Origin of the sequence: Flavobacterium sp. CFBP9031 (genome assembly GCF_034044945.1) — a bacterium.
Classification (GTDB): Bacteria; Bacteroidota; Bacteroidia; order Flavobacteriales; family Flavobacteriaceae; genus Flavobacterium.
Genome location: NZ_JAXCWF010000001.1, coordinates 57,672 through 173,014, shown reverse-complemented (window position 1 = coordinate 173,014; position 115,343 = coordinate 57,672). Strand labels below are relative to the sequence as shown.

Below are 115,343 nucleotides of genomic sequence, written 5' to 3'. Positions count from 1 at the left end.
CACAAAAGATAGCGACGATGCGGCCTATTTTGGAACGGCATTTATAAACGGATCGGCTAGTATAAAGGGTCCCGTTGATGCTCTGTTTATTAAGGTAGACGCAAAATCTGAAAAAGGAACCGAGGTTAAGATTCCGATTAATAATACGCAAAGTGTTGGAGAAAGTAGCTGGATTCATTTTGTAACACCAAAAGAAAAATACAATCTCGCCAACGGAATCATAGAAAAAAACAGAGACTATAACGGACTTGAGCTAGAATTTGATTTTGATATTACGCCAGATGCCGAAGTAGAAGTTATTCTAGATCGAAATTCTGGCCATGGTATGAAAGGAAAAGGATACGGATCGCTTTTATTTAAAATTAATACTTTGGGTAAATTTAATATGTGGGGGGATTTCCAGGCGTACGAAGGAACTTATAACTTTAAATATGGCGGACTTATCGATAAAAAGTTTACGGTTAAAAAAGGAGGTTCTATTATTTGGGAAGGAAACCCGATGCGTGCCCAGCTGAATTTGGAAGCCGTTTATAAAACGCAGGCCAATCCAGCAGTGCTTTTAGATAATACTTCTTCATTCAATAAAAAAGTTCCTGTAGAAGTTGTTATTGGGTTGAGAGGAGATTTGGCTAGTCCAGAACCTAATTTTGATATTCAGTTCCCATCAGTAAGTAATGTTTTAAAATCGGAGATACAGTATAAGTTGGATGATAAGGATATTCGTCAGACACAAGCACTTTATTTATTGTCAACGGGTTCGTTTATGAGTACCGACGGATTCAGCCAAGGAGATTTTTCTGGTACATTAACAGAAACGGCTTCGAGTTTGCTGGGTGGAATTATCAAATCGGATAATGATAAAGTAAACATCGACTTGAATTATATTGCGGCAGATAGAAGAACAGGACAGGAGGTTGATGGTCAGTTTGTAGCCAATATATCGTCTCAGGTAAATGAACGAATTACAATCAATGGTAAATTGGGAGTTCCTGTTGGAGGTGTAAACGAATCCGCTATTGTTGGAGATATTGAGATTTTGTATCGTGTAAATGAAGACGGTACGATGAATCTTCGCTTATTCAACAAAGAAAATGACATTAATTATATAGGACAAGGAATTGGTTATACGCAAGGAGTCGGTATTTCGTACGAAGTAGATTTTGATACCTTTAGCGAGCTTGTCAATAAGCTGTTTAAAAGCCATAAAATAGAAAAAGCGGTAAAAGGTTCTTCTGCCGATCAAATGCAGGATTCTTATCTAAATCCGGATTATATGAATTTTACAAGTAAAAAAGATTCGGAGAAAAATAAAAAGAAAGCAAAAGAAGACGAGGAGAAAAGAAAGAAAGAAGAAGAAAAGAAGAAAAAGGAACAGTCGCAAACACAAACTCCAAATAATAACAATCAGGGGCTGATTCCAGACAACGATTATTAACACTTTGTTAAAAATAGACATTTATAAAACCATTATTCTCGATAATGGTTTTTTTTGTGCTAAATTTAGGCGCTCTAATAGAATTTTCCAAGTGAGCGGGAAATTCTGATTTTTATAACACTTCATCAGGGTATTGTTAATTTTGACGATTTAATTAAAAAAATACTGTTTTATTATTTTTAATGAAATTTTTTCGTAGAAAAAACTTATTAACGAAAACGTTTGAATTTAACAGATTTTATTAATTTATGATAATCGTAACCCGAAAAGTGCTGAATGTTTGCTAATTTTACACTTTAATACTTAAATAATGCCAAAAACAATAAAAAAAGTAGGTGTTCTTACCTCAGGAGGAGATTCACCTGGAATGAATGCTGCAATACGATCAGTTGTTCGAACTTGCGCATACCATAATATAGAATGCATCGGAATTTATAGAGGGTATCAAGGAATGATTGAAGGAGACTTCAAGGAGATGGGACCACGAAGCGTAAATAATATTGTAAACAAAGGTGGAACGATCTTAAAATCGGCTCGTTCAGTTGAGTTTAGAACCCCTGAAGGTAGAAAGAAGGCACACGAAAACCTAGTTAAGGCTGGTGTAGATGCTTTAGTTGTTATTGGCGGTGATGGTAGTTTTACTGGAGGATTAATTTTTAATTCAGAATTCGATTTCCCAATAATGGGAATTCCTGGTACAATTGACAATGATATTTATGGTACAAGTTTTACTTTAGGGTACGACACGGCTTTAAATACTGTTGTAGACTGTATCGATAAAATTAGAGATACTGCGAGTTCTCATAACCGTCTTTTCTTTGTAGAGGTTATGGGTAGAGATGCGGGTCACATTGCTCTTAACGCTGGTATTGGTGCAGGAGCAGAAGAAATTCTTATTCCTGAAGAAGATTTAGGTTTAGATCGTCTTTTAGATTCACTTCAAAAAAGTAAAGCATCAGGAAAATCATCTAGTATTGTTGTAATTGCTGAAGGAGATAAAATTGGTAAAAACGTATTCGAATTAAAAGATTATGTTGAAGCTAATTTACCAGAATACGATGTACGTGTTTCTGTATTAGGACACATGCAGCGTGGTGGTTCTCCATCTTGCTTTGACCGTGTTTTGGCAAGCCGTTTAGGAGTTAAGGCAGTTGAATCTTTAATTGAAGGAAAATCAAACTATATGGTTGGACTTCGTGAAGATAAAGTGATCTTAACGCCGCTTGAGCAAGCTATTAAAGGTAAATCAGAAATTGATAGAGAATTATTAAGAGTGTCTGACATCATGTCGACATAACCAATATAAAGTTTAAAAAGAGAGAGAAGTTTATTGTGAGGAAATTAGACTTTGAATTAGTGTAATAAAAACAAAAGCAAAAAATTTAGTAAAATGTCAAAAGTAAAATTAGGAATAAACGGATTTGGACGTATCGGAAGAATCGTTTTTAGAGAGTCTTTCAATAGAGATAATGTAGAAGTTGTTGCAATCAATGACTTATTAGACGTAGACCACTTAGCTTATTTATTAAAATATGATTCAGTTCACGGTCGTTTCAACGGAACTGTAGAAGTTAAAGAAGGAAAACTATATGTAAACGGAAGAAATATCCGTATCACTGCAGAAAGAAATCCTGCTGACTTAAAATGGAACGAAGTTGATGTAGATGTAGTAGCGGAATGTACTGGTATCTTCACAACTATCGAAACTGCAAGTGAGCACTTAAAAGGTGGAGCTAAGAAAGTTATCATTTCTGCTCCTTCTGCTGATGCTCCAATGTTTGTAATGGGAGTAAACCACGAAACTGCAAAAGCTTCTGATTTAGTTGTTTCTAACGCTTCTTGTACTACAAACTGTTTAGCTCCATTAGCTAAAGTTATCCACGATAATTTCGAAATCGTTGAAGGTTTAATGACTACTGTTCACGCAACTACTTCAACTCAAATGACAGCTGACGGACCTTCTAGAAAAGACTGGAGAGGTGGACGTGCTGCTGCAATTAACATCATTCCTTCTTCAACAGGTGCTGCTAAAGCGGTTGGAAAAGTTATCCCATCTTTGAATGGAAAATTAACTGGAATGTCTTTCCGTGTACCTACTGCTGACGTTTCTGTTGTAGATTTAACTGTAAAAGTGGCTAAAGAAACTACTTACGAAGAAATCTTAGCTGTATTGAAAAAAGCTTCAGAAAACGAAATGAAAGGTATCTTAGGATATACTGAGGATGCAGTTGTTTCTCAAGACTTTATTTCAGATAAAAGAACTTCTATCGTTGATGCTGGTGCAGGAATCGGTTTAAATTCGACTTTCTTCAAATTAGTTTCTTGGTATGACAATGAGTACGGATACTCAAGCAAATTAATCGATTTATCTGTACATATTGCAGGTTTAAAATAATAATATATATTTTTGCAAAATCCCGTTACTTTACAATAACGGGATTTTCTTATTTTGTTACTTCTATAATTAATGTAAAAAGCACACTTTTAAATTAAGAATAGAGAAACCTAATTCCAAAAACTAAACAAATGAAATTAATAGTTGACAGTGGATCTACTAAAGCCGATTGGATTGCGATAGATGATAATGGAAAAGTATTATTCACAACACAAACTTTAGGATTAAATCCTGAAATTCTAGACGAGCCAGAAATTATCGAAAGATTAAATGACCGTTTTGATATCTTACAAAATAAAAAAAATGCTACACATTTATTCTTTTATGGTGCCGGATGTGGTACAGATAGAATGAAAGAGTGGTTAAAAAGAATTTTTCAAGAATATTTTTCTAACGCCATTGTAGACGTTCAAGAAGATACTTATGCAGCTGTTTACGCAACAACTCCAAAAGGAGAAGAGGCAATAGTTTCGATCTTAGGAACAGGTTCTAACTGCAGTTATTTTGATGGAAAAGTATTGCATCAAAAAGTACAATCATTAGGATACATTGTTATGGATGATTGTAGTGGTAATGTTTTTGGAAAAGAATTAATTAGAAAATACTATTTTAATAAAATGCCTAAAGAATTGGCTGTTGAACTTGAAAAAGAGTACGACGTTGATCCAGATTTTATTAAAAACAAATTATATAAAGAACCAAACCCGAATGCTTATTTAGCTACTTACGCTAAATTCTTAATTAAGCATAAAGACACTGAGTTCTGTAGAAAAATCATCTTCAAAGGAATGAAGTCTTTCGTTAAGAATTACATCAAGCAATTTGATAACTGCAAAGAAGTTCCAGTACATTTTGTTGGTTCTATTGCATTTTACTTGAAAGATGAATTGCAAGAGACATTTAACAAATATGAACTTCAATTGGGTAATGTTTTAAGAAGACCTATTGACGGATTAATTGCTTACCATGTCGCTAATCAATAGTTCTGGTTTTATGGAAATTGCCATTATTGCTCATGATGGAAAAAAAGCTGATTTAATTGATTTCCTAATCAAAAATGAAGCTGTTTTGCATAATGAAAAGATAAGGCTTATTGGTACTGGTACTACGGGAGGAAAAGCAGAAGCTGCGGGATTTAAAACTCAAAGAATGCTATCTGGACCTCTTGGAGGCGATGCGCAAATTGCAGGAAGAGTAGCAGAAGGAATTACGCAGATGGTTTTCTTTTTTAAAGATCCTTTATCGAGCCATCCGCATGAAGCAGATATTAATATGCTAATTCGTGTTTGCGATGTGCATAATGTGCCGCTGGCAACCAATGAAGCAACGGCACAATTATTATTAGATGCTATTGCACAGCGATTATAGAAATTTCTACATTAACATTTTTTGGCAAACAAGCCACTTGAACCGTTTCACGAGCTGGAGCGGTTTTTTCGTTAAAATAAGAACCGTAAACCGTGTTTATTGCTCCAAAGTTATTCATGTCCATGATGAAAATAGTTGACTTAACAACATTTTCAAATGTCATACCTGCAGCTTCAAGAATAGCGGCAATGTTTTGCATCACTTGATGGGTTTCATCATTAATATTGTCTGTAATCAATTCTCCTGACTCTGGATTGATTGCAATTTGTCCAGAAGCATAAAGTGTGTTTCCAGATAATACGGCTTGATTATACGGTCCGATTGGAGCCGGAGCTTTCTCGGTGAAAATGATCTTTTTCATAATAAAATTATTTTGATTCGAAAGTATATTATCTATTTGAAACGCTTCGTTTGTTCCATTTGATATCGCTAAGCATACCAGATTTAATTCCGATGAAGAAGTTCCAGTTAGAATTTGTACCCAAAGGTTGCCAGTTAAAGGCCATTCTCCAGCTTAACAAATCTCTTTCAAAACGGAATTGTGTAAAGGTAACTCCTTTTTGAACAAAATCGTATCCTGTAGAAACCCCAGCTTTCCATTTAGGGGTAAGATCAGTATTAATAGAAATCATAAGAGAGTTTCCAGAAATAGTGCTTTCTCGTTTGATGTTTGAATAGGTTAACGAATAGGCAAGTGTCATGTCCCACGGAACTTTCGAATTGAAGAATTCTGTGATTACATCATCTTTTTCGGGTTCATTGGCAAACTGACTGTTACGGCTGTCATTTAAGTCGGTATTGGTACCAAATAAGTCATCGCTTCGACCTCCGTTTCGCTGACTCTGTGTGTTTTGTTCTTTTTCTTTTCCGCTTCCTTTATTCGAGAATGAATAGTTTACAGTTACGTTTGCACTTGTCATTCTGAATAAACTTCCGCCATTGTCAATGTTGAATTTGTCAATTTTGTTACCACCATTATCAATCGCATAAGGATCTAATGTTGCACCAAAGTTCATATTCATTTTATTGTCAAAAAATTGTGTTCCACCACTAACTAATACAGGCTGCCATCCAAATGTTGATTTTCCGTCAGCATTAAAATTATAGCTTGTGCTAAAGTTTAAGTTGTTTAACAGCATTATTTTTTTAGGTTCTGTTTTTGTGCTGTCTCGATCTCTTACTTTAGCTTCAAAAGTATTGCTCAAAGCAAAACCAACAATGTTTGAATTGTCTTTTCCTGGCGATCCATATATTCCGCTTTCAAATCGCGTATACTCAGAAGTAATTCTACCAGAAGCATCCACTGCATATGTATCGTAATATTTTTCAAAACTAGGAGTATAGGCATAAGTTACACTCGGACGCATTACGTGTCGAATAGATTGGATTCTTTTATCGTCTCCAAAATTAAAAGTTCCGTAAATCGTCGTACCTAAATTGGTGCTGAAATTGTATGTTCTAAACGAGTCAAAACCATTTACAGTTTTGTTAACTGTTTGTCCTTCTGTAGGGTCATAAACTTTTTGAATCGTTTTATTTACCCATGTTTCCTGATAAGTTGTAGAAGCTCCAGCACTAAAATATTTGAAGATTTTAAAGTTCGTGCTTAACGGAATAGTCTGTTGCAACCCTAATTGCGCATCATCAAACATTTGTGGCTTGAAAAACAGCGAATCTTTGGTTTTAAAATAGTTTTTACCGCTTACATTATACTGTAAGTTGATATTTTTAATTAATCCCTTTTTAACGCCGTTTTTTCCAACAAAAGGATAGATACGGTCAATACTTCCTTGTAAAGACGGAAGCGTCATAATAATGTCTTCTGTTTGCGTATTTTGGCTATGAGTTGCAGATAACGCAATACGGGAACCTGGGATCGTATTAAATGTTTTATTATACGAAATAGATGAGCTTAATGTGTTATTTAAGTTCGATCCAATATTGGCTTGGTTGATAGACTGTTTGAAGTACTTACTACTACCCATGTTGACAGAAGCAGAGAAAGTAGAATTAGGGTTCGATTTTGTGTCTTTAGAATGCGACCACTGAATATTGTAAATACTTTGTTTTGAATAATCAGGATAACCGCGTTCGCTGCTAATTAAATTTTCAAAACGAATGTTCACATTTCCTCGATACTTATATCTTGTCGCATATGCAGATTCAAATCGCATGGCGTAACTTCCGTTGGTATAATAATCACCAAGTACGGTTAAATCGTAATTATCGCTTAAAGCAAAGTAGTAACCTCCATTTTGTAATGAAAATCCACGTGTATTAGAATCGTTATAACTCGGAATGATAATACCCGATACGCTTTTTTCCTTGCTTAAAGGGAAAAAACCATAAGGTAATGCAAGCGGAGTAGGAACGTCGGCAATTACCATTTGCGTTAAGCCGGCAACAATTTTTTTACCTGGCACAAACTTAATTCTGCTCGTTTGGAAATAGTATTCAGGATGGTCAATATCTTGAGCAGTTGTAATACGCGCACCTTTTAAAAAGTATACAGAGTCGTTTTCTTTTTTAGTAACAGAAGCCTTAATATTTAATTCGCCTTGTTTTGTTCTTGAATTATAAATTAAAGCCTTTTTTGTTTTAAAATTAAAGCGAATAGAATCTGGTTGTACTTCACTTGAACCCTGTTTAAAGTTAGGATATTGAGTTAATACTCCTGCAGAATCTTTAATTCTTCCAGCATAAACTTCGTCTTTTTCATAATTAAGAACAATTATACCCGATTTCAATTCGACATCTTTGTAGTATAATTCTGCTTCATTATATAAGGTGATCAGCTTTTTTTTCTGATCAATTTTAGCATAGTCTTTTGCTTTATATCTTACTTTTCCATCCAAAAAAGTCTTTTTTGGTTTAACTGTATCTAGTTTTATGGTGTCTGTAATGGCAGGATTTTCTTTATCTGTTTGTTTTACAGCAGGTAAAGGCTTTTTTTTGTTTTTTATTTCTTGCGAGTATAAATTACCACAACCTATAGTTAGGAAAAATGATATTAAAACGATATTAAATAAGTTTGTGTGCAAAGGTTTAAATGCTATTTTTGTAAAATTATGGCTTGTTTTTTGACATGTCAAACTTACATATAATTTTTTGGCAAAAATAATCAATTCTAAAAATTATAACAGCTGCATTTTATTAAAATTAACTTTTAGATTTATGAATAGAATTAACAAATTTAAGGTAATATTTACTTTATTTCTAATAATATCGTCCTTTTATGCTCACAGTCAGTCAAATGTGTTTAAGGTAACACTTGACGCGGGGCACGGAGATCATGACTTCGGAGCGGTTTATAGCGGACGAATTGAAAAGAATATTGCTTTAGCTATTGTTTTGAAAGTGGGGAAGATTTTAGAGCTTAATCCTAATGTTAATGTAATTTATACTCGTAAAACAGATGTTTTTATAGATTTAGTTGAAAGAGCTAATATTGCTAACCGTGCAAATTCAAATATTTTTGTTTCTATTCACTGTAATGCAAATAAAAATACGGCTGCCGATGGAACAGAAACTTATGTAATGGGTTTAAGTAAAGTAGCCTCAAACCTTGAAGCGGCGAAAAAAGAGAACTCTGTAATTACATTAGAGAAAGACTACAAGCGTAAATATGAAGGTTTCGATCCTAACTCGCCAGAATCGATGATTGGTATGACTTTGATGCAGGAAGAATATTTAGATAATAGTATTACACTTGCGACTAAAATCGAGGAAAATTTTGAAAAATTAGGAAAAAAACTTCGTCACGGAGGAGTGAAGCAAGCTCCTTTTATGGTACTTCATAAAGCTTATATGCCAAGAGTTTTGGTTGAAACAGGATTTGTGTCGAACCCAACAGAAGGAAATATCCTGAATTCTGAAGAAGGCCAAGATGATATTGCAAGAGCAATTGCAGAAGCTATTTTAAGTTATAAACGTGAATATTTTGGGACAGGAGCGGAAGCTCCTGAGAGTCGGCCCGTAAGAGATACTACGCCTGCAAAACCAAAAACAACTACTCCGGTTGCAGTAGCAAAGAATGCTCCAAAAGGAACATTTTTTAAAGTACAGCTTATTGCAAGTATCAAAAAAACACCTTTAGAACCTAAAAATTTTAAAGGATTGAAAAATGTAACAATGGTGTACGAAAATAATATTTATAAATATTTCTACGAAGAAACTCCAAGTTACGAAACCGCTCAAAAATATCTGCAAGAAGCTAAAGGTAAAGGATATGGCGCTGCATTTTTAGTAGCAACTAAAGATGGGGAAAAAATCAGTATTCAGGACGCGATTAAATAATAAGCGCAAGTTCGAATATTTATATTAATTTTGTACAAACACTTAGAATTTTGAAACTAACAAGAGAAATTAAAACGGCTATTTTAGTCATCGTATCTATTTTATTATTTATCTGGGGATATAGTTTTTTAAAAGGTAGAGATCTTTTTACTAATTATACTGTCTTATATGCTGAATATGATAATGTTGAGGATTTATCACCATCAGCTCCAGTAACACTAAATGGACTTGCAATTGGTAAAGTAAGTAAAATTACAATTGATGAAGTAACGGGTAAATTACTGGTTGAACTTCAGCTTAAAACAGATTTCCCAATTACGAAAAGCAGTACAGCGGCAATTTATTCTCCAAGTTTAATTGCAGGAAAACAAATTAAAATCATTCCGAATTTTGCTGACAAAGAATTGGCTGAAGACGGACAGAAATTAACTTCTACTGTCGAATTAGGTTTGACAGAATCATTAGGAGGAAAAATTGAACCAATTCAGCAAAAGCTTGATAAAATGCTTTTGAATATTGACAATTTGGTTACAGGATTAAACAATACTTTAGATAAGAATACTCAAGAAAATCTAAAGAAAACAATTGCCGAATTAAGTCAGACAATGCAGCAATTTCATAAAGCGTCTGGAAGTCTTAATAATATCTTGGATACTAATAAAGGACAGATTAATGGAATGGTTACAAACTTCAATAAAATGTCTGGCAACTTCAATAAGATTTCAGATTCATTAAATAAAGCAGATTTAGGTAAAACAGTTCGCAATTTGAACCAAACTTTAGCTAAAGTTGATGTTTTAATGAACAACTTGAATTCTGGAAAAGGTACAGCAGGAAAAATACTTAACGATGAGGCTTTGTATAATAACCTGACTAAAACTTCAAAAGAGCTTGAATTGTTATTGCAAGATCTTCGTCTTTATCCAACTCGTTACGTAAACGTTTCTCTTTTTGGAAAGAAAAATAAACCATACGTAGCACCAACAGAAGAAACAAACTCAACTGATAAAAAATAATTATAAATGAGTTATTTAGATAATATTTTATTCGCAGTACTTCTTATAGTAGGTTTCGGTTTTTTTGCAGCGAGCGTAAAAAAAATCATCCGAAATATTAATTTGGGAGTTGATGTAGATCGAAAAGATAATCCTAAAGCTCGTTGGAAAAACATGGCATTGATTGCTCTTGGGCAATCAAAAATGGTGAGACGCCCTGTTGCAGGAATCCTTCATATTTTTGTATATGTAGGTTTCATAATAATTAATATCGAATTATTAGAGATTATTATTGATGGACTTTTTGGAACACATAGAGTTTTTGCGCCTTATTTAGGTGTAGTCTATGATGTTTTAATTGCTTCATTTGAAATATTGGCGATACTTGTAATTATTGCTGTAGTTGCATTTTGGATTAGAAGAAATGTAATTCGTTTGAAGCGTTTTATTAATTCTGATTTGAATGGATTTCCAAAAAGTGATGCCAATTACATTCTGTATTTTGAAACAGTTTTAATGATTCTGTTTTTATTGATGAATGCTTCAGATTTGCATTTGCAGAATGTTCCAGAAGGATATTCTCATTTTCATAAAGCAGGAAGTTATCCAATTAGTCAATTTATAGCGCCAATTTTTAATGGTACGTCTAATGAAGCAGTGGGATTGATGTTTGAAGTTTTCTGGTGGCTACATATTTTTGGTATTTTAGTTTTTATGAACTATTTATACTTTTCAAAACACTTGCATATTCTTTTGGCTTTCCCGAATACATATTTTGCAAACTTAAAACCAGAAGGTCAATTTGATAATTTAGCTTCTGTTACAAAAGAAGTAAAATTAATGATGGATCCAAATGCTGATCCGTTTGCCGCAGCTCCAGTTGATGAGAATGCGCATCCGGCTAAATTTGGTGCGAGCGACGTTCAGGATTTAAACTGGGTTCAGTTGTTAAATGCTTATACATGTACAGAATGCGGACGTTGTACTTCTTCTTGTCCTGCAAACCAAACTGGTAAAAAATTGTCTCCACGTAAAATTATGATGGATACAAGAGATCGTTTAACTGAAGTTGGTAAAAATATTGATGCTAATAAAGGTGTGTTTGTTCCAGATAACAAAACATTATTAAACGATTATATTACTCCAGAAGAATTATGGGCTTGTACTTCTTGTAATGCTTGTGTTGAGGAATGTCCTGTAAATATTAGTCCGTTGTCTATTATTATGGATATGCGTCGTTATTTAGTGATGGAACAAAGTGCTGCTCCAATGTCATTAAACGCAATGATGACTAATATTGAAAATAACGGTGCACCTTGGCAGTACAGCCAGCAAGACCGTTTAAATTGGAAAAACGAGAATTAAGATTTATTGTTTAATCGGTTAGTTGTTTAACCGTTTAATCGATTTTAAAATAATATTTCGGTTTTACAGAATTGTCATTTCGCTTTTAGCGATTAAACAATTTCACGATTAACCGATTAAACAAAAGTGAGAGAAATGTCAGAAAATTTAGTAGTACCAACAATGGCAGAAATGCTTGCCGAAGGAAAACAGCCAGAGGTTTTGTTTTGGGTAGGTTGCGCAGGAAGTTTTGATGATAGAGCAAAAAAAATTACTAAAGCATTTGTGCGAATTTTAAATCGTACCAATGTTTCTTTTGCAGTTTTAGGTACAGAAGAGAGTTGTACTGGCGATCCTGCAAAAAGAGCTGGAAATGAATTTTTGTTTCAAATGCAAGCTATGATGAATATCGAGGTTTTGAATGCTTATGAAGCTAAAAAAATCGTTACAGCTTGTCCGCATTGTTTTAATACATTGAAAAATGAATATCCGGAATTAGGTGGTAATTACGAAGTTATTCATCATACAGAATTCTTGAAATCATTAATTGATGATGGAAGATTAACTGTAGAAGGTGGACAATTTAAAGGTAAAAAAATTACGTTCCACGATCCTTGTTATTTAGGTAGAGCCAATAAAGTTTACGAGGCACCGAGAGATTTAATTCAGAAATTGGACGTTGAATTAGTTGAAATGAAACGTTCTAAAGCAAATGGATTATGCTGTGGTGCAGGTGGAGCACAAATGTTTAAAGATGCTGAACCTGGAAACAAAGAAGTAAATGTTCTTCGTACAGAAGATGCATTAGAAGTAAAACCAGATATTATTGCTGCGGGTTGTCCGTTCTGTAATACAATGTTAACCGATGGTATCAAACATCAGGAAAAAGAAGGACAGGTTAAAGTTCTGGATATTGCTGAGTTAATTGCAAATGCACAGGATTTGTAATCTGAGTTGCTAAGTTACTAAGATGCTAAGATTCTAAGATTGAATCTTAAAAATCTAAAATCAACAATCTAAAATCTAAAATTAAAAATGTATATACCTTTTGAAAATTTACCAGGTGAATCTAGAATTTGGATTTACCAGTCGAACAGAAAATTTTCTGAGGAAGAGTTTTCTGAAATCGAAACGGATTTAAAAGCTTTTGTAGAACAATGGGCTGCACACGGCACAAGTCTAGAAGCTTCGTTTTTATTAAAATACAACCGATTTATAATATTAGCAGTAAATCAAGATGTACAGGCTGCTACAGGTTGTTCTATTGATAGTTCTGTTGAATTTATTCAAAGTTTAGAGAAAAAGTACAACGTTGATTTATTGGATAAAATGAATGTTACTTTTAAACTTGGAGAACATATTGCACATAAACCATTAATTGATTTCAAGAAAATGGTAAAAGATAAATCAGTTTCTGAGAATACAATTGTTTTCAATAATTTGGTAAACAATATCGAAGAATTTAATGAGTCTTGGGAAGTTCCTGCTGCCGATAGCTGGCACAGCAGATTTTTCTAAGAGAAAATATTGATAATAGAAAAGGCGTAAAATTTATATTTTACGCCTTTCTTTTTTATAGGATTATAAATGTTAATTCATTATTATTGTTTGTGTAAATTCTAAAAATATAATTTAAATTTTATGAAGGAAGAAATTAAGGTTGTTGCAGGTATTTCGGCTAAATCAAGTTTGAAATGGTTGGTTATAATGATAATCGGAAATTTGTTTACGTTGATCCTTTTTTTAATCATTCTTTTTCAAAATGCTGATTTTGCTGGCGGCGCACATGGAAATGCTTACGCTTTTTTGTCGGGATTATTTTTAAATAATATTTACGGATTTATTTTACTTGCTGGAGCTCCAGTTTTTGCTATTTTGTATTTTTTGATTGCAAATAAAGCAGCTATTCAGCAGATGATTTATCTGACTTGGAAAAATAAAGTATTTGCCAGTTATATTGATTCTAAAGTCGTCTTTCTGGTTGATAAATTAACAGCTTCAAACAATTGGTCGAGTGCGGTTTCTAATAAAGCGTTGTTGAAAATGCAACTTTTAGAAGCAAACAGAAATGACAAAGAAAGTTCTAAAATCAAAAAGAAAGTGATTAATTATTTATTTCAAAAGATAAATCTGGATGATGTTGATTTTAGCAACAAAGATTTAAAACTATCTGAAGTAGTTTCGGTAAAATTAAATCAATTTATTTCTGAAGCTGTTGAACCTTCATTATTGTTTTTTTGGCTGTTATTATTAATTCAAATCGTTTTGTTTGTTGCTGCGCAGTTTTAAAACGGTGTTTTGAAAACAAAAGGTCTAATCTAGCCCCGATGGGAGTGATATCCTTTTATGCCGGTGTTCGGCATAAAAGATATAACGGACAGCGGGAGTGTGGTTCTTTTAACCAATATTGTGCTGCTCCTAAAAATATTTATCAACCAGAGTTAATCTAATTTTGTCAAAAATCTAACAATTTAAACGGTTAATTAAACGCTATTTTTGAGTATTTTCGTAGAATTAAATTTTATACATGAAAATAGCAATTGTCTGTTATCCTACTTTTGGAGGTAGTGGTGTAGTAGCTACTGAGTTAGGTCTCGAATTGGCCAGAAGAGGACACGAAATACATTTTATTACATATAGCCAGCCAGTGAGATTGGCACTTTTGAATCCGAATGTTCATTATCACGAAGTAAACGTTCCGGAATATCCTTTGTTTCATTATCAGCCATACGAATTAGCGTTGTCTAGTAAATTGGTTGATATGGTGAAATTGTACAAAATTGAGCTTCTGCACGTGCATTATGCCATTCCGCATGCTTATGCAGGTTATATGGCAAAACAAATGCTTAAGAACGAAGGGATTAATCTACCCATGATTACAACACTTCACGGTACCGATATTACGCTTGTTGGAAATCATCCTTTTTATAAGCCTGCGGTGACTTTTAGTATTAATAAATCAGATTATGTGACTTCGGTTTCGCAGAGTTTGAAAGATGATACGTTGAAATTGTTCAAAATCAAAAATAAAATTAAGGTGATTCCAAATTTTATTGAATTGGACAAAGTCAAAAAAGATCCAAATGCGCCTTGTCACCGTTATGTAATGGCGAATGAGAATGAGCGTATTATTACTCACATTAGTAACTTTAGAAAAGTAAAACGTATTCCAGATATTATTAAGATTTTCTATAATGTTCAGAAAGAAATTCCAGCTAAATTGATGATGGTTGGTGATGGACCTGAAAAGGAAAAAGCAGAGATTTTATGTCAGGAATTGGGGATTTTAGACAAAGTGATTTTCTTTGGGAATAGCCATGAAATTGATAAAATCTTATGCATGACGGATTTGTTTTTACTGCCTTCAGAAACTGAAAGTTTTGGTTTGGCGGCTTTGGAAGCAATGGCATGTGGTGTTCCGGTAATTTCAAGTAATTCTGGAGGTTTGCCTGAAGTAAATTTTGATGGTTTTTCTGGATACTTAAGCAATGTCGGAAACGTTGAAGAAATGGCACAAAATGCATTGAAGATTTTAAAAGACGATGCGGTTTTAAGTCAGTTTAAGGCAAATGCTCTAGAAGTGGCAAGAAAATTTGATATTAAAAACATATTGCCTAAATATGAGGCTTTATATCAGAAAGCGGTTGATGATTACAAATTGGAGAAGCACTAATTTAAAAGAATAAGATGAAAAAAGTAATTTCTGTTTTAGCGATTTTTGTTTTGATTTCGTGCGGAGTGAAGAAGGTTGGAAGTTCAAATCCCGCATTGTACGAAGTTTTAACAACGCAATCGGACGGTGGTGGAAATATTAAGTTTTTTGAAATTTTGACTGAGCCAAATGAAATCAAAATGCTTGAAAATGATCCGCTTTTGGCACATAAGATGAAGGATCCCGATATTCAGGATTATAATTATGTGATTCTAAATATGGGCGAAAAAAATACAAGCGGTTATTCTATTGATGTTGAAAAGGTAGAAGAAACAGATAAAAATATCATTATCACTGTAAAAGAAAATAGTCCAGCAAAAGATGCCATGACGATGCAGGTAATTTCATATCCTTATACGGTGGTGAAAATTCATTCTAAGAAAGAAATTATTATTAAGTAAGTGGTTAGTGACTAGTAAATAGTTATTAGTTATTAGTGAAGAGTTAGAGGTTAATGTCTGGCTGAGCGGAGTCTAAGCCATTTTTTAGACTAAAGCCCTTCGATAGAATCTAAAACAAAAAAATAAAAAAAACCTGTCGATTTTAAACGACAGGTTTCTTCTTACAATTATTTTTTAATTTTAATTTAGAATCTAAATTTAACGCCTAAACCAACGTCAAATCCAAAATTGTCATCATCATAGTAACCTGAACCAATTTCTGGTCTTGCGTCCAATGATAAAGTAAGTGGTACTTCTTTAAATCTATATTCTATACCGATATCTCCAGCTGCAAAAACATAAGTTCCGCTATCGCTGTATCTGTAATTATTGTTGTAGTAATCGTGATCCCAAGCAGCTAGTCCTCCACCGACACCAGCGTACCAGTTAAAACCTCCGTCGATGTTCCAAACCCATTGGTAAAGGGCAACTCCTTTTATGGCGTCTACATCACTGCTGTTTCTCCATCCTAAATCAAATTCAAGTCTGTTTTTTTGATTTAATCCTAATTGGTATGATATTTCTCCTCCAAATCCGTTGTTGTCTCCTAGACGTAATCCTAAAGCGTGTTTCGAAATTTCTTGTGATTGAGCCGTAAATGCTAAACCAAGAAGCATAAGGGCAGATAAAAGTATCTTTTTCATAAAAATGGTTAATTAATTTTTTTCAAATGTATTATATCAGTCAAATAGAGAACGTATAATATTTTTGAAAATTGTTATATAATTTTCATTTTTAGGAATTCCGACCGTTAAAATTCTTAAAAAACTGCTTCTGAGGCCTTTATTTTAGGATTATTGAAGAAATGAGCTGAGAAGTGATAAGATCTTCCATTTCTAAAAGATTTTCTTCTTCAGCAAAGTTGCTAGCCTTGTAAGAGAATAGTTTCCAACGTTTTTTATGGTATTCCAGAGCCGTTAAGTTTTCTACCCAATCACCAGAATTGAGGTATAAAGTAGAACCGTGTTTGTTTTCTTTGGTTACGATTTTAGGTTCGTGAATATGTCCGCAGATCACATAATCGTAATTCTTTTCAATGGCTAGATCGGTTGCTGTGGTTTCAAAATCAGAAATAAATTTTACTGCTTTTTTAACGCTCGCTTTTATTTTTTTAGAAAAAGAATAAGGTTCGCGTCCTAATTTAGCCAGACACCAATTGGCAAAACGGTTCATTAAGATTAGATAATCGTAACCTAATCCGCCTAATTTTGCAATCCATTTTGAATGCTGAACCGAGGCGTCAAAAACGTCTCCGTGAAAAATCCAGGCTTTTTTGTCGTCTAATTCTAAAACTAATTTATCCACTAGAGCAAAATTTCCCATGTTCATATCACTGAATTTTCGAAGTATCTCATCGTGATTTCCAGTAATATAGTAAACCTTTGTTCCTTTAGAAGCCATTCCTATAATGCGCTGAATCACTCGTAAATGTGCTTTTGGAAAATACGATTTACGAAACTGCCAAGCATCAATTATATCGCCGTTTAAAACTAAAGTTTTGGGTTTAATGCTTGAAAGATAGTTGTTTAGTTCTTTAGCGTGACTTCCGTAAGTTCCTAAATGGACATCAGAAAGAATGACCAATTCGACATTTCTTTTTTTCAATTTTTCTTGATTTGAAGTTTTACAAATGAAAGAAAATTTGTGAAATTTAATTTTATTAAAAGGTTATCAAAAACAGGGTAATTTTACCAAATTGTGATTTTTATCCCATTTAATGTTTCGTTAATAATACCAGTTTTAAATTTTTTAATTTAATTCATAAAACTTACATTTGCTCAAAACAAAACACAATGGCAGGAAACAGCTTCGGCACACTATATAAAGTAACTACATTTGGAGAATCTCACGGTGAAGCTTTAGGCGGAATTATTGACGGATGTCCTCCGGGAATACAATTAGATTTTGAAGCAATTGAATTAGACATGGCTCGTAGAAAACCAGGTCAGTCGGCAATTGTAACACAAAGAAAAGAACCAGATGCAGTTCAATTTCTATCAGGAATATTTGAAGGAAAAACAACTGGAACTCCAATCGGTTTCATTATTCCAAATACCAATCAAAAATCAGACGATTACTCTCATATAAAAGATAATTACAGACCAAGCCATGCTGATTATGTTTACGATCAGAAATATGGTTTCCGCGATTATCGTGGTGGCGGAAGAAGTTCTGCAAGAGAAACAGCAAGTAGAGTAGTGGCAGGGGCAATTGCAAAGCAAATGTTGCCAGAAATTAAAATCAATGCTTATGTTTCTTCTGTTGGTCCAATTCACTTAGAAACACCATACCAAGAATTAGATTTTTCTAAAATTGAAAGCAATCCAGTGCGTTGTCCAGATGAGAAATCTGCAGCGACTATGGAAGAATATATTCGTGAGATCCGCAAACAGGGAGACACTGTTGGAGGTGTTGTGAGTTGTGTAATTCAAAATGTTCCAGTTGGTTTAGGAGAACCAGTATTTGATAAACTTCATGCAGAATTAGGAAAAGCAATGCTTTCTATTAATGCAGTAAAAGGTTTTGAGTACGGAAGTGGTTTTTCTGGATCTGAAATGAAAGGAAGCGAACATAACGATTTATACAATCCTGACGGAACTACAAAAACAAATTTATCAGGTGGAATTCAAGGAGGTATAAGCAACGGAATGGATATTTATTTCAGAGTTGCCTTTAAGCCAGTTGCAACTATTATGCAGACTCAAGATTCTTTAGATAATAAAGGAAACATTACACCAATGACAGGAAAAGGACGTCATGATCCATGTGTAGTGCCTCGCGCAGTGCCAATCGTAGAAGCGATGGCAGCAATTGTTTTGGCTGATTTTTATTTGATCAACAAAACATATTAATAAAAGGTAAGACAGTGAGGGTCTTATTATTTTAATAATTAAAAAATAAATTAATGCAAGAAGTTACAGAAACTAAAAAACAATCATTTCTTTCGGGATTAACAGGGCAAATTATAATTGCAATGGTTCTTGGAGCCATTTTAGGAATTATATTGCACAATACCATTTCGCCCGAATCAGCACAGGCATTTAGCAGTAAAATTAAAATGCTGGCAACCATCTTTATTCGTTTGGTGCAAATGATTATTTCTCCATTGGTTTTTACGACTTTGGTAGTGGGAATTGCGAAATTGGGTGATATTAAAACCGTTGGAAGAATTGGAGGAAAAGCTATTGGGTGGTTTTTTACAGCTTCATTTATTTCTCTTTTAATTGGATTGTTTTACGTAAATATTTTGCAGCCAGGTGTTGGTCTAAAACTAGATCACGTTGATATGGCAGCGGCTTCTGAGGTTACAGGTAAAACACAAAATCTGTCTTTTGATAATTTTGTTGAGCATATCGTGCCAAAAAGTATTGTTGAAGCGATGGCTACAAATGAAATTCTTCAGATCGTAGTTTTCTCTATTTTCTTCGGATTAGCAGCAGCTTCTTTAGGACCAACAGTAAAACCAATTATTAGTGCTTTTGATAAACTATCGCACATTGTTCTAAAGATGGTAAACTATGTAATGAAGTTTGCTCCAATTGGAGTTTTTGGCGCTATTGCAGGTGTGTTTGCTATTCGAGATGCTGAAGAATTGGTTATTACATACTTCAAATTTTTCGGTTCGTTTTTAATTGGTATCGGTACGCTTTGGGCTATTTTAATTGTAATCGGATATATTTTCCTAAAAGGAAGAATGACAGAATTGCTAAGACGTATTACAGGGCCTCTAGCAATCGCTTTTGGAACTACAAGTAGTGAAGCCGTATTTCCTAAATTAACAGAAGAATTAGAAGGTTTTGGAGTAAAAGATAAAATCGTTTCTTTCATGTTGCCGCTTGGATATTCATTTAACCTTGACGGAAGTATGATGTACATGACTTTTGCGAGCATCTTTATTGCTCAATTCTATAATGTGCATTTAGATTTAGGAACGCAAATGGCAATGCTTTTAGTTTTAATGCTTACCAGTAAAGGTATTGCAGGTGTGCCACGTGCCAGTTTGGTTGTCGTTGCGGCGACGTGTGGCATGTTTGATATTCCGATTGAAGGAATTGCATTAATTCTTCCAATCGACCATTTCTGCGACATGTTTAGAAGTGCAACAAATGTATTAGGAAATGCATTAGCGACTTCTGTTGTTGGACAATGGGAAAACAATAAAGAATAGTAAAAAAGCTGAGATTTTAATTTTTTTATCTTAGTTGTTGAAAATAATTTTTGAAAAGCTGTATTTTTTTATGAAATACAGCTTTTTTTTATTTTAAAGTGTATATTTGATCAAACTAGCCGATTGATGCCCCAAAAACGGATTTTGTTACTTTTACTCTTGATTCTGAATTGCTTTGCCAATTCGGCAATCGCGCAATCTAATTGTAATCTAGATCCTAAAATTGATAAGACTGTTAAGAAAGCACTTTTAAATTTTAGAGAATCTAATTTCGAAAAATCACTTATCTATTCTAGAGTAGCCTTAAATGCGGCAACAGTACTAAAAGATTACTGTCTTACTGCTCGTTCCTATAATATTATCGCGGCCAACTATAATGAATTGGCAGAGTTTGATAAAGCGATTTTCTTCTACAAAAAAGGGCTGTACTATGCCAATAAAACCGATAACGATTCTATAAAATGTCTTCTCTATAATAATTTAGGGAATATGTATTGTTTCGAAAAGAAACAGTTTGATGAAGGAATCCGTAATTATAAAAAAGCAGTTGCTTATGCTTTGAAAATTAATGATTTGAAAGAGGTGTATTTTACCAATGTCAATATTGCTTGGGCGTATTTTGATATTGGAAACTTCAATCAAGGGCATCTTTTTTTGAAATATGTTAATAGCACGAAATTAAAATATAATGACGGATCGACAGAAGTAATAGTTGATATGCTTAACGGTATTTATGCTAGCTATAAAAATGACAACAAGGCTGCAAATGCCTATTTTTTGAGTGCTATTGAATCTGGGAAAAAATGTCAAGAAAAAACAGATTTGGCACATGCTTATTTAGAATATGCTCATTTCCTAAATAAAATAGATAAAAACAAAGAAGCTTACGAAGCACTTGTTAATCATTACAATCTTTCTGATAATTTATATGATGTTAAAAAACTGAAAAAAGCTTCTCAAGCGGGTTTAAGTCTAGAATTGGATGAATATAAAAGGCAGATTGATAAAGTTGAAGGGGAAAAAGTAGAGCAATCTCAAAGTTTAAGAAAATCAAAAATCATTGTTATTCTTTTTATTTTGATTTCGCTGATTCTTTTAATTTTAATCGTCACACTGATAAAGAATATCAGATATAAGAAAAAACATAACTTAGAGCTTCTTAAAGCGAAAGAAATCGCAGAAGAAGCCTCTTTGCTTAAAACGCAATTTATATCGACTATAAGCCACGAATTGCGCACTCCGCTTTATGGAGTTGTTGGAATTACCAATATGCTGCTCGAAGAACATAAAGAAATTTCGAGAAGTCAGCATTTAAGTTCCTTAAAATTTTCTGCTAGATATCTATTGTCTCTCGTAAACGATATTTTGCAGATCAATAAAATTGAAGAGAACAAAATTGTACTGGAGAATCTGACTTTTAATATTTCTGATGAAATTACGGTAATTAAGAATTCGCTTTCTTTTCTTTCACAGAAGAATAATAATAGTATTTCTATTGATATTGATTCTCATATTCCAGAATATTTGATTGGAGATAAATTGCGCTTGGCTCAGATTTTAATGAATTTGGTCAGCAATGCTTTGAAATTTACCAAAGACGGCCAGGTTGAAATTATAGTAAAACTGAATAAAGTAGAAGGAAAGCTCCATTATTTAGATTTCTTGATAAAAGACAACGGAATCGGAATTGCGGCTGTAGATCAGAATAAGATTTTTGAAAAATTTGTTCAAGTTGGCCGTAAAGACGAAGATTATCAAGGTACAGGATTGGGGCTTAGTATTGTAAAAAGGCTTTTAGGGCTTTTTGGAAGCACTATTACTTTAGACAGTGATTTAGGAAAAGGAACTTCATTTTCGTTTACTATTGCTTTTGAGCATGATTTAGCCAAAACGAAAAGTATTATTGATGAGATTGAAGTTGATTTGACTTCGAGCGAAGTTTATAAAATTCTAGTTGTTGAAGACAATTTGATTAATCAGCTTGTTACCAAAAAGATTATCGAAAAAAACAATTATTCCTGCAAAGTAGTCGACGATGGTTTTGCGGCTCTTAAAGCTTTAGAAAATGACACCTTCGATCTAATTTTAATGGATATTAATATGCCTTTAATGAATGGATTTGAAACCACCAAACGAATACGTCTTCAGGGTATAGAAACTCCAATTGTCGCTTTGACGGCTTTTGATAAAGATGAAATTACAGATGAAGCGATTTCGTCTGGAATGAATGATATTATTATTAAACCTTTTGAACCGGTTAAATTATTTAAAATAATCAATTTCCTTATAAAAGAAAAAAACGCTGTTTAGTACCAGCGTTTTTTGTTTTTCTTAGCGTTTGTTGACTTTCTCGATTTGTGAGCTCCGCCACTTCTGTTTGAGCTTTTAGGTTTTTCTCCAGCTTCTGGACTTCCAGAATGCCATTGATACGGATGGTCGGCAATCGTTTTTACATCAACTTTTATTAATTTTTGAATGTCTTTCCAATATGGAAGTTCATCTTTTCCGCAGAAAGAAATTGCGATTCCGCCATTTCCTGCACGACCTGTACGGCCAATTCGGTGAACGTACGTTTCTGGAATATTTGGTAAGTCAAAATTGATTACATAAGGCAATTGCTCGATGTCAATTCCTCGTGCAGCAATATCGGTTGCAACCAAAACTCCAACTTCTTTGTTTTTGAAAGCATCTAGAACTCTTTGTCTTGCGTTTTGCGATTTATCTCCGTGAATGGCTTCTGCAGGAATATCTTTTTTGCGAAGCGCTTTTACCACATTATCTGCGCCATGTTTTGTTCTCGAGAAAACAAGTACGTTCGATAAATTTTCTTCTTTAATTAAATTGTATAACAAGTTTCTTTTTTCTGTTTTATCAACAAAATAAATGCGTTGTTCTACATTTTCTGCTGTAGAAGAAACTGGAGAAACTTCAACTTTTTCTGGATCTTGAAGAAACATTTCTGCCAATTCGCGAATTGCAATTGGCATTGTTGCAGAGAAAAGTAACGTTTGTCTGTTTTTAGGAGTCAGTTTTACGATTTTTTTGACATCGTTTATAAAACCCATATCCAGCATCTGATCGGCTTCATCTAGCACTAAAGTGTGCAAATGATTTAAATCAAGAAAACCTTGTTTATGAAGGTCTAATAAACGTCCTGGAGTGGCAACTAAAACATCAACGCCATTTTTTAAAGCGTCTACTTGCGGATTTTGAGAAACTCCTCCAAAAATAGTCAGCTGCGTTAAGTTGGTATATTTTGCATAAGTGTCAAAACTTTGACCGATCTGCACTGCTAGTTCGCGAGTAGGCGTAACCACAAGCGCACGAATCACTTTTGCTTTTTTTGATGAACCGACAATTCGGTGTAATTGATGTATGATTGGAATAGCAAATGCTGCCGTTTTTCCTGTTCCTGTCTGTGCACAGCCAATTAAATCGCGGCCTTCTAATACAATCGGAATTGATTTTTCCTGAATTGGAGTCGGATTTAAGTAGCCTTCTTCAAATACAGCTTTTTGTATACTTTTTGAAAGTGATAGATCTTCGAATAACATATCTTTGGTATTTAGTATTTCAGTTTTAATAACTAAAATGCTGTGCAAAGATATGTTTATTCGTTCAATCGTTTGTTTGAATTTGCTTTTATTTGGCAAATAGGCCTTATGGCATAACCTAATAGGGTATTTAAAATCAAGCCGGTTCGATGTTTGCTTTGATAAAATCAGTTACCAAATACCCAATCAATTTGCCGATTAAATTATTGTTTGGAGAATTATCTAAATCTGGCGCTCCTTCGCAGATATGCAGATATGCAGCATGTTTATGTTCGCCAAAGAAAGAAACAAATTGTCTTAGTTCTTCAACAGAGAAACCGCTGATAGTCATGGCGCTACTGGCAATGTTTGGAATTGCATCAAGATCAATTTCAATTCCGAAAGCATCACTTTTAATAAAATCCAAAGCGGTAATCATTTCGCGATTAAAATCTTTTTCTTTTCTAATGTTGACACTGTCGTAAGTATTGTATCGAACGCGGTCTTCCAATTTTTTTATAATATCTAAAACACTTTTTGAAGTATAATTTTCGTGAAGGCCAAAAATGAAGTATTTCTTTAAAAAACCTTCTTCGTAAGCATATGAAAATCCATTTCCGCTATGGCGGCCTTCTAAAATTCTAAAATCAGAATGCGCATCAAAATTGATTGCATTTATTGGTTTTCCTTTCGCAAGAGCGGCACCTTTAATATTTCCGTAGGCATTATTGTGGCCTCCGCCAATAATAATTGGCGTTTTTCCAGCCTTGATTATAGTAAAGATGATGTGAGAGACTTCTTTGTCGATTTTTTCAACCAGCTGACTTAATTTTGAACGATCGTCAATGTCGTTAAAATCTAAGTTTTCTACCTGACGCATTTCGTCAGTAACATTAATATGTCCTAAAATAATAATGTTACTTCCTTTGCAAAAACGATTGTGCTGAATATTTGCAATGCTTTTTATAGCAGATTGCCATGCAGAAGCGGCTCCAGGCCTTCCGTAATTGGCGCGAACACCAATATCTTCGGGAATTCCTAGAAGCACATATTTAGCTTCACTTTCTTTAATAAAATTAATCTTATCAATTCCTGGCGGAATGACAATCATTTTTTCTCCGAACTTTATTTCACCACTTCTGTGATTTGTGATTTTAGCTAAATCATTTATAGTGAATGGGATTAATTTTTCCATGAAAAAAATTTATTTTCCAAAAATAATATAATTGTAGAAACTTACGTTATTACCTTATATTAATTCTTAAATTTGTTATTAAAGAAAATTATTTAAATATGGAAAACCCAAAGAACAACAATTCAAGTCTAAAGGCGGTAATCGCAGTTTTAGCAGTCCTACTGATCGGTAGCTTAGTGTATATTTTTAAATTGTCTTCTGATACAGAGGTAGTTAAAACTGAACTTACAACAACCTTGACTGAGAAAGAATCTGTAATGAAAGATTTACAGGAGTTAAAAGCGACTTATGATGCTGCAATTGCTGAAAACACTTCTATGTCTGACGAATTAATCCAAGAAAGAGACAAAGTTGTGGCTTTAATGGATGATTTGAACAAGTCTAAAGGAGATGTTTCTAAATACAGATCTCAAGTTCAAGCAATGCAGAGTAAAATGAAAACTTTAGTTGCTGAAAACGATGAGTTGAAAAAACAAAATGGTGTTTTAACAACTCAAAGAGATAGTACAATTGTAGTTTTAGGAGAGTCTAAAAAGTATAATGAAGTATTAGTTGGTCAAAACGAAGAGTTAGCTAAAACTGTAGAAAAAGGATCTAAATTATCTGTTTTAAATACTAAAACTTCAGCTTACAAATTGAAAAGCTCTGGAAAACAAATCGAAACTGATAAAGCAAGTCGTGCTGATGTTTTGAAAGTTAGTTTTACAATTGCTGAAAATCAAATTGCAAAATCTGGAGACAAAACGTATTATGTTCAAGTTATCGATGCTAAAAACAATGTTTTAGGCGAAAAGAAAACTGAAAGTTTTGGAGAAAACACATTAACTTATAGCTTTAAAACTACAGTGAAATACGAAAATAAAACTGTACAAGTTAGTGAAGATCTTCCAGGAAAAGATTTTGCTAAAGGAACTTATTTTATTAATGTTTTTGATAATGATGAGTTAGTTTCTAAAACTAGTTTTAGTTTAAGATAAGGAGCCTTAGGGATACAATACCACTTAAGATATTAAAGGTCTGTGATTTTTCACAGGCCTTTTTTTATGGGATAATGTGTGGTGATTTTTTCAATTTAATCTGTATATATCTGCCATAATCTTTTTACATCTGCGTGAAACATTTTGCGCATAGATTTTTTTTTACGCAGATGTAAAAAGATTTTGGTTGATCTAAATTAGATTTTGCAGATTAGATCAAATTATTTTAGTAAGTATGCTTCTTTAACTAGAATCTATTCGTTGGTGGTTGCTTGTAAAAATAGCAATTGATTGCGAAATTGCAATAATGCATTATGTTGTATATCAATCTGATTTTGAAAAGTACCAATATTGCTTTTAGTATAATTTTGATTATTTTTTAATTCCTCATAAACTTTATCAGATAAATCTTTTTCAAAACCTTGTTTATACATATCCAATAAACGTTGAAAAGTTATGTCAGGATAAATAAAATGTTCAGCTCCATTATTATCGTCTATGTATTTTTGCAGAAGAGATTGAACTTCTAAATGAAGTTTTTGTGTGGTTAGAAAAATACCTAACAAATTATTTCTTTCTTCATCAGGTTTTGAGTGAAAAGTTTTCTTATATGTTAACCAAGCAATAAGAAGTCCTGCTATACCTATAAAGATTTCCATATTTGTTTTTGTTCAAATATAGTAAATAAAAAAGCCTCTAATTAAAGAGACTTTCATTTCATATTGTTGCATTTTAAGTTTGTCCTTTGTTTGATGTAAAGTGGGTATCTTACCTTATTTTATTCCATTTCACCCACTGAATTATTTTAAAATTTTTCCTTCTGCGAAAACAGATTCGATAAGATTGCTTCCAAAAGCGTAAGGAATTTGGTAATAAGAGGAAATAGGTTTTGTTAGAATCAGATTGGCTTTTTTGCCTCTTGTGATACTTCCGTGTGTTTCTGAAAGTCCCATTGCGTAGGCGCCGTTTATTGTTGCTGCATTAATCGCTTCTTCTGGCGTCATTTTCATTTTGATGCAAGCTGTTGCTACAACAAAATTCATATTTCCTGATGGAGTAGAGCCAGGGTTGAAATCTGTTGCTAAGGCTAGAGGTAAACCAGCTTTTATCATTTCTCGGGCAGGCGTGTACGGAATGCTTAAGAAATAAGAACAAGAAGGTAAAGCAACGGGCATTGTTTCGGTGTCTTTTAAGGCTTCAATATCTTCTGGGTTCATAATTTCAAGATGATCTACAGATAGTGCATTAAATTTAACGCCAGCCTGAATTCCGCCAATAGAATTAAATTGATTGACATGGATTTTCGGTTTCAAGCCAAATGCTAAACCTGCTTCCATTATTTTTTCGGTTTCTTCTACAGAAAAATAACCGCTTTCGCAGAAAACATCTACATAATCAGCAAGCTTATTTTTGGAAATTTCTGGCAGCATTTCGTTAATCATTTCGTCAAGATAGCCAGCTTTATCCTCTTTGTAATGTAAAGGAAAAGCATGTGCGCCTAGAAATGTCGCTTTGATGGCGATAGGATAGTTTTCTGCCAATTTTTTAATTACACGAAGCATCTTTAATTCTCCATCGACCGTCAAACCGTAACCTGATTTAATTTCTACAGCTCCAGTTCCTAAATGCATTACTTCTTCTAAACGAATTTTAGATTGTTCATAAATTTCTTCTTCAGAAGTTTGGTTTAGTTTTTTAGCCGAATTTAAAATTCCGCCACCACGATTGGCTATTTCTTCATAAGAAAGACCATTTATACGATCAACAAATTCCTGCTCGCGATTACCTGCATAAACAATATGCGTGTGGCTGTCGCACCAAGACGGAAGAACAACTTTTCCAGTTGCATCAATAGTTTTATCAGCTTTGATTTCTGGAAGATTCTCCATTGAGCCGAAATCTTCAATTAAATTGTCTTTTAATACCAAAAAAGCATTTTTAATTGTTGGAAGTTTTGCCATTTCCGCACCCGAAACTTTAGTGATAGAAGTTTCGCGAACTTGTAATAACTCTTGTATGTTTATGATTAATGTTGTCATCGTTGATGTTGTTATAAAACACAAAATTCACAAATTTTCACTTATTAATGAATGAAAACTTATGAAATTTGTGTCAGATTGGAATTTGGAATTTTAAAAATTCAATATTATTATCTTTATTCAGAAACGGTAATTTCGAACATTTTGCTCCAGTTTTTACCCGTTACAAAAATAGTTTTAGTTTTAGGATTGTAAGCAATACCGTTTAAAACATCATCTTTTGTAATGTCTGTCATTGTTTTTCTTAAATCAGATAAATTTAAAATGGCTTCAACTGCTCCTGAATTTGGATTTACGACAGCAATAGCATCTTTAAACCATACATTTGCATAGATTTTTCCATTGATCCATTCGATTTCATTAACGGCTTTAATTTTAGATTCTCCCGAATAAACGTTGATATAATCAATCATTTTTTGAGTAGCAGGGTCAACTTTCCAAATTTTTTCAGTTCCATCAGTTTGATAAATGTGTTTTCCGTCATTTGTCATTCCCCAACCTTCAATATCTTTTTCATAATCAAAGGTTTTTTCAATTTTTAAAGTCTTTGCGTCGTAAATGAAACCTTTTTTGTTTTTGTACGTTAGTTGGAACAATTTATCATTTATAAATGTAATTCCCTCTCCAAAATATTGCTGTTCAAGATCAATTTGTTTGTAAACTTTTCCAGTTTTGTAATCGTATTTTTTTACAAAAGAAGCTCCTTCTTGTCCAGTGCTTTCATATAAAGTGTCTTTATAAAACTCTAAACCTTCTGTAAAAGCTTTTTTGTCGTGAGGAAAAGTATTTACGACTTTATATTTTAATAATTTAGGCTCAATGTCTGAAACGACTTCAATTCTAGCAGTTGCGTCAGAAGAATCTCCGCCAAAATAAACTTTAGCTTTTAGGTATTGGTATCCTAATTTTTGATCTATTAATTCAAATCTAAAATTTGCAGCACCTTTTGTACCTCCAACTCTTTGGTCGTTTACGAAGTAGGCAACGCTGTCAATTTCTTTAGATTTTGGGTTTAAAATTCCAATATTAAGCGCTTCTTTTTGCGTAAGATGAGCCGGAAAAGCAGAATCATCGATAGTAAATAAAGAATTTTCACCTTTATTTTTTTCTCCACATCCAACCAATGTGATTCCTAATAAAATGACAGCTAGGAAGTTATATTTTTTCATAGTTTAAAATTTGAATAAGGCAATATACGACGATATTTTTATTGCTGCAAAGGTCTTGCAAAAATATAAAAAGGTTGTATATTTGCACCGGCAAGTCCTACACGACCAGCTCCTGCAGACTCCCCCAGGATGGGAACATAGCAAGGGTACGTGGTTGAGCGGTGCGATGTAGGTCGCTTGCCATTTTTTTTAGAATTTAATAGTTTTGTAATCTTCCTTTTAGGAGGATTTTTTTATTTTTGACCCTATCTGAAGTTAAATGTTATTGGTTAGAAGTTCAAAATTGACTGCTTTATGTGGTTCAAAATAAACCCAATTCCAAAAACTTATAACTCATAAACCCATAATTTATAACTAAAAAATGAGCAAAGTCGTTTTAATTACCGGAGGATCATCAGGAATTGGAAAATCTATTGGTGAATTTTTACATCAAAAAGGTTTTGTTGTATACGGAACAAGCAGAAATCCTGAGAAAGTTTTAAATTCAGTTTTTCCGTTAGTTGCTTTAGATGTTCGAAATTCTGATTCTATTAAAACAGCGGTAAATAAAATTATCGAAACTTCTGGAAGATTGGATATTGTAATTAATAACGCTGGAGTTGGAATTACAGGACCTTTAGAAGAAATTCCGACAGAAGAAATTCGAAATAATTTTGAGACTAACTTTTTTGGTCCAATTGAAGTTATGAAAGCGGCGTTGCCACAAATGCGTAAGCAAAATTCTGGTCTTATTATTAATATTACTTCGATTGCTGGTTATATGGGACTTCCGTATAGAAGTGTTTATTCTGCATCGAAAGGAGCTTTGGAATTGATTACTGAAGCTTTAAGGATGGAAGTAAAAGCTTTTGGTGTCGAAATCACGAATGTTGCGCCTGGAGATTTTGCAACCAATATTGCTGCCGGACGTTATCATGCGCCTGTTATTAAAGATTCTGCTTACGAAAAGGTTTATGGCGATGTTCTAGCCACAATGAATGATCATGTTGATGCAGGAAGTAATCCAAATGAAATGGCAGAAGCAGTTTATAAAATTATTCAAACTAAAAAACCAAACGTACATTATAAAGTGGGCGCTTTTATGCAGAAGTTTTCAATTGTTTTAAAACGTGCGCTTCCAGATAAAATGTATGAGAAAATGCTTATGAATCATTATAAGTTATAGAAAAATGTAAAAAACACACTTATTTTTAACATATAATTTTAAAATGGTTTTAATTTTAAAATCTTTATTGGTATTGATTTTGTAATTTTGCAGCTAGATTTCTTTAAAAGAATTTATTTGAAAAGAAATTTATAAATACAAACAAACCATTTTTAATTAAACAAATTATGAAATTTTTTATAGACACAGCTAATTTAGCTCAAATTAAAGAAGCACAAGCTTTAGGTGTTTTGGATGGTGTAACAACTAATCCGTCATTAATGGCAAAAGAAGGAATCACTGGAAAAAACAATATCCTTAAGCATTATGTTGACATTTGCAATCTTGTTGATGGTGATGTAAGTGCAGAAGTTAACGCTCTTGACTTTGACGGTATGGTTAAAGAAGGTGAGGAGTTAGCTGAATTACATGAGCAGATTGTTGTAAAACTTCCTATGACTAAGGAAGGTGTTATGGCAGCAAAATACTTTTCTGATAAAGGAATTAAAACTAACGTAACTCTTGTTTTCTCTGTAGGACAAGCACTTTTGGCTGCAAAAGCTGGAGCAACTTTTGTTTCTCCTTTCGTTGGGCGTTTAGATGATATTTCTACTGATGGATTGAATTTGATTCAAGAAATTAGAGAGGTTTATGATAACTACGGTTACGAAACTCAAATTTTAGCAGCTTCTGTACGTCACACTATGCATATTGTAAACTGTGCTAAAATTGGTGCAGACGTTATGACTGGACCTCTTTCTGCAATTTACGGTTTATTGAAACACCCATTGACAGATATCGGTTTAGCTCAGTTTGTAGCTGACTTTGAAAAAGGAAATAAATAATCCTTAGATACTTATAAAATTAAAATCGTCTTTTTTCTAACGAGAAGAGACGATTTTTTTTACTTTTATATTGAATCTTAAATAGTTAAATATGAAAGTTATCTTATTTATGTTGTCTTTTTTTGTAGCGAGTTTTTCTATAAACGCTCAAGCTGCTAAAGTTATTACTTCGGTAAATGAAGCGGGTGATGTTGCTACTTATGAGTTAGATTGCTCGGTTAAATTTCAAACTCTTGCCAAAGGTCTTCGATATAATATTACGAGACACGAATTTAAAGGTCCAGAATTAAAAAATTCTTACCGGCTTTTATTGGTAATGGATGGATTTTATTCGAAAACATTAAATAGCGAAATGACGATTTCGGCAATCCTAAGTGATGGAACAAAAATAGAAGCTCGAAAAACTATAGAAGACGACGGCTTTTTTGATGGAGCCTGCACCTTGAAGATAAAAGACCCGCAAGCGCTTTTAAATGCCGATATAGATAAAGTAATTGTTCATGCGGACAAAGATGTGGTTTATCCTTTAACGGTTCAAAATAAGGCTCTTTTTAAGAAGAACTTGAGTAATATTATTAATGCCAAATAAAGTTGCTAAGATTCTGAGATGCTAAGCTTCTAAGTTTTTTTCTTCTTTAAATAAAAAAAATCCAAATTCCAGTTTTAAAATTGGAATTTGGATTTTTATATATTGGAGTTTTTTACTTTTTAGTGTCCTCCACCAGCACTTTCTATGTGGCTAATACCTTGTCTTTTTAAAATTTTAGGACAGTAGAAACCGTAGAATCCTAAATATGCAAAACCAAGTAGCGGTATAATGTAAGAGAAGTGTGTGTATGTGATACCGAAAATTCCGTTTGGATTTGTTGCATCTAAGTCACAGATACTTCCTTGTACCAATGGAATTACTCCACCACCAAGAATCATCATGATTAAGAAAGAAGACGCTTTTCCTGTGTTTTTCCCTAATCCTGCAATCGCTAAATCGAAGATTGAAGGCCACATGATCGATAAGAATAATCCACCAGAGATGAAGAAGAATTTAGCAATTTCTGGATCTGGCCATGCTAATCCTAATGCCATCATAGTTAATCCTGAAATTCCGAAAAGCATTAATGTTTTTCCAGCGTTTTTACCACCAATAAAACTTACTGCAATAAATAGTAAAATCCAGAAAGGGTAGATGTAGAATGAAGAAACATCGTGAGCTGCAAAGATGTTTGCACCAATGATTACTCCAAATGCAGCAGCAGGAACGATAAATTTAAGTGCTGTATTTACTAAGTTTGAAGTATTAAATACGTTTGCTCCACCATTCCAACGACCAATCATTAAACTTCCCCAGTAAAGCGCAATAAATGGTGCTACAGCGTCTTCTAAGATGTTTCCGAATTCGTTAGTGTGTAATAAGGCAGGTAAATTACTAATGATAGTTACCTCAGTTCCTACATAAATAAAAATTCCTAACATACCCAAGTATAATTGTGGATAGTCAAGAATGTTGAATTTACTGTGTTTTTCTTTGATTATTGCTTCTTCCTCTTTTACAGGATCTTCGATTTTTGAGAAATTCATAAATACCGCAACCGCAATAAAAGCAAGACCTAAAATGATGAAAGGCAATTTAATATCTTCTAATGAAAGAGCTGTTTTTTTGTTGTCTCCCATTCCGAATAAAGCGATACCTAATAAAATAGCTCCGATTGTTGTTCCGAAAGAGTTGATTCCTCCCGCAAGAGTTAAACGGTGTGCTCCAGTTTCAGGACTTCCCATTTTAATAGCTAACGGATTTGCAACAATCTGTTGGATAGAGAATCCTAAACCTACTGTGAATAAAGCTGTTAAGAAGAAAGGAAAACTTTGGATTGTAGCTGCTGGAATGAATAGGAATGAACCTACTGCTGATAAAATTAATCCTGCAGATAGTGTTTTTTTGTAGCCGTATTTTTGTAGAACGTCTACTTTTAAAGAAACGATAAAGAATATAATTGATCCAACAAAATATGCAGCGTAGAAAGCCCATGCTACTAATTGAGATTGTACTTGCGATAACGTAAATACTTTTTTGAATACTGGAATCAGGATATCATTGGCTGAACCAACAAAACCCCAAAAGAAGAAGACGATTATCAAAGAGATAAATTGCCCCCATTTGGTTTGCACATTTTCTGAACTCATAATAATAAGGTTAATTTTTTATTTTATTGTTTTTTGAAGACCGTAAATATATTTGTTAGGATTATCAAAAAAAAATAAAAAGGTATAAATAATGTTAAATTTAAACCAACGACTATGTTTTTTCAACAAAGTGTTAATTTTAACCTACTTAGAAAATGTAATTCGTAATTATATTTTATTCCAATATCTTGTTTTTAACTTCTTTACTGTAGTTTCTGCCTATCGGAATGTTGTAAGATTGTATTTGAACGCGGTTTCCTTCTATAGATTTCACTTTATTTAGTGCAATTACATAAGATTTGTGTATTCTTAGGAAGCGATCTGCGGGCAATTCTTCAGATAAGGATGTAAGAGATTTATGTGTAATGTAGGTTTTATCGGGAGTGACCACTTTTATATATTCTTTCATTCCTTCGACAAATAGAATTTCTTCAATATTAATTTTCATCATTTTTTTATCTACTTTGATAAAAATATGAGAATCCCCTTTTGCCGTTTCAATCTTGATATTGTTTTTGAGATTGTATTCGGTAGTGATTTTATTGATGCATTTGATGAACCTTGGCAACGGAATTGGTTTTACCAAATAGTCTAGTACATCCAAATCATAACTTTCGGCAGCAAATTCTCTAAATGCGGTGGTAATGATAACTTTGGTTTTGTTTTCGATAAGACTAATAAGTTCGAAACCCGTCATCATGGGCATGTTAATATCTAAAAAGACGGCATCAACAGGAGTACTGTTTATAAAATCGAGCGCCTCTAGAGAATTATTGAATGTCGCAACAACTTCAAAATCTGTAAAATTGGTAAAATAATTTTGCAAGACTTTGATAGCTAAAGGCTCATCATCAATTAACACGCATTTAATCTTCATTCTGAGTTGGTATTTGCAATCGGATTATATAGAAATTTAGTTTGGTTTGTTGTTTTAGACTAAAATTGTTTCTGTAAATCAGCTTTAGTCTCTTTTTGGTATTAACCAGACCAATTCCTTTTTTTGGATTATGATTTTGTGAAATTACAAAATTATTTAAGATTTCAAAATCGAGTATTTTGTTGTCTATAACTTTGCAATTGATTTTTATTTTTAAATTTCTGTTGTTTAGTCCACCGTGTTTAAAAGCATTTTCGACCAAAGAAATAAAGATTAAAGGCGGTACAACAACATCTTCTATATTAGATTCTAGATTTATGGTCACTTCAACATTTTCAAAACGAAGCTTTTCGATTTCGATATAGTTCTGAATATAATCGATTTCTTTTATAAGCGGAACAAATTTGGTTCCTTTTACATCATACAAAACATATTCCATCAAATTAGAAAGTTTGATGATTACATCTGGAACTTTCTTCGATGATTCTAAAGATAAAGCGTACAGATTATTTAGTGTATTAAAGAAAAAATGAGGCTGAATCTGATTTTCTAGATATTTTAATTTTATTTTAAATTGATTTTCTCTCAACGATCTATTTCTTTCACGCTCTCTTAACCAAGTTAAAGTAAGATACACAGAGGAGGCCATTGCTAGAACATACAATTCTCCTATACAAACAGCAACAATGTGATTGATCTCAAAAGGATGGTATTCGCGATTTGCTTCTGGCCAGATATTTTCTGATATAATATAATATGTCAGGGCCGTTTTGAGCAGATACATTACAAACAAACTTACGAGAAGCAAAAAAGTATACAGGATGTATTTTTGTTTTAGTACATACTTGGGAACTAAAACAAATAAATTTAAATACACTAACGGAATAACTAGTGAGAACTCAATTACATTAGATTTGAATGCATAAGGATAATCATTAAAGTAAGCTCCCCATCTTAAAAAGTTTAAAGTAAAATATACTCCCCAAAACCAGATATGATTTTGCAGTTTAATATCAAATTTAACTTTTCGTATTTCTTTCAACTGGTTTTAAGTTATTTGCGTTTTTTTTGGTTTTTCTTAACAATATTGAAATATTGTGCAACTTTAAACAATTAACTGCAAAGAGCCAATTTTTTTGAATAAAATTTTACAAAAAAAGGATATTTGTGCTTATTTTTTCTATTAGAACGTTTTCGTAAAGCGTATTATTGAATGTTTTATGTCGTTCGTTTAAATTTTATTGCTGTTGGTTTAATTTATTTTTTTTAACAATGCCTTAAGAATAATTTTACATCATAACTAACAAAATAAAATAAACATGAAAAAAATTTTCTTAATCTTTATGATTGTTTTTACGGCGCAAGTTTCGCTTGCACAAGTAAAAAATGTCAAGGGTGTGATTACAGATTCTGATGGTATGCCATTACCTGGAGCTTCTGTTGCTGTACAAGGAGGTCAAAAAGGAACTACTACCGATTTTGACGGATTGTACACTATTGAAGTTCAAAAAGGTCAAAGTTTAGTTTTCACTTATGTAGGACTAGAAACTCAGACTGTTGTTGTAGGAGATGCTTCTACAGTGAATGTGAAGATGGTTCAAGGAGCTTCAAATTCATTAAATGAGGTTGTTGTAACTTCTTTAGGGATAAAGAAAACAAGAAAATCTTTGACTTACGCAGCTCAAGAGCTTAAAGGAGAAGAGTTAACTCGTGTAAAAGATCCAAACCTTATTAATACTGTTGCTGGTAAAATTGCCGGTGTTGCAGTAACAAAAAGTTCATCTGGAGCAGGAGGTTCTACAAAAGTTGTAATTCGTGGTAATTCATCTTTTGTAAACAATCAGCCTTTATATGTAATTGATGGTATTCCTTTGTACAATCAAGGTACAGGACAGCCAAATGGTACTTTTGGAGATTTAGCAGGAGGTAACCGTGATGGTGGTGATATCGTTTCATTGATTAATCCTGATGATTATGAAGGAATGACTGTGCTTAAAGGTGCTGCGGCTTCTGTATTATACGGTAGTCAAGGTGCTAATGGTGTAATCTTACTTAATTCTAAAAAAGGAAAAGCTGGAGTTGAATCATTCAATATCAATTCTGTTACAACATTTGATAGCGCAGCTTATTTACCAGAATTCCAATCAGATTACACATCTGCAGATGGAGATCCAAGATCTTGGGGAGATAAGAAAAAAGTAGAAGGTGATGTTAAAGATTTCTTCGAAACAGGAGTTACACAAATTACTTCTATGTCTTTTTCTAAAGCAACGGAAGGAAATTCTACAAGCTTAACGTATGCTAATACAGATGCTTCTGGGATTATACCTGGAAATCATTTGAAGAAAAATAACTTTGGAATTCGTCAAACAAGCAAATTCTTAAATGATAGATTGAGCGTTGCTGTAACAGGAAATTATGTTGCACAAACAATTAATAATAGACCAACAAATGGTTTATACTTCAATCCAATTAGTGGTGTTTACTCTCATCCAAGAGCTTTTAGCTTAAATGATTTGAAAACATATGAAGTTTTTGATCCTGTTAGAAACATGAATGTTCAAAATTATCCTGGTTTTGCAGCGGTAAACGAAAGTAATGAAAATCCATACTGGCAGATTAACAGACAAAAATCTGTTGATACAAACAATTTCTTTAATGGAGCAATTGCTTTAGATTATAAAGTTGCTGAATGGTTTCATTTAGCTTCAAGATATAGCTATAACAGAAGTGAAAGCAATTTCCAAAAAGAAATGTACGCTAGTTCTGCAACTTCTTTAGTACACGCTACAGGAAGATACATCAATGCAAATACAATCGGTACTCAAAATTATGCTGATTTATTAGGTTTATTTAATACAAAAATGGGTGAAAACTTTTCATTCAATGGTACATTCGGAGCAAGTATCAATAATACCAAAGTTACTGGTTTAACTGTAGATTCAGGAATCGGTGGAGGTTTGAATTATGCTAACATCTTTACTTTAGGAAACTTTGTAAATAATAACGGTAACGTTCAAACAGGAGCAGAAAGAGAAGTTCAGTCTGTATTTGCTGCTACAACTTTTGGATACAAAGATTATTTATTCTTAGATCTTGCAGCTAGAAATGACTGGTCGTCTACTTTAGTAAACACTAACGATTCTAGTTTCTTCTATCCATCTGTGGGGGTTACTGGTATTCTTAGCGATATGTTTACATTACCAGAAGTTTTCAACTTTGGAAAAGTTCGTGCTACTTATGCACAAGTTGGTAATGATATTGCTGGTAGTATTACGAGTCCTACATCTACTATCGTTGCAGGAAGTATTGTAAATCCACCAGTTGGACCAATGCCAGGTCAAACATTAAAACCTGAATTAAAATCTGAGGTTGAATTAGGTACAGAATGGAGAATGTTTGATAACAGATTAGGTTTCGAATTTTCTTTCTATGATTCTAAAACTAAAAACCAATTTATTCAAGTTCCTGCTCCAGCTACAAACCCTTTTGGTTATACTAATTATGCTATCAACGCTGGTAGTATTTCTAACAAAGGTTTCGAGCTTGTACTTTATGCAGATATCGTTAGAGGAGAAAAATTCAACTGGGATACTAGAATTAACTATTCACAAAATAAGAGTAGAGTAAATGATATTCCTGCTGAAGAAGGAACAGGAGGTAGAATCATTCTTACTGATCCAGGATCTAACAGCTACAGATATTCATTAATTGAAGGAAGACCATTTGGTGTAATTGAAGGTAAAAACTTGAAAAGAGATGATCAAGGAAGAATCTTAGTTAATGACGACAATACTATTCAAAGAACAGATTGGGAAGAAGTTGGTAATGCTAATCCTGATTTCATGTTAGGATGGTCTAACACTTTTAAATTCGGATCATTTACTGCAAACATCTTAATTGATGGACGTTTTGGTGGAGAAGTTCTTAGTTTAACTCAAGCAATCAACGATTACAATGGAGTATCTAAAGCTACAGGTGATGCTAGAAATGCTGGAGGTGTTAAAATTAACGGTGTAAGAGCGAGCGACGGAACTCCTGTAACTACAATGGATGCATTTGACTACTACAATGGAACAGCAGGTAGAAACGGTGCTTCTGGAGAATATGTTTACAGCGCAACAAATGTAAATGTTAGAGAGGTATCTATTGGTTATACTTTCAAAAAAGATAAATTACCATATGTTCAATCTGCAACTATCTCTTTGATTGCTAGAAACTTATTCTTTCTTTACAAAGATGCACCATTTGATCCAAATGTAGCTTTAAGTACAGGTGAAGGCTTACAAGGTGTTGATGTGTTTGGTTTACCTTCAACAAGAAATATCGGTCTTAATTTAAACTTAACATTCTAATCTTACAATCATGACATTAAATAAATTCAAAAAAACAGCGATATGCTTCTCATTGCTTGCGGCTTTTGGTTGTACAGACAATTTTGAGGAGATCAATAAAAATCCTGAAGGTGCTACTACAGAGCAATTAGAACAGGATTATAACAATATTAAAAGTTTGTTTAAACCTGCTTTTAGTAGAATATATATATCAGATATTACTTGGCAATATCAAATTCAGCAAAGTTTACAAGCTGATGGATGGTCTGGATATATGATTACACCAGTTCCTTTTGGAGATACTAATAATTACGATTATGCATTAAATCCTGGATGGAATGGTTATGCTTGGGAAAGAGCTTATGTAGATATTATTGCAAATCTTTATAAAGTTGAACAAAGAGCTAAAGGTAAATACGATCAGTTTTATGCTTGGTCGTTGATTGTAAAAGTGGTGCAAATGCAACGTATTACAGATATGTACGGACCTGCTGTATATTCTAAATATGGTGCTGAAGGTTCTGCTCTTTACGATTCTCAAAAGGATATTTATCTTCAAATGTTTAAAGATTTAGATTTTGCAGTTACTGAATTAACTAAAAGAATCGATGCTGGTGAATCTTCTACTTTTAAAGGAACAGATTTATCTTCTTACGACGGAGATTATGCACAATGGGTTAAGTATGCAAACTCACTTCGTTTGAGAATGGCAATGAGAATTGTTAAAGTAGATCCTGCTTTAGCTAAAACTGAAGCTGAAAAAGCAGTTAATAATTCAATTGGTGTTCTTAAAGTTAATGCTGATGTAATGAAAGTTAAATCTCCTGTAGATCTTAACGTAATTGACGTAATGAGCCACTCTTGGGTTGGTTTATTCATGGGAGCTGATATGCAGTCTATCTTAGGAGGTTATCAGGATCCACGTATTTCTAAATATTGGAATACAGCAGAAATTACTCCTGGTCAGTATGCATCTATCAGAAATGGTGTAACGTATCCTTCTGGAACTACATATGCTAAATTCTCGCAAACAGGACCTAGAACAAAAACTGGAGAAGTTACTTGGATGTCTACTGCAGAGGTATATTTCTTAAGATCAGAAGGTGCTTTAAGAGGTTGGAATATGGGCGGAACAGCTCAAGAGTTTTATGAAGCTGGTATTAGAGCATCTTTCGAGCAGAATGGTGCAGAAGGAGCTTCGACTTATGCTTCTGATAATACGAAAAAGCCTCTTGATTATGTAGATCCATTATTCCCAGAAAATAATACTCCAGCAGTTTCTAAAATTACTGTTGCATGGGGAGCTACTAATGAAGAAAATCTGGAGAAAATTATAACTCAAAAATGGATTGCTACATATCCTGATGGACAAGAAGCATGGTCTGAGTTTAGAAGAACAGGTTACCCTAAACTATTCAGAATTAAAAACAATAAAAGTGGTGGTGTAATTAGCACTGAATTAGGAGTTAGAAGACTTCCTTTTGCTCAGTCTGAAGAAGCAAGTAACCCTGCAGGTGTTGCATCTGGAGTAACAGCTCTTGGTGGTCCTGATAACGGAGCTACAAGACTTTGGTGGGATGTTGATGCACCTAACTTCTAAAAAAAAATGGAATATTAAGTTTGGTTAGTAGTATGGTATAGATGGCGAAAGCGATCTATACCATTCTTAAAACCAAAATGGTAATTACTACAAAAAAGAAAAGAAATGAAAAGTGCTTTAGAAATAAAACCTGATATTAGTTACAAAAGCGCGGGAAAATTTGAAGAGACTCGATTTGAGAAAATTCACATTGAAATCTTTAAAGGCTCGATTGATGCTTCTGTAATTGTAGCCCAGGAAATTGCGCAGCTAATTAGGTCTAAGCAGGAGAAAAATAAATCTTGTGTTTTAGGTCTGGCAACAGGTTCTTCTCCTATCAAAGTTTATGAGGAACTAGTGAGAATGCACAGAGAAGAAGGACTTAGTTTTAGCAATGTTATCACCTTTAATTTGGACGAATATTATCCAATGACTAAGGAGAACAATCAGAGCTATCATTATTTCATGCATGAGCATCTTTTTAATCACATTGATATCAAACCTGAAAATATAAATATTCCTGACGGTACAGTAGCTATTGAGGAAATCAATCAATATTGTATCGATTATGAAATGAATATTAAAAATGCAGGTGGACTTGATTTTCAATTGCTTGGAATTGGTAGAACAGGACACGTTGGATTTAACGAGCCAGGTTCGCATATCAATTCAGGAACAAGAATTATTACCTTAGATCACATCACTAGAGTCGATGCTTCATCTGCTTTTAATGGTATCGATAATGTGCCGAAACGTGCCATAACAATGGGGGTTTCAACCATCATGAGGTCAAAACGTATTGTTTTGATGGCTTGGGGGCAAAATAAAGCAGATATTATAAAAAGAACAGTTCAAGGCGATATCAGTTCAGAAATTCCAGCAACATTTTTACAGAATCATCCAAACGCAACTTTTGTTTTAGATCAGTCGGCAGCTTCAGAGTTAACCCGTTTCAAAACGCCTTGGTTAGTTGGAGAATGTCTTTGGACTCCTGAATTAAAAAGTAAAGCGATTGTTTGGTTGTGTCAAAAAACAAAACAATCTATTCTGAAATTGACAGACCGTGATTATAACAATAACGGAATGTCTGATCTTTTGGCTCAAGAAGGTTCTGCTTATGATATGAATATTAATATGTTCAATATTTTGCAGCACACGATTACCGGATGGCCAGGAGGAAAACCAAACACAGATGATTCATTTCGTCCAGAAAGGGCAAATCCGGCAAAAAAGAGAATTATTCTTTTTAGTCCGCACCCAGACGATGATGTAATTTCTATGGGAGGAACATTTTCGAAGTTAATCAAACAAGGACACGATGTTCACGTAGTGTACCAGACCTCTGGAAATATTGCGGTTTCAGATGATGAAGCTTTAAAATTTGCAGAAGTTGCCAGTGATTTTATCGGAAATGAAAAATCAGATATCAATTTCAAATCAGTAATCGAATTTCTAAATAATAAATCTGAAAATCAGATCGATTCTTTAGAAGTAAGAAAATTAAAAGGATTGATTAGAAGAAGAGAATCTTACGGAGCAACAAGATATATTGGACTGAAAGATGAAAATACACACTTTTTAGATCTTCCTTTTTATGAAACGGGGCAAGTTAAAAAGAATCCGTTAGGGCCAGAAGATATTGCTATTGTAAAAAATATTATTTCAAAAATAAAACCACATCAAGTTTTTGCTGCTGGAGATCTTGCCGATCCGCACGGAACACATGAGGTTTGTTTAAATGCCATTTTTGCCGCTTTAAAAGAACTTAAACCAGAACCGTACATGGATGACTGTTGGTTATGGCTGTATAGAGGAGCTTGGCACGAATGGGATATTCACGAAATTGATATGGCAGTTCCATTAAGCCCATCAGAGGTTTTGTTGAAACGCCATGCTATTTTACACCATCAGTCTCAAAAAGACAGGGTGATGTTTCAAGGTAATGACTCTCGTGAATTTTGGGTTAGGGCAGAAGATCGAAATAAAAACACAGCCATCTTATATGATGAATTAGGTTTGGCTGAATATGAAGCGATCGAAGCTTTTAAACGTTTTGATTACTAAAAATTTTTTCCGATTCATTTTAGAATGAATCAAATAGCAAAATTCAGATTGATCTCATAGCAAAGTGAGGTAAAAGCTGAAATCATTCTGAATTTTGTTTTTTTAATAAATTTAGGATACTTATAAAAAGCTATCCAACCAAAAAAAAGAAAAATGAAATATCTATTTGTACTATTATTTGCAGGTTTAACAGCAGGTGCTCAAGTCCAGAAGGAGCAGCTAAATCTTATGCCTTGGCCTCAGAATGTTGTTATTAATGAAGGTAATTTTAATTTAACTAAAAATTTTAAAGTAAACATTACAGGAAATCCAAACGCTAGAATATTTGGAGGAGTAACTCGTTTTTTGCGCCGCTTAGATGGTAGAACAGGTATATTTTTCGAACAAGGTTTTATTGAAAAACTAAATGAAGTTCCAAATGCAGAATTGCAGATCAATTGCACTAAAAGCGGTAAAATTGGTTTGTACGAAGATGAAAGTTATCATTTAGATATTACTTCTAATAAAATAACAATAAACGCTTCAAGCGATTTAGGAGCTTTACATGGTTTGGAGACATTGTTGCAGATGCTTCAAAACAATTCAAAATCTTTTTATTTTCCAGTTTCCAAAATTTCAGATTTCCCAAGATTTACTTGGAGAGGTTTAATGATAGATGTTTCAAGACATTTTCAGCCAATTGACGTAATTAAAAGAAATATTGATGCATTGGCAGCGATGAAAATGAATGTTTTTCACTGGCATTTGGTTGATGATCAAGGTTGGAGAATTGAAATGAAAAAACATCCAAAGTTTACTCAATTAGCTTCGGATGGAATGTATTATACACAAGAGGAAATTAAAAATATCGTAAAATATGCCGATGAGCGCGGTATTTTAATTGTTCCAGAAATAGATGTTCCAGGTCACGGATCTGCAATTTTAACGGCTTATCCAGAAATTGGCAGTAAAGTAATCACGCTGACAGGAGGAACATCCGAAAAAAATATTCAAGGTACAGCAATTGCTACCTATGGAATTGAAAGAAATGCGGGTATTTTTTCGCCAACATTAGATCCTTCAAATCCTAAAACATATCAATTATTAAGTGAAGTTTTTGATGAGGTTTGTCCATTATTTCCAGGCGCTTATTTCCATATTGGAGGAGATGAAAACGAAGGAAAAGATTGGGATGCAAATCCGAAGATTCAAGAATTCAAAAAGAAACATAACTTAAAAACCAACCACGAATTACAAACTTATTTTACCATGCAATTGGCACCGATGTTAAAAAAGCACGGAAAACAATTGATGGGTTGGGAAGAAATCTTGACAAAAGATTTATCTAAAGAAGCTATTGTACATTCTTGGAGAGGTCCAAATGAAGGAATGCCAGCAGGACAATCTTTAGTAGATGCTGTTAAAAAAGGATACAAAACCGTTCTTTCAAATGGCTATTATATCGATCTAATGTACCCAATAGCAAGTCATTATTTAAATGATCCGATGCCAAAAGGAGCTAATTTAACTAGCGATGAAAAAGCAAGAATCTTGGGTGGAGAAGCTACAATGTGGACAGAATTGGCTACACCAACCACGATAGATTCTAGAGTTTGGCCAAGAACAGCTGCTATTGCTGAAAGATTGTGGTCTGCAGAAGATGTAGTGGATGTAGAAAATATGCGCAAACGTTTAGAACAGATCTCTTTCAGATTAGAAGAGTTAGGCATTACGCACATTCGCAACAAAGATGTTATTTTAAGAAATATTGCCAACAATCAAAACATTCAGTCGCTTGAAGAATTTTCTAAAGTTAGCGAGCCTTTAAAAGGATATACTCGTAACAAAGGAGGAACAGAGTACCAGATGTATTCTCCGTTTACCTTGTTTGCAGATGCATGCGGACCAGATGCAAAAGATGCACTTGCGTTTGATGCTGCAGTAAATCAATATTTAGCAAATAAATCGGCTGATAATAAAGCAAAAGTAACAGCATTTTTTAATAAATGGATTACTGTAAATAAAGACTTAACAGCGCTAAGTGCCAATGCGCCATTAGTGCAGCCAATTTTGCCTTTGTCAAAAAAATTAAGTGATGCATCACAAGAATTATTGCTTGTATTAGATAATAAATCGACTTTAAAACCAGCAGATTTAAAAAGTCTAATAGAGCAATGCAATACAAAAGATCATGCTGACGTAGAATTGTCAGTTTATGAGAGTTTAAAGAAACTAATATAAATTTTGGTTGAGTTAGTGTTTTAGAGTTACATTAATCAGGCTTTTAATTATCTCTGCCGGAGTTCCACGGTAGAGATAGTTATAGCCAAAATTTCAGAAGTAAGCAGCACTTAACTTAATTCAATAATAAAAATATAAGCCATGAGACTAGTATTAACCTTTAAAACCAAATAGAAGAATAAGAATACCACAAAACATGACAAAAAACGAGAGTATAGATTGATGATTAGTCCCAAATTTATCATTTGTATTTAAGATTAATTTTTAGAATTATAAATAAATATCAATCACTGCTATTTACTAATGATTATGAATGAATCAGTAATAGTAATATTTATCTATAGAATGTAATTTGAGTTTATTTCCAATCGACCGCGGGGTTCCAATCTGCAGTTGAGCGAAACCCAGAAGATTTTAAAAGCTTCTGTGGCCCAATTATTTATTTTCTATTAACTAATATTTATTAACTATGAAACATTATTACAGATTGCTCTTTTTGTTATTGTTTCCCTTACTAGCGTTGGCTCAACCAGCTCACGGAAAAAAAGTAGTGGGGTATTATGCGCAATGGTCTATCTATGCTAGGGATTTTAATGTTCCTAAAATTGATGGAAGTAAAATAACGCATTTAAATTATTCTTTTTATGGCACAACTTATGATCCTGCCCATCCAGAGAATACCAAATTAAAATGTTTAGATACTTATGCTGATTATGAGCATATGGAAGGTGGCATTCCGTGGGATGCTCCAGTAAAAGGAAACTTTTATGATTTAATGAAATTAAAAGAAAAGTATCCGCATTTAAAAATTTTAATTTCTGTTGGAGGCTGGACAAAAGGACAAGATCTTTCTCCAATTGCTGCAAGTCCTGTAGCAAGGGCAGCTTTAGCAGCAGATATGGCAAACTTTATTACTACATATCCGTTTATTGACGGTTTTGATATCGATTGGGAATATCCTCTTTCGGGTGGAACTGACGGTACAGAAATAGTAAATGGTGCGCCTGTTCCTCCGCAAAAATACAGTCCAGACGATAATAAAAATTTAGTGCTTTTATTGAAAGCAATGCGTCAGGCAATGCCAAATAAATTGGTTACCATTGCTGCTGGAAACAATGTTAGAAACGTTGCTAAACAGTATTTAGGGCCAAACAACAGAGCGCAGTATGGCATGAGCGAAGATATTTCGACTTACTGTGATTATATTACCTATTTCGGATATGATTTTGGAGGAAATTGGTATGATAAAACCTGCTATAATGCTCCTTTATATGCAAGCGGGAACACTAATGATCCGTTGTATGGCGCAACGCAATCAGAATCATTAGACGAATTAACCAATCAATATTTAAACGTAATTGGTTTCCCTGCGAATAAATTAATTATGGGATTGCCTTTCTACGGAAAAAAATTCGATAACGTTGCTGTAAATTCAACAAACGGATTGTTTGTTTCAGCACCAAGATATATCGTTCCTGGATGTACAAATCCACAAAATCCAACCGGAACATGGGATGGTTCAGGAGCTTGTGAAAAATCTGGAAGTATCGAAATCTGTGATTTAGTTGGAAACCCAGTTACCAATTCGCATGCTTATTTAGATCCAAACACGATGATGGTAACGCCATCTGCAGCTTCGGCAGGATGGGTTCGTTATTTTGATAATACTACAAAAGTTCCTTATTTATATAATGCTACTAGAAAAGAGTTTATTTCTTATGAAGATAAACAGTCAATGGACTTAAAAGTGCAGTATATAAAATCGAAAAACTTAGCAGGAGGTATGATTTGGGAATTATCTCAAGATACCAGAGGTGCAATTCCGAATTCATTATTAAACCAAGTGGATGCTTCTTTCGGCAGTGTTGTTCCAGGAACAGTAAGTATTTCTGGTTCTGTAAAAAACGGATCGACTTTGGTTACCAATGTTACTGTTGAATTGCGTAATGCGTCTAATGCCGTTATCCAGACACTAGTTTCTCAAACAGGAAATTTTGCTTTCAATAATTTAACTTCGGGACAAAACTATACACTTACAGCTTTAAAAGCGAGTTATACCTTTGTTCCAGTATCGTTAAACAATGTAACGGTAAATCAAACGGCAGTTGTGATTAACGGAACTCAGCCAACTTATACCGTAAGCGGAACAATTGTAGACGGAAGTGGTCCCGTTTCTGGTGTAACCGTTTCAGCAGTTTCAGGAAGCACAACTTTAACAGCAGTTTCAAATGCAAGTGGGGCTTACAGCGTGGCAGGTTTAACAGCAGGTTTAAACTTCACAGTTACAGCTTCAAAATCTGGATTTTCTTATACTCCAGCTTCAACAGTTTACAATGCAATTGATGCCAACAAGACGTTGAATTTCACTCAAGGTGCGGCAGTTGTAACGTACACCGTAAGCGGAACAGTTCTTAACGGAAGTACTGCAGTTTCTGGCGTAACCGTTACGGCGGCTTCTACAGCAGGAAATGTTACGGCAACAACTAATTCAACTGGGGCATATTCATTGACTTTAGCTTCTGGCGGAAATTATACTGTTGCTGCAGCTTTAACAGGACAAACATTTACACCGGCGTCTACAGTTTATTCTAATTTGAATGCCAATAAAACATTAAATTTTGCTCAAGATGTTGTAACGACTTCAAGTAAAATTAGCGGAACAGTTAAAAACGGAACAACTCCAGTTTCAGGAGCCAAAGTAGAATTGGTTTTACCTTGGACAGATAATGCACATCCGTGGAAAAGTGTTCTGGCAACAACAGATGCACAAGGAAAATACAGTTTTGATAATTCTGTTATAGACGGTTATACAACCATTACAAGTTTAAAACTAAATACTTGGTCAAACGGAGAAGTTAATTATTATCCAAATAATCTAGCCAACTTTGCAGTTCCTGCAAGTCCAACAACGTACAACTTCAATACAAGTTCAACGGCTAGAGTAGCATTAGCTGCAGCTACAAACTTAATCAGCGGAACGGTGAAAAACGGTTCAACGCCTGTGGCAAATGCAAAAGTAGAAATTGTTTTACCATGGACAGATAACACGCACAACTGGAAAAGCGTTCTGGCAACAACAGATGCATCAGGAAATTACGCTTTTGATGATTCAGTTGTAGCGGGTTATACACAAATTTTAAGTTTGAAATTAAATTCATGGCAAAATGGAGAAGTAGCTTATTATCCAAATAATCTAGCAAACTTTGCTGTTCCAACAGCGCCAACAGTTTATAATTTCAATACACAAACAACGGTTGTAACTAAGCCAGTGGTTGCTATTACAGCACCAACAGCTTCGGCGATTGCTATAAATTTAGGTTCGGCAATTAACTTTGTTGCCAGTGTTGGATTAAGCGCTACAGATGCCACTACAATTTCATCTGTTGTATTTAGTTTAGACGGACAAAGCATAAGCGCTACAAATTCTTCAGGAACTTATACAGCGGTTTGGACACCAGTAGCAAATCAGTTTGGAGTTTCTCATACATTAACTGTTACAGCTACGGCTTCAAACGGAACAACAGATTCAAAAACATATACTTTTACATTAAATTGTTCGGGTGCAAACTGTCCAAATTCATTGCCTGTAATCACTTGGAATTCACCATCAAATACTACGGTATACCAAAGCTCTTTCCAAGTTGTGCCAATTTCAGTTACAGCTGTCGATAGTGACGGATCAGTTTCTGGTGTTACAATTACCATAAATGGAGGCACGTTTAACATGACAGCTGGTACAAATAATACGTACACGTATAATTTTACGCCAACTGCATATCAAGATTATCCAATTGTAATTAAAGCAACCGATAATAAAGCTGCTGTAACGACATTAAACAATACTATTAAAATTGCTACTATAAGCGGTAATAGATTTATACCGCTTCCATCTAAAATTATTTTAGGATACGCGCATTCTTGGGAAAATACTGCTGCTCCATTTTTATATTTCTCTCAAATGGTCGGAAGTAAATTTAACGTAGTGGATTATTCTTTCGTAGAAACCGTTAATCGCGATGGTTATACACCAATATTAACAACAAACGATGCGAGATATTTGACCAATGGTGTTTTCAATAAGCAATTGCTGAAAAACGATATAAAAGCCTTAAGAGATAGCGGAGTTCCTGTTATTGTTTCTATTGGAGGTCAAAATGGTCATGTTGTTTTAGATAATGTAACTCAGAAAAATATTTTTGTTAATGGTCTAAAAGCAATTATCGACGAGTATCAATTTGATGGAGTTGATATTGATTTTGAAGGCGGATCGATGAATTTTAGTGCAGGAGGTTTAAGAGATATTTCTTATGCGGGTATTTCGGCTTATCCAAGATTGAAAAACGTAGTAGATGCTTTCAAAGAATTAAAAGCATACTATGGGCCTGGATTTTTATTGACTGCAGCTCCCGAAACACAATATGTACAAGGAGGATATACTACTTACACAGATACTTTTGGTTCGTTCTTACCAATTATTCAAAACTTACGCAACGAGTTAGATTTGCTAGCGGTACAATTGTATAACACAGGAGGAGAAAACGGATTAGATGGTCAATATTATGGTACGGCTAAGAAATCCAACATGGTTACAGCCTTAACTGATATGATCATAAAAGGGTATAACATTGCTTCAACAGGAATGCATTTTGATGGATTGCCAGCTTCAAAAGTTCTTATTGCATTACCAGCTTGTCCGAGTGCAGCAGGTAGCGGTTATTTAACTCCAACAGAAGGAATTAACGCTATGGATTATTTAAGAAACGGAACCAATTTCTCAGGAAGAACATACACTATGCAACCAGGCGGACCATATCCTTCTTTAAGAGGTTTAATGACTTGGTCTGTAAACTGGGATGCTTCTTCTTGCGGTAATTCATCAGAATTGTCGAAAGCATATGCAGCTTATTTTGCATCGCAAGCCACAGCAAAAACATTAGTTCTTGAAGATATTTCAGCAGAAAGCAATACGACTGTTGCCTATTTTAGAAACAATACTTTATCGGTATCTAATGAAACAGAAGACATTGCTCAGGTTGATGTATTCAATACCATAGGACAAACTGTTACAAGTTCTAGAAATATTCAAAACAACAAAGAAGTATTGCTTCATAGTCCAAGTTTTGCTAGTAGACAAATTTTTGTCGTGATCGTAACAGATAAATCTGGACATAAAAAGTCATTGAAAGTAATGAACTTTTTAAACTAAAAAAAGAATTGAAAATTTAGAAATAAAAAACGGGACGGTTAAAATTGAGTTTGGTTATTTATGTTTTAATCTATTTTATTTCTAAAAAATGCCACTTTAGGTAATTTGTTATTTGGTTTTTGCCTAAAGATGCGCATTATGAACCTGGTAGTTTTACTGCCAGGTTTTTTTATTCATAATTATAACTTTGATAAATATGTCTTTTTCTAATATAAAAAATACATTTTAGCTTATATCTTCTTTCTTTGTCTGGATATTTTTGCAGAAATTTTTGCTTATGAAATCTGCTTCTATTGTCAAATATGTATTGTTTATAATTAGTTCATCTATATTGATTGGAGCTGCATATATTTATCTTGATAAAAAAGCTTTTTCCGAAAGAGCAATTATGTCAGAAGGAACTGTAATAGGATCATCTGTATCTATATCTAGTGGTAAGGAATATTATCATCCAGTAATTACCTTTAAAACGAATAAAGAAAAAAACATCAAATTTATTGCATCTGCCAGTGGACACTCTCCCATTTATGGCGTAGGAGAAAGCGTGGAAATTATATATGATCCAGCATATCCCGAAGAAGCCATGATCAAACAGTATTTTTCAGTGACAGCAATTCCCATTTTGCTGATTTGTGTTAGCGTTCTTTCCTTTTTTACGCTTTTTATTTTTTCTTTTAGTCACAAGAAAGCAAAATATATTTTTGAAAACGGAACTCGTATTATTACACAATTTGATTCTATCAAACGAACACGAACTCATATAATAAAAGGAAGATTACTCTGTCAAATTTGTACTACTTATCGAGATCCTAATACAGATAAAGTAAGAGTTTTTAAAAGCGCTAAAATTTTAATGGATCCAACAGGTTTTATTAAAAGCAAAAACATTACAGTTATATTACATCCCGAAAATCCAAAAAAATATTTAATGGATATTTCATTTTTAACTTAGTACTTAATTTTATAATTTAAACTTTTAAAAATGTTTTAATTTTGCTCCTGATAGCTATCGGAATTGCGGTTAAAAAACTTTCACTATTTTTGAGATCAAATACAATTGTTTCAGAATCCATGCAGAAATTCATTAGCTTAATTGCGCTACTCTTTATTTTTACAATAAGTACAGCTCAAAATAAATTCGGAAATCCAGAAGTTGATCCTTTACAAATTCAGAAAACTTACGAGCAATGGTCGGTTTATAATAAAGGAATTATGCTTTCGAGAGATTTCACTGCACTTGACTCATCTTCAAAAGAAATCTCCAAAGAAGTTTTTTTAGATCAGCTGGCAAATGGAAATTTCATTCCAGTTCGATTGAAATCAGAAGCGAATATGTATGTTTATAAGCTATTCAAAATTCAGCCAAAAACAGATTCAAGCATAAAAGCCACCATCAATCAAATTGGTTTTGATGCTTATAAAAACTACAAAATGGAGGGAACAGCTTTTCCAAAATTTTCATTTAAAGATTTAGACGGAAATCTGGTTAGCAACGAATCCACGAAAGGAAAAATGATTGTGATAAAATGCTGGTACATTCATTGCACGCCTTGCATTAGAGAATTTCCTCAGGTCAATAAATTGGTTGAAGAATACCAAGACAGAAAAGACATTGTTTTTATGAGTTTAGCCGAAGATTCAGCAGAGCAATTAAAAACATTTTTAGCCAGAAAACCATTGTCTTATTCTGTAATTCCAGACATGAAAGTCTATATGAATGAATCGTTGCAATTGAATTCATTCCCAACACATTTTATCATAAACAAAGAAGGAATGATTGCTAAAGTGCTTCCAAATTTTGAGAGTTTAGAAGTGGCGCTTGCTAAAGAAAGTAAGTTATAAGTTTTAATTAATCTCGCAATCCCGATAGCTATCGGGAGCGAAGTCGCAAAGTTTTATGGCAAAGTAACCTCATTTTGTCATTTCTGACAAGATTGCGTGACGATTAAACAGCATTAAACAAAACTCTGCGCCTTAGCGACTCTGCGAGAACCTCTCATCACCAGCATAAAAACCTTAGCACCTTAGTATCTTTGCAACTTAGAACCTTTTTCACTACTTTTGCACGAAATTAATTAAAAAGACATTCATGTTAACAGTCAATAATTTATCAGTTCAATTTGGCAAACGAATTTTGTTTGACGAAGTAAATACCACATTCACTCACGGAAATATTTACGGCGTTATTGGAGCCAACGGTGCTGGAAAATCTACATTTCTTAAAATTATCTCAGGTGATATGGACCCAACTTCGGGACATATTCATTTGGAGCCAGGAAAACGTATGTCGGTTTTAACGCAAAACCATAACTTGTTCGATGAGCATACTGTTTTGGAAACCGTTTTAATGGGAAATAAAGTTCTGTACGCTGTTAAAAAAGAAATGGATGAACTTTATTTAGATTATAATGATAAAAATGCTGACCGAATAGGGGAGTTACAAGTTCAGTTTGAAGAAATGAACGGATGGAATGCCGATTCTGATGCTGCAGCGATGTTATCTAACTTAGGAATCACAGAAGCAGATCATTATACTTTAATGTCTGATATGGAAGGAAAAATGAAAGTACGTGTGCTTTTGGCACAAGCACTTTTTGGAAATCCTGATGTACTGATTATGGATGAGCCTACCAACGATTTGGATTTCGAGACAATCGCTTGGTTAGAAAATTTCTTAGCAAACTACGAAAACACTGTAATCGTTGTATCTCACGACCGTCACTTTTTGGATGCGGTTTGTACACATATTTCTGATATTGATTTCGGAAAAATCAATCATTACTCAGGAAACTATACGTTTTGGTACGAGTCTAGTCAATTAGCGGCAAAACAACGTGCACAGCAGAACAAAAAAGCAGAAGAGAAGAAACAAGAATTGGAAGAATTTATTCGTCGTTTTAGTGCAAACGTTGCGAAATCGAAACAAGCAACTTCTCGTAAAAAAATGATTTCGAAATTAAATATTTCTGAAATTAAACCTTCAAGCCGTCGTTATCCAGCGATTATCTTCGATCAGGATCGTGAGGCAGGAGATCAAATCTTAAATGTAGAAAACTTGTCTGCTTCTGTAGACGGAGAAGTTTTGTTTAAAGATATTAACCTGAATATGGCGAAAGGCGATAAAATCGTTCTTTTCTCTAAAGATTCACGTGCTACAACAGCTTTCTACGAAATCTTAAACAACGAGCAAAAAGCAGATTCTGGAAACTTTGATTGGGGAATTACAACCAACCAAGCGTATTTGCCAGCTGAAAACCACGATTACTTTGAAAACGATTTGAGTTTAGTAGACTGGTTACGTCAGTACGCTAAAACAGAAGAAGAGCGTGATGAGGTATTTATTAGAGGTTTCTTAGGAAAAATGATTTTCTCTGGAGAAGAAGCTTTAAAAACGTCTAGAGTTTTATCTGGAGGAGAAAAAGTGCGTTGTATGCTTTCTAGAATGATGATGGAGCGTGCAAACGTTTTAATGCTAGATGAACCAACAAACCACTTAGATTTGGAGTCTATTACAGCTTTCAACAATTCATTGAAAAACTTTAAAGGTTCTGTAATTTTCACAACGCATGACCATGAGTTTGCGCAAACTGTTGGTAACAGAATCGTAGAATTGACACCAAACGGAGTAATCGACCGTTACATGACATTTGACGAATATCTTGATGATGAAAAAATTCAGGAACAAAGAAAGAAGATGTACAATCTTTAATTTTTGAGATTCCAATATATTAAAATCCCAAATTCCAATTTTTGTGAATTTGGGATTTTCTATTTTATATCTTTCATGTATAGTTTGTCATTTCGACCGTAGGGAGACTCGAGCGATAGCGAATAGGCGAAGCAAATCTTCGCAAGAAGCTCGACAAAGATTGGACTTTATTCTACATAAGTAAAAACCCCAAACGCCAAGTTTAATTTGGAATTTGGGATTTTTTAATTTGTTTATTTTACTACTATTTACTGCCGAACATTTTAGCGAAAATCCAGATAATAATCGCAATAATAAAAATTACGATAAATATCCCGAATCCCATTCCGGCTTTAAAAATGTCTCCAATAACTTCACAGCTTGTAAATGAAAACAGTATTACGAATACCATTAACAATCTTAGTATTTTATTTTGCATGATTCTGATATTTTAAATTGATAATTAAAATTACTTCACGAATAGGCAAAATGTGTTATAGAATTTTTTGGAAATGTTTTAGGATTTGGATTTTATAATTTTCATTTCTAAAACCACAAGTCCAATAATTACAGCTATTTCTGCAAGAAAGTAAACAATGCCGTAAACCGAAATGGTTTCGTAGTTATGTAAGATTATGCCAGATGTCAAAAGACAATAAAGAATGTTAGCTGTGCAGATTATTTTTAAAAATGATTTCCAATTTTGTTTGACTATAAAGTAAGAGCTGATTGAATAAATGAAAAATAGGAATGCAATAATTGAAAGGTATTCGAAAACGTATTTTGGTAAGCCTAAAAAAATATTGAAATTTATCAAAAAAAAATAGAGTAGAATGGTAGTTAATAAAGCTCCAAAGCTATCTAGTAAAAATATTTTTTTTGGTTTGGTTAGAAGATTTTGAAGCATTTGTTTTTTATTAGATTATGATCTTAGAAATCAGAGAATGTAATGTGAATTTTTTTCAAGATAGTTCTAGATTCCTGGTTTCCATCATTAAGGTGCTATCATCATGAAATTCTAATTTTTTGGATTTTGGATTTATTTTTACATAAATAGTATGATGTGGTTTTTGAGATAAATCTTTTATTTTATCTGATAATTGATCGCTAGGATAATTTTGATAATGGTCTAAAAGATAATTAGATAATTCTTCAACAGCATTTTCCCAATCATCTAGTTCTAAATCATTATCGAACAAAAGTTTAATTAATCTTTTTGTTTTCGTTTCTGCCAAAATAGAAACGGAAAGTGATTGATTATATTTTTTAGATAGTTTTTTTGTTGATTTACTTGCCGAAATTAGCTTAACTTGAGTCTCTTTTCCTCTTTCTAACATTTTTTTGCAAGAGTTTTTTAGAAGTTGATAGTGGTCTTTGCCAGCTTCCTGAAGGAAAGACTCAAAATAAGGTTTAAGAAGATAGGTTGCAAAAAAAGTTGGCACAATCCATTCAAATGAAGCGTAAGTTTCAATTCCTTGTTTTTCAATATGAATTTCTAAATTTTGACTTTCAATTTTAGCAATATCGTCATCAATAATTTCTTTAGGGAAATTTTCGGGATAAGTAAAAACTAGATGTAAATCGTTTTCCATTTTAGAGTTTTTTTATTTGGATCTATTATGTTCAATTTGATTTTTTATGATTAAATATGATAAATGATGATTTAATTAGTGCAAAATTTTATTTTGACAAATGATAAAGTTGAACTGCTAATTTAACTTCTCTATTAGTGTCCCCATTTATATGAAAGCGATAATTAAACCAATTTTCATCCGATTTGTTAATAAAACTTAAGAAATTTGGATGTTTATTAGTTTCATTAGTCACTTTGTTTATAACTGCTGTTATGTCTTTTTGTTTAACGAATAATATTATAGATCCTTTGGTGTCTCTCCAAGTTAAATAGCCTAATAGTTGATCAATCGTCGATAGATAATTCTTTTCTCCACTCCAAAATTTACATTCTCCGATGAAAACGACTGAGCTATTATGTCGTAATTGTATATCAGTCTTTCCGGTTTTATTAAATGTCTCTCCACTTGCACTCCCAGATTCAAAGTTTGGATCAAGTACCATTAAAATATGATCTCTTAGATCTTCTTCTCCTTTGTCTTTAAAAAGGCTAGGCATTCTTTCAAAGTTTTTGCCAACATCATTTATTAGTTTTAATATTTTTTGATAATTATCGTCATCAAGTGTTGGTTCGGGTTTAAAACCTTTTTCCGTAACTGTTGGTTTTACAATTATTTTTTCTCTTAATTGTGGTTTAGGAATGGAGAATGTAGATGCAACATTTTCATTTTTTCTCAAAGGAATTCCAAGAGAAGATAATAAGTTATTTTGTGAAAGTAGTTTTTGCTTCCTTTGTTGAAGTAGTGATTTAATATATCCTTCAAGCATTAAATTAAATCTCTCAATGTCTGTAATTAAGCCCTCTGCAATTCGTTGAATATGGTTTTTATCACTTTCATAATTTTCTCTGATACTTTTTGCATCTTCATTAAAACAGATATATTCGACAACTAATGTTTCACCTCTAATTTCAAAATTCCCTGAATCCAAAAAAAACGAATTTATTGGCGTATAAAATAATAATGATATATTTCCTGAACAAGGGACAAAGAACTGAATTACTTGTTTTTTATATTTCTCTCCACTCACTACATAATAGGAAGGAGGAAACCATTCTGCTGGTATGTCACCTTCGTAACTATCAACATAAACTTTTTCGTAATGAATTTCAGGACAATCAAAATTGTATTTATTTGCCAAATGTTCAATATAATTTTGTTCGTTAACATTTAATAGATAGTTCTCATCTTCGCCTTCAATTGCTGATACTATATTTTTAAATGAAGTGTGAAAAATTTCTTGGATGTTTCCTTTGCTGAAAATTTTAGAGTTTCTACTATAGTTCATTCTTTTGTTAATTGAATAAATTAATGATTAAGTCAAAAAGAAATTATAAGGTCTATCTTGAGTTATTTAACACTTTTCATTAAATGTAAATAAGCTAATGTATAATTTTTTGGTTAAAGTTTAAGTATAAAAAAGTAAGATTTTATTTTTAAAAATGTAAAAATAATTGTTCATCAAATAAATAATTATCAAAACTTAAAATCCCCACTCAACACCCCAACAAATAAAATCAGATTCCGTATATTTGCGCAACCAAACATTACAATCACTTATGAGTCAAAAAGTATTACTTAATTCGAAAGAAGTTACTATCATACTCCATCGTTTGGCTTGTCAGTTAATCGAAAAACATCTTGATTTCTCTGAAACTATTTTAGTTGGAATTCAGCCAAGAGGCGTTTTTTTAGCTGAACGTTTAAAACAAATATTAGAAATCGAATACAAGGTTCCTGAAATTTCTTTAGGATATCTGGACATCACTTTTTTTAGAGATGATTTCCGTCGTACTGATAAACCGCTTGAAGCCAATAAAACCCAAATCAATTTTATAGTCGAAGACAAAAAGGTCATTTTTATTGATGATGTTTTGTTTACAGGAAGAAGCATTCGTTCTGCGTTAACTGCCATTCAATCTTTTGGAAGACCTTCAGAAATTGAATTATTGGTTTTAATAGACAGACGTTTCAGTCGTCATTTACCAATTCAGCCCGATTATAGAGGTCGTCAGGTAGATGCTATTAATGGTGAAAAAGTAATTGTAAGCTGGAAAGAAAATGATGGTGAAGATGTTGTTCACCTAGTGACAAATTAGTTTAATCGGTTAACCGGTTAATTGTTTAATCGGAGAAACCAATGATTAAACAATTAAAGAAATTAAAAAAGTTAAACCGTTAAATCGGTTAACTGTTTAATCGGAAAGAAAGCGATTAAACGATTAAACAAATAAACAATTAAACAGAAAGATGAAAGAATTAAGCGTAAATCATTTATTAGGAATTAAATATATCAACGAGAATGATATTAACCTGATTTTTGAAACGGCAGATCATTTTAAAGAAGTCATTAATAGACCGATTAAGAAAGTTCCTTCATTACGAGATATTACCATTGCCAATATTTTCTTCGAAAACAGTACCAGAACCAAACTCTCTTTCGAATTAGCGCAGAAACGTTTATCTGCTGATGTAATCAGTTTTTCTGCAGCTCAGTCATCGGTTAAAAAAGGCGAGACCTTGATTGATACTGTTAATAATATCCTTTCGATGAAAGTTGATATGGTTGTAATGCGCCACTCCAATCCCGGAGCGGCTTATTTTTTATCTAAAAATGTCAAAGCCAGTATCGTAAACGCCGGAGACGGAGCGCACGAACATCCAACTCAGGCTTTGTTAGATAGTTATTCTATCAGAGAAAAATTGGGTGATGTTGCTGGAAAAAAAGTAGTTATTGTAGGCGATATTCTGCATTCGAGAGTAGCCTTATCCAACATATATGCTTTGCAGATGCAAGGCGCAGAAGTAAAAGTTTGCGGACCAAAAACGCTGATTCCGAGATATATTGAATCACTTGGTGTTACGGTTGAGCCGAATCTGCGTAAAGCGCTAGAATGGTGCGATGTTGCGAATATGCTTCGTGTACAAAACGAACGTATGGATGTGAATTTCTTCCCATCGACACGCGAGTACGCACAGCAATATGGGGTTGACAAACCGCTTTTGGATTCGCTAGGAAAAGAAATAGTAATTATGCACCCAGGGCCAATCAATAGAGGAGTAGAAATTACTTCTGAAGTGGCAGATTCTGATCATTCGGTGATCTTGAATCAGGTGGAGAATGGTGTTGCGATTAGAATGGCGGTTATTTATTTGCTGGCTTCTAAGATACAGTAGGTTTTTTTAGTGATTAGTGATTAGTGATTAGTGATTAGTGATTAGTGTTCAGTTTTAGTATTCAGTCTCAGTCTCGGTTTTCAGTTTTGAAATGAGTGTTGCATTGAATGAAGTGTTTTTTTTAACGAAATATGCTTTGCGAATGTGGGCTTCGACTTCGCTCAGCCTGACAAACGTGAAACTTGAAACCTCAAACTTTAAACCTGAAACTTTAAACCTGAAACCTGAAACTTTAAACCTGAAACTTGAAACAACAAAAAAACTTACTAAATTAGCATCATAAAATACAAGCCCCACAAATTATAAAAATGAAAGTAGATCAAAAAGGACATACGGTTACGATTAAAGATACTCAAGGAGACGTAAACGCTTTCTTGGAAAAAGTGACGCAACAGTTTAAAACCTTTGAAAAACAAAATATTATAATCGATTTATCAGCTGATGCAGCAATTACAGAAAAAGATTTGAAAGCTTTTTTACCACTTTCTAAGCTTCATAAAAAAGCAAAAAAATCTTTTGTTATAGTTGCAACCGATCTTGATTTTAATGCTATTTCAGATAAGTTGGCTGTGGTTCCTTCACTTTTGGAAGCGCATGATATTATCGAAATGGAAGAAATCGAAAGAGACCTAGGGTTTTAATTGTAGATTTTAGAGTTCAGATTTTAGATTTTGAATGTTGAAGTCTAAAAAACAATCTAAAATCTAAAATCAACAATCTAAAATGAAGTTAACCATACTTGGCTGTTATGCCGCAACTCCGAGAACACTTACTAATCCGACTTCGCAGGTTCTAGAAATTAAAAACCGATTGTTTTTAATTGATTGTGGAGAGGGAACTCAAGTTCAGCTTCGAAAGAATAAGATTAAATTCTCAAAAATAAATCACATTTTTATTTCCCATCTTCACGGCGATCACTTGTACGGATTAATTGGGACGATTTCTACTTTTTCTCTTTTGGGAAGAACAACCGATTTACATGTTTATGGCCCAAAAGGAATTAAAGAATTAATTCTTCTTCAGTTAAAATTGACGGAATCTTGGACAACTTATTCTTTGTTTTTTCACGAATTAGAATCAAAAGAAAGTGAAGTTATTTTTGAAGATAAAAAGGTTATTGTAAAAACGATTCCGTTAAAGCATCGTGTTTATACCAATGGCTTTCTGTTTCAAGAAAAACCAGATGAAAGAAAACTAGATATTGAAGGGGTTCAGCGTTATGATATTCATGTGGCTTATTATCAGAAAATCAAAAATGGAAGTGATATCACACTTGATGATGGAACTGTAGTCGAAAATAAAAAATTGACTTTTGATCCGCCACCAACAAAAAGTTATGCCTTCTGTTCTGATACGGTTTACAACGAAGAGATCATTCCGATTATACAGAATACGGATATTTTATATCATGAGTCTACGTTTCTGGAATCTGAAGCAAGACTGGCAGAAAAAACACTGCATTCGACAGCAAAAGAAGCGGCCAATATTGCATTGAAAGCCAATGTAAAACAATTAATTTTAGGTCATTATTCAACACGTTACGACGGAATTGAGCGTTTTAAAGAAGAAGCCGAAACGGTTTTCCCAAATGTGCTTTTGGGAGATGATGGACGTAGTTTTGAGTTTTAACTAAAAAAGGTTCTAAGGTTCTGAGATGCTGAGGTTCTAAGGGACTAAGTTTGTATGTGGTTGTTTCAGGTTTAACATTTCACGTTTGTCAGGCTGAGCGAAGTCGAAGCCCACGTTTGCAAATCAACTTCTGTTTATAAAAGCACTTCGACTTCGCTCAGTGTGACAGTCAAATATTCAGATTCTGTCAACCTGAAACCTGAAACCTGAAACAATAATCTAAAATCTAAAATCAACAATCTAATATCATAAGTCATGAACGATTTAAGTAATTATAGAAAATCTTACGAGAAAAGCGAATTATTAGAAAGTACTATTCCCGAAGATCCAATTAATCTTTTTAACCGATGGTTTCATGAGGTGGAAGATTTTGGCGGAAGCGGAGAGGTGAATGCCATGACGGTTTCGACAATTGGATTGGACGGCTTTCCAAAGGCTCGCGTGGTTTTATTGAAGAAATTTTCGGAAGAAGGGTTTATCTTTTATACCAATTACAATTCCGAAAAAGGAAAAGCAATAGAAGCAAACCCAAATGTTTGTCTGTCTTTTTTTTGGCAGGAAGCAGAACGTCAGGTAATCATTAAAGGAATAGCTCAGAAAACATCTGAGATTATTTCAGATAATTATTTTGATTCTCGTCCTGATGGAAGTAAGCTTGGAGCGATTGTTTCGAAGCAAAGTGAAGTGATTCCGTCCAGAACTTTTTTAGAAGAAAACTTAAAAAAACTAGAAACTGAATTTGAAGGAAAAGCAATTCCCAGACCCGAAAATTGGGGTGGTTATATTGTGACTCCATTACAAGTTGAATTTTGGCAGGGAAGACCCAACAGGCTTCATGATAGAATTCGCTACACGAGCCAGTCAGATTTTTCTTGGAAGATTGAAAGGTTATCTTCTTAAAAGTAGTTTTACGTAAGAATTTTATATAATAAATAAAAAAATAAATGCATTTCATCGATTAATTTTGCACTTTAACGGTAAATTGAATACGTTTGGTATACAATAATACGAACGATATTTATTCAAAGATAAATTTAAAGGATTTGCCCCAACATTTACTTTAAACCGCTAAAATGCTGATGATTATGAAAAAGATTATGCGCACCATGTTGTTCATTGCGATTCTTGTCGCAATGAACGCATGTTCTGCTGACTCCGCTGAAGCTGGCTTGGAAACTACTACTCCAACAGAAACACTTGTTGCAAATTACACATACAACGATACCGAAATAGAGACGATGAGATTAATAAACGAATACCGTTTGAGTATTGGTTTAAATTCTCTGGAAAGAATTAATCATATATCTTATAAATGTGAAGAGCATAATAAATATATGATTCAGAATAATGTTGTAGATCATAACGATTTTGTTGCTAGGTCTACTAATATGACTAATGTATTGGGAGCTAAAAGAGTAGGAGAGAATGTTGCCTACAATTATAAAACTCCAGAGGCCGCTGTAAGGGCTTGGCTTGATAGTCCAGGGCACAAAGAAAATATAGTTGGCGATTATACTCATTTTGGGTTATCTGTAACCACAGATCCAGCTACAGGAAAAAAATATTACACTAACATATTTGTGAAGCTTTAAAAATATATTGAACAGGTTGGTTTTTTAGAAGTCGTTGTGATTCATAGAATTGCAACGACTTTTTAAATTAAAAAAAGCTGCCTTTATGGCAGCTTTTTTTGTTTATCTGTTTTTTTAGGTTATAAAGCCGTAATAATAAATTCGCTTCGTCTGTTAGCCTGGTGTTCTGCTTCAGTGCATGGAACACCGTCTGCACATTTATTTACAAGTTCGGTTTCGCCGTAGCCTTTTCCGGTTAATCGGTTAGGCGCTATTCCGTTTTTAATCAGCCACTGGATGGTCGATTTTGCTCTTCGGTCAGATAAGGCTTCGTTGTACTGGTGAGAAGCTCTGCTGTCTGTATGCGAGCGGATATCCAGCTTCATGCTTGGATTATCGTTTAAGACAACGAGTATTTTTTCCAGATCCAACGCCGCTTCGGTTCTAATGTTAGACTTGTCCAAATCAAAGTAGATCATTTTGATTCCGAAGCATTTTCCCAAATCATCGCCCACAGTAACCTTGCAGGTTGATTTTTCAAGCGCAATCGGCAGATTGGTCTTGCCGCTTGTTTTGTCTATAGTTATATTTACTTCTTTTGTAGCAAATTCTGGCTTTTCTGCCCTTACGAAATAGGTTTTTCCGCATTCCACATCAAAAGTGTACATTCCGGAACCGTCTGCAGCGGCAGAGTTTTTAAGGTTCATCTGGTCATCATACAGAGTGACTTTTGCTCCCGGAAGCGCAAGCCCCGTTTCTGCATCCGATATTATTCCGTACAGCTGTTGGATGCATTTGAGCCTTCTGGTTTCTAGAAATTTATAAATATCATCAGAACCCTGTCCTCCATCTTTATTGGAAGTGAAAAACCCTCTTCTCGTTTCAGGATCAATAATATACGCAAAGTCATCTTTTGGAGAATTGACATCTGCCCCGACATTCTGAATGTTGCTTATTTTTCCGCTATTGTCAATATTGGCTACAAAAACATCCAATCCTCCGAGACCCGGATGCCCGTCAGACGCAAAATAAATCTCGTTTTCAGAAGTTAAGTAGGGATACGTTTCTTTTCCTTCCGTATTAATCGCGTTTCCGAGATTTTGCGGAGGCCCAAACCCGCCATTTGAATTTATAGTTACTTTATACAGATCAGACTCTCCAAAAGATCCCGGCATATCGGAAGCAAAATACAGCGTTTTTTCGTCTGGGCTCAAAGCTGGATGGCCTGTGCTGTAATTATTGCTGTTGAAAGGAAGCTCTGCAATGTTGGTCCATTTGCCGTCTTTCCCCAATTCCGCTTTATAAAGCTTGATTAAAGTGACTCTGCTTTCGTCTTTGCCTTTCTTGCCGTCAATATAGTTGTTTCTGGTAAAATAGACTGTTTTTCCGTCTTTGGTGAAGACAGGAGAAGCTTCGTGAAATTTGGTATTAATAGCCGATTTAAACTTATTTACTTTTGATGCGGTTCCCGTTGCGGGATCCAGATCAGCATTATAAATATTGGTGAAATATTCTCCTGTCCATTTGTGTTTGCGCTGTATAAAATTTCCCGTATCCCTCGCAGATGCAAAGTAAATTTTGTTGTTGCAGACAAATGACCCGTAATCGGAGTATTTGCTGTTAATGCCCGCATCTTCTATCTGATACCTCCCAGAATTTGCTTTTATCTGGTCCAGATAGTTTGCATCTTCTCTGTAGAGCTTTCCTCTGCTGTCATTTTTTGATACGGCATTGAAAATAATTCGCCGTACCATTTTGCCGCGTTCTGAAAATCTGAATTAAAATAATAGGCATTTCCCAGTTTTTTAAACATGTCTTCAGATCTGTAGCCTTTGGCCGCAACTTTTTCATAAATCTTTATTGCATCGACATAAGCGTAGCTGTCATATTTTTTGTCTGCAGCATTTATTTTTGCCTGCTGGGCATAGCTGCCGAATGAAAAAGCGCCTATGATTGCAGCGAAAAGTAGTGTATAGTTTTTCATGATGCCTTATTTTTAGAAGAAACGAGGGGTTGTCATTTTGCCTTTGTTTGAGAAGAATTCATAGCGCAGGAAGATCTCGTGCGAGCCTGAATTGTAATTGTTCAATTTGGTGGTTTCCCGATCATAGCCATACCCTAAGTAAAGTCCGTCTGTGATCTGAAACCCAACCATAGCGCTTAAAGAAGCGCTCCATCTGTAAGCTGCACCAATCATAAATTTATCGTAGAACATAAAATTCGCAGATACATCTACTTGCAATGGTGCCCCTTGAACCATTTTGGTTAAAATGGCGGGTTTAAATTTTATATACTGATATTTGTCAAGATCGAATACGTAGCCTCCAATTAAGTAGTAATTGATTCTGTCTTTATAAATTGCCACATCATTATCGTCGTAACGGTTTGTTTCAATAAAGTTAGGAACAGACAGACCAATATATGCTTTGTCAGAATGCCAGTAGACTCCAGCTCCAACGTTTGGAGAGAATTTGCTGTTTAAATCCTGAAACTGGGGATCGCCCTGATCTGCAGGATTTAATTTGTTTACATCCAAATTGAAGATGTTTGCCGTTCCTTTGATGCCAAATGAAAGCTTAAAATCTGCAGAGGTCTGAATGGTATAAGACAGATCGACTGAGATGTTGTTTTCATTTGTAGGGCCAATTTTGTCATTGACCAATGAAGCTCCAATGCCTAATCTGCTATTGTTTATTGGCGTATTGATTGAGAAACTGCTTGTCTCTGGCGCTCCATCAAGACCAACCCATTGGGTGCGGTAAAGGCCAAATACGCTAAATACTCCACGGGAACCTGCATAGGCAGGATTTATGGCTATTGTATTGTACATATACTGTGTGTACTGCGCATCTTGCTGTGCATAAACAATATAATGTGATAATAGACCAATACAGAAAAGTATATTTTTACTCATATTTTATATTTTACTTAAGGACACGACAGTCAACTTACAAAAACTGATGCCTCCATAAAATTTTTACTGGAATAATCGAATTATTAAGATCGCAGATGTAAATCAGCATTTAAGACCAATTTGGGCAACCGTCTTTAAAAATTAAATTTCAGAGAGAAAAAATGCGGTAGAGAATATTAAAGTGCACTGCTTTAATCGTAAGGCTGTTATAGGGTCTGGCTGATAGCAGATTCAAAATAGGAATACTAAAAAAAACGGGGCAAGAAAAAAAATGTTGCAATTGTTTTTAATATGCACTAGCTGGCTAAATTCTATACTATTTAGAAAATTGTAATACTATAAATAGCGAAAAAAAGCATCTCGCATAATAAGCAGGCTGTCAAAAAAGCAATTCCAATATTTTAAAAACACCAATAAATACTAAATGCCTTACAAAAATATATAAAATATATTGAAAACCAACATTTTAACGTTGTTTTTATTATTTAATAAGTCTTTTTTATTACACTCAAAACAAACAAATGCAAAAAAAAAAAGTTTGCAAAAATGATAATTGCATACTGCCATAATGTGCTCTTCTGAATCCGAATTTTTCATTACCATTTATGATCATAAAAGAAACCCTTTTTGTGTCCAATTATCGATAGTGCAAATTGATAAATGCATTTCCATTTTGGAAGAGTTTAAAGCTCGTATTATTTTGTCAAATTTTATATTTAAAAAAAAAGAACAGACAACGATAGCGCAAAGTTTTAATTTGCTACTTTAGTTTTGTCAATATTATTCCAAAAGAATAAACCTTTACCAATTACCTCAAAGAGAACAAATGAATCTGGATTTTTATCAGCCTAAAAATGAAATTTTAAAAAAATATATTGAAGGATATTACTTTATTTCAAAAAATAAAAATTCGGGCTCTGTACAATATCTCACTTTCCCTAATAATTTCTGCATTCTAACCACCAATGAAGATCTAGATGTTGAAATACAAAATAACGAAGTCATTATAAAATCATCGCCAGATAAAAATATCATGACTTGTGTAGTTTCTCGTTATACCAAACCCATTAAAATTCATTACAAAGAGCTTATAAATGAAGTTACGATTTACTTTAAACCATTAGGAATAAGTCAGTTTTTATCAGATTCAAAAAGTTTTTTTTCAGAAGGCACTATTTTAGATTTTACTTTTATGCCCGACTTTAATGCTAAAATGATTGAAATTTTCAATTTGGCCAAAGACAAACAAAGTCAGGAGCTTGAAGATTATCTGCTTTCTAAATTACAAGTCAAAGATTTTTCTTTAATTGAAAAAATACTTACCGATATTGAAAGTGATGAAAAGATTGAAGAAATCGCTCTCAAACATCAAATGAGCAGGCAATATTTGAATAAGCTTTTTACAAAACATATTGGCAAATCGCCTTCAGAGTACCGAAAAATTCATCGTTTTAGAAACTCAATTCTTAAACAGAAGCAAAGCAAGAATTTTTCTGAGTTGTCTCAATATGATTTTTATGATCAATCTCATTTTATTCGAAACTTTAAAGAGCTCACAAACAGAAATCCACAAATATTTTTCAAAAATATAGATACAGAAAAAGAAAATATTTGGCTGTTTGTCTAAACAGTTTCCATTTGTACAATTCTGCGATTTTGGGATACTATACTTTTACCCCGTACCAAATAATGTAAAACAAAAAAATCCCAAAAAATATGAACTGGCAAAAAATCCATCTTTTTTTACACACCTTTTGCAGATACTTTCTAGCTACCATTATAATCTTATATGCTTACGGTAAAATATTAAAAACCCAATTCGTTTCACAGCCAAGCGTGTACGATATGCCTATTGGTTCTCTAGATGGTTTTCGCCTTACTTGGTTTTATTATGGCTACTGCAATTGGTATCCAATTGTTATTGCCGTTACTCAAATTATAAGCTCGTTCCTTCTCTTTTTTAGAAAAACGACAAGAATAGGGATTATTCTTTTCCTAACTTTTATGGTTAATATTCTTCTAACCGATTTTGCTTATGATATTAATGCAAAAGAGATTGCGATAACATTAACCCTAATGGCATTGTTTGTACTATTTTCTGATTATAAAGTTTTTCTAAAATACTTTTTAGAAGAACCTCCATTGTTTCAAAACAGTGACAGACCCAAATGGATGAACAAGATTAGCGTAATAAAATTCGTTTATATTCCTGCCGTATTCATTGGTCTCTTTATTATGTTTAGTATTATGAAAACCAAATACATGTCACAAGACGATTTTTACGGAACTTGGGAAAATCTTCAAACTAAAGAAAGGTTACATTTTGAAATGATGAATAATTTTCAAATTAATAAAACAGATCGACTAGATAGCATTGTAAATGGCGAATACTCATTTACAAAAGATTCTTTAGCTTTAAAAACTAACAATAACTCGCAGCATAAAACAAAAAACTATCTAAAGGGGAAATACATTTTGCATAAAGCAGATCTAATTATTACAACCAAAACCGGCAATCTAAAATTTGTAAGGATTAGATAAATAACTTGATAGTCAAAACCTTCTTGTAATCTCTTAATTAAGCAATTAGCAAGCGTAATTATATAACAGCGCCTGAATAGTTTTACTCTAATTTTATATTTCAATTAGACGGAAAAGCTATTTCGTTGCTAAATTACTTGCTATGCTTTTTTTAAATCAAAAAAATAGAATATTCAGTACGAGAACATCTGAGAAAAAATATATCTTAAAAAATAGTTCAAGCAGAACAAACGAAAAGCGCATTATTATCTTGTCTAAAAAAGCAATTTGATTAACTCACCGCAGTAAAAATGCGCTTTAACGTGCTTAATATTTAAGATATGAAAAATGCAGAAAAATATACGAATGATCTAAAAGGAAAAACGGTCGTTATAACGGGCGCTAGCAGTGGTGTCGGCCGTGCAGCTGCAGAAGCTTTTGCTCATGAAGGATGCAATTTAGTCTTAGCAGCAAGAGGTTGGAAAGGTATTAATGAAGTTGTAGAATTTTGCCGAGCATTAAATGTTTCTGTTGTGGGTGTTTCGGCAGATACGTCTATAGCTGAAGATGTAGAGAAAGTTGCCGCAGAAGCCCTCGCTATGAGCGGTAAAATCGATATCTGGATCAATAATGCCGGAGTGATGGCAAGCGGAAAATTTGAAGAAATTCCGTTAGAAATTCATCAGCAGGTTATAAAAACCAATTTATTTGGATACATGCATGGTGCTTACAACGCAATCAAAATTTTTAAAAATCAGAATCACGGTATTTTAATTAATAACGTATCAATTGGTGGCTTTATGCCCGCGCCTTACAGCGCCGTATACTCTGCATCTAAATTCGGTATTAAAGGCATGATGGAATGTTTGCAGGGAGAAATTTCTAACCACAGACATATTCATGTTTGCAATCTGTATCCTCAGCTACAAAATTCTACAGGAAATCTTCATTCTGCCAAGTATTCGGGTTTTGATATAAAAATTCCTTTTATTGCCTCTGATCCACGCGAAACTGCTGCCAAAATGGTTTATTTGGCCAAACATCCTAAAAAAGATTTGTTTCCTGATTTTAAAGCGGCGGCAATTACTAATACTTATAAATTATTTCCAAAATTAATTAGCAATACCGCATCGACAGCGCTTCGTCTAAAAATGAAACTGAATCAAAATAAGGAGAACAATCCTGGAAATGTGCTTACCAATTCAAAAGAACCTTTACGAGTCTACGGAAATATTCCTTCCAAAACAGATTCTAATTTTGCTAAAACTGCAATTATGGGATTAGGTCTCGCAGCTGCGTTGTTTTTAGTTCTTAAAAAATCTTCTTAAAGGATTACATTAAAAAAAAATTGGCTGAATAATTATTTTTATATAATTTTGTATCGATCATTACAAAAATAAAATCAAATGAGAGGCAGACCAACCATATATGAAGATTCTAATATCATAAAAAAGGCTCAGGAAGTTTTTTGGCAAAAAGGTTATAGCGCAACTTCTCTAAGTGATTTACAAAAAGCAACTGGAGCTGGAGCCGGAAGCTTCTACAATACTTTTAAAGGCGGAAAAAAAGAAGTTTTTAAAAAAGCTATTGAAGAACGGGGACTAGCTTTTGATGCTTTTAAAAATGAACTTGCTAAAAGTGATTCGCCTTTAGAATTAATTAAAGATTTTTTTAGAAGTATTGCAGAAGCTGACGCAAATGAACATATGAAGGGATGTATTATCGCCAATACCGTTGTCGAAATGACTTATATACATGAAGATCTTGAAGCAAATGCTGTACAGATTTTAAAAGAAGTCGAACAGATGTTTACAGCAACCATAAAAACCGAACAAAGAAAAGGAAACATACAATCTAAAACTTCTCCTGAGGTTCTAGGAAAATACCTCATCACGTTTTGGTGCGGACTTAATACGCTCCGCAGAATGTATCCTGACAAGAAAATATTAAAAGATCAAATCGAAATGCAATTAGCTGTCATCAGCTAATTTTTTTTACTATTTATGTATCGATCATTACAAAAACAAATAATAAAAAATGGATTTAAAATTAGAAGGAAAAAAAGCTTTCATCAGCGGATCAACTCAAGGAATTGGTTTTGCAATTGCACAACAATTATTAAATGAAAAAGCAGAAGTAATTATCAACGGAAGAGGTGAAGAAAAAACAAATCTCGCAGTCCAAAAATTGAAAACCGAATTTCCAAACTGTAAAGTATCTGGAATTGCAGCAGATTTTAGCAAAAAAGAGGAAATAGACGCGCTACTTGGCCAATTAAATAACATCGATATTCTAATTAATAATGTTGGCCAATTTGATCTAAAAAACTTCGAAGAAATTGAAGATGAAGATTGGTATAAAATATTTGAAATTAATGTGATGAGTTCTGTTCGTCTTTCTAAGAAACTTCTACCACAGATGTTGGAGAAAAAATCAGGAAGAATTATTTTTATAAGCAGTGAATCTGGTGTAAATATTCCCGGAAATATGATTCATTATGGAATGACTAAAGCCGCAATGACTGCTGTGAGTAATGGCTTATCTAAACTAACCATTGGAACAGAGGTAACCGTAAATACCATTCTAGGCGGACCAACTTATTCTGACGGAGTTGCGGCTGTTATAGAACACATAGCATCTCTGCAGAATATCGAAGTGGAACAAATGAAAAATAGCATTGTACAGCAAACCAATCCGCATTCTTTATTGCAGCGTTTTATAAATCCAACTGAAATTGCATCGCTTGCCACTTATCTTGCAAGTCCTCTTTCTTTGGCAACAAATGGAGCTTCTCTAAGAGCAGATGGTGGTGTTTTAAAAACCATTTAATAGAAATTTAAAAAGCCAGAACTTATTGTCTGGCTTTTTAAAACTTTCAAAATCAATTTAAAAGTTATTCTTTTTGATCAACAAAAACATACAGTTTCTGAACTTTACCATTTTCAATAACAAACAAGTCCATACCGCTTACTACAGATGGTTTTGTTTTTGAACCAAACTGCCAATACAAACGAACTATATTATGATTGGTTTCTACAGATTTGGCTGTAAATCTAAAATCAGGATTTTTAGTTTGAAGCTCTACAATAAATTTACTGATATCCTCAATTCCTTCAGCAATAAAATGACGGTCGACCATTTCTACATTAGTCGCATACACTTGATTTAATAAAGCTTTACGTTTCACCTCCACTTTTTCATTCCAGATTTTAAGATGGTTTTCTACTATTGCCGTGTTCTTTTTAGAATCGAAATCATCTGCAGAAACTTTTTTCACTGCTTCATTTTTTGGAGACCATAATATCGTTTTGGGATTCGTTTTTTCATATCCTTTTCCATTAGGATACGAAACCAATTCCATTTTAGATCCCTAAGGTGTTTCAAAATAAACCCAAGTTTCTCCTGCTGTATCACCAGAAGGCATTGTAAAAGGTTCTCCTATTATTTTTACGTCTTTACTTTTTAAATATTGTACAGATGCATTAATATCTTTTACATAAAATGCAATATGAGATGCTCCAATATCATCTGTATTGGGGTGTATTTTGCTTCCTTTATTGTCAGCATACTCAAACACTTCTATACTTGCTCCGTTTCCTGCATTGATCATCTTTATGGTAACGGCTCCAGTATTTGGATTAATGTGATTTAGTTTTTTCCAATCAGCGTCAAGCGGAATTGGCCCTAATTGAGTTACGGGCGTAAAACCCAAAACATCATTAAAAAATGTAACGGCTTTATTAAGATCAGGAACATTGATTCCGACATGATCGATTCCGACGATTCCTGTACTAGTTTGTGCAGCTGTTTTTTCTGAAGCAGAAAAGAGTATTAATAAATTAAGCATTGCTGCTGCTGAAGTTTGGACTTTTTTATTTGATTTTATATGCGTTGTTTTCATGATTATTTTGAATCTAAGTAAATTATTAAAATGTGTTTTTAAAGGGGAAATTAATTGGTATAAGCTACTACCCATTTTGCTTTAATATTGGCGCGGGCTTCTATAAATTCTTTATCGGTTCCTTGGGCAATGGCATCTAGCGGGAAACGAAGCGGTCTCTCCCCTTTTTTCATACTTACCAATTCTAGAATACCATCAGCAATGGTTTGCGGATTCATATCAAACTGAGCCATTTTTCCAAATAATGCTGTGCCTAAGGCGTTGAATTTTTCGGTTGCTGCATCTCCATATTCTTCTATAATTTGTGTTTTATCAGCATGAATACCCGCTTTAGATCCGTTATTCATTTCTGTCGGATAAACTCCAGGCTGAATGCTTACGTTTTCAATTCCGTAATCAGCAAGTTCATCTTGCAATCCTTCTGTAAAACTTTCAACCACCAGTTTTGATGCGATGTACGGAACCATAAATGGAAGTGTGTGTGCGCTTGCTCCAGTTGTAATGTTAATTACGAGTCCGTTTCTTTCTTTTCTCATAGAAGGAAGCACTGCTTGATACATGCGAAGTACGCTGTAAACGTTTACGTCAAACATTTTGCGAACCTGATCGATAGAATATCCTTCAAGCAAACCAAAACCGCTTACCGCCGCGTTATTGATTAAAACATCTATTTTTCCGTATTTAATCAATACTTTTTCGATTGCTTTAGTAACTGATGCATCATCTGTAACATCGATATCTACTACTTCAATGTTTTCGATTGCTTCCAATTCTTTCGCAACAGCGGCATTTTTATCATTGGTATTTCGCATTCCTGCAATTACAGAATGACCTGCGTTTGCTAATGTTACAGCTGTTAATTTTCCAAAGCCTGTACTTGTTCCTGTAATGAAAATTGTTTTTGACATGATTTCTACTATTTAAATGTTTATAATGTTTGTTTCTTTTGAACATTACAAAGTTGCGATGAATGCAAAACCTGCACATTGACTAGAAATAAGTAAAAACTTGATATAGATCAAGAGTTGGAAGAAGGGCATAAAAAAAGGAGCTTTAAAAGCTCCTTGTACATTTATTTCTTTGCGGTTTGTTTTCGAATACGGCTTAACGTTTCTGGTGTCATACCCAAATAGGAAGCAATCATGGTTTGAGGAATTCTCGAAGCAAAACCTGGATACTTGCTTATAAAGTTCAAATACTTTTCTTCGGCCGTTAAAGTAAGTGAAGCCTGAATTCTATTTTGAGCGGCAATAAAACTTCTTTGCAGAATCGCATTTACCATATTATTAAAAGCTGGAATTTCTCTGCACAGCAATTCAAAATTCTCATGCGTAAAAAGAACAAGCTCGGTATCTTCAATAGCATCAATATTAAAACGAGACGGTTGCTGCATCATTAAACTCTCACGATCTCCTGTCCACCAATTTTCGATACTGAAACTATTTACATGCTCACTGCCTTTTTCATCAACGGTATAAGTTCGAACACAGCCTTTTGTAATAAAAGCATCGTATTTCCAGACATCTCCTTCCTGAAGCAGATATTGTCTTTTACGAAGTTTTTTAATTATAGCAAATGATTGTATACGTTCCGATTCTGTGGGAGTCAGTTCAGTTTTTTCTTCTAGATACTTTTGGAATATTTCATACATAGTATGTAAAATTATGCAAAAGCCATTTGAAGAACAAATAACTTAATCCAAAACAAGTTAGATTGATTGGATAATTTGTGTTTGTTTTGAATACAAAAACTTATTTATGTGAAACAAAATTACATATACCCTCCTCCATCTGTTTTACTTAATTTTGAAAAAGTAAAGCTTGAAAAGATGGTAAAAACAGCCAATGCAATAAAAGTATATTGAAATGCTTTTGAAGCGTCTAAATTGAAAATTCCGTCCTGAAATAAAGAAAGCGCAAGACTCGCCACAGAAACTCCAAAACTTACCGAAAGCTGCTGCATAATAACCAACATCGTATTTCCGCCGCTCGCCGTATCTTGATCCAAATCTGAAAGCGTAATCGTATTCATGGCAGACATTTGTATAGAGGTGAAAATTCCGTAGAATATCATCAGTAAAATATAGTATCCAATTGGTGTTTCTTTCGTTACAAATCCGAGAATAATCAAAACAATTCCTAGCAAAATGGTGTTGCTTATCAATACTGTTCTGTAGCCAAAAAACTTTATAATAGATACCATAAAAGGTTTAACCGCAACGTTTGACAAGGCCGAAGGCAACAGCAATAATCCTGATACCGATGCCGAGTAACCAAAACTGGTTTGCAGCATAAGCGGTAAAAGCAATGGCAGTCCGCCAATTCCGAGTCTAGTAATTAAACTTCCCATCAATCCTATTTTTAAGGTTCTAATATTAAGAAGATGCAGATCGATTATGGGTTTTTCCGTTTTTTTATAATGAATGTAATAAAAGAGCGAAAGCAGTCCGAAGAGAATCAATAAACTTAGAATCACAATCATGTGTGGTCGTCCGTTTCCAATAAGTTCTAAAACCAAAGTGATAGAAATTAGTGCCAAACTGAAATAAACCAATCCTCTAAAATCGAATCTTCCTACTGCGTGCTTAAAGTTAGGCATAATGCGATACGCCATCGAAATTCCGATGAGGCCAATGGGAATGTTTATTAGAAAAATCCAATGCCAGCTGAAATTATCTGAGAGAAAACCTCCTAAACTTGGACCCGCAACCATTCCTAACAATCCGAATAAGGTTATAAAGTTCATTGTCTTAAGCAGTTCGTTTTTGGGGTATTGATACAAAATAGCCAATCGGGCAATTGGCACCATCATGGAAGCACCAACCGCTTGTAAAACACGTGCCATGTTAAGCGTATTCAAATCAACTGAAAGAGCGCAAAACAAAGATCCCATGATAAACAGAAACACGGCAATCATAAACATGGTTCTGGTGCCAAACTTATCTGCCAGCCATCCGGAAAGCGGAATAAACATTGCTAATGTGAGTGTGTAGGTTACAATAACCGAATCCATTTCGGTGGCCGAATATCCCATGTTTTTAGCTATTGAAGGCAGCGAAGTATTAAGAATTGTACCATCTAAAGATTGCATAAACATTGCAATTGCCGTTACCCAAGGAAGCAGATATACTGCATTTTGTTCTTTCTTTTCTTCTTTATTATTCAGCATCTTTTAGTTTTAGACAAAAGCTTGATTTGTAAGATTATGTAAATTAATAAAAAAAAGCGCTCCTAAATGTTAAATCTGCTTGTCTAAAATAAAAACCCGTTTGAGAATTCTCAAACGGGTTTTTAAAGTTACTTAACGCTCTTTATAGAAATTACCTAAAATCAGCAATGTTTTTATACTTATAAACAAACTCATTTGCTTGTTTATTTCCTGGCAGATTATACTTTACTACTATCTCATAATTTCCATGTCTCATGAATTGGAAATTACTATTATGAAATCGTTGAGAAAGTGCCATAATACCAGCATCTCCGTTAACGTATGAGTTAACTATTTGGTTGTTTAAATCAGCCCAGTCTTCCTTATAGAAAAATGGCATATTGTAATTAAATGGGAAATTACCTTTTGTATACGACTGATTGATATTGTTTTCTAAACTAACCGTATAATAAGAACTAAGCGGAATTGCTTTGGCTGGAACTACACCCAACTCGTTAGTATCTCTATTGGTAATAGTGAAAGTACCGTTTAAAGGATAATCTTTGTATAAATACGGATAAATATCTACTAGATAATATTGATCATTCAACTTAGATTCTGCCGATATTACGGCTTTATTATCACTATAAGCTACACCCATAAGATCAACTATATCAAAGGCTTCCTGACTCGAAATAGTATTACTCAAATAAATAACATCTGAATCTAAAATTCCGAAGTTATAGTTTTGAGTACTGATCGCATTCATCTTAGACGCAAAAGTTCTGTACTTACTGGTATTGAATGAATAAGTTAGACGTTCGATAGTTCCTTCAGATTTAGACACGGCATCGGCTTGATTTTCTTTTATTTGTATATCGTTGCCTTCATCGCTAATTGTATTTGTTTTTGTATTCGCTGCTGTATTTCTTGTTACATTCTGCTTTAAATTACTAACGATAGAGAAATTATATTTCTTTTCCTGATCGATATTTGGCAAGTTATAATAGACTTCATTTGAAGTAGTATCATAGTTAAACGCAACCGCTTTTGCATTAGGAATTCCGTCTTGCTCTACCTTTATACTGGTTTCCCAATTAGAGTCTTCAAACAAATAATCCTGACCACGCTTCAACTGAATATATCCTTTTGGATACTCTTCTTCAAGGAAATATTTTTGCTCTACAATTGGATAAGAGTATTTAATATTATTAAGCGGAATATGGTTTGGCGCACCTCCTGTTGTAAATATTCTTTCTTCAAATTCTGTGGCCACTTTTCCGTCTACTTTTATAGGTTGGAAAGAACCATTTACCATTTTTTGGAAACTTACCTCAACTTGAACTTTCAATTCTTTATTTGGAGGAAGAATGTCGCTTGAGACAAAATTAACTCTGTCTTTAGTTGTACTCCATTCAAAAACCCCAGGAATTTCTTTTGTTCCATCAAATACTTTGAATTTCTCTAAGATTATTTTGTAGGTCACATCACCCGAATCTTCAGGGATTACAAAAGCTTCATTAACCTTCATTGAAAATGCGGCTTGTGGCACAGCAAAAACATCAATATCTGTCGAACTTTGCTTTGGAGTTACATCGGTTATTAATTTAATTCCTCCCAGTGGCGATGGATTTTCAAATTGGCATTCTTCACCAATTTCAAATTTAAATCTGAATTTTCCTTTTATCAGTCCACCTAAAATATTCATGTTTCCAGCCATATAACCTCTCATCCAAACTGGATTTGGCAGTTTTGCTTGCAATAAAACTGCGGCTCCTCCAGAAATAATTGGAACCTTTAATTTTAAGAAAGATAATTTAACTCTAATTCCAAGTTCTCCTTGCAAGTAAGCATAAGATTGTCCGTTAGCGTACCAACCATTTATACCTACACGACTTCCTGTGTTGGAACATCTTGCTTCCTGATAATCTTTAAGCATAATATCGAATCCCATTCCTGCTTGAAAACGTGCGTAGAAAAGTAAGAAACTTAAATCTCCTGTATCAAAATCTAGACTGGCTCCAAAGGCTATACCTCCTCCATTTGCCAATTCATTTTCGTTACGCATATAATCCAGTTCTTTTAAATCGACACCCAAAATTTGAGCTACTTGTGGAGGTGGCGCTGGACTGCCCGGAAGCACCGTTCCTGCCATAAAATAACTTGTAGTTTTTAAATACATACCAGCAACTCCAATTTTAATTCCGCATCGGTCTTTTGGTGTTCCCATGTACATGTACCAATCTTTTGGATCTTTATGGAAAACTCCCCAAACGGCTCTTCCTCCTTCTCCAATTCCCGAAAGGAAATTTCCTGGTGTATTGATATAGACATCGGTAGTGGCGTGCATCGATTTGTTTTCAAAATCAAATTCGACAGCTGCTGCCATTTTTATCCCTACTGCTGCAGACAAATCTCCAGGAATTGCTTCTTTAGCTTCTGGAATGTATTTGCTGGCAAAAGAACCTTTAAGGTCATTTTCTGTAATTCCTAAAAAGCTTTTCTTAGCGGTAACATTTGAAGCTACTTTACCCATTAAATCGGTAACATTTTTAAGTCCTGGAATTTTAGCCATAACATTGGCTTTACCGAAAATAGCTAATCTGTTTATTCCTCCTTTTGAGTTAAATGCCATTTCAAATCCGGCTTCGCCATCGCAAATGGTTTCTGCTCCTACGTGAAAATAGATTAAAGCCTTAATTCCTAAACTTATTTTCTCGTCTGGCGTATAACTTAGTCCCGAAGGAGAAAATTCGCCAATAGCAATATCTTGATTTCGATGCATTTTGTAATAGGCTCCTCCACCAAAACCTGTAATCATAAAAGGAACACCTGGTGTTGGAGGAAACTTAACCGCTCCATCAAAATACCAATATCTAAAAGTAGTACGTCCGAAAATTGCTTTTGCTTTTACATTAACAACATCCACAACGTCGACTTCAACATCTGCATTAAATCCATCTCCATATACAGGGTCTTTTTCCATTAGAATAAGCCCTCCTTTAATGGTTAATCCGCTGAACTTACAATCTATATGGATAGCCGAAAGATCCAAACCAGCGTATCGGCTTCTTTGCCTATATCCATCATCGTACATCTTACCCTTTATTCCAATTCTTGCGGTTGCTCCTGCTCCAATACTTTCCATTAAATTAATTCCTAAATCAAAATCAATTCGGGAATCATCTCCATTAATGGCTACGTTAATGTTTCCGATAGAAACGGGGAAATTACCAAAACCAACGGTCCCTTTATATCCCATATTTCTAACCGAAATGATAGGCGAAACGGTCTGTAATTGCAGGTTCTCAAACGTAATTCCTTTAAAGTCTACTGTTTTCTTACCTTCTACATCTTTATCGTCTGTTGCTCCTTTATTGGTTCCAAAAGAAACCGAACCGTTTAGATTGGCTTTAGGCAAAAATCGCCCGTTGACTAATTTTAACTCGACAGAACTATTGGGCAGCAATAATGCTTTTGCTTTCCAGATGTCAAAAGCTATGGAATCTTTTGTTATCACAACCAATTGTTGTTCTTCCATAGAAATAAATCCGTTGTATTCTAAACCAGCTCTATTAGTCTGTTTTGGTTTAGCAGAATCGGTTCCTGTTGCGCCAGCCGTTCCTGTATTGGCTGTCGCATTTGCTGCAGGAGCAGCGGCAGTTTCTTTTTTCTCTGGCGCAGCTTTACTAATTGGTAAAAGAATCTGTCCTTTTAAATTTGCTTTTACGAAAGTATTTGCCGCAATAGTCACATCAATATGGTCTAACGAATAAGCCCATGATTTTTCCTGACTGGTTATTCCTCGATCTAAAGGAAAAACATTATCGGCATAGAAAGTTCCCGAAACGCCAAATTTATCTATAATAAGATTTTGTGCGCCTACATGGAGCCTTTCTTTACTTGATGCCGTATCTGTTGTTTGAAATTCCTTGGGCAGACCTACATCAAAAGTCTGAACAAAGACTCCTTTCCACGATTCCTGACTTGGAACCAAAAGTGAGTTTTTTGCATAATACTCTGGAAAAACAACTACAGGATCATTTTTTAAATCACTTAAATCTAATACTGCATTGCTTACCAAAAACTGGAAATTACCATCAAAATCTTTTCCGTTTCGTTTGTCTTTTAATACGAAAGGCTGCAGACTTACATTCAATAAAATATCATTCCAGCTCCCTGCTGTAAAACTAAATTCTCCTCTAACTCTATTGGGTATTGGAACTGTTTTTCCGTTATAATACGTTTTAGGAACTGTAGTTTTTGCTTCATCAACCGTTTTGGTCAACGGATCGATTGGCAGAATTAAATCTCTAGAAAACTCAACAGCACCAGAAATCTTCATTTCTTTAAAACCATCACAATCAATCTTTACATACGTTAGATCGTTTACCTTTCCAGTCGCCATTTCGAAACCTCCATATAAAGAAATCTGCCATTTATCTTCGTTAAACGGAATATCAACATTGCCTAGCAATACCAATTTAGCTTCGCCCATAATACCTCCTTGATGCGATAATTTAACATTATCTGCACCAAAGAAAAGCTGCATGGGCTGTCCGGTTTTTTTATCTTTCTGAGGAATATCAACTCTACAGAAAACTGTCAGCGTTGTATACTCTGGCGTAAAAGTAGCTTTTGTAATTCCGATAGAATATTGAATATTATCTACCGTATTACGAATACCAATAGGCAGTTCTACCAAATCTTGATTTGAGAATTTATCTACCCAACGGTCAGCGGCTTCAATCTTTTGTATCGAACTTGAAGCTACACTTAATTCTTTTGGTGGCTGAATTTCCTGCCCATAAGAAAAAACAACCGAAAGCAAGATAAGCAGTGTTGCAAAATGTATTTTGTAATTTTTTTTCATAAGCAAATCATTCTGTTTTTTTGAAAAATAAAGCATACCGACTTCTTTTATATTTTTACTCTTTCGAACAGCAAAAGAGTTTATTGGACTATTAATTATTCTTTAAAAATTTAAAATCGACTTCTCCATCTTTAACATTTTTAACTGCTAAATCATGATAGAATGGAATTAGTTTGATTTTTATTTCTTCGATTATTGCTGCATCTGTTTTTTTCTCTTTCATCATTTTAAAGAAATCCCCTAGCTCTTCTTTATTAAAAGCTGAAAGGTTTTCATTTTGACGAAGCTGATCTACAGGTGTATTTGAAAGTATTCCAATCTCATTAAGCATCCATCGATGAACTAATAAAGGCTGTAATTTTTTATTTTTTCTGTCTACCAGTTTTAAATATGAATTATAGCTCACTTTATCTGTGACGTCTTTTTCATCTACACCATGCATCTTATGTTTGTTTACTCTTCCTAGAGCCATCACATAATCATTCTCATATCCTTCGTCTTTACGAGCCATTTCTTCTCGTAAACTTTTAACCGTTTCATGAATGTAATTGTCGTATTTATTTAAGATGTCATTATTTAAATCGTATGCTTTTAAATAATTCAACGCTTTTTCTTTGAAGCTATCATCATCTGGCGTCAAAGTAGTAAGCGTCAAGAGATGTTGCAATTCTTCTGAATCTTCTTTTGGCATCGGACGAAGCGCTGACTGCATATCCTGAAGTTGCTGTATAATTTCGTCTCTCGTTCCTTCGTACGTTTTGTCTTTATGATTTATTTTTAGAATAGGATTTAAAACCTCTTCTTTTTCTTTTTTAGACTCTTTCTTGGCAGGAAGCTTAATTTTATCTAATGAACAGGTGTAATTTAAAGTAGCCGTCAAATCATTAAATTTGTCTGTATTCGTGCTACTTCTAAACATTGAAATAACATTTAAACCAAAATTATGCCTTTGATACATTACGTAACTATTGTTGAACTTGATTCCAAATACAGAGCTTGAATTCATATTTCCTTGCGAATTATTATAAAGAAATCCAAGGTTTGTATTTAGCTTGTCTTTGAATAGTTTTTTTGAAGCTCCAACTGAAGCTCCCATAGATGAATTATTGTTTCGGCTCACTTCATTTTTGGTATAATTTAGTGAGCTGTTTAAAGCGACTTTCGTTGCAAGAAAACTAACGGTGTGCGCCAAGTTATAATTTTGAACCGTGCTCGCCTGACCTTTTCTAATCACGCCTCCTTGCTCGTTGGCCTGACCTGCAATACTATAATTAAAGTTTAAGTTTTGATTTCTTTTTTTTCCGAAAGCATAAGACATATTCACATTAGCATTTTGAGACAATTGTCTGTAATCTAAAGTATCTGCCTGCACTACATTTGGATTATTTATAAGTTCAAACTGATCTAATTTTTTATTGGTATAAGTAGAAAAATTAGAATAACTACCCGTAATGTTAATTTGATCTGTAACTCTATAATTCATGTTGATAGATCCTACAACACGTTTTGTATCTTGTTTTTTAATTTTCTCTAAATCGTCTTTTTGAAATCCTAAACTGGTCGAAACTGTTATTTTATCTTGATAAAAAGGTCTCGCAAAACGCAACGCGATGTTTTCTAAATCATTATTAAAATATAATGCCCCAAGGGTATTATAATTAGGATCAATACGCTCGTAAGTTAATCCGACAGTGCTTTTCTGAATATTATAATCGAAATTAACATTGAAAGCGTTCATATAACTCGTACTTTCTTTACCAGAAAATATTTTATCTCGAAAACCTCCGCCCGAAAGACTTTCACTTCTAGTATCATCTGTTAATACAGACAAGGCATACTCGACATTTAAATTTAAATTTTTGACTACCGAAGTGCTAAAAATCAAACTGTTTACAAAGTTTTCTTTTGGCGTAACTCCGTTATCATTTACCATGTTTAATGAATTAGCATCGTCTTTGGCATAAAAGCCAATCCAACCTAACTTATATTGGGCTTTCTCAAAACCTACTTTTGCTCCATAACCAAAACGCTGATAAATCGGAATTCCTCCTGAAGCATTTTCTGCTGAAACGGCTTTAAGGAGCTGTCCTCCCATTAACGACACTTTAAACGGACTGTTTGGCGTCAGTTCTAATCCGACTCCTTTAAATGGATAACCACTTAATGTATAAGGTGAAAATGTCATACTCACATTTCCAATATAAGCCTTTACCCATTTGTATTTGGGCATAATACTTAATCTGTTAAAATCAAATGGAGCAGTATATCCTAAATTATCTCCTTGATTGGTAAAACTATAAAACAACGGAACGCTAAAATTAAAAGCACTAATATTCAAACTCCCTGAAAACAGATAAGTGAAAGGTTCACGTGAATTTTCCATATTTGAATTGTAGTACATCATATTGGCATTAATATTCCCTGTTACCTTAAAATTAGGTTTATAAAAATTCTCCAAATCTACATCCTGCGCATATCCTTTCCCGTAAAAACAACAGGCCAAAACAATACATAACCAAAACAAGATTTTATTATTCTTTATCTTCATTTACCGGTTATTGTTTTTGAACTTTGATGTCGCATAAAATATAAGAACTTGCACCGTTCTTTACCATTTCTTTTATTTTAATGGCACCTTTTCTGCCGTCTTGTGTTTTAAATAAAATAATTCTCGGATAAGCAAATCCAAATTCCTGTGCTCCTCCAGCGCTATAATTTATGTTTAATGCTTTTATAGGCGTGTCATTTACCATATTGTCGAATTGTGCTTCGGTAAAGTTTAAACCACAATTGCACAAGCTTTGAGAATTTACAAAAATGGTGCTTTGTGCATTTTTTAATGCTAAAAACCCATAGTTATTGCCCTGATCTGGAGAGATGAATCTGTTGTAGGTAAAATTGCTGTTTAAACCTTGAAATACAATATCTATCAGGTTGCTATTCTCATCGTTAACTTCGTTTGCCTTGTAAACTTCGCGTGTAACTGTTGAGAACATGGCACCAATATTATTGCCGTTATGTGCTGTGTTAATTCCTAATTTTACATTAGTAAATGTTCGCAGATTTGTATCGGGCAGAACTGTAATAGTCGATTTGAAAATGTGACTTGTTTTATCATTAAAAGCTTCTAAAGTAACTTCATGAGCGCCTGCACTTGTAAAAACAACAGTTGGATTCTCTTCTGTAGAAACAGCTGGATTTCCGCCTTCAAATGTCCATTTGTAATGGGTTGCGCTGACAGATTTGTTTGTAAAATTAATTGTTACAGGAGCTTCGTAATCGTCATCTTCAAACTTTGGCTCATAGGTAAACAAGCTTACCACATACGGAGCAACAGTAATGGTTTTAGTCTGTTTTTCAGATTCAAAACCGTTTGACACCGTCAAAATTATTATGTGCTCTCCAGGAGTTGTAAATACAACATTTGGGGGTGTTTTTCCTGAAAAAGAAGCTGGCGAACCGTCTTGAAATTCCCAATTAAAAGTCAAGCCTTCTCCAATAGTAGCATTCTTTAAGATTACCTCAACAGGAGAATAATTGCTTTTTACAATTTCATGCGTAAACTCAATATTAATTCCTTCTTTTATCACAACAGTTTGAGTAAATTCCCTACTCTCGCCATCTACATTTTTTGCCGTTACTTTGATGGTATAAGTTCCCTGCTTGCTGTATAAAATCTCGCCTGGATTTTTAGAATTTGAAACAGAAGGATTTCCGCCCTCAAATGTCCATTCATATGTATCTGCACCCGTTATTTTATTATCAATTTTAATAATAACGGGTATAGATTCATCCTGATCAACATACGAAGTCGTGAACTCACCTTCTATGACTATAGCAGTTTCCTGATAACAAGAAGTAATAACGAAAAGTAAGAATAAGAGTAATTTTTTTTTCATTCAGTGCATTTTAAAACACTGCAGCTATTAAAAAACTGCAGTGCTTTTTATTCTATATTTTGAATTCTATTGATTAAAAATTACAGATAACGTTTGATAATTTTATCTATAGAAATAGCCCAAACAATATTGTTTTTATAACCAATTGCTTTGATCGCTTGCGTATTTGTGTAATCAAGTGTCCATGTTTTAGCTCCATCTACTGTTTTGTAAATTTTATTTTCTAAAACTGCCCAACCCGTATTAGCATCTTTAAACGCCAATTTTGTGAATTTTTCTCCACTATAAATTTTAGTCCAAGTATCGCCGCCATCTGTAGTTTTGTATATAGTTGAGTTATTAATTAAAAAATAACCATTTGCCTTATCTGCAAAAGATACTTCTCCTGCTAAAGTATTTGGTTCACTTGCAAAATAATGTTCCTTCCACCCCTCAGTTTCATTATTTTTAAATAAAATAAAAGGATAATATATATTTTCCACTTTTTTCATACCAATAGCCCAAATATGATCATTGTCAATTTCATCAGATTTGATTATAGATCCTGAATCGAAACCTTTATCAAGAAAATGAGCATCATAGACTTGTGAAAACTCAACTCCATCAGCTGTACTATAAACATCTCCGTATGAAGTAATTATAGTTCCCTTTTTCATATCATCATCAACATAAACAGAGTAATAAATGTCTTTTGTTGTTGCGCTGATAAAATCCATTTTTGGAGAACCTCCAACAGGTACCTTTTGAATTCCAAATGCTGTATCTGCCCAGCCTTCGTCATTTTTAGTAGCCGAAAAAGCCCCAGAAAAACCAGTTCTTCCCCATTCTACAAAAGTAATACCTCCGTCAATCGTTCTGTAAACTCCACTTGCTCCATAATCAGCCATAGAATAGTACATTATTTTATCGCTGACGACTTGAACACTATAGACCTTATTCTCATTTTTCAGAACATTGTCCATTGTAAACCAATCAGTAGTAGATGATTTAGGCAAAACACCTATATTTCCCTGATAAGCATTCTTAACTTCATTCGTAATAGTTCTATTCTCAATTGTTAAAGACAATTGTGGCACTAGTTTTTCAGTTGACGGCAGTTTGAATACAATCTCAGTAGCTGTTGACGAAACAACTGTTGCAGAAACTCCATCAAAGGCAATTTTAATATCTGTTATCTTATCAGAAAAATTTTCTCCATAGATTGTAATGGTTTCTCCTGCTTCTCCAAAGTTTTTAGAGTATGATGTTACTTTTGCTGCTTTTATTACAACAACTGGCGGTTCAGGAGTTGAAGGACTATCTGAATCTGAGCTACAGCTGCCTAGTACCATAAAAAGTTGCAATACTGCGGCTAATAAGACTGTTTTTTTCATTTTAATTATTTTATGATTTTTTTTTAATTCTATTTAGACTGACTTCCTAAAGCATATCCATTTCCAACCAAAACTCTCACAATATTCATTGCTGTTATATCTTTACTCATTTTGTAACCTGTAGGGTTTCCTCTATTGTCGAAAGTCGCTTTAAACACTTTTCCGTTGAATGTAATGACTTCCTGATTTAATAGTTTTTCATATCCAGAGAACATACCGCCTCTGGCAAACCAAGTTCCTACTAAATTATTATCAAGATCTACTACTTCATATTTTAAATCTCCATTTTGAGACGGTGATGTTATTCTGATAAACCCAATTCTTTTATCGTCTATATCTTTATTTTGTGCCTTAACGCTAAAGATTGTACCATAATCATCAATCGCTAACTGATAGGTGTCTGCAATTTTACCAGCATTATCTATTTCGCCTTGAACGCCCAAACGCTTTGCAGCTATACCTGCCGATGCGCCATTGATAAAACTTTCAATTGCTTCTTTGTTTAAACCTTCTGCTCCTATCATACCTCTGTCCAATAATTCATAGATAATACTTCGATCGTAATTGAAGGCACTAAATTTTCTGCTTTTGTTCTTAAAGTCTAATTCGTTTGATTTCCCTGTCGCTTCATCTTTAATTTCAATCCATGGCAATACCAAAGACTCTTCATTTGGAGCTTTCTTTAGTTCTGCCGTAATTGAGTAACTTTTATCTAAACTAAAAATGGTAAAAAGAGGTTTTTTGCCTTCCACAAAACCTATTGTTTTTTCGTCCAGTTTTATTTCGCCTTTGTCAATTTTTAATTTTTGTGCAAACCCACCAATGCTAATTAGCATTACTATTAGGGTTAAAAGATTTTTTTTCATATGAAAATTTTTATTTTTTGTCTCTTTTTGTTTTTAAAAATATCATCGCTTCTTAACAACAATAATTCTTTATGTTTATGTTTATATTTTTTATTTCTACTCCCTCTCGAAAATATGCAAAGTACTGTTATGGTCTAAAACATATATCTTATCACCTCCATACTTCATACTCCTAATAGCAGGAAATTTATTCTTGGCATCTTCTATTTCTCCACTCCATATAATTTCCTTTTTTGCTCTGTCGAAAACGGCAAAGCGATTATTATCACTGCCCTCATAAGCAAAAATCCTGTCAGCATCATGCCCTCCAATATAATTTAGATTGAGTTTGTGCTTAATAGAAGATTCTTTAAAACTATAACTGTCAAAAAAGTCATTCTTTGAATTTATATCGAAAACGGCATAAAAATGCCTGCTCAAATTAAAAATCAAACCGTCTTTCTCATCTAAAACAGTATCATAACCGAAATAACCCTTAAAATCCTCAAACTCACTTTCGCCTAGTATCATTTTCCCATTCTTGATATAGCGGGATTCCTCTCCTGTTTCTGTATTTAATGCTAATAATGCCCCACTGTTTAATATCATCCAAAGTTCATTTTTATAAACTCCCAAAAATTTAATTACTTCTGCTTGCTTTTCTACTGGCGGTTCATCTATATAATCAGCCTTTTGTTTCCAATTGTATTTGGTAGTTAAATCATATTGCCATAGAATTCTACTATTTACTATTTCATTTAATGAAATTAAATTACTAGCAAGCGAAAAAAAATTATTATTAAAAACAAATGTTTTAGCAAAAGTTCTTTCTGATTCCCATAGTTCAGAATTTTTATTTGTAAAGTCTATTGCTTTAGTTAGTCGCATCGTATAAGTATCATTCCAATACCCTAAAAGAATAATTTTATTAGTTAAAAATTCTCCTTGTTTTTCAATTCTAAATTTCGAATAATCCTCTAAATTGTAAATATAAACCGACTCTCCATCATTGATTTCTACCAACAATCTATTTTCAAATCTTTTAAAATAGTTTATATTACCAGAAACAATTTCTCCTTTATCAATAGTAATTCTATCACTGTAACAAATTATTTCATAATCTATACTAATATCTATTTCGTTTACCTCTCTCAATATTCTTTTTTCAAAATACATATTTTAATACTTAATTAGTTTTTACAAATTTTAGTGCATTATCTCTAAAGCTCTCGTTCTTGTTTAATAAATTTTTAAACTCTGTAACATTATCAAATTTAAAATTACCGAACTCAAAAAGTTGTTTTATCTTATCTTTTCCTATTCCGCCTTGACTAACAGGTTTAAACATGCTGTCAGAATTATTTAATAAAAAATCTTTCATACTAGCTTTTATCTCATCCAAAGATAATTTTGATTTATTAAAAACATATTGCAATTGCTCGAGATTATCAACCATCGAAATATAATTTAAAAACTGCGGTTTACTTATTTTAGAAGGGTTTTTATAACTCTTATACTCTAAATATTTTAATTCATTACCTGTGCCGTTTAATTCCACATCAAACTTACATTTTAAACACGGTAAATCATCTGCGTCGAATTCCAAGTCAAACGCTTTTATTTTTTCTCTTGGAATTCCTCTTTTTTCTAAATCTTTCATCATATGCCATAAACCATCTTGCATTGAAGGATTTGGATTATTTAAAGCATCTCGTAAACTTTTATTAAATCCCTGTACCCCCTCATATTTGTTTGCAATAACTTTAAGCATTCGCATGTGTTCTTGAAGAGAAAATTTGTTCCAACCCCATCCAGAATCTTTATGTGCAGTAATAAATTTCTCCATAATATCATCCATTTCGCTTCCTAATATTTTCCTCATTGAAGCGTCATTTATAATTTCAGATATCGATTCTATAGTTGCTCTACTTCTTAGCAACTTACTGTCTCTTCCTGCTTTTTTCAGTAAATACCATTCTTTACTAAAATCTTTTCCTTCTCTAATTAAATCTTGTAAATCTGCACTTTGAGTTATATCGTTAAGAAAATCTTTTAATTTAGCAAGATCATCTTTAAAAGGAGCCTTTTCAAGTATGTTTGTTAATTTGTTAGTATTGTCAAGCGAATTACCTATTTTATCTAAAACATTATTTATTTCGTCTTCTGTTAAACCTAACTTTTTTAAACGAGCTAAAAGGGTTTCGCTTGCTTCTTCAATAAGTTCACCAACACTTTTTCTTAGTTTTTCTTCGCTTTCATTTAATAGTACTTTCGTTTTTTCTCCATTTACAACTATTTCGGCAATTACGTTCCCATCCATATCTGCTGGAGTCACAATTGTTAACTGACCATCTAATTCTGCCTTTTTAAGAAGTTCTCTAGCCTTGTTGACTGCATTATCAACATTCTCAGTTAAATCGATAATAATAGGAAAAACGACACAATAAGGCACTCCTCCTTTTACTATTTTGAATCCAGGTTTAATAAAAGCCTTAGTAACAGTATAACTAAATTTAATAACGGTACCAGTAGTTTTAACCGTTACATTAATAAATTTCCCAGCACCTTTCATTATTAGATTTATTACATCTAAAGACTCCATTACCTGAGATATTTGAGCAATTTTGCCCGCTTTGGTAAATGAAGCCGCAATAGTTATAATGTTTGCCACGTCATAACCAACAGTTTCAGCAATTTGGCACGATTGTCCCGTATGTGATTTTTTTATTAACGACCAAATGCAAACCTCATCCTTTGTGGTTGATGTACAAAAAATGCCAAGTTTTTTTAATCCTTCCCACATTTCTCCTGCGCGCTCACCTCCGTCTATAATATTAGTAACAATAGCCGCCATTTCTGCAAGACCTTTTACTTGATCCACAAAACCATTCCATATACCACATTTAAATGCAAAGTAAATGTGATTCATACTTACTTCTTTTGAATTTGAGATACTGATATTCCATTCTGCTAGGACTTGATCATTAATTAATAGTGACCAAGCAAAAGGATCAACTAAGCTTACATAAAACAAAACAGGATTATAATCTTTTGTTGTAATTTCAGGATTAAAGAAACGTTCTGGTATTTTAGCTTTTGTAACAATACTTGCTACACCATCTAAAATTGCTGTTAGAGGGTTAAAATAGGTGTAAGTACCATCAAATTTTGGAATTACTTCACTTAGAAGAGCCAAAAATTTATTTACATCTTTATTCCCACTGCCACTAACACTATTTCCTAAAATAGTTTTTACTGTAGCTTTTCCAGATGAATCAAAATCAACCCAAACTGCTATTTGCGAACCTGATAATTTTGCTAAGTAATCTGTTACTTCTTTTTTCTTCGTTGGAAGAGTTTGTGCGTCTGTAATAAATATTTTTGCAACTAAACCTGATGTATCACTAATATTCTGTATTTGAGCAAAAACTTTTAATTTTTCTTTCGCAGAAATAACTCCTGAATAATCATACAAATGAGACTCTGAAGCATTAACTTCTACAAGATCTTCTCTATAACCTTTATTTGCAGCTTTTCCTAAACCAGCTAAATAATCTTTATAACTTATGTCTGCAATGTTATCATTATTTTCTTCCCCAGGTTTAGTAGAACAGCCTGTTGATGATATTGTTTCAACTAGACCATTATTACCTTCATATGATAACTTAGTAATATTACCAATAAAGGAGTTTGTTGTACTTATCTGTTGAGCAATAAGTTGCATTTCCTGCTTTAAAATACGGTACTCTTTTTTCTGATTATCAATAGAAAGCATATTGATAATGTACACAGCATATTTTCCTGCAGAATTATATTTAAAATTTGAATCTGAATATGAAATTAAATTTCCAGTCTTCTTATCCTTATCCCACCCTTCAGCAGTCGCTTTAAAATAACCTTTGAAAGACGTTTCAGTGACTCCCTTATTTGGATTTAAAGTACTATGCCAATAAACACCGTCTGGCGTTTTAAATGAAAATAGTGCTCCATTATTTATACTTTGCGGCTGATCGCAAGTAAAGATAATCTCAGTTCCTTTTGAAAGCTTTATTAATTTGTTTGCAGGAGTTAAGAAGTAACCATCTTCTTTAAGTACAAATTCCTTATCCACTTTTTCCCCACTACTCTGACTCTGAAATGCATATAATTTAAATGCAGGATCATTAATCTGTTTCCAATCCAAATGGTTCAAAAGAGTACTTGTGGTACTATAATCCATTAAGAAACTAGTACTGCCTTCGGCTGTTTTATACTGTTCAAAAGGATGTTCTAGCTTAAAGATTCCATGCCCTAACTCATGAGCTGCAGTAGCAAGATTTTCTTTGCCATTATTAGCTTTCGCGAATACATATCCAAATTGTCCATTCAAACGCATATATCCATCTTGTTTCGTGCTAGAAATCTTGTTTGTAATAAACAAAACATAACCGTCACGAGAACCTTGATATGATGCATTTATCTTTAGCTGTTCTGCACTGTAAGTAGAAGTAATAGTATTTTTATCGGTTTGAATTACATTGCCTGAAACTATCTTATCTATACTTAAAACCGCCTCCTTCTTAAAGTTAATTTTAACGCCAATTTTACTATAAATCCTCTGTGTTTCAGCAATAATTACATTTAACTTATCAGCAGAGACATCATCAGTGGGAACCAAGGCCACATTAACATCTTTTGGCGAAATATGCACTAGCATAAATGCACCAATAACTTGCCATTTCTCACCTTGTTTTACGATTGCTAATATTTGTTCTTCGGCATACGTTAGACTTCCTTTTACAGTAAGAACAAATATTTTGTCATTCCTTGTAAAGTCAATTTTTGCTCCATTCTGGGTTTTAAAAACTATACTATCCAGATTTATTTTGGCATCTGTAAGGGTTACCGTAGCCAACATTGTATCAGAATCACCATTTAAAACTGCTTTATAAGGCAATACGTTATCGCCTGCTTTGGCATACAATTTCTTTAAAGCTGCAGATGCACCTTCTGGCATTACATCAAAAGCATACTTGCTTCCGTTTCCAGAAAAAGCAATCGAAATACCTTTGGCTGTAAATGCTGTAGCTTGACCGCTTTTATCTACACCATCTGTATTTTCTGGTGATGGTTTTCCTCCTTTGGCAACTGGCACGCCTTCATTACTTCCGTTTCCTCCACTATCTACATTGTACACTTTTGGCGGAATAGCTTTTCCGTTAGCATCTAATCCTCCACTGTCTGTAATTACAGTGTCTTTTCCTCCAGGAATAGTTATCTGCTCGCCGTCAACGCCATTCACAACAATATCACCATTAGCATTAATGACAATATCTTTAATTATAAAAGGAACTTTTTCTTCAATTTGTCCGCCTTTGCCCTCTCCTGTGAAATCTTCAATATCGGTAACATTTTTCCAATCTGGGTTATAGCTCGTTTCTACAACACCACTGATCAATTGATAGTCGGTATTGATTACAATATCTTTAAACTCTACTGCAATTTTAGTATCGGCTAAATAAGGAACAATGATATACCCGAGTCCAGAATATGGGCTGTTTTCTCCTCTTAGTTCTAAAATAGTTACAGGAAAGTCACCAGCTCTAAATGTCTCGCTTTGAATTAAATTGGTTAGCGGTTTTTGATTCTGAATATTGATTTGCGGAACGATACCACAATTGTATGCAGGCACACCATTACTTTCTGTTGGTGTGGTAAAAGTGCTTATGTTAGAATAAGTAAAGGACTGAACTCCGTCTTCGGCTGGATCACAGCTCGATCCCACTCTAAATTCATAGGTTACTCCTGGCTCTAAATTGGTAATTAAACTTTGTCTATTTAGACTATTTGAAGAGAACCATTGTGCATTACGAACGCCTTGTTTTTTGTATTGTACCTGATAGCGTGTATGCTCTGGCACTCCTTCCCAAGTTATTTTTACACTTTTTGAACTTTGGGACTCGCTTAATAAAAACGTTGGCGCAGTACATGAAGCCGTATATTTAAAAGAATATATTTCGCTATATCCGTCATTTTTAAAAACAGCATTTTCTGAAAGTCCCGTTGTCGAAATCGCTCGTACTCTCCATGCGTAACGCAAACCTGGAGTAAGTATTGGCATACTCAAATTGTATAAAACAGCCGTGCTAAATAAAGTTTCTTCGTATAAAGTTGGCGACATTTGAAACCCAATTTGAGGATCTAATGTTGGATCTAAAAGCTGTTTTAGCTCAAATTTATACGAAACATTTGTTGCGTTGATCTGACGCGGTGTCCAAGTAAATAAAATATTAGGAAACTCTGTCGAAGCAATTTGTTCGTTTTTTTGCGGTGTATTTAATAACGGTGGATCATTTAATATCAGGTATAAACTAGCACAGCTTTTTTGAGATATTTTTTGATTCGTTACAAAATCGTACATCTCAAAACAAAAATTGTACATTCCTTCTGGCAGCGGATTCGCATATTGCGTTGCAGAGATTCCTTGCAGGTTTTCTAACCTAAAAAGCGATGCAATATCGACATTGGTTAAGGTTTGCAGTTCCCCTCCATTTATATAAATCGGCCTTTGTTCCTGCGCATAATCAGAGGTTTGAATATTTAATCCGTTACCTTGTATGTACAGTTTTAAGCGTACTCTTCTTTGCGAGATAGAGATATCGGTTGGATTAATCAACAATTGCATCTTCGTATCCATGCTTGTAGCATAATCGGATATTTTGACGCTATACGGACTATTAAAAACTGGTGTCAATTGAACTGGATATAATTGTGCATATCCAACTGCATTAAAAAACAGAAATAGAACAAAGAAATATAGGTTGTTGAAAAGGTTCTTCATTTTTTAATTGATGATAATTTTTTTAACCAATGTTTGCTGTCCCGTCTCCAATACGACAATATATACTCCAGATTGTAGTGAAGTATTAAAATCTACTTCGTACTTTTTCTTTCCTGAGTCTTGTTTTTGAATCATCGTATTTTGTCCAGAAGAGGAGAACAGTCTTAAATTTATCGCACTGTTGTTTTCTAAATTTACAATTGCTTTAAAATTACCATTGTTCGGATTTGGGGTTACAATAAAATCTATAATAAATTGAGATGCCGTTTCGGTATTTGGCAATGTGCCGCGTTGTTCTACCATAATGTTCTTGGTATAAACTGCGTAACATTCTCCTTGTGTCTGCTTTAAGCCTATTGAATACACTCCAATTGCATCAAACTTTAAGGTGATGTATTTTTCTTTTTGCTCAACAACTTTTACTCCATTTGGAACAACCCAATCTGTGCTTTCGCCAAAAGGACTGCTGGTATTAACCAAAATTACTTCCTCGTCTAAATACGCTTGAGAACTCAATAAAAATTCTGCGCTAATGGCCATTTGGCTCGTTTTTATCACAATTTCATCTTCGCCAATACAACCTAAAGCCGTAGTAGCTTTTACATGATATGTTCCTGCTTTTGATACATTGATTTTTGCTTCATTTGAAGTGAATCCGTTTGTAGAAGTCCAACTGTATTTTGCTTGTGGATCTTTAATTGAAGCATCTAAATCTAGACTTTGGTCAATACATAAAGTTCGATCTGGACCAACGTTGACAATAACTGGCTCAGGATCTTTTAAAACAAATCGCTTTTTATAAACGCAACACTCTGGACAAGTTATAGTAACTTCATAATTTCCAGCCCTAAGATTATTTAAATCTTTGGTAACGGCTCCTGTATTCCATAAATACGTATAAGGCAAATTACCTCCTGTAACATTAAGTTCTATAGATCCGTCGTTTCCTTTATAGCAAATAGGATTTTTAACCGTTTCTGTTGATAGTATTCCGTTAGGATCTCCCACAAAAATACTTCCTTGAACTACGCATCCTTTTGCATCTGTCGCTATTACAAAATAATTGTTTGTCGTAATGTTTTCTATTCTAGAAGTTGTTTCTCCGTTTGTCCATTCGTATGTATAAGGCGGCGTTCCACCTGTTACATGCACTTCTGCCCAACCGTCATCTCCAGTTGTACAGCCCACATCAAACTTTGTAAAGGTTAATTTCAACTGATCCGGCTGTGGAATATACTTTTCGGCATCAATTTCTTTGACTAAAACATTATTCACATAAGTACCCAATTTTATTCCGTTGGCATCTTCAATGTTTAGTGCATAAGTTCCTTCAGAAAGATATTCAGCTGTATCTCCTGTGTTATTCCAGATAGCCCAAGAACCGTTGGCTTGTTTTTTCTTCCAAGTGTAGTAATAAGGTAATCCATTATTTTTTTCTGCTGGAAGCTGAATACCTCCTTTCACATTCGCTTTTAAAATTCCATCTTGCGATTCATCTCTTTGATTATCTAGCGGATTAGCATCAATCTCGTTTCCAAATTCGTTGCTTACATTACAAGAAATAGTACGAATCACTTCAAACGTAACTTCAAGCGGATCTGGATCGTCTAACTCTGTAACAGAATTAGCCACAGTACAACTTGTTTTATTTGTCGCCGCATTGTAATTAGCGTCACGTACCGTTAAAGTATAAGTTTCTTCAGGAAGTCCTGTTAATGATATTGTATAAATGTTATTGCTAAAACTCGTGCTTGTGTTCGTTTGTGTTGTTCCTTTACTATTTTTCCATTCAAACCAATAGGTATTGTCTGCTGCGATAGTTCCGCCTGTAACCTCAACTACAATTTTTCCGTTTGTTGCTTTATAGAAACTCGGATTTACAACCTCAGTATATTTAATGGCAAGCGGAGCTTTTGGCTGATCGATAAAAACTTCAGCATAAGCTGTACAGCCTTTTTTGTCTGTTGCAATTACCCAATAATTTCCTGTTTTTAAAACGGTATTTTTATCCGATTTAACTTCATTAGACCATTCGTAAGTGTAATCTCCGCTTCCTCCTTCTGCAGTTGCAGTTGCCCATCCGTCATTACCTCCATTACAAAAAACATCTCCTTTTTCAATTTTTACAGACAATACTGGAGGCTGATCCATAAATTGTGTAACATCTATCGCCTCTGCAAGCTCATTGTTAACATAAGTTCCTAAAACAATTCCGTTTCTGTCTTTTACATTAAGCGCATAAGTTCCATAAGAAAGATTTGAAGCTGTTTCTCCTTTTATATTCGTTAAGTCAATCCAAGAACCATCGTCTTTTTGTTTTTTCCAATAAAAATAATACGGTAATCCACTATTTTCATCTAATGCAAGCGGAATTCCACCTGTAACATAAGCCTTTAAAATCCCATCTTGAGATTCATCTCTCTGATTATCTTTTGGAGTTGTATCGGTATTGTCTCCAAACTCATTTTTGGCATTACAAGAAATAGTCTGAACAATTTTGAAAACCACTTTTATAGGATCTGGTTCTGTTAATTGAACTTCAGATTCTGCAACCGTACAATTCACTGTCTGACCAGTCGCTTCGTTGTAATTTTTATCTGTTACAGTCAAATAATAAAAATCTGCTGGCACGTTATTCAAGGTAATAGTATAAATTCCATCTATTACTTCTGTAGTTGGATTTTGCACTAATCCAGCCGAATTTTTCCACTCATAATTATATAGTCTGCCTTCATTTAGCAAAGGGTCAAATTCTGTTCCTCCCTTTATTTCTGCTACAATTTTACCGTTTGAACCACCTGAAAAAGTAGGAGGTTTTAATGTCTCATAATTAATACTTACAGCAAAATCAGGCTCATCTATATCTATCTCTAATGTGGTAAAACATCCATTTGCATCAGTAACATCAACAGTATATGTTCCTTTAATTAAATTTGATATTTTATTTTCATCAACAGTTCCTTCCCCAGTATTATACCATTTATAAGTATAAACACCAGTTCCTCCTATTGCGGTTACAGTTGCCCATCCGTTATTGCCTTTATGACACGAAACATCTCCCCAAGTATAGAATAACTCTATTTTATCAGGTTCGGAAATTTTTTGAGTAGCTGGTTTTGCTTCTAAGAGTTTTTCTGTATCGTAAGTTCCCTGTACTATTCCATTAGCATCTTCAACGTTAAAAGAGTACATACCTTGAGAAAGATTTTCGGCAAGGAGTTTTTTATAGTCTGCCAATTCATCCCATTCTTTTGTATCCTCGTTATATTTTGACCAGAAGATTTTATAAGGTTGACCACCATTATTTCCTCCTTCAAATGGCACACCGCCTTTTACTGTTGCTTTTAATATTCCGTCTGAAGATTTGCCTTCGCCCCCAATCGGGTTTAAGCTTTCTGAATTACAAGAAATCTGTTGTTCTACTGTAATTTCAATTTCAATTGGATCAGGATCGATTAACTCAACTTCTAAGTTTGGATCTATTTGTTTATCTATCAAACATTTTCTTTCGTCTGTTACAGATAATTTATAAGTATCGGCAGGAACGTTCTTTAGTGAAATGGTAAAAACATTATTCGCAAATTGAGTAGATGACTTACTTGCATCGATGGTTTCGTTTTTACTATTTGTCCAAATAAAAGCGTACGAATTACCTTTTATTGGTGTTCCTCCAGAAATTGAAGCTGTTATTGTACCATTTTCAGCTTTATGAAAAGTAGGATTCGATTTTGAAACTTTACCTTCTACAACAAGCGGTCCGTCAGGCTGGGTAATTTCTTCTGATAATTCTTTTTCCTTGTTTTCTGGCGTTAGCGCTATACAACCAAGTATGTCAGATGCATCTTTTATTTTTCGAACTTTAACATAATGATAGCCTAAAGTTAGATCTTCAATAGAAGCTGTAGCTCCATCTTGAAAATCTTTCCAATTTGCCCCATGATCGGTAGAATATTGGAAAATGCCGCTTTTTGCTCCTCCAGTGGCCGTTACAGTTATTGCACCGTCTGAACCTCCATGACAATTAATATCATTTTTTTTCTTAATCGAAAAATCTACAGGATCGGGCGCACCTATATTAAATATATAAGGGTTACTATCTATATATATAGAACTCGTAGTAGCATCATTAATATATCCTGCAAAAGTTAGACTATACTTCCCTTTTTCAAAATTACATGGTGCTATAAAATTACTTCCATTAAATGAGTTCTTATCTGCTTGTCCTGAACAAATTACGTCTGTCCACTTATTTAAAATTTCATCAAAGCGTTTAATACTAAAAATCAATTTTTCGGTATTAAATAGAGGTCTGTTAAATTTTACGTTCACTTTAGCATCATTAGAACCAAAACATGTCATTTCTTGTTCTTGATAAGATTCAATTAAAGGAGCCGACTGACGAACAATATAAGTAACCACATTAGAAACAGAAGTACATCCTAATTGTCTTATATAAATCTTTTTACCATGATATTCTCCCGCTGCATCACCTAAAATATCTTTTGCACTAGCAGTAAAACTTGACTTTGTTGCAAATTGTGGCATGTTGACCCAACCATATGGACTGGTATAATCAAATGAATACTGCCAATTATATTCTGAACTGTCAAACCCTGTATTAGAACTTACCGTAACTTTTGTGTCGGTTGGCAAATCATTTTTACTCCCAGGATCAACAACTACAAGCACAGGACGAATCTGTATGTTAAATGAAGATGTACCAAGTCCATCCCCGTCACTGCCTACATTTCTATATTCTTTAAATTGAAAATCATCACTATAGCAAAGAAATCTATCTCTTCTCGTAAGTCTCCCCATATTATAAGGCCTATTTCCGTTACAAGACTGCCTATCATATCTTGAAGCAGAAAAGTACAAAGATTGCAGAACTTTATTCGCTTTGAATGTAGTTCTCACATTAGTATAGTAATCAGTCTTTCTATTATCAGAATAAGTAATGTCTAAGGCTTTATAATTATCTGCAGGAGTGCTAAATTCTAAGGTAACAAATGCAGTCCCGCAATTATGGTGTTCATCATTATAAACTGAGCCATTAAAAATAACTTCGTACGAACCCAATTCCGCAGTCTGACCTTGAGCATATCCCAATCCGCAAACCAATAAGATGACAAATAAGTAAAATTTCTTCATAGGCTTAATAAATAACTGTTAAGGTCTCTGGTTTTGCTGGACTATCATTTTCTAAACTTGGCACCAGATGATATTCGTATTCTTTATTAATGTTCAAATTTTTATCTTCTAAAGTAAAAACAGTTCCGTTTAATTCTTTCCATAAAGTTGGCGGAAGCCCTTTTTCATTTTTATAAATACTTAGGCCTAAAACCTTGCCTTTATTCTTTGCGTAATCCCACGAAAGAACTATTTTTCTATTTTCTCTATCTGCTGTTCCTTGCGAAAATGTAATCACTTTTACTGGCGTAAAATTTAACACACTAACCGTTATGACTGAATGATCTAACGAAGACCAAAGATTACTTTTATCCTTAGCCAGAATAGCATATTGATAAATCTTTTTGTTTTCTATTCGATCATCTGTAAATTCCTGAATAGTATCGTTTATTTGTTTTATTTCCACCCATTTTTCTTGTCCCTTTTCTCTTCTTCTTAAACTATGACTTACAACATCTTCGCTATAGCTTCGTATCCACTTTAAGTGTACTTTACCATCTTTATTGTCATAATCTTTAAAAATAGGTGCGGCCGGCGGAATTTTGTCGGGTTTATCCAATACCAGGATATCAGAAGGATCAGAGATATTATAACGCATATCTTCAGCAGCAATTCTATAATAGACTTTGCTATTGGTCATTTTTAAACTCACACTGTCTTTATACTCTGTCCCAATATAAGATTGATGATAAATATCTACAAACTCCTCTCCTTCAGTATTGGCTCTTAGTATTCGATATCCGCGAAGATCTTTTTCTGTATTAGGTTTCCATTTCAGCCTAACCGTTCCAAGACTATCAATCACTCCTTCTAGGCCGATTGGTTTGGCTGGCGGTATAGAATCGACTGGCTGCACCAGCATACTTTGAGAAGTTAATCTCTGATTGTTTTTTCCAACAACCGAAATGGTAAAATAATTGGATGGATAGAGTTCTTCTTTATACTTGAGTTTTCTTTCAGATGGCGGAATAATTTTAGAAACAACCTTATACGGTCCTCTATCGTTATTTGCCAAATTAATTTCAAAACCTTGAATAAATCCTTCCGATTCTTTCGGATAATCCCATTCCAGATTGACTTCATTAGAATTTATAATTGCATAATCTACCAATCTTGCTGGAGTAACTACGGCGTCAACACCCGATGCAGTTATAGGTTTTGTAACTTCTCCTTTTTCTCCAAACGAAGTAATACCGTATAATCTATAATGATAAACTTTGTCGTTTACACTTAGTGTATCAACAAAGTACATGTTTTTGGACGGATTTTCGTCTTTATCATTTAAGTTAACAAGTCCAGTATTTGATATTGGTTTATAATTGATTCCGTCTGAAGATTTTTCTACCATAAACGAGGTATAAATTCTTTTGAAGGTTTCATAATCCCAAGAAAGCAGTACTTTTCTATCATCTGGAACAGCAATAAAATCTGTTGGTGCAGGAAGAATAGAATAGTCTTTTAGACCAATCATGTAAGAAGCTTCTTTTACCTGCGGACTTTCAAAAACCTTTACTTGGTAAGCGTATACTTCATTCTTCTTTACATCTGTATCTACATAACCCCAGCCCGCTTTTACAGCTCCTTCAAAGCTCATATCTGCAGCATACAAAGCAAAAGTATATCGCTGATCTAGTTCGTCGGCCATATTAACAATTTTTGCCAAATCACCTTCTTTTGCGCCTGTTACTTCAAAACTTTCGCCATAAATAGATTGCGCTATAATAGCTGCGTTATTGTCTTTCTGTACAAAATCAATCCAAGAATCTAATGGTTCGGGAGTTAATGGTTTAGAAGTAAGAAGTGTTTTTTCGGGTTTAGGCAAAACATTACCGTCGCGTAGAATTGTAGTTCTAGTAATTGTGAATCCTTTTTTATTGGCTTTCTGCCATTCGACCGGAGAATTGATAGCCCAGCGAACTAAAATTTTATCCTTTTGTGCTCTGGCTTTAACCATAACAGCAGCACTTTTAGTCTGTGAATAGGATACCGATATAAACAATAAAAAGAAAAAAATAAACTTATTTGGGGACATAAGATGTAATTATTTCCATGTTAAAAAAGCAAAAGTAATCTTTTTAATTATGATTTAATTACGGTTTCCCGTACTGCAGTGCAGCAACACATAAATACAAAAACATAACAATCTGACAAACAGAATAATACATTAAAATTCAATGCTTTTTTCTTATGCATTAAAATCAAAAAATATCATTTTCAATACTTTTCTATAACATTACTTGCTGATATTGATAAAAACAAAGTCCTAAAATTCATTTAGTTTGTCTTTCTATATTCTCATTTTAATCAAACTGACAATATCCTTTTCGATATTTTTCAATCCTAATACTTTTGTTGTATTTTTGATAAAACACTAAATAACAATACCTTACATTTCATTGAAAATTTAAAAGCAAAATGCTATAATTGACCCAAAATATATTATTGTGGAACATAAGCTTTTTAATATAGTTTCTTTAAACTTTACAATTGGCAGAAAAGCGCTTTTCGTTCTACTTTTTTGCGGGCTAAATATATACTCACAGTATAATAAATCTGGATATACTGATATAGCCAGACAAAGACTATTAGTTCACATTACTTCAGATTATCTTCATACCATCAGTCAAGGACAAATTGATAAAGATAGTGCGGTAAGAGCTTCATGCCGACTTTATAATTTGAGCATCTTACTTCCTTACAATGAAAGCTATAATAATGGCAAAACAACTCCTGCAATTAAACTTCTCGAGCATGATAAAGTAACTCAAGCCAAAAATGTGCTCCCCAACTTAAAAGATGAAAATCGGTTTTTACTGCTGCTTGAACTAAGCAATTATTTCATTTTTAAAACTGGAAAACAAAAAGCAGATCTTGACCAAGCCGAAAAATATCTGGAAGAAGTTTTACGGCAGAAAAACTGGGATAAATGGAAAATTGGCGCCATGATGCTAAAAGCCAATCTTCTTAATCAAAGAGGCAATTCAGACGAAAGTCAAAAATTATATTTAGAAATTGAAAAACGCTGCAAACAATCTGGAAATAATCTGGATTTAGCCAGAGCATTTTTAGAAGCTGGAAAAACACTACAATATGGCAACCCGCAAAGATTGGTTTATTTTCAAAAAGCACTTTCTATATTTCAAAATCTAAAAAAAAAGGAAAAGGAAATAGAAACCTTATCGCAGATAAACATCGAATATTTTATTGCCAGACGTTTTGATGACTCGCAGAAACTGATTTATAAAATAGTACAGCTTCAAAAAGAAATAAAATACCATCACAATCAATATGCTTTTGATGTACTCTCCTATTTATCGTATCGAAAAGGAGATTTGGTCAAGGCTTTGTATTACTCCAATAAAAGCATTGAAAGTATTCAATCTAAAGAAGATTCTATATTTAAAGGTTTATTTTTCTTAAGAAGAGGACAATTATATCAACATTCAAAAAAGAATCAAGAGGCATTGTTCTGGTATTCTAAAGCTTTAGAAAATAAAACCAAAGAAACCCAACTTTACTGGTATAAAGCATTTTTATCTAAAGCTTGGGTTCTAAATGAGTTGCACCGAAACAACGAAGCTTTAGCTCTGCTGAAAAAAACAGCAAACGAATTTCCTCCTGTTACCGATTTTGAAAAGATGCACTTTGCCTTTATACTAGGGCAAACCTATGTTAGTTTAAAAAAAATGGACTTAGCAGAAAAAAACTATTCTGTTTTTCAAAACATAGCCCAAAATTATCCCCTCCAATATGTTCATGATGAATTTCCTGCTGCCTTTTTTCAAATCGCTTCTTTTTACCAAAATATAGGTAAAAACGATAAAGCGAGACAACTGCTTAAAAATGGCATTTCGCATACTTTTGAAATAGGAGTTGCAGAAAAAAGCCAGTATTACTACAATCTTTTTAAAATTGATTCTACCGAAAAAAAATACAATGACGCTATTAAAAATCTGCTTTTAAGTCAAAAGTATAAAGACTCTGCTTTCAATAAAGAACAGCAAAAAAAGTTTGCAGAACTATTGGTAAAATATGAAGCAGATAAGAAAGACAAAAACATTAAACTGCTGCATACTCAAAATCAGCTGCAGCTCATTAAGTCTCGCGAAACAGAAAGAGAAAAGAACATTCTTCTTATAGGCTCGCTGCTATTAATTGTCATTGTGTTTCTTTTACTATACAGCTATAGTATTAAACAAAAAAACAACCGCAAACTTGAAGCCAACCAACGTGAATTGGACCAAAAAAATAGTTTTCTGGAAAGCTTAAACCACGAACAGCAAAAACTCTTGAAAGAAAAAGAATGGCTTATTAAAGAGGTGCATCATCGAGTAAAAAATAATTTGCAAATGGTGACAAGCCTTCTTAACTCACAATCGGCCTATCTTAAAGACAGCGATGCTAAAATGGCGGTTAAGGACAGTCTTCGTCGAATGCAGGCCGTGTCAATGATTCATCAGAAATTGTATCATGATGATAATATTTCGACTATTGCTATGCCTCAATATATAGATGAATTGGTTCATTATTTACATGAAAGTTTTGACAATGAAAATCAGATTGTTTTCAAGAAGAATATCGAAGCAATTAATCTTCATGTTTCACAAGCAATTCCGCTCGGGTTAATCATTACTGAAAGTGTTGTAAACGCCATAAAATATGCCTTCTTAGAAAAGCAAAACGGAATAATAGAAATCAGTCTGTTTCATGAAGACAAAGAGAATATTGTTCTTAAAATAACAGATAATGGAATAGGTCTACCTGATTTCACCAACAAAACCGATACTAATTCTCTGGGACTTAATCTCATAAAAGGCCTTTCAAAACAATTAAAAGGCAGTTTTAGCATCGAAAATAATAACGGCGTACATATAATAATTAAATTTATATATCTAAATAATTGATTTACAATGAACAACAAGGTTTTAATTGTAGAAAATGAATTTATAGTCGCAAATGACCTGCAGCTAATATTAAAACAAGCCGGCTATATGGTGACTGGAATTGCTGTTTCGGCTGAAGAGGCATACGAACATATTGCAAAAAATAAACCTGATCTTGTATTATTGGATATTTATTTGGAAGGCAAACAATCTGGAATTGATATAGCAAAAAAATTAAAAGCCGAAAACATTGCTTTTGTTTATCTTTCTGCCAACTCCAATCAAACCATACTTGAAGAAGCAAAACGAACAGATCCTTACGGTTTTCTTGTAAAACCATTTCGAGAAAAAGATTTACTGATTACTTTAGAAATTGCTACATACAGACATAAAAACAGCATAGAATCTCGCTCCAGACAAGAAAAACTTTTACAAGAAAAGCTAAATACAATAAGCCAGCAGACGCTTCAATATGAAGATTATCTAAGTGAAACTGCACGATTATTACAAGCTTTTATCCCTTACGACCTTATTGTTTTCGAAGTAAAAAACTCCAATCAAAAAAAATGCACTGCTTATTTACGGATAGGTTTTGACGAATATCAATTCATAAGTGAAAGACAATTAGAAAACATCACGAATTCAAAAAGTAGTTCAGCTTTTACCGAAATCAATTATCTGGAAAATGAACCCGTTATTTATGAAACGGATCATTTTAATCCAAAATTATCTTTCATAAAAAATCATTTTAGAGCAGAATCTTTTCTTGTATTTCCCTTTCCATTAAATGACCAATTGAGCGTTCAACTTATATGCTGCAGCAAAAAGAAAAAAATCTACTCGCAATATCATATTTACTTACTGACAAGTGCAAAAAAGCACTTCAAAGAGCTTATGAATCAAGTTACAAATCGACAGAAGGTGTCGAAAGAGAACACGAAAGATAATTTTGAACAAACCGTTTCTAATCATTTTAGTGGTATTATCGGGAAACATCCTCTTTTGCTGGATACTCTTGATCTTATTGCGCAAGTTGCTCCTTACAGCACATCGGTTCTTATACTTGGAGAAAGCGGAACAGGAAAAGAAAAAGCGGCTCAGTCCATTCATAATCTATCCATGCGAAAAGAGGGGCCTTTTATAAAAGTGAATTGTGCTGCCATATCTCCAACTTTAATAGAATCTGAATTATTTGGTTATGAAAAAGGGGCTTTTACAGGTGCAGTAGAAAGCAGAAAAGGAAAATTTGAACTGGCCGATGGCGGAACGATTTTTCTGGATGAAATTGGTGAATTATCAAATGAAATGCAGATTCGATTATTGCGCGTTTTACAGGAAAAAGAAATCGATTCTGTGGGAGGAAATACAGCTAGAAAAGTCGATATACGAATTGTAGCCGCAACAAACCGAAATCTCGAAAAAGAAGTGGCTATGGGCAATTTTAGAATGGATCTTTACTATCGCCTAAATGTATTCCCTATTACAATGCCAGCCTTACGCGAGCGCAAAACTGATATTCCAGAATTAGCTAATTATTTTGCGGAGAAATTCTTCCGAGAATTCAATAAAAATTTTAATGGCATCAGTCCAAAAATGATGCAGCAAATGAATAACTATGATTGGCCAGGAAATATTCGCGAACTAGAAAATTTTATCGAGAGGTCAGTTATATTAAATAACGGAAAATCTGAATTAGATCTCAATCTGAATTCTTCTTCTCCAAATTCAGAATCACTTATTAAAGAAGACACTCAGACTTTGGAAGATGTAAAAAATGTACAGCAGCAAATAGAACGTGATTACATCATTTCTATTTTAAAAAAAGTAAAAGGCAGAATACGCGGAACAGCTGGCGCGGCTTCAATGCTTAATATTAAACCTACAACACTAGAATCAAAAATAAGTAAACTATCCATTAAAAAAGAAGATTACTCAAACTAGAGATTACTACGATTTTATCGCAACTAATTTATGTTTCTCCGAAATCTTCGTAGAAATGTAAAACTTTGATTTTCTAATATTTAAACAATAAAATTAAACAAGACAGTAACAGCAGTAGTTAAGATTTCATTTCAGTTCATTTTTCTGTTTCATAAAATTATTGGCATGCTCTTGGTCATTCTCATAGCATATTGATATCTAAATACTTATTCACCAAAATATTGTATTGTCTATGGATCAGCTACGAAATCATATCGAAGAAATTACCCCCATAAGCGATGAAGAGTTTGCTTACATCAAAACTTTTTTTACCAAAAAGAAAATAAAAAAACACCAGTATTTAATTCAAAGTGGAGACAAAGTACAATGTGAATATTGGATTATAAAAGGTACTCTTAGAGCATTTTATATTAATAAAGATGGCAAAGAACATATTCTTCAGTTTGCCATAAAAAATTGGTGGATATCAGATTACAACGCCTATTTCAATCAAACGGAATCTACCATAAACATTGTCTGTATGGAAGATGCAGAAATATTATGCCTAACCCTTTACGCAAGAGAAAAACTGGCTTCTGAACTTCATAAAATGGAGCATTTTTTTAGAATGAAATTAACTCTGCTTTACTCTTCGCAGCAAAAAAGGATTATTTCTCTATTATCAGACAATCCAAAAGAGCGTTATGAAAAGTTCGCCAGTTACTATCCAAACATTTTGCAGAAAATACCAAAAAAATACATCGCAGAATATCTCGGCGTCTGTCGGGAAACACTGAGCAGACTTTATCTTAATAATTAATAAACAATCTTAAGAAACATAACGCAAGGTTTCAACCTTGGTGACGCAACAGATAACCGCCTTTCTTTGTGTACCCAAGGTTGAAACCTTGGACTATGTTGAATAAAATTGTCAAGAAGTTAATCAATTTCACAATTCACAATTCATAATTCATAATTCATAATTCATAATTAATAATTCATAATTAAAAATATCCATTCTTAACCAAAGTCAATGATTTGGAAAGAATGACCGATATACTTTTGCCTTGTTTTTAAATGCAAAGTGATCGTAATCACACTTTTAAAGTGATTTGAATCAACTTCTAGCGAATATTCAAAATAGAAATTTGTATAAGAGATAACTGAAATATTAAAAAGAAGGAACATGAAAACAATACCATATAATTCAATTACACAAAAAGTCTTAACAGTCGCACTGTGTGCCTTTATGACTATTACCGCCAGTGTTAAAGCTAAAAATTCTGAAAGCATGAAAAAGAAAATTTTATTCGTGGTCACCAATCATGAAAAAAAAGGAAATACGGGAGAGAAAACAGGTTTTTATCTTTCTGAAGTAACACATCCGTGGGATGTGCTAACAAGTGCAGGATACGAAGTTGATTTTGTTAGCCCGAAAGGAGGCAAAGCACCTGTAGAAGGATTCAATTTAAGCGATTCGACAAACAAGAAATTTTGGCTTGATACAAAATACAGACAAAGAATAGAAAACACAATGAAACCAGACACGATTGATCCTAACGAATATGTGGCCATACATTTTGCTGGCGGTCACGGCGCGATGTGGGATTTGCCTAATAATAAACAGTTGATCGCAATAGCTTCCAAAATTTATGAAAACAACGGAATCATTAGTGCCGTTTCTCACGGTTCAGCAGGTCTTTTAAATATTAAACTAGATGACAAATATCTTGTAGATGGCAAAAAAATCAATGCTTTTACGAATGAAGAAGAAACCGCTGTAAAACTGGATAAAGCAGCGCCCTTTTTATTAGAAACTAAACTTATAGAAAGAGGAGCCATTTTTGAAAAATCGGGTTTATGGCAAACACATGTAACGGTCGATCAGCGATTGGTTACAGGACAGAATCCGCAATCGGCAAAAGCAGTTGGTGAAGCACTTTTAGAACAGTTAACATCTTCTGAAAGTATCGCGAAATTAACAATGTATGAAGTACCAGAGAATGCCTCAGAACCATTTCGAAAAGCACTAAAAGATTATGTAACAGCTTCGCTTTCCTCTAAAGAAAACATTATGGCAGAAGCTTTTTACGAACAAGAAAAGCCTACTATTTTATGGCTAATAGAAAGATGGAACGGAAAAAAACAGCTGGAAGACTTCAGTAAAAAAACTCAGGCAAAAGCATTGCAATCTTTAACTGAAAAAGCCTTAAAAACTGCACCTAAAATCTATTATGTAAAAGATCTTGAACCTTTAACCAAAGAACAATGGCGAAAAACTTCCAAAAAAGAAGACAATCAGCTTGTGATTATGTTGTTTGTTGATGGTAAAAAAGGAACAGAACAGAATTTTAAAGACACCTATCATATTGCGATGCCACAATTTCGCAGTGAACCTGGTGTCGTAACCTATCAGCTTTCGGAAATTGAAGGAGATCAAACGCAGTTTGTCACCTATGAAAAATTCAGAAGCAATGATGCTTTTCAGTATCACCTCAACTTCCCTCCAATTAAACCCGTAATCGAATATTTGGAAACCAACATCAAGAAACCCCCTTTTCAAAACGGACTGCACAATCTTATAGAATTTGCTCCGATGACGAGAGAATAAAAAAGAAAATCAGTAGTAATAGTTAAAATAAAAAATCATGAAAAAATTAAGACAAATTATGACAGCAAGTTTATTAAGCGCCGTTGCATTAGCCGATGCACAAGCACAAGATATCGATCACAAATTAGACGTGATAAACCAATTGACAACACCATCTCATGTTTCTGTAATGCCTGTTTCTTCGCTGTTGAATGCGCCTGGAAACGAAGCTATGAGAGCCTTCTTTTTTACTCCTGTAAAAGATAAAACAGTTTTAAAAGGCAAAAAAATCGCAGTGCTCGTTGCAGACGGTTTTGAAGAAATAGAATTGACAGGACCTGTTTGGTATTTTAAAGAATTGGGTGCACAGGTTGATATTGTATCACCAAAATACAATCCTGCTCCTGCCAGATACGGATTAAGCAGTCCTGAAATGGCAAAAACGCACGTTATGTCCATTCAATATTTACAGCCCGTTGGATGGATAAAATTTGACCGAACAGCAGATCAGATTAAAGTAAGCGATTACGATGCTGTATTTATTCCGGGAGGTGCATGGAATCCCGATAACCTTCGTTACGACAAAGACGTTATCAAATTCATTCAGGATTTTAATAAATCAGGAAAATTGATTGCTGCCATTTGTCACGCACCGGTTGTATTGGCTTCAGCTGATATTTTAAAAGGGAGAAAATTGACGGGATATTGGAACATTCAAATCGACCTTAAAAATGCTGGAGGAATTGTTTCTGATCAGCCCGTAGTAGTTGATGCCAACATAATAACAAGCAGACATCCGATTGATGTAGCTGATTTTTCGAAAGCCGTTGAAAGCTGGTTAGTTAAGAAAAAGTAATTCGATACATTACTGCTGAATTAAATATAACGGGAGATAAAATTTTGTCTTCCGTTATCATTTATTTTAACGAATCACTTACCGATCATTCTTTTACGAAGTCTGCTTAGAGATTCTGGCTTAATACCAATGTAAGAAGAAAGCTGATTCTGCGAAACCATCTGAAAAAGATAAGGTTCTTTTTTTAAAATGGTTTTGTAGCGTTCTTCGGGAGTTTGAAAATGAAGCATTTCTTCTCTTTCGATAATGATTAAATACGCATATTCGGCTATTAATCTTCCAAATTTGGACCAATTGGGCGAACTATGGTATAAGTTTTCTACCTTTTCATATTCTAAAGCAATCACTTTCGAATCTTCCATCGCTCTGCAATAGTATTGAGCAGTTCTCTGCGTAATGAAACTAGCGAAATCTACCAGAAAATCATCTGGTTTTGCAAATCGGCAATTGATTTCGTTTCCTTTATAATCCACATAAAACATTCTAAAAAAGCCACTTTCTATAAAGTAGATATGACGACAGATTTCTCCCTGTTGCAAAAGGTCGATATCTTTTGGCACTTCCCTTCTTTCGATGATAGGAAGCATCAAATCATACTCTTCATCAGACATTGGGACAAATGATGTTATAACGTTTTTAAGTGCATCCATAGCAATAAGTTAAGAGAAATAACTTCTCTAAAATTAGATTTTATTCTGCTAAATACAAAATGCTTTCTTTTTAAATCTAGAAGATTCGTTCTTAACCAAAGTCAACGATGTTCGTCAAGCACCCGCTCTACCTTTGTCATGTAAATAAATTGAAAATCAAAACATTAAAAAACATTTCATTAAAAAACATTTCATTAAAAAAACAATCTATTACTAATCATTAAAAAAACGTAATCATGAAAACTAAATTTAACATCGACGCTAAAGCACACAATCCAAAATTAGGATTCAAAATTCACTTTCTAGTTTTCCTATTGGCCACTCCAATAATCTTCTTGATTTGGTATTTAACAGACACTACTTATCCTTGGCCGCTTTGGTCTACCTCTGCTTGGGCAGTTGGAGTTCTTTTTCACTATTTGGGTGTATTTGTATTCAAAAAAAATAAAATCTAAATCTCGATAATCATGGAAACAAATACAACATTCAGACGCATCGTAACCGGACATAACGCACAAGGAAAAGCCATTATAGTTTCTGATGAAGTTCCAACGAGAAATTATATGGTCGGTGGGCCAAATGGAGCTAAATTTCATGAGGTTTGGAATACGAAACAAACTCCTGCCCTGATCGACAGCATATCTAAAGATCCGGAAGAAAACGGACTTATACTAGGCCCTCCAAAACAAGGAACAAGAATACGAGTGATCGATTTTCCGCCAGAAAGCGATGAAATTCGAAATCTTACGCAAGAACAGGCTTTAGAACATTTTAAAACCATGAGCGGCGAACACGCTTCAAAAGCTGGCGGAAACGCACCTCATCCTTTAATGCATAAAACCGAAACTATTGATTACGGAATTGTTCTGGATGGCGAATTAACCTTAATTGTAGATGAAGGCGAAACAACGGCAAAAACAGGAGATATTATTGTACAAAGAGGTACCAATCATGCTTGGAGCAATCGATCTGGAAAAGTCTGCCGTGTCGTTTTCGTATTAATCGATGGACAATTTGAAGAAAATCTTCGCTAAATCTAATAACCATTATCATGCGAGTAAATCCTATAAATCCAGAAACTATGAACGCCGAAGTTCGCTATGTTCATGACGAAGTTGTAAGACTTATCACAACAAGCCAAGGTCCAGTTTCGATGCTGAATAACGAAGGCGCTTTGACAGGTCCGTTTCCGCCCATGCTTGCTTTCCCGCAATTTGGAATTCCTGCTTTAAGCTTTGTGCGTTCCTTAGACCATCATGCAACACTTTCTAAAAAAGTTCGCGAAGTGGCAATTCTTACCGTTGGTGCAGCATTTGGTTCCCGTTTTGAACTTTATGCCCACGAAATTATGGCTAAACATTTTGGCTTTTCTGCCGAAGCAGTTGCATCGTTAGCATCAGGAATTCGCCCAAATGAATTAAATCAGGAAGAAGCTATTGCTTATGAAATCGCTTCTGTATTAGCCAAAGGAAGAATCGTTCCCGACGCTTCTTATACTCTTGCCAAAGAAATTTTAGGACAAGATGCAGTTGCCGAACTTATCTTTTTAGTGGGAGCTTATACTTTGCTTGCAACTGTTTTAAATGGTTTTGATGTTCTTTCCTAACTAAAAAAAGACATCCAATTTTAATAAAAAATAATACAATGAAAATTTTAAAAACAATGAAAACATCAAAAATGAATTCTCAAACTCCCTTAAAATCAATATCAAAACTATTCTTGCTATTGTTTACTTCCTTCGCCAGCGCATCTTGTTCAAGTGATGATAATGTCATAAAAAAATCTCCAGTTGTATTGGTACATGGCGCATGGCAAGCATCGTACGTATGGGACCAAACCGAAAAGGATTTAAAAGCCGCGGGCTACAATGTTACGGTGGTAAAACTTCCTGGACATGGAGACGAGACAACTCCTGCTTATCAGGTTTCTTTTCAGGCTTATGTAGATGAAGCCAAGAAAGCAATTAACTCCTATAGCGAACCTGTAATTTTAATTGGTCATAGTTTAGGCGGAGCCGTAATTACTCAGACTGCTGCAGAAGTTCCTCAAAAAATCAAAAAACTGATTTATGTTGCTGGTTTTATTCCGCAAAACGGAAAAAGCGTTTTGGACTATTCACAAATGGATACGGCTTCACTTTTGCCAGCATCATTAAAATTGTCAGATGACCAAACTTTAGCAGGAATCGTAAATCCAGAAGTGAATCTTCCAAAAATATTTGCTCAGGATGCAACAGATGTGCAAAAACAATTTCTTGTTTCAAAATACAAAGCAGAACCGACAATTCCTCTTGGAACGCCTTTAAATTATAAAACAGAGGATTATAATGCTGGAGGAAAAAAATATTACATCTTTACAACAGCAGACAATACGATTACTTATAGTTTTCAGCAGAAAATGGCAAAAGAAGCCGGAATCACCAATACGTATACGATAAATTCTGGGCATAGTCCGTTTATATCAAAATCCGATGAACTTACTAAACTCATAAAAGATATTTTATCGAAGTAAATTTTAAAATACTAAAAAGGGCTGTTTCAAAAGGATAGCTCTTTTTGGCTTGTTGGCACAAAAAAATCATTGCTAACACCTTAACCTCAACAAAACATAAACGACTGATATAAAACAAATTAAACTTTAAACTTACTCTATAAATCTTCATTAAAAAAGAATACCTTTACTTGTAATAATTGTTTCCATAATTGCCTTAGACTGATTCAAAAAGAAATTTACCCTTTAACTAATTTCTATCGTATTTATATGAAAACCAATTTTATCAGAATCCTGATTTTATTACTTCCATTAAGTATATTAGGGCAAGCTCAAAAAAAAGAAATCAACCAGCAGCTTCAGACTTGGGTTTCTATTAATACGGTTACCAAATTTGCAGAACATTGGGGTGTGATTGGCGATTTTCATATCAGGCGGAATGATTTTGTCGCCGATCCGAGTTTTTATTTTATAAGAGGAGGTATCAGCTATATTCCAAATTCAAATATTTCCTTAAATCTAGGATATGCGCATATGTGGCTTGCTCCGTCAAATCCAGACTGGAGTACTTTTTCTGATGAAAACAGAATTTATCAGCAGGCACAGTTAAATACAAAATTTGGAAATGTAAGCATCTTGCAGCGCTTGCGAAATGAACAGCGCTGGCAAGAAAAAATGGTCAACGATAAACCCAGCGGCGATTGGCGTTTTACCAATAGAATTCGTTATCTGATGAGTTTTACTTTTCGAATCTCCGATAAGAAATCGTGGCCTCAAATGGTTCTTTCAGATGAGATTTTGCTGCATTTTGGAGAAGAAGTCGTTTACAATACTTTTGATCAAAACCGGTTTTTTATCGGAATCAGAAAAAGTATTAATCCGAAATGGAGTTACGATTTTGGCTATATGAATGTATACCAGCAAAAATATTCTGGCTATCAATATGACATGAATCACACCATACGATTGTTTTTTTATTTGAGTACCAGCATCAGGAAAAAAGCGCCTTCTGAAATTGAGAATTCGGGCGATGAGTAAATTTATTTTTTAAATTAAAGTACTGTTAAATCTGAAAGATTCAAAAAACTCAAAAGCTCTTTTCTCTGCATAAGAATACTCCGAATCACGAAGCGGAAAAGCACAATGTCCACCGTATTTTGGTGTTTCTAGATAAACAAACGCACTGTCTTTGGCAATAGTTCTCGGGTAACATCTTTCGCCCAGAAAAGGGTCATCTAGCGAATTAATAATTAAAACTGGAGTTGTAATATTTTTAAGAGAAAACTCTGGAGAAACACGCTCGTAATAATCATCACGGCTCGCAAAACCATGAAGCGGAGCCGTAAAATATTGATCAACTTCATCAAAAGTAGAAATATTATCTATTTGATCACGGTTGATAAAATCAGGAAACTGAGCCGCTTTGTATTTCAGTTTCTTTTTAATATCAATGGTAAAATTCTTCAAATAAACTCTGTTAAAACCTTGCTTAAGCACCTCTGCACTTGTGGCAATATGAGTGGGCACCGAAATTGAAACGGCAGCTTTTATGCGCTCATCTATTTTTGTCCATCCCAAATAATTTAGAAGCTGAACGCCTCCCATTGAATATCCTATCAGATAAATATCTTCAAATCCTTTTTTCAAAGCAAACTGAACCACTTCGTCCAAATCATCAACTGCACCGTGATGATACAGCCTTGGAAGGCGATTCATTTCTCCGCCACAAGTACGATTATTCCAAGCAAAAACCGAAAAACCTTTCTGCTTAAAATAGGCCGCACAGCTGTTATTATAGGTTCTGCGCGAATCGCCTTCTAAACCGTGGCATAAAATAACGGCCTTTTTTGAGCCATTTAAAATATAATCGATATTGATAAAATCTCCGTCATTCAATTCATGCTTTTCTCTTGTATATTCGGGCACTTCAAATTTCTTAATCAGTGCAGCATAAATGGTAGAAACATGCCTGTTGCGATGAATAATAGAAGGGGAATTATATTCTGATTGTTCAATTAGTGGCATAACAAAGAATTTTGTGGTACTTACTACAAAGCTAAGAAATCATTCAATATGTAAATTAATTCGTTCTTTCTATTTTATCTTTTTTGATAATTCTCAAAAAAACACATACAAAAAAATCGAAAAAAAGTTATTTTTAAATCTATAACACAAAACTGTAAAAACTAGTGTCTATTTTTAGAGTATAAGATTTTACAGCGTATGTTTGTTATTTCAAAATACCACAAATTAATTTAAAAATAAACTGCTGTTAATTTTTAAAAACAGTTTAATGTTGTAGCACATTAGAAGGAAAACAAATTGTTAAATGTGCTAGAACACTGCGCTTGTCGCGTCATCTCTAGCTTGAATGTTTACTTTATTTGTATATTTGTTAAATCGATTTCTAAAAACAAAATCCCTCTAATGTTTGAACTCTTACCGGTAGATCCAAAAACAATATTTCTACTTTACTTTTGGGGCAATCTGTTTACCTGCATTCTTATTTTTAGTTTTTCATTTTCATATGCCACTAGCGATAATAGAAAAACTTTAAAATGGTTTGGCTTAGGCAAATTAATACTTACAATTGCTTGGGTATTGGCGCTTTTGCGAAATATTATTCCTGATTTTGCGTCTATTAACATTGCCAATTCTATGATTGTTGGCGCTTGTTGCTTTGAGACGATGGCTATGCTTTCACTTATTAAAACACATGCAAAAAAGCATTATCGGTTTCAAATAGCCATTACCACAGCATCAATAGTATTCTTTAATATTTCCACGATTTTTGACGCATCGATGAATACTCGTGTCATAATTGGAGGTATTGGCGTATTTTTCATCTATTTATTGCCAACCATAACTTATTTTACAGAAAAGGAAAAAAGCTTTTTTAAGACTTTTTATGTTTTGTGTTACATGGCATTTGAAATTCTAATTGTAATACGAATTGTTCACAGATATTTATTCCCTCAAGATCTTATTATTTCCAATGACACCTTCGATAGCTTATACAGCATTTGCCTATTTTTATTGACTTTAATTGGCATTGTAGGCTTTTTGCTTTTGGTAAAAGAAAAGCAGGATCATAAAATTAAAAAGCTTTTAAACGATAAGAATCAGTTCTTTTCTATTATTTCTCACGATTTAAGAGGTCCTTTAGGATCTTCTGTTTCTCTTTCTGAAATTTTATTGGAGAATATCGAACAATACAGTCGAGAAGAAATTAAAGAAATTTCAGAGCTCCTGCACGACTCGAATAAGAACATTTATAAACTACTTGAGAACCTTTTAGATTGGTCTAGAGTACAAACTGGAATGATTGCCTTTAATCCTAAAAATGTGCTTTTAAATGCCTTGATTGAGGAAAATATAGAACTAAGCCGAAATGTTGCTTTAAATAAAAACATCAACATCACGTTTGAATCGGCTTACCTTGTCGAAGCTGAAGTTGATAAAAATATGATTAGCACCATCTTACGAAATTTACTAAGCAATGCAATTAAATTTACAGACAAGAACGGTGACATTAAAGTCAAACTAGTCCAAACAAATCAAAAAGTAGAAATTTCTATTACAGATAACGGAATTGGAGTTCCCGACTACATAAAAGAAAAATTATTCAAAATTAACGGAAAGGTTCTACAAAAAGGAACAGAAAACGAACTAGGCAGCGGACTTGGATTATTGCTTTGCAAAGAGTTTGTAAGCATTCATCAAGGAACAATTTGGGTAGAAAGCGAACAAGGGAAAGGAAGTACATTTCAGTTTACACTTCCGATAAAGGTGGTTTAAATTCTAATACTCAAATTCCAAATTCCAATCCTAACCGAATAAAATGAAAAAATCCAAATCCCAGTTTGAATTGGAATTTGGATTTTTTATTATTGGTATTTTATAAATGTTTAGTCTAAAACAAAACTTACGCTAACATTTGCTGTAATTTCGATTTCGCCAATTGCAAGAGTTTCGTTTGAAGCTCCCATTGAGTCTGCTTCTTTCATTCTCATAGCCGCAGCATACATTGGCTGTGGACGATAGATTTGAGAGTTGTCTGAAATTGTAAAAGCTTTACCTACTTTTTGTCCTAAAACAGACACATATTCTTCCGCTTTTGTTTTAGCATCTTTCATCGCTAATTTTCTAGCTTCAGACTCGTATTGTGCTAATTTAGAGGTTTCAAAAGAAACTTTGTCGATTCTATTAATTCCTTGCTGAACCAAACCTTCCATTAACTCATCGTATTTAGCTAAATCTTTCACTACGATTTCTACTGTTTGTGTAGCATTATAAGAAGTTTTCTTTTTCTCATAATCGTACTGCGGATTAAGAGCTACTTGTTTTGTTTTGAAATCTGCTGTTGGGATATTCATTTTTTTGATGAATTTTAAAACAGCATCCATCTTTTCGTCATTTTGTTTTTTAACGTCTTTAGCATTATTCCCTTTTGTTTCAACCGAAGCTGAAATACAAACCTGATCAGGTGCTACTTTTACTTTTCCTTCTCCATTAACATTAATTAGAGGTACTTGTTTGATTTCTTGGCCGTAAGACATAGTCATAAACATGATTGTTAAAAATAATACTAGTTTTTTCATTTTTGTTAAATTTTAATATTTAAAAAAGACATTTCAAAAGTTATGCCAGCATTACAATTTTCCCAATTTTGCCATTCCAAAAAGTATCAAAATCGGAATCGCGAGAAGAATAACCATTAGGGTATGGTCTGTAAGAAGGGATGGCATTTTGATCAAAGTAATCAAATATCCTCCTATAGCACCTCCAAAGTGTGCTGTGTGCCCAATATTGTCATTTTTGGCTTTCATTCCGTAAATAGAGTATAATAAATACACAATTCCGAAAATATAAGCCGGCATCGGAATCACAAAAAATATTCCGAGCATCATGTCGGGCTGCAATAGTATTGCGGAATATAAAACTCCCGTGACAGCGCCAGAAGCACCAACGGCACGATAGCTATAATCATTCTTATGAAATAGCATGGTTAGAAGACTTCCAAAAATTAAACTCCCAAAATAAACCAATATAAAAGAGAAATTACCAAGCCAGTTTAAAACTACAGGAGCAAAGAAATACAAAGTCAGCATATTAAAAATCAAATGCATCATGTCTACATGCAAAAAACCAGAAGACAGCATTCTAATTTGTTCTCCTGAACGAATGCTTCCGACATGAAATTCGTATTTTCTAAAAAAATAAAGATCGTTAAAACCTTTGTAACTAATAACAACGTTCGCAA

Annotated in this window: 84 protein-coding genes, 1 other RNA gene and 1 pseudogene (2 of these 86 cut by a window edge); 51 read left to right on the top strand and 35 right to left on the bottom strand. The window is 33.7% G+C overall.

The window, feature by feature from the left end:
* The 5 genes from SOM12_RS00660 to SOM12_RS00640 all read left to right on the top strand — a co-directional run.
* On the top strand, positions 1 to 1,435 hold the 3' end of the coding sequence (locus tag SOM12_RS00660; RefSeq protein WP_320492022.1) for a translocation/assembly module TamB domain-containing protein. 3,119 nt of this gene lie to the left of the window's left edge; only the last 1,435 of its 4,554 coding nucleotides appear in the window; its start codon lies off the left edge, out of view; it ends in the stop codon at positions 1,433 to 1,435.
* A gap of 310 nt (positions 1,436 to 1,745) precedes the next feature.
* Complete coding sequence (gene pfkA, locus SOM12_RS00655; RefSeq protein ID WP_095930499.1) at positions 1,746 to 2,732, top strand: 6-phosphofructokinase; 987 nt, start codon at positions 1,746 to 1,748, stop codon at positions 2,730 to 2,732.
* A 93-nt stretch (positions 2,733 to 2,825) separates the two neighbouring features.
* Entirely contained in the window at positions 2,826 to 3,830 is a 1,005-nt protein-coding gene (gap, locus tag SOM12_RS00650; protein WP_012026555.1) for a type I glyceraldehyde-3-phosphate dehydrogenase, read from the top strand.
* Between the two features lie 131 nt (positions 3,831 to 3,961).
* Positions 3,962 to 4,813 carry an N-acetylglucosamine kinase gene (locus SOM12_RS00645; protein WP_095930500.1) on the top strand — a complete coding sequence of 284 codons (852 nt, stop codon included), beginning with the start codon at positions 3,962 to 3,964 and terminating at the stop codon, positions 4,811 to 4,813.
* Positions 4,814 to 4,823: 10 nt separating this feature from the next.
* Positions 4,824 to 5,198: a methylglyoxal synthase gene (locus SOM12_RS00640; protein ID WP_095930559.1), complete on the top strand. Its 375-nt coding sequence runs from the start codon at positions 4,824 to 4,826 to the stop codon at positions 5,196 to 5,198.
* Here the strand turns inward: SOM12_RS00640 and SOM12_RS00635 are convergent.
* Together SOM12_RS00635 and SOM12_RS00630 are read right to left on the bottom strand one after the other, a co-directional pair.
* The gene (locus SOM12_RS00635; RefSeq protein WP_095930501.1) at positions 5,179 to 5,559 is read right to left on the bottom strand and encodes a RidA family protein; all 381 of its coding nucleotides are present in this window, start codon (positions 5,557 to 5,559) and stop codon (positions 5,179 to 5,181) included. The two genes, SOM12_RS00640 and SOM12_RS00635, sit on opposite strands and share 20 nt — an antisense overlap.
* A gap of 28 nt (positions 5,560 to 5,587) precedes the next feature.
* A complete protein-coding gene (locus tag SOM12_RS00630) occupies positions 5,588 to 8,290 on the bottom strand; it encodes a putative LPS assembly protein LptD (RefSeq protein WP_172426924.1) in 2,703 nt (900 codons plus the stop codon).
* A gap of 82 nt (positions 8,291 to 8,372) precedes the next feature.
* On the opposite strand from SOM12_RS00630, the gene SOM12_RS00625 reads away from it, so the two are divergent.
* From SOM12_RS00625 to SOM12_RS00590, 8 genes are all read left to right on the top strand, one after another.
* On the top strand, positions 8,373 to 9,494 hold the full coding sequence (locus SOM12_RS00625) for an N-acetylmuramoyl-L-alanine amidase (protein ID WP_320492021.1): 1,122 nt from the start codon (positions 8,373 to 8,375) through the stop codon (positions 9,492 to 9,494).
* A gap of 50 nt (positions 9,495 to 9,544) precedes the next feature.
* Positions 9,545 to 10,510, top strand: coding sequence for an MlaD family protein (locus tag SOM12_RS00620; protein ID WP_095930503.1), 966 nt, complete (start codon positions 9,545 to 9,547; stop codon positions 10,508 to 10,510).
* 6 nt (positions 10,511 to 10,516) lie between these two features.
* Positions 10,517 to 11,854 carry a (Fe-S)-binding protein gene (locus tag SOM12_RS00615; RefSeq protein WP_095930504.1) on the top strand — a complete coding sequence of 446 codons (1,338 nt, stop codon included), beginning with the start codon at positions 10,517 to 10,519 and terminating at the stop codon, positions 11,852 to 11,854.
* Positions 11,855 to 11,989: 135 nt separating this feature from the next.
* Complete coding sequence (locus SOM12_RS00610) at positions 11,990 to 12,781, top strand: (Fe-S)-binding protein (RefSeq protein ID WP_095930505.1); 792 nt, start codon at positions 11,990 to 11,992, stop codon at positions 12,779 to 12,781.
* 87 nt (positions 12,782 to 12,868) lie between these two features.
* Positions 12,869 to 13,351: an ABC transporter ATPase gene (locus SOM12_RS00605; RefSeq protein ID WP_320492019.1), complete on the top strand. Its 483-nt coding sequence runs from the start codon at positions 12,869 to 12,871 to the stop codon at positions 13,349 to 13,351.
* A 123-nt stretch (positions 13,352 to 13,474) separates the two neighbouring features.
* Positions 13,475 to 14,122 (top strand): hypothetical protein, encoded by a 648-nt coding sequence (locus SOM12_RS00600; RefSeq protein ID WP_095930506.1) that lies wholly within the window; start codon positions 13,475 to 13,477, stop codon positions 14,120 to 14,122.
* 238 nt (positions 14,123 to 14,360) lie between these two features.
* Positions 14,361 to 15,506: an N-acetyl-alpha-D-glucosaminyl L-malate synthase BshA gene (gene bshA, locus SOM12_RS00595; RefSeq protein ID WP_095930507.1), complete on the top strand. Its 1,146-nt coding sequence runs from the start codon at positions 14,361 to 14,363 to the stop codon at positions 15,504 to 15,506.
* Positions 15,507 to 15,520: 14 nt separating this feature from the next.
* Entirely contained in the window at positions 15,521 to 15,946 is a 426-nt protein-coding gene (locus SOM12_RS00590) for a protease complex subunit PrcB family protein (RefSeq protein WP_320492018.1), read from the top strand.
* Between the two features lie 185 nt (positions 15,947 to 16,131).
* Here the strand turns inward: SOM12_RS00590 and SOM12_RS00585 are convergent, their stop codons facing one another.
* Together SOM12_RS00585 and SOM12_RS00580 are read right to left on the bottom strand one after the other, a co-directional pair.
* Positions 16,132 to 16,629: a hypothetical protein gene (locus tag SOM12_RS00585; protein WP_095930509.1), complete on the bottom strand. Its 498-nt coding sequence runs from the start codon at positions 16,627 to 16,629 to the stop codon at positions 16,132 to 16,134.
* 139 nt (positions 16,630 to 16,768) lie between these two features.
* Complete coding sequence (locus tag SOM12_RS00580) at positions 16,769 to 17,590, bottom strand: UDP-2,3-diacylglucosamine diphosphatase (RefSeq protein WP_095930510.1); 822 nt, start codon at positions 17,588 to 17,590, stop codon at positions 16,769 to 16,771.
* A gap of 188 nt (positions 17,591 to 17,778) precedes the next feature.
* On the opposite strand from SOM12_RS00580, the gene aroC reads away from it, so the two are divergent.
* From aroC to SOM12_RS00565, 3 genes are all read left to right on the top strand, one after another.
* Positions 17,779 to 18,837 (top strand): chorismate synthase, encoded by a 1,059-nt coding sequence (gene aroC, locus SOM12_RS00575; protein WP_250836731.1) that lies wholly within the window; start codon positions 17,779 to 17,781, stop codon positions 18,835 to 18,837.
* A 53-nt stretch (positions 18,838 to 18,890) separates the two neighbouring features.
* Positions 18,891 to 20,153 (top strand): dicarboxylate/amino acid:cation symporter, encoded by a 1,263-nt coding sequence (locus tag SOM12_RS00570; protein ID WP_095930512.1) that lies wholly within the window; start codon positions 18,891 to 18,893, stop codon positions 20,151 to 20,153.
* A gap of 144 nt (positions 20,154 to 20,297) precedes the next feature.
* Complete coding sequence (locus SOM12_RS00565) at positions 20,298 to 22,463, top strand: response regulator (protein WP_320492017.1); 2,166 nt, start codon at positions 20,298 to 20,300, stop codon at positions 22,461 to 22,463.
* Here SOM12_RS00565 and SOM12_RS00560 read toward each other — a convergent pair.
* Positions 22,460 to 23,707 (bottom strand): DEAD/DEAH box helicase, encoded by a 1,248-nt coding sequence (locus SOM12_RS00560; RefSeq protein ID WP_320492016.1) that lies wholly within the window; start codon positions 23,705 to 23,707, stop codon positions 22,460 to 22,462. The two genes, SOM12_RS00565 and SOM12_RS00560, sit on opposite strands and share 4 nt — an antisense overlap.
* Positions 23,708 to 23,843: 136 nt before the next feature.
* Positions 23,844 to 24,881, bottom strand: a complete 1,038-nt coding sequence (locus SOM12_RS00555; RefSeq protein WP_320492014.1) for a formimidoylglutamase — start codon at positions 24,879 to 24,881, stop codon at positions 23,844 to 23,846.
* A gap of 98 nt (positions 24,882 to 24,979) precedes the next feature.
* Between SOM12_RS00555 and SOM12_RS00550 the strand changes: the two genes are divergently transcribed.
* Positions 24,980 to 25,858, top strand: coding sequence for a hypothetical protein (locus tag SOM12_RS00550; protein WP_095930515.1), 879 nt, complete (start codon positions 24,980 to 24,982; stop codon positions 25,856 to 25,858).
* 254 nt (positions 25,859 to 26,112) lie between these two features.
* Here SOM12_RS00550 and SOM12_RS00545 read toward each other — a convergent pair whose 3' ends face one another.
* From SOM12_RS00545 to SOM12_RS00535, 3 genes are all read right to left on the bottom strand, one after another.
* Entirely contained in the window at positions 26,113 to 26,517 is a 405-nt protein-coding gene (locus tag SOM12_RS00545; protein WP_095930516.1) for a hypothetical protein, read from the bottom strand.
* Positions 26,518 to 26,658: 141 nt separating this feature from the next.
* Entirely contained in the window at positions 26,659 to 27,897 is a 1,239-nt protein-coding gene (hutI, locus tag SOM12_RS00540) for an imidazolonepropionase (RefSeq protein WP_320492013.1), read from the bottom strand.
* Between the two features lie 116 nt (positions 27,898 to 28,013).
* A complete protein-coding gene (locus tag SOM12_RS00535) occupies positions 28,014 to 29,066 on the bottom strand; it encodes a glutaminyl-peptide cyclotransferase (RefSeq protein WP_320492012.1) in 1,053 nt (350 codons plus the stop codon).
* Positions 29,067 to 29,154: 88 nt separating this feature from the next.
* Here SOM12_RS00535 and ffs point away from each other — a divergent pair.
* The 4 genes from ffs (at position 29,155) to SOM12_RS00515 (ending at position 31,644) form a co-directional block, all read left to right on the top strand.
* An RNA gene (gene ffs, locus SOM12_RS00530) (signal recognition particle sRNA small type) lies at positions 29,155 to 29,252 on the top strand.
* A 175-nt stretch (positions 29,253 to 29,427) separates the two neighbouring features.
* Positions 29,428 to 30,231, top strand: coding sequence for an SDR family oxidoreductase (locus SOM12_RS00525; RefSeq protein WP_320492011.1), 804 nt, complete (start codon positions 29,428 to 29,430; stop codon positions 30,229 to 30,231).
* 167 nt (positions 30,232 to 30,398) lie between these two features.
* A complete protein-coding gene (fsa, locus tag SOM12_RS00520) occupies positions 30,399 to 31,055 on the top strand; it encodes a fructose-6-phosphate aldolase (RefSeq protein WP_095930520.1) in 657 nt (218 codons plus the stop codon).
* A 91-nt stretch (positions 31,056 to 31,146) separates the two neighbouring features.
* Positions 31,147 to 31,644, top strand: coding sequence for a hypothetical protein (locus tag SOM12_RS00515; RefSeq protein ID WP_095930521.1), 498 nt, complete (start codon positions 31,147 to 31,149; stop codon positions 31,642 to 31,644).
* A gap of 119 nt (positions 31,645 to 31,763) precedes the next feature.
* On the opposite strand, the gene SOM12_RS00510 is transcribed toward SOM12_RS00515, so the two are convergent.
* The 3 genes from SOM12_RS00510 to SOM12_RS00500 all read right to left on the bottom strand — a co-directional run bounded on the left by SOM12_RS00510 (position 31,764) and on the right by SOM12_RS00500 (position 35,152).
* Positions 31,764 to 33,233, bottom strand: coding sequence for an MFS transporter (locus tag SOM12_RS00510; protein WP_250836722.1), 1,470 nt, complete (start codon positions 33,231 to 33,233; stop codon positions 31,764 to 31,766).
* Positions 33,234 to 33,408: 175 nt separating this feature from the next.
* Positions 33,409 to 34,110 carry a LytR/AlgR family response regulator transcription factor gene (locus SOM12_RS00505; RefSeq protein WP_095930523.1) on the bottom strand — a complete coding sequence of 234 codons (702 nt, stop codon included), beginning with the start codon at positions 34,108 to 34,110 and terminating at the stop codon, positions 33,409 to 33,411.
* Entirely contained in the window at positions 34,100 to 35,152 is a 1,053-nt protein-coding gene (locus SOM12_RS00500) for a sensor histidine kinase (protein ID WP_320492010.1), read from the bottom strand. Before SOM12_RS00500 ends, SOM12_RS00505 begins: the two co-directional genes overlap by 11 nt.
* A 277-nt stretch (positions 35,153 to 35,429) precedes the next feature.
* Between SOM12_RS00500 and SOM12_RS00495 the strand changes: the two genes are divergently transcribed.
* The 8 genes from SOM12_RS00495 to SOM12_RS00460 all read left to right on the top strand — a co-directional run bounded on the left by SOM12_RS00495 (position 35,430) and on the right by SOM12_RS00460 (position 53,222).
* Positions 35,430 to 38,465, top strand: coding sequence for a SusC/RagA family TonB-linked outer membrane protein (locus tag SOM12_RS00495; RefSeq protein WP_320492009.1), 3,036 nt, complete (start codon positions 35,430 to 35,432; stop codon positions 38,463 to 38,465).
* A 10-nt stretch (positions 38,466 to 38,475) separates the two neighbouring features.
* The gene (locus SOM12_RS00490) at positions 38,476 to 40,044 is read left to right on the top strand and encodes a RagB/SusD family nutrient uptake outer membrane protein (RefSeq protein WP_320492008.1); all 1,569 of its coding nucleotides are present in this window, start codon (positions 38,476 to 38,478) and stop codon (positions 40,042 to 40,044) included.
* A gap of 105 nt (positions 40,045 to 40,149) precedes the next feature.
* Positions 40,150 to 42,087, top strand: coding sequence for a glucosamine-6-phosphate deaminase (gene nagB, locus SOM12_RS00485; protein WP_320492007.1), 1,938 nt, complete (start codon positions 40,150 to 40,152; stop codon positions 42,085 to 42,087).
* Between the two features lie 153 nt (positions 42,088 to 42,240).
* Positions 42,241 to 44,307, top strand: a complete 2,067-nt coding sequence (locus tag SOM12_RS00480) for a beta-N-acetylhexosaminidase (RefSeq protein ID WP_095930528.1) — start codon at positions 42,241 to 42,243, stop codon at positions 44,305 to 44,307.
* 469 nt (positions 44,308 to 44,776) lie between these two features.
* Positions 44,777 to 49,513: a T9SS-translocated chitinase ChiA gene (gene chiA / locus SOM12_RS00475; RefSeq protein WP_320492006.1), complete on the top strand. Its 4,737-nt coding sequence runs from the start codon at positions 44,777 to 44,779 to the stop codon at positions 49,511 to 49,513.
* A 277-nt stretch (positions 49,514 to 49,790) separates the two neighbouring features.
* Entirely contained in the window at positions 49,791 to 50,465 is a 675-nt protein-coding gene (locus SOM12_RS00470) for a DUF3592 domain-containing protein (protein ID WP_095930530.1), read from the top strand.
* Positions 50,466 to 50,554: 89 nt separating this feature from the next.
* Positions 50,555 to 51,355: a TlpA disulfide reductase family protein gene (locus tag SOM12_RS00465; RefSeq protein ID WP_320492005.1), complete on the top strand. Its 801-nt coding sequence runs from the start codon at positions 50,555 to 50,557 to the stop codon at positions 51,353 to 51,355.
* A 247-nt stretch (positions 51,356 to 51,602) separates the two neighbouring features.
* Complete coding sequence (locus SOM12_RS00460) at positions 51,603 to 53,222, top strand: ABC-F family ATP-binding cassette domain-containing protein (RefSeq protein WP_320492004.1); 1,620 nt, start codon at positions 51,603 to 51,605, stop codon at positions 53,220 to 53,222.
* A 244-nt stretch (positions 53,223 to 53,466) separates the two neighbouring features.
* Here SOM12_RS00460 and SOM12_RS00455 read toward each other — a convergent pair whose 3' ends face one another.
* The 3 genes from SOM12_RS00455 to SOM12_RS00445 form a co-directional block, all read right to left on the bottom strand.
* Complete coding sequence (locus SOM12_RS00455; RefSeq protein WP_008468862.1) at positions 53,467 to 53,640, bottom strand: hypothetical protein; 174 nt, start codon at positions 53,638 to 53,640, stop codon at positions 53,467 to 53,469.
* Between the two features lie 523 nt (positions 53,641 to 54,163).
* Positions 54,164 to 54,793, bottom strand: coding sequence for a hypothetical protein (locus SOM12_RS00450; RefSeq protein ID WP_320492003.1), 630 nt, complete (start codon positions 54,791 to 54,793; stop codon positions 54,164 to 54,166).
* 88 nt (positions 54,794 to 54,881) lie between these two features.
* Complete coding sequence (locus tag SOM12_RS00445; protein ID WP_320492002.1) at positions 54,882 to 56,120, bottom strand: hypothetical protein; 1,239 nt, start codon at positions 56,118 to 56,120, stop codon at positions 54,882 to 54,884.
* A gap of 271 nt (positions 56,121 to 56,391) precedes the next feature.
* On the opposite strand from SOM12_RS00445, the gene pyrR reads away from it, so the two are divergent.
* The 6 genes from pyrR to SOM12_RS00415 all read left to right on the top strand — a co-directional run bounded on the left by pyrR (position 56,392) and on the right by SOM12_RS00415 (position 61,230).
* On the top strand, positions 56,392 to 56,931 hold the full coding sequence (gene pyrR / locus SOM12_RS00440) for a bifunctional pyr operon transcriptional regulator/uracil phosphoribosyltransferase PyrR (RefSeq protein ID WP_320492001.1): 540 nt from the start codon (positions 56,392 to 56,394) through the stop codon (positions 56,929 to 56,931).
* A gap of 151 nt (positions 56,932 to 57,082) precedes the next feature.
* A complete protein-coding gene (locus SOM12_RS00435) occupies positions 57,083 to 58,009 on the top strand; it encodes an aspartate carbamoyltransferase catalytic subunit (RefSeq protein ID WP_029273654.1) in 927 nt (308 codons plus the stop codon).
* Between the two features lie 308 nt (positions 58,010 to 58,317).
* The gene (locus tag SOM12_RS00430; RefSeq protein WP_320492000.1) at positions 58,318 to 58,650 is read left to right on the top strand and encodes a ribonuclease Z; all 333 of its coding nucleotides are present in this window, start codon (positions 58,318 to 58,320) and stop codon (positions 58,648 to 58,650) included.
* An 82-nt stretch (positions 58,651 to 58,732) separates the two neighbouring features.
* Positions 58,733 to 59,638 (top strand): ribonuclease Z, encoded by a 906-nt coding sequence (locus SOM12_RS00425; protein ID WP_320491999.1) that lies wholly within the window; start codon positions 58,733 to 58,735, stop codon positions 59,636 to 59,638.
* Between the two features lie 255 nt (positions 59,639 to 59,893).
* The gene (pdxH, locus tag SOM12_RS00420; protein ID WP_095930537.1) at positions 59,894 to 60,538 is read left to right on the top strand and encodes a pyridoxamine 5'-phosphate oxidase; all 645 of its coding nucleotides are present in this window, start codon (positions 59,894 to 59,896) and stop codon (positions 60,536 to 60,538) included.
* A 185-nt stretch (positions 60,539 to 60,723) separates the two neighbouring features.
* On the top strand, positions 60,724 to 61,230 hold the full coding sequence (locus SOM12_RS00415; RefSeq protein ID WP_320491998.1) for a CAP domain-containing protein: 507 nt from the start codon (positions 60,724 to 60,726) through the stop codon (positions 61,228 to 61,230).
* A 119-nt stretch (positions 61,231 to 61,349) separates the two neighbouring features.
* Here the strand turns inward: SOM12_RS00415 and SOM12_RS00410 are convergent.
* Both SOM12_RS00410 and SOM12_RS00405 read right to left on the bottom strand, forming a co-directional pair.
* A pseudogene (locus tag SOM12_RS00410) lies at positions 61,350 to 63,193 on the bottom strand (OmpA family protein).
* Positions 63,194 to 63,205: 12 nt separating this feature from the next.
* Positions 63,206 to 64,123: a type IX secretion system membrane protein PorP/SprF gene (locus SOM12_RS00405; protein WP_320491997.1), complete on the bottom strand. Its 918-nt coding sequence runs from the start codon at positions 64,121 to 64,123 to the stop codon at positions 63,206 to 63,208.
* A gap of 826 nt (positions 64,124 to 64,949) precedes the next feature.
* Between SOM12_RS00405 and SOM12_RS00400 the strand changes: the two genes are divergently transcribed.
* The 5 genes from SOM12_RS00400 to SOM12_RS00380 all read left to right on the top strand — a co-directional run bounded on the left by SOM12_RS00400 (position 64,950) and on the right by SOM12_RS00380 (position 69,472).
* The gene (locus SOM12_RS00400; protein WP_320491996.1) at positions 64,950 to 65,750 is read left to right on the top strand and encodes a helix-turn-helix domain-containing protein; all 801 of its coding nucleotides are present in this window, start codon (positions 64,950 to 64,952) and stop codon (positions 65,748 to 65,750) included.
* Between the two features lie 89 nt (positions 65,751 to 65,839).
* Positions 65,840 to 66,664 (top strand): hypothetical protein, encoded by an 825-nt coding sequence (locus tag SOM12_RS00395; protein ID WP_320491995.1) that lies wholly within the window; start codon positions 65,840 to 65,842, stop codon positions 66,662 to 66,664.
* Positions 66,665 to 66,984: 320 nt separating this feature from the next.
* Entirely contained in the window at positions 66,985 to 67,971 is a 987-nt protein-coding gene (locus SOM12_RS00390; protein ID WP_320491994.1) for an SDR family NAD(P)-dependent oxidoreductase, read from the top strand.
* A 78-nt stretch (positions 67,972 to 68,049) separates the two neighbouring features.
* Positions 68,050 to 68,631: a TetR/AcrR family transcriptional regulator gene (locus SOM12_RS00385; RefSeq protein WP_320491993.1), complete on the top strand. Its 582-nt coding sequence runs from the start codon at positions 68,050 to 68,052 to the stop codon at positions 68,629 to 68,631.
* A gap of 49 nt (positions 68,632 to 68,680) precedes the next feature.
* On the top strand, positions 68,681 to 69,472 hold the full coding sequence (locus SOM12_RS00380; protein WP_320491992.1) for an SDR family NAD(P)-dependent oxidoreductase: 792 nt from the start codon (positions 68,681 to 68,683) through the stop codon (positions 69,470 to 69,472).
* A 64-nt stretch (positions 69,473 to 69,536) separates the two neighbouring features.
* Here the strand turns inward: SOM12_RS00380 and SOM12_RS00375 are convergent, their stop codons facing one another.
* From SOM12_RS00375 to SOM12_RS00310, 14 genes are all read right to left on the bottom strand, one after another.
* The gene (locus tag SOM12_RS00375) at positions 69,537 to 70,004 is read right to left on the bottom strand and encodes a nuclear transport factor 2 family protein (RefSeq protein ID WP_320491991.1); all 468 of its coding nucleotides are present in this window, start codon (positions 70,002 to 70,004) and stop codon (positions 69,537 to 69,539) included.
* Positions 70,005 to 70,013: 9 nt separating this feature from the next.
* Entirely contained in the window at positions 70,014 to 70,544 is a 531-nt protein-coding gene (locus SOM12_RS00370; protein ID WP_320491990.1) for a VOC family protein, read from the bottom strand.
* Positions 70,545 to 70,594: 50 nt separating this feature from the next.
* Positions 70,595 to 71,452, bottom strand: a complete 858-nt coding sequence (locus tag SOM12_RS00365) for an SDR family oxidoreductase (RefSeq protein ID WP_320491989.1) — start codon at positions 71,450 to 71,452, stop codon at positions 70,595 to 70,597.
* Between the two features lie 164 nt (positions 71,453 to 71,616).
* On the bottom strand, positions 71,617 to 72,195 hold the full coding sequence (locus SOM12_RS00360) for a Crp/Fnr family transcriptional regulator (protein ID WP_095931578.1): 579 nt from the start codon (positions 72,193 to 72,195) through the stop codon (positions 71,617 to 71,619).
* A gap of 119 nt (positions 72,196 to 72,314) precedes the next feature.
* On the bottom strand, positions 72,315 to 73,712 hold the full coding sequence (locus SOM12_RS00355) for a DHA2 family efflux MFS transporter permease subunit (protein ID WP_320491988.1): 1,398 nt from the start codon (positions 73,710 to 73,712) through the stop codon (positions 72,315 to 72,317).
* Between the two features lie 151 nt (positions 73,713 to 73,863).
* On the bottom strand, positions 73,864 to 78,564 hold the full coding sequence (locus SOM12_RS00350) for a hypothetical protein (RefSeq protein WP_320491987.1): 4,701 nt from the start codon (positions 78,562 to 78,564) through the stop codon (positions 73,864 to 73,866).
* Between the two features lie 91 nt (positions 78,565 to 78,655).
* Positions 78,656 to 81,112 (bottom strand): hypothetical protein, encoded by a 2,457-nt coding sequence (locus SOM12_RS00345; RefSeq protein ID WP_320491986.1) that lies wholly within the window; start codon positions 81,110 to 81,112, stop codon positions 78,656 to 78,658.
* Positions 81,113 to 81,119: 7 nt separating this feature from the next.
* Positions 81,120 to 82,463, bottom strand: a complete 1,344-nt coding sequence (locus SOM12_RS00340) for a PKD domain-containing protein (RefSeq protein WP_320491985.1) — start codon at positions 82,461 to 82,463, stop codon at positions 81,120 to 81,122.
* Positions 82,464 to 82,543: 80 nt separating this feature from the next.
* On the bottom strand, positions 82,544 to 83,836 hold the full coding sequence (locus SOM12_RS00335) for an IPT/TIG domain-containing protein (RefSeq protein ID WP_320491984.1): 1,293 nt from the start codon (positions 83,834 to 83,836) through the stop codon (positions 82,544 to 82,546).
* A 29-nt stretch (positions 83,837 to 83,865) separates the two neighbouring features.
* Entirely contained in the window at positions 83,866 to 84,702 is an 837-nt protein-coding gene (locus SOM12_RS00330) for a hypothetical protein (protein ID WP_320491983.1), read from the bottom strand.
* Between the two features lie 96 nt (positions 84,703 to 84,798).
* Positions 84,799 to 85,857 (bottom strand): hypothetical protein, encoded by a 1,059-nt coding sequence (locus SOM12_RS00325; RefSeq protein WP_320491982.1) that lies wholly within the window; start codon positions 85,855 to 85,857, stop codon positions 84,799 to 84,801.
* Positions 85,858 to 85,867: 10 nt separating this feature from the next.
* Entirely contained in the window at positions 85,868 to 91,501 is a 5,634-nt protein-coding gene (locus tag SOM12_RS00320) for a fibronectin type III domain-containing protein (protein ID WP_320491981.1), read from the bottom strand.
* A gap of 3 nt (positions 91,502 to 91,504) precedes the next feature.
* On the bottom strand, positions 91,505 to 96,652 hold the full coding sequence (locus SOM12_RS00315; protein ID WP_320491980.1) for a T9SS type A sorting domain-containing protein: 5,148 nt from the start codon (positions 96,650 to 96,652) through the stop codon (positions 91,505 to 91,507).
* Positions 96,653 to 96,656: 4 nt separating this feature from the next.
* Positions 96,657 to 98,645 carry a fibronectin type III gene (locus tag SOM12_RS00310; RefSeq protein WP_320491979.1) on the bottom strand — a complete coding sequence of 663 codons (1,989 nt, stop codon included), beginning with the start codon at positions 98,643 to 98,645 and terminating at the stop codon, positions 96,657 to 96,659.
* A gap of 490 nt (positions 98,646 to 99,135) precedes the next feature.
* On the opposite strand from SOM12_RS00310, the gene SOM12_RS00305 reads away from it, so the two are divergent.
* From SOM12_RS00305 to SOM12_RS00285, 5 genes are all read left to right on the top strand, one after another.
* Positions 99,136 to 101,595, top strand: a complete 2,460-nt coding sequence (locus SOM12_RS00305) for a sensor histidine kinase (RefSeq protein ID WP_320491977.1) — start codon at positions 99,136 to 99,138, stop codon at positions 101,593 to 101,595.
* Between the two features lie 6 nt (positions 101,596 to 101,601).
* Complete coding sequence (locus SOM12_RS00300; protein ID WP_320491976.1) at positions 101,602 to 103,515, top strand: sigma 54-interacting response regulator; 1,914 nt, start codon at positions 101,602 to 101,604, stop codon at positions 103,513 to 103,515.
* Positions 103,516 to 103,747: 232 nt separating this feature from the next.
* The gene (locus SOM12_RS00295) at positions 103,748 to 104,314 is read left to right on the top strand and encodes a Crp/Fnr family transcriptional regulator (RefSeq protein ID WP_320491975.1); all 567 of its coding nucleotides are present in this window, start codon (positions 103,748 to 103,750) and stop codon (positions 104,312 to 104,314) included.
* 366 nt (positions 104,315 to 104,680) lie between these two features.
* Complete coding sequence (locus SOM12_RS00290) at positions 104,681 to 106,105, top strand: antibiotic biosynthesis monooxygenase (protein WP_320491974.1); 1,425 nt, start codon at positions 104,681 to 104,683, stop codon at positions 106,103 to 106,105.
* A 37-nt stretch (positions 106,106 to 106,142) separates the two neighbouring features.
* The gene (locus SOM12_RS00285) at positions 106,143 to 106,940 is read left to right on the top strand and encodes a type 1 glutamine amidotransferase domain-containing protein (protein WP_320491973.1); all 798 of its coding nucleotides are present in this window, start codon (positions 106,143 to 106,145) and stop codon (positions 106,938 to 106,940) included.
* A 74-nt stretch (positions 106,941 to 107,014) separates the two neighbouring features.
* Here the strand turns inward: SOM12_RS00285 and SOM12_RS00280 are convergent, their stop codons facing one another.
* Positions 107,015 to 107,590: a Crp/Fnr family transcriptional regulator gene (locus SOM12_RS00280; protein WP_320491972.1), complete on the bottom strand. Its 576-nt coding sequence runs from the start codon at positions 107,588 to 107,590 to the stop codon at positions 107,015 to 107,017.
* A 236-nt stretch (positions 107,591 to 107,826) separates the two neighbouring features.
* On the opposite strand from SOM12_RS00280, the gene SOM12_RS00275 reads away from it, so the two are divergent.
* The 5 genes from SOM12_RS00275 to SOM12_RS00255 all read left to right on the top strand — a co-directional run bounded on the left by SOM12_RS00275 (position 107,827) and on the right by SOM12_RS00255 (position 111,118).
* Positions 107,827 to 108,045 carry a 2TM domain-containing protein gene (locus tag SOM12_RS00275; RefSeq protein ID WP_320491971.1) on the top strand — a complete coding sequence of 73 codons (219 nt, stop codon included), beginning with the start codon at positions 107,827 to 107,829 and terminating at the stop codon, positions 108,043 to 108,045.
* Positions 108,046 to 108,057: 12 nt separating this feature from the next.
* Entirely contained in the window at positions 108,058 to 108,624 is a 567-nt protein-coding gene (locus SOM12_RS00270) for a cupin domain-containing protein (protein WP_320491970.1), read from the top strand.
* Positions 108,625 to 108,641: 17 nt separating this feature from the next.
* Positions 108,642 to 109,196, top strand: a complete 555-nt coding sequence (locus SOM12_RS00265) for a hypothetical protein (protein ID WP_320491969.1) — start codon at positions 108,642 to 108,644, stop codon at positions 109,194 to 109,196.
* Positions 109,197 to 109,252: 56 nt separating this feature from the next.
* Positions 109,253 to 110,101, top strand: a complete 849-nt coding sequence (locus SOM12_RS00260; RefSeq protein WP_320491968.1) for an alpha/beta hydrolase — start codon at positions 109,253 to 109,255, stop codon at positions 110,099 to 110,101.
* Positions 110,102 to 110,350: 249 nt separating this feature from the next.
* A complete protein-coding gene (locus SOM12_RS00255) occupies positions 110,351 to 111,118 on the top strand; it encodes a DUF2490 domain-containing protein (protein ID WP_320491967.1) in 768 nt (255 codons plus the stop codon).
* A gap of 9 nt (positions 111,119 to 111,127) precedes the next feature.
* On the opposite strand, the gene SOM12_RS00250 is transcribed toward SOM12_RS00255, so the two are convergent.
* Positions 111,128 to 112,105: a YheT family hydrolase gene (locus tag SOM12_RS00250; RefSeq protein WP_320491966.1), complete on the bottom strand. Its 978-nt coding sequence runs from the start codon at positions 112,103 to 112,105 to the stop codon at positions 111,128 to 111,130.
* Between the two features lie 402 nt (positions 112,106 to 112,507).
* Between SOM12_RS00250 and SOM12_RS00245 the strand changes: the two genes are divergently transcribed.
* On the top strand, positions 112,508 to 113,878 hold the full coding sequence (locus SOM12_RS00245) for a HAMP domain-containing sensor histidine kinase (protein ID WP_320491965.1): 1,371 nt from the start codon (positions 112,508 to 112,510) through the stop codon (positions 113,876 to 113,878).
* A 110-nt stretch (positions 113,879 to 113,988) separates the two neighbouring features.
* Here the strand turns inward: SOM12_RS00245 and SOM12_RS00240 are convergent, their stop codons facing one another.
* Complete coding sequence (locus SOM12_RS00240) at positions 113,989 to 114,681, bottom strand: SIMPL domain-containing protein (RefSeq protein WP_095931566.1); 693 nt, start codon at positions 114,679 to 114,681, stop codon at positions 113,989 to 113,991.
* Positions 114,682 to 114,732: 51 nt separating this feature from the next.
* Positions 114,733 to 115,343, bottom strand: the 3' portion of a protein-coding gene (locus SOM12_RS00235) for a rhomboid family intramembrane serine protease (RefSeq protein ID WP_095931565.1). Its footprint extends 28 nt past the window's final position; 611 of the gene's 639 nt are visible here — the last part of the coding sequence; its start codon lies off the right edge, out of view — the gene reads right to left on this strand; its stop codon occupies positions 114,733 to 114,735.

Bases quoted from the DNA above. Each gene is read 5' to 3' on its own strand.
- gap (WP_012026555.1), top strand. From the start codon at position 2,826: ATGTCAAAAGTAAAATTAGGAATAAACGGATTTGGACGTATCGGAAGA.
- pyrR (WP_320492001.1), top strand. From the start codon at position 56,392: ATGAGTCAAAAAGTATTACTTAATTCGAAAGAAGTTACTATCATACTC.
- SOM12_RS00645 (WP_095930500.1), top strand. From the start codon at position 3,962: ATGAAATTAATAGTTGACAGTGGATCTACTAAAGCCGATTGGATTGCG.
- SOM12_RS00385 (WP_320491993.1), top strand. From the start codon at position 68,050: ATGAGAGGCAGACCAACCATATATGAAGATTCTAATATCATAAAAAAG.
- SOM12_RS00445 (WP_320492002.1), bottom strand. From the start codon at position 56,120: ATGAACTATAGTAGAAACTCTAAAATTTTCAGCAAAGGAAACATCCAA.
- SOM12_RS00270 (WP_320491970.1), top strand. From the start codon at position 108,058: ATGGAAACAAATACAACATTCAGACGCATCGTAACCGGACATAACGCA.
- bshA (WP_095930507.1), top strand. From the start codon at position 14,361: ATGAAAATAGCAATTGTCTGTTATCCTACTTTTGGAGGTAGTGGTGTA.
- fsa (WP_095930520.1), top strand. From the start codon at position 30,399: ATGAAATTTTTTATAGACACAGCTAATTTAGCTCAAATTAAAGAAGCA.
- SOM12_RS00275 (WP_320491971.1), top strand. From the start codon at position 107,827: ATGAAAACTAAATTTAACATCGACGCTAAAGCACACAATCCAAAATTA.
- nagB (WP_320492007.1), top strand. From the start codon at position 40,150: ATGAAAAGTGCTTTAGAAATAAAACCTGATATTAGTTACAAAAGCGCG.
- SOM12_RS00340 (WP_320491985.1), bottom strand. From the start codon at position 82,463: ATGAAAAAAAAATTACTCTTATTCTTACTTTTCGTTATTACTTCTTGT.
- SOM12_RS00590 (WP_320492018.1), top strand. From the start codon at position 15,521: ATGAAAAAAGTAATTTCTGTTTTAGCGATTTTTGTTTTGATTTCGTGC.
- chiA (WP_320492006.1), top strand. From the start codon at position 44,777: ATGAAACATTATTACAGATTGCTCTTTTTGTTATTGTTTCCCTTACTA.
- SOM12_RS00250 (WP_320491966.1), bottom strand. From the start codon at position 112,105: ATGCCACTAATTGAACAATCAGAATATAATTCCCCTTCTATTATTCAT.
- SOM12_RS00460 (WP_320492004.1), top strand. From the start codon at position 51,603: ATGTTAACAGTCAATAATTTATCAGTTCAATTTGGCAAACGAATTTTG.
- SOM12_RS00450 (WP_320492003.1), bottom strand. From the start codon at position 54,793: ATGGAAAACGATTTACATCTAGTTTTTACTTATCCCGAAAATTTCCCT.
- SOM12_RS00255 (WP_320491967.1), top strand. From the start codon at position 110,351: ATGAAAACCAATTTTATCAGAATCCTGATTTTATTACTTCCATTAAGT.
- SOM12_RS00535 (WP_320492012.1), bottom strand. From the start codon at position 29,066: ATGAAAAAATATAACTTCCTAGCTGTCATTTTATTAGGAATCACATTG.
- SOM12_RS00260 (WP_320491968.1), top strand. From the start codon at position 109,253: ATGAAAACATCAAAAATGAATTCTCAAACTCCCTTAAAATCAATATCA.
- SOM12_RS00425 (WP_320491999.1), top strand. From the start codon at position 58,733: ATGAAGTTAACCATACTTGGCTGTTATGCCGCAACTCCGAGAACACTT.
- SOM12_RS00625 (WP_320492021.1), top strand. From the start codon at position 8,373: ATGAATAGAATTAACAAATTTAAGGTAATATTTACTTTATTTCTAATA.
- SOM12_RS00605 (WP_320492019.1), top strand. From the start codon at position 12,869: ATGTATATACCTTTTGAAAATTTACCAGGTGAATCTAGAATTTGGATT.
- SOM12_RS00265 (WP_320491969.1), top strand. From the start codon at position 108,642: ATGCGAGTAAATCCTATAAATCCAGAAACTATGAACGCCGAAGTTCGC.
- SOM12_RS00355 (WP_320491988.1), bottom strand. From the start codon at position 73,712: ATGCTGAATAATAAAGAAGAAAAGAAAGAACAAAATGCAGTATATCTG.
- SOM12_RS00635 (WP_095930501.1), bottom strand. From the start codon at position 5,559: ATGAAAAAGATCATTTTCACCGAGAAAGCTCCGGCTCCAATCGGACCG.
- SOM12_RS00430 (WP_320492000.1), top strand. From the start codon at position 58,318: ATGAAAGTAGATCAAAAAGGACATACGGTTACGATTAAAGATACTCAA.
- SOM12_RS00495 (WP_320492009.1), top strand. From the start codon at position 35,430: ATGAAAAAAATTTTCTTAATCTTTATGATTGTTTTTACGGCGCAAGTT.
- SOM12_RS00510 (WP_250836722.1), bottom strand. From the start codon at position 33,233: ATGAGTTCAGAAAATGTGCAAACCAAATGGGGGCAATTTATCTCTTTG.
- SOM12_RS00325 (WP_320491982.1), bottom strand. From the start codon at position 85,857: ATGTATTTTGAAAAAAGAATATTGAGAGAGGTAAACGAAATAGATATT.
- SOM12_RS00330 (WP_320491983.1), bottom strand. From the start codon at position 84,702: ATGAAAAAAAATCTTTTAACCCTAATAGTAATGCTAATTAGCATTGGT.
- SOM12_RS00360 (WP_095931578.1), bottom strand. From the start codon at position 72,195: ATGTATGAAATATTCCAAAAGTATCTAGAAGAAAAAACTGAACTGACT.
- SOM12_RS00295 (WP_320491975.1), top strand. From the start codon at position 103,748: ATGGATCAGCTACGAAATCATATCGAAGAAATTACCCCCATAAGCGAT.
- SOM12_RS00415 (WP_320491998.1), top strand. From the start codon at position 60,724: ATGAAAAAGATTATGCGCACCATGTTGTTCATTGCGATTCTTGTCGCA.
- SOM12_RS00405 (WP_320491997.1), bottom strand. From the start codon at position 64,123: ATGAGTAAAAATATACTTTTCTGTATTGGTCTATTATCACATTATATT.
- SOM12_RS00545 (WP_095930516.1), bottom strand. From the start codon at position 26,517: ATGGAAATCTTTATAGGTATAGCAGGACTTCTTATTGCTTGGTTAACA.
- SOM12_RS00315 (WP_320491980.1), bottom strand. From the start codon at position 96,652: ATGAAGAAATTTTACTTATTTGTCATCTTATTGGTTTGCGGATTGGGA.
- pdxH (WP_095930537.1), top strand. From the start codon at position 59,894: ATGAACGATTTAAGTAATTATAGAAAATCTTACGAGAAAAGCGAATTA.
- SOM12_RS00555 (WP_320492014.1), bottom strand. From the start codon at position 24,881: ATGGAAAAATTAATCCCATTCACTATAAATGATTTAGCTAAAATCACA.
- hutI (WP_320492013.1), bottom strand. From the start codon at position 27,897: ATGACAACATTAATCATAAACATACAAGAGTTATTACAAGTTCGCGAA.
- SOM12_RS00585 (WP_095930509.1), bottom strand. From the start codon at position 16,629: ATGAAAAAGATACTTTTATCTGCCCTTATGCTTCTTGGTTTAGCATTT.
- SOM12_RS00390 (WP_320491994.1), top strand. From the start codon at position 66,985: ATGAAAAATGCAGAAAAATATACGAATGATCTAAAAGGAAAAACGGTC.
- SOM12_RS00600 (WP_095930506.1), top strand. From the start codon at position 13,475: ATGAAGGAAGAAATTAAGGTTGTTGCAGGTATTTCGGCTAAATCAAGT.
- SOM12_RS00335 (WP_320491984.1), bottom strand. From the start codon at position 83,836: ATGAAAAAAACAGTCTTATTAGCCGCAGTATTGCAACTTTTTATGGTA.
- SOM12_RS00310 (WP_320491979.1), bottom strand. From the start codon at position 98,645: ATGGTTAAAGCCAGAGCACAAAAGGATAAAATTTTAGTTCGCTGGGCT.
- SOM12_RS00615 (WP_095930504.1), top strand. From the start codon at position 10,517: ATGAGTTATTTAGATAATATTTTATTCGCAGTACTTCTTATAGTAGGT.
- SOM12_RS00505 (WP_095930523.1), bottom strand. From the start codon at position 34,110: ATGAAGATTAAATGCGTGTTAATTGATGATGAGCCTTTAGCTATCAAA.
- SOM12_RS00245 (WP_320491965.1), top strand. From the start codon at position 112,508: ATGTTTGAACTCTTACCGGTAGATCCAAAAACAATATTTCTACTTTAC.
- SOM12_RS00395 (WP_320491995.1), top strand. From the start codon at position 65,840: ATGAACTGGCAAAAAATCCATCTTTTTTTACACACCTTTTGCAGATAC.
- SOM12_RS00435 (WP_029273654.1), top strand. From the start codon at position 57,083: ATGAAAGAATTAAGCGTAAATCATTTATTAGGAATTAAATATATCAAC.
- SOM12_RS00375 (WP_320491991.1), bottom strand. From the start codon at position 70,004: ATGGAATTGGTTTCGTATCCTAATGGAAAAGGATATGAAAAAACGAAT.
- SOM12_RS00570 (WP_095930512.1), top strand. From the start codon at position 18,891: ATGCAAGAAGTTACAGAAACTAAAAAACAATCATTTCTTTCGGGATTA.
- SOM12_RS00240 (WP_095931566.1), bottom strand. From the start codon at position 114,681: ATGAAAAAACTAGTATTATTTTTAACAATCATGTTTATGACTATGTCT.
- SOM12_RS00365 (WP_320491989.1), bottom strand. From the start codon at position 71,452: ATGTCAAAAACAATTTTCATTACAGGAACAAGTACAGGCTTTGGAAAA.
- SOM12_RS00480 (WP_095930528.1), top strand. From the start codon at position 42,241: ATGAAATATCTATTTGTACTATTATTTGCAGGTTTAACAGCAGGTGCT.
- SOM12_RS00490 (WP_320492008.1), top strand. From the start codon at position 38,476: ATGACATTAAATAAATTCAAAAAAACAGCGATATGCTTCTCATTGCTT.
- aroC (WP_250836731.1), top strand. From the start codon at position 17,779: ATGGCAGGAAACAGCTTCGGCACACTATATAAAGTAACTACATTTGGA.
- SOM12_RS00345 (WP_320491986.1), bottom strand. From the start codon at position 81,112: ATGAAGATAAAGAATAATAAAATCTTGTTTTGGTTATGTATTGTTTTG.
- SOM12_RS00285 (WP_320491973.1), top strand. From the start codon at position 106,143: ATGAAAAAATTAAGACAAATTATGACAGCAAGTTTATTAAGCGCCGTT.
- SOM12_RS00300 (WP_320491976.1), top strand. From the start codon at position 101,602: ATGAACAACAAGGTTTTAATTGTAGAAAATGAATTTATAGTCGCAAAT.
- SOM12_RS00400 (WP_320491996.1), top strand. From the start codon at position 64,950: ATGAATCTGGATTTTTATCAGCCTAAAAATGAAATTTTAAAAAAATAT.
- SOM12_RS00610 (WP_095930505.1), top strand. From the start codon at position 11,990: ATGTCAGAAAATTTAGTAGTACCAACAATGGCAGAAATGCTTGCCGAA.
- SOM12_RS00320 (WP_320491981.1), bottom strand. From the start codon at position 91,501: ATGAAGAACCTTTTCAACAACCTATATTTCTTTGTTCTATTTCTGTTT.
- SOM12_RS00470 (WP_095930530.1), top strand. From the start codon at position 49,791: ATGAAATCTGCTTCTATTGTCAAATATGTATTGTTTATAATTAGTTCA.
- SOM12_RS00290 (WP_320491974.1), top strand. From the start codon at position 104,681: ATGAAAACAATACCATATAATTCAATTACACAAAAAGTCTTAACAGTC.
- SOM12_RS00640 (WP_095930559.1), top strand. From the start codon at position 4,824: ATGGAAATTGCCATTATTGCTCATGATGGAAAAAAAGCTGATTTAATT.
- SOM12_RS00515 (WP_095930521.1), top strand. From the start codon at position 31,147: ATGAAAGTTATCTTATTTATGTTGTCTTTTTTTGTAGCGAGTTTTTCT.
- SOM12_RS00280 (WP_320491972.1), bottom strand. From the start codon at position 107,590: ATGGATGCACTTAAAAACGTTATAACATCATTTGTCCCAATGTCTGAT.
- pfkA (WP_095930499.1), top strand. From the start codon at position 1,746: ATGCCAAAAACAATAAAAAAAGTAGGTGTTCTTACCTCAGGAGGAGAT.
- SOM12_RS00525 (WP_320492011.1), top strand. From the start codon at position 29,428: ATGAGCAAAGTCGTTTTAATTACCGGAGGATCATCAGGAATTGGAAAA.
- SOM12_RS00380 (WP_320491992.1), top strand. From the start codon at position 68,681: ATGGATTTAAAATTAGAAGGAAAAAAAGCTTTCATCAGCGGATCAACT.
- SOM12_RS00455 (WP_008468862.1), bottom strand. From the start codon at position 53,640: ATGCAAAATAAAATACTAAGATTGTTAATGGTATTCGTAATACTGTTT.
- SOM12_RS00370 (WP_320491990.1), bottom strand. From the start codon at position 70,544: ATGAAAACAACGCATATAAAATCAAATAAAAAAGTCCAAACTTCAGCA.
- SOM12_RS00550 (WP_095930515.1), top strand. From the start codon at position 24,980: ATGGAAAACCCAAAGAACAACAATTCAAGTCTAAAGGCGGTAATCGCA.
- SOM12_RS00350 (WP_320491987.1), bottom strand. From the start codon at position 78,564: ATGAAAAAAAATTACAAAATACATTTTGCAACACTGCTTATCTTGCTT.
- SOM12_RS00560 (WP_320492016.1), bottom strand. From the start codon at position 23,707: ATGTTATTCGAAGATCTATCACTTTCAAAAAGTATACAAAAAGCTGTA.